95 protein-coding genes, 3 rRNA genes and 1 pseudogene (2 of these 99 only partly in view) are annotated in these 115343 nt (G+C 70.7%); 35 read left to right on the top strand and 64 right to left on the bottom strand.

All coding sequences use genetic code 11. The annotated features are described in order from the left end of the window. The 4 genes from ACRAKF_RS24050 to ACRAKF_RS24035 form a co-directional block, all read right to left on the bottom strand. On the bottom strand, positions 1–437 hold the 5' portion of the coding sequence (locus tag ACRAKF_RS24050; protein ID WP_447039460.1) for a BMP family lipoprotein. It extends 652 nt beyond the left edge of the window; 437 of the gene's 1089 nt are visible here — the first part of the coding sequence; the start codon lies at positions 435–437; its stop codon lies beyond the left edge, outside the window. A 229-nt stretch (positions 438–666) separates the two neighbouring features. Then, positions 667–1929, bottom strand: coding sequence for an amidohydrolase (locus ACRAKF_RS24045; protein ID WP_447042141.1), 1263 nt, complete (start codon positions 1927–1929; stop codon positions 667–669). A gap of 214 nt (positions 1930–2143) precedes the next feature. Then, entirely contained in the window at positions 2144–2788 is a 645-nt protein-coding gene (locus ACRAKF_RS24040) for a response regulator transcription factor (RefSeq protein ID WP_447039459.1), read from the bottom strand. Continuing rightward, the gene (locus tag ACRAKF_RS24035; RefSeq protein ID WP_447039458.1) at positions 2776–3954 is read right to left on the bottom strand and encodes a sensor histidine kinase; all 1179 of its coding nucleotides are present in this window, start codon (positions 3952–3954) and stop codon (positions 2776–2778) included. The genes ACRAKF_RS24040 and ACRAKF_RS24035 overlap by 13 nt, the downstream gene beginning before the upstream one ends. A 367-nt stretch (positions 3955–4321) precedes the next feature. On the opposite strand from ACRAKF_RS24035, the gene ACRAKF_RS24030 reads away from it, so the two are divergent. Beyond that, a complete protein-coding gene (locus ACRAKF_RS24030) occupies positions 4322–4489 on the top strand; it encodes a hypothetical protein (RefSeq protein ID WP_447039456.1) in 168 nt (55 codons plus the stop codon). 27 nt (positions 4490–4516) lie between these two features. Here the strand turns inward: ACRAKF_RS24030 and ACRAKF_RS24025 are convergent, their stop codons facing one another. After that, positions 4517–5137 carry a TetR/AcrR family transcriptional regulator gene (locus ACRAKF_RS24025; RefSeq protein ID WP_447039455.1) on the bottom strand — a complete coding sequence of 207 codons (621 nt, stop codon included), beginning with the start codon at positions 5135–5137 and terminating at the stop codon, positions 4517–4519. Positions 5138–5289: 152 nt separating this feature from the next. Here ACRAKF_RS24025 and ACRAKF_RS24020 point away from each other — a divergent pair, with 152 nt between their 5' ends. From ACRAKF_RS24020 to ACRAKF_RS24005, 4 genes are all read left to right on the top strand, one after another. After that, positions 5290–6207, top strand: coding sequence for an ABC transporter permease (locus ACRAKF_RS24020; protein WP_447039454.1), 918 nt, complete (start codon positions 5290–5292; stop codon positions 6205–6207). Next, entirely contained in the window at positions 6200–6994 is a 795-nt protein-coding gene (locus ACRAKF_RS24015; RefSeq protein ID WP_447039452.1) for an ABC transporter ATP-binding protein, read from the top strand. The genes ACRAKF_RS24020 and ACRAKF_RS24015 overlap by 8 nt, the downstream gene beginning before the upstream one ends. 88 nt (positions 6995–7082) lie before the next feature. Continuing rightward, on the top strand, positions 7083–9284 hold the full coding sequence (locus ACRAKF_RS24010; protein ID WP_447039451.1) for a CDP-glycerol glycerophosphotransferase family protein: 2202 nt from the start codon (positions 7083–7085) through the stop codon (positions 9282–9284). Next, a complete protein-coding gene (locus tag ACRAKF_RS24005) occupies positions 9281–10957 on the top strand; it encodes a glycosyltransferase family 2 protein (RefSeq protein WP_447039450.1) in 1677 nt (558 codons plus the stop codon). The genes ACRAKF_RS24010 and ACRAKF_RS24005 overlap by 4 nt, the downstream gene beginning before the upstream one ends. A gap of 57 nt (positions 10958–11014) precedes the next feature. Here ACRAKF_RS24005 and ACRAKF_RS24000 read toward each other — a convergent pair whose 3' ends face one another. Beyond that, complete coding sequence (locus tag ACRAKF_RS24000) at positions 11015–11419, bottom strand: ATP-binding protein (protein WP_447039449.1); 405 nt, start codon at positions 11417–11419, stop codon at positions 11015–11017. 157 nt (positions 11420–11576) lie between these two features. On the opposite strand from ACRAKF_RS24000, the gene ACRAKF_RS23995 reads away from it, so the two are divergent. Then, on the top strand, positions 11577–12119 hold the full coding sequence (locus ACRAKF_RS23995) for a GntR family transcriptional regulator (RefSeq protein WP_447039448.1): 543 nt from the start codon (positions 11577–11579) through the stop codon (positions 12117–12119). Continuing rightward, entirely contained in the window at positions 12116–12898 is a 783-nt protein-coding gene (locus ACRAKF_RS23990; RefSeq protein WP_447039447.1) for a GntR family transcriptional regulator, read from the top strand. Before ACRAKF_RS23995 ends, ACRAKF_RS23990 begins: the two co-directional genes overlap by 4 nt. Here ACRAKF_RS23990 and ACRAKF_RS23985 read toward each other — a convergent pair. From ACRAKF_RS23985 to ACRAKF_RS23975, 3 genes and pseudogenes are all read right to left on the bottom strand, one after another. Beyond that, positions 12888–13445, bottom strand: coding sequence for a GtrA family protein (locus tag ACRAKF_RS23985; RefSeq protein ID WP_447039445.1), 558 nt, complete (start codon positions 13443–13445; stop codon positions 12888–12890). The two genes, ACRAKF_RS23990 and ACRAKF_RS23985, sit on opposite strands and share 11 nt — an antisense overlap. Before the next feature lie 296 nt (positions 13446–13741). Then, positions 13742–14518: pseudogene (locus ACRAKF_RS23980) on the bottom strand (polyprenol monophosphomannose synthase); the annotation flags it as partial. Between the two features lie 316 nt (positions 14519–14834). Then, the gene (locus tag ACRAKF_RS23975) at positions 14835–19811 is read right to left on the bottom strand and encodes an NAD-glutamate dehydrogenase (protein ID WP_447039443.1); all 4977 of its coding nucleotides are present in this window, start codon (positions 19809–19811) and stop codon (positions 14835–14837) included. A 480-nt stretch (positions 19812–20291) separates the two neighbouring features. Here ACRAKF_RS23975 and ACRAKF_RS23970 point away from each other — a divergent pair, with 480 nt between their 5' ends. After that, complete coding sequence (locus ACRAKF_RS23970; RefSeq protein WP_447039442.1) at positions 20292–20858, top strand: DJ-1/PfpI family protein; 567 nt, start codon at positions 20292–20294, stop codon at positions 20856–20858. Positions 20859–20932: 74 nt separating this feature from the next. Here the strand turns inward: ACRAKF_RS23970 and ACRAKF_RS23965 are convergent, their stop codons facing one another. Further along, positions 20933–21607 carry an HAD family hydrolase gene (locus ACRAKF_RS23965; RefSeq protein WP_447039441.1) on the bottom strand — a complete coding sequence of 225 codons (675 nt, stop codon included), beginning with the start codon at positions 21605–21607 and terminating at the stop codon, positions 20933–20935. Between the two features lie 91 nt (positions 21608–21698). Next, entirely contained in the window at positions 21699–22202 is a 504-nt protein-coding gene (locus ACRAKF_RS23960) for a DUF6912 family protein (protein ID WP_447042139.1), read from the bottom strand. 322 nt (positions 22203–22524) lie between these two features. On the opposite strand from ACRAKF_RS23960, the gene ACRAKF_RS23955 reads away from it, so the two are divergent. After that, positions 22525–22995 carry an Rv3235 family protein gene (locus tag ACRAKF_RS23955; RefSeq protein WP_447039440.1) on the top strand — a complete coding sequence of 157 codons (471 nt, stop codon included), beginning with the start codon at positions 22525–22527 and terminating at the stop codon, positions 22993–22995. Positions 22996–23167: 172 nt separating this feature from the next. On the opposite strand, the gene secA is transcribed toward ACRAKF_RS23955, so the two are convergent. Further along, positions 23168–26002, bottom strand: coding sequence for a preprotein translocase subunit SecA (gene secA / locus ACRAKF_RS23950; RefSeq protein WP_447039439.1), 2835 nt, complete (start codon positions 26000–26002; stop codon positions 23168–23170). Positions 26003–26322: 320 nt separating this feature from the next. Here secA and ACRAKF_RS23945 point away from each other — a divergent pair, with 320 nt between their 5' ends. Both ACRAKF_RS23945 and ACRAKF_RS23940 read left to right on the top strand, forming a co-directional pair. Further along, complete coding sequence (locus ACRAKF_RS23945) at positions 26323–26895, top strand: GNAT family N-acetyltransferase (RefSeq protein ID WP_447039437.1); 573 nt, start codon at positions 26323–26325, stop codon at positions 26893–26895. Positions 26896–26961: 66 nt separating this feature from the next. Beyond that, positions 26962–28140, top strand: a complete 1179-nt coding sequence (locus ACRAKF_RS23940) for a winged helix-turn-helix domain-containing protein (protein ID WP_447039436.1) — start codon at positions 26962–26964, stop codon at positions 28138–28140. 22 nt (positions 28141–28162) lie between these two features. On the opposite strand, the gene ACRAKF_RS23935 is transcribed toward ACRAKF_RS23940, so the two are convergent. The 7 genes from ACRAKF_RS23935 to mtnA all read right to left on the bottom strand — a co-directional run bounded on the left by ACRAKF_RS23935 (position 28163) and on the right by mtnA (position 37273). Then, complete coding sequence (locus ACRAKF_RS23935; protein ID WP_447039434.1) at positions 28163–28906, bottom strand: response regulator; 744 nt, start codon at positions 28904–28906, stop codon at positions 28163–28165. A 197-nt stretch (positions 28907–29103) separates the two neighbouring features. Further along, positions 29104–29796, bottom strand: coding sequence for a ribosome hibernation-promoting factor, HPF/YfiA family (gene hpf / locus ACRAKF_RS23930; RefSeq protein ID WP_447039433.1), 693 nt, complete (start codon positions 29794–29796; stop codon positions 29104–29106). Positions 29797–30111: 315 nt separating this feature from the next. Continuing rightward, entirely contained in the window at positions 30112–30957 is an 846-nt protein-coding gene (locus ACRAKF_RS23925) for a ComF family protein (protein WP_447039432.1), read from the bottom strand. Positions 30958–31049: 92 nt separating this feature from the next. Beyond that, positions 31050–32801 carry an LpqB family beta-propeller domain-containing protein gene (locus ACRAKF_RS23920; RefSeq protein ID WP_447042137.1) on the bottom strand — a complete coding sequence of 584 codons (1752 nt, stop codon included), beginning with the start codon at positions 32799–32801 and terminating at the stop codon, positions 31050–31052. Positions 32802–32901: 100 nt separating this feature from the next. After that, a complete protein-coding gene (gene mtrB, locus ACRAKF_RS23915) occupies positions 32902–35037 on the bottom strand; it encodes an MtrAB system histidine kinase MtrB (RefSeq protein WP_447039431.1) in 2136 nt (711 codons plus the stop codon). A 1-nt stretch (position 35038) separates the two neighbouring features. Next, positions 35039–35728 carry a two-component system response regulator MtrA gene (mtrA, locus tag ACRAKF_RS23910; protein ID WP_189176211.1) on the bottom strand — a complete coding sequence of 230 codons (690 nt, stop codon included), beginning with the start codon at positions 35726–35728 and terminating at the stop codon, positions 35039–35041. 387 nt (positions 35729–36115) lie between these two features. Further along, entirely contained in the window at positions 36116–37273 is a 1158-nt protein-coding gene (gene mtnA, locus ACRAKF_RS23905) for an S-methyl-5-thioribose-1-phosphate isomerase (RefSeq protein WP_447039430.1), read from the bottom strand. A gap of 140 nt (positions 37274–37413) precedes the next feature. Between mtnA and ACRAKF_RS23900 the strand changes: the two genes are divergently transcribed. The 5 genes from ACRAKF_RS23900 to ACRAKF_RS23880 are packed head-to-tail and all read left to right on the top strand — an operon-like array spanning position 37414 to position 43048. After that, positions 37414–38745, top strand: coding sequence for a DUF7544 domain-containing protein (locus ACRAKF_RS23900; RefSeq protein WP_447039429.1), 1332 nt, complete (start codon positions 37414–37416; stop codon positions 38743–38745). A 4-nt stretch (positions 38746–38749) separates the two neighbouring features. Then, complete coding sequence (locus ACRAKF_RS23895; RefSeq protein ID WP_447039427.1) at positions 38750–39475, top strand: DUF4129 domain-containing protein; 726 nt, start codon at positions 38750–38752, stop codon at positions 39473–39475. Next, the gene (locus tag ACRAKF_RS23890; RefSeq protein WP_447039426.1) at positions 39472–40752 is read left to right on the top strand and encodes a DUF4350 domain-containing protein; all 1281 of its coding nucleotides are present in this window, start codon (positions 39472–39474) and stop codon (positions 40750–40752) included. The genes ACRAKF_RS23895 and ACRAKF_RS23890 overlap by 4 nt, the downstream gene beginning before the upstream one ends. After that, positions 40752–41738 carry an AAA family ATPase gene (locus tag ACRAKF_RS23885; protein ID WP_447039425.1) on the top strand — a complete coding sequence of 329 codons (987 nt, stop codon included), beginning with the start codon at positions 40752–40754 and terminating at the stop codon, positions 41736–41738. The genes ACRAKF_RS23890 and ACRAKF_RS23885 overlap by 1 nt, the downstream gene beginning before the upstream one ends. After that, positions 41738–43048 (top strand): DUF58 domain-containing protein, encoded by a 1311-nt coding sequence (locus tag ACRAKF_RS23880; protein WP_447039424.1) that lies wholly within the window; start codon positions 41738–41740, stop codon positions 43046–43048. The genes ACRAKF_RS23885 and ACRAKF_RS23880 overlap by 1 nt, the downstream gene beginning before the upstream one ends. A gap of 104 nt (positions 43049–43152) precedes the next feature. On the opposite strand, the gene rrf is transcribed toward ACRAKF_RS23880, so the two are convergent. The 4 genes from rrf to ACRAKF_RS23860 form a co-directional block, all read right to left on the bottom strand. Further along, a 5S ribosomal RNA gene (rrf, locus tag ACRAKF_RS23875) occupies positions 43153–43269 on the bottom strand. An 86-nt stretch (positions 43270–43355) separates the two neighbouring features. Beyond that, positions 43356–46479: ribosomal RNA gene (locus ACRAKF_RS23870) — 23S ribosomal RNA — on the bottom strand. A gap of 317 nt (positions 46480–46796) precedes the next feature. After that, positions 46797–48322, bottom strand: a 16S ribosomal RNA gene (locus tag ACRAKF_RS23865). Together the 16S, 23S and 5S rRNA genes form the textbook arrangement of a ribosomal RNA operon. A gap of 603 nt (positions 48323–48925) precedes the next feature. Next, positions 48926–49933, bottom strand: coding sequence for a stage II sporulation protein M (locus tag ACRAKF_RS23860; RefSeq protein WP_447039423.1), 1008 nt, complete (start codon positions 49931–49933; stop codon positions 48926–48928). An 87-nt stretch (positions 49934–50020) separates the two neighbouring features. On the opposite strand from ACRAKF_RS23860, the gene ACRAKF_RS23855 reads away from it, so the two are divergent. Further along, positions 50021–50956, top strand: coding sequence for an RDD family protein (locus ACRAKF_RS23855; protein ID WP_447039422.1), 936 nt, complete (start codon positions 50021–50023; stop codon positions 50954–50956). A 27-nt stretch (positions 50957–50983) separates the two neighbouring features. On the opposite strand, the gene ACRAKF_RS23850 is transcribed toward ACRAKF_RS23855, so the two are convergent. From ACRAKF_RS23850 to ACRAKF_RS23810, 9 genes are all read right to left on the bottom strand, one after another. Further along, positions 50984–51598 carry a hypothetical protein gene (locus ACRAKF_RS23850; protein WP_447039421.1) on the bottom strand — a complete coding sequence of 205 codons (615 nt, stop codon included), beginning with the start codon at positions 51596–51598 and terminating at the stop codon, positions 50984–50986. Positions 51599–52009: 411 nt separating this feature from the next. Next, positions 52010–53467: an adenosylhomocysteinase gene (gene ahcY, locus ACRAKF_RS23845; RefSeq protein WP_447039419.1), complete on the bottom strand. Its 1458-nt coding sequence runs from the start codon at positions 53465–53467 to the stop codon at positions 52010–52012. A 245-nt stretch (positions 53468–53712) separates the two neighbouring features. Beyond that, on the bottom strand, positions 53713–54672 hold the full coding sequence (locus tag ACRAKF_RS23840; protein WP_447039418.1) for a cation diffusion facilitator family transporter: 960 nt from the start codon (positions 54670–54672) through the stop codon (positions 53713–53715). Between the two features lie 111 nt (positions 54673–54783). Beyond that, on the bottom strand, positions 54784–55935 hold the full coding sequence (manA, locus tag ACRAKF_RS23835) for a mannose-6-phosphate isomerase, class I (protein WP_447039416.1): 1152 nt from the start codon (positions 55933–55935) through the stop codon (positions 54784–54786). Positions 55936–56011: 76 nt separating this feature from the next. Beyond that, positions 56012–57211, bottom strand: coding sequence for an SIS domain-containing protein (locus ACRAKF_RS23830; RefSeq protein WP_447039414.1), 1200 nt, complete (start codon positions 57209–57211; stop codon positions 56012–56014). A gap of 272 nt (positions 57212–57483) precedes the next feature. Continuing rightward, positions 57484–57660, bottom strand: coding sequence for a Trm112 family protein (locus ACRAKF_RS23825; RefSeq protein ID WP_447039413.1), 177 nt, complete (start codon positions 57658–57660; stop codon positions 57484–57486). Positions 57661–57848: 188 nt separating this feature from the next. Next, on the bottom strand, positions 57849–59213 hold the full coding sequence (locus ACRAKF_RS23820; protein WP_447039412.1) for a phosphomannomutase/phosphoglucomutase: 1365 nt from the start codon (positions 59211–59213) through the stop codon (positions 57849–57851). 157 nt (positions 59214–59370) lie between these two features. After that, the gene (locus ACRAKF_RS23815; protein ID WP_447039411.1) at positions 59371–60987 is read right to left on the bottom strand and encodes an L-lactate permease; all 1617 of its coding nucleotides are present in this window, start codon (positions 60985–60987) and stop codon (positions 59371–59373) included. 184 nt (positions 60988–61171) lie between these two features. Continuing rightward, positions 61172–61543, bottom strand: coding sequence for a DUF3499 domain-containing protein (locus ACRAKF_RS23810; RefSeq protein WP_447039410.1), 372 nt, complete (start codon positions 61541–61543; stop codon positions 61172–61174). Between the two features lie 310 nt (positions 61544–61853). On the opposite strand from ACRAKF_RS23810, the gene ACRAKF_RS23805 reads away from it, so the two are divergent. Further along, positions 61854–62360, top strand: coding sequence for a metallopeptidase family protein (locus ACRAKF_RS23805; protein WP_447039409.1), 507 nt, complete (start codon positions 61854–61856; stop codon positions 62358–62360). 49 nt (positions 62361–62409) lie between these two features. Here ACRAKF_RS23805 and ACRAKF_RS23800 read toward each other — a convergent pair whose 3' ends face one another. The 3 genes from ACRAKF_RS23800 to ACRAKF_RS23790 form a co-directional block, all read right to left on the bottom strand. Next, complete coding sequence (locus tag ACRAKF_RS23800) at positions 62410–63909, bottom strand: DUF5719 family protein (protein ID WP_447039408.1); 1500 nt, start codon at positions 63907–63909, stop codon at positions 62410–62412. Continuing rightward, positions 63906–67679, bottom strand: a complete 3774-nt coding sequence (locus tag ACRAKF_RS23795) for a glycosyltransferase (RefSeq protein WP_447039407.1) — start codon at positions 67677–67679, stop codon at positions 63906–63908. The genes ACRAKF_RS23800 and ACRAKF_RS23795 overlap by 4 nt, the downstream gene beginning before the upstream one ends. 216 nt (positions 67680–67895) lie before the next feature. After that, the gene (locus tag ACRAKF_RS23790) at positions 67896–68159 is read right to left on the bottom strand and encodes a WhiB family transcriptional regulator (RefSeq protein ID WP_016642094.1); all 264 of its coding nucleotides are present in this window, start codon (positions 68157–68159) and stop codon (positions 67896–67898) included. Between the two features lie 643 nt (positions 68160–68802). Between ACRAKF_RS23790 and ACRAKF_RS23785 the strand changes: the two genes are divergently transcribed. From ACRAKF_RS23785 to ACRAKF_RS23775, 3 genes are read left to right on the top strand one after another with little or no spacing between them, the layout of a single operon-like run. Beyond that, positions 68803–69339, top strand: a complete 537-nt coding sequence (locus ACRAKF_RS23785) for a cysteine dioxygenase (RefSeq protein WP_447039405.1) — start codon at positions 68803–68805, stop codon at positions 69337–69339. 33 nt (positions 69340–69372) lie between these two features. Then, complete coding sequence (cofD, locus tag ACRAKF_RS23780; RefSeq protein WP_447039403.1) at positions 69373–70329, top strand: 2-phospho-L-lactate transferase; 957 nt, start codon at positions 69373–69375, stop codon at positions 70327–70329. Beyond that, positions 70326–71648, top strand: coding sequence for a coenzyme F420-0:L-glutamate ligase (locus tag ACRAKF_RS23775; protein ID WP_447039402.1), 1323 nt, complete (start codon positions 70326–70328; stop codon positions 71646–71648). Before cofD ends, ACRAKF_RS23775 begins: the two co-directional genes overlap by 4 nt. 158 nt (positions 71649–71806) lie before the next feature. Here the strand turns inward: ACRAKF_RS23775 and ACRAKF_RS23770 are convergent, their stop codons facing one another. The 3 genes from ACRAKF_RS23770 to ACRAKF_RS23760 form a co-directional block, all read right to left on the bottom strand. After that, on the bottom strand, positions 71807–72802 hold the full coding sequence (locus ACRAKF_RS23770) for a DNA-3-methyladenine glycosylase family protein (protein ID WP_447039401.1): 996 nt from the start codon (positions 72800–72802) through the stop codon (positions 71807–71809). Positions 72803–72893: 91 nt separating this feature from the next. Further along, complete coding sequence (locus tag ACRAKF_RS23765; protein ID WP_447039400.1) at positions 72894–73976, bottom strand: sugar phosphate nucleotidyltransferase; 1083 nt, start codon at positions 73974–73976, stop codon at positions 72894–72896. Positions 73977–74112: 136 nt separating this feature from the next. After that, positions 74113–75609 (bottom strand): peptidoglycan recognition protein family protein, encoded by a 1497-nt coding sequence (locus ACRAKF_RS23760; RefSeq protein WP_447039399.1) that lies wholly within the window; start codon positions 75607–75609, stop codon positions 74113–74115. A 137-nt stretch (positions 75610–75746) separates the two neighbouring features. On the opposite strand from ACRAKF_RS23760, the gene ACRAKF_RS23755 reads away from it, so the two are divergent. The 4 genes from ACRAKF_RS23755 to ACRAKF_RS23740 all read left to right on the top strand — a co-directional run bounded on the left by ACRAKF_RS23755 (position 75747) and on the right by ACRAKF_RS23740 (position 81590). Then, positions 75747–76499, top strand: coding sequence for a TIGR03089 family protein (locus ACRAKF_RS23755; RefSeq protein ID WP_447039398.1), 753 nt, complete (start codon positions 75747–75749; stop codon positions 76497–76499). Between the two features lie 129 nt (positions 76500–76628). Then, positions 76629–77849, top strand: a complete 1221-nt coding sequence (locus ACRAKF_RS23750) for an LCP family protein (protein WP_447039397.1) — start codon at positions 76629–76631, stop codon at positions 77847–77849. Positions 77850–78074: 225 nt separating this feature from the next. After that, on the top strand, positions 78075–79811 hold the full coding sequence (locus ACRAKF_RS23745; protein WP_447039395.1) for an LCP family protein: 1737 nt from the start codon (positions 78075–78077) through the stop codon (positions 79809–79811). Between the two features lie 87 nt (positions 79812–79898). Beyond that, entirely contained in the window at positions 79899–81590 is a 1692-nt protein-coding gene (locus ACRAKF_RS23740) for an LCP family protein (protein ID WP_447039394.1), read from the top strand. Positions 81591–81673: 83 nt separating this feature from the next. Here ACRAKF_RS23740 and ACRAKF_RS23735 read toward each other — a convergent pair whose 3' ends face one another. Beyond that, on the bottom strand, positions 81674–82738 hold the full coding sequence (locus tag ACRAKF_RS23735) for a glycosyltransferase family 2 protein (protein WP_447039393.1): 1065 nt from the start codon (positions 82736–82738) through the stop codon (positions 81674–81676). Positions 82739–82889: 151 nt separating this feature from the next. On the opposite strand from ACRAKF_RS23735, the gene ACRAKF_RS23730 reads away from it, so the two are divergent. Beyond that, entirely contained in the window at positions 82890–84374 is a 1485-nt protein-coding gene (locus ACRAKF_RS23730) for an LCP family protein (RefSeq protein ID WP_447039391.1), read from the top strand. Between the two features lie 273 nt (positions 84375–84647). On the opposite strand, the gene ACRAKF_RS23725 is transcribed toward ACRAKF_RS23730, so the two are convergent. Next, positions 84648–85229: an acyl-CoA thioesterase gene (locus tag ACRAKF_RS23725; RefSeq protein ID WP_447039389.1), complete on the bottom strand. Its 582-nt coding sequence runs from the start codon at positions 85227–85229 to the stop codon at positions 84648–84650. Between the two features lie 129 nt (positions 85230–85358). Between ACRAKF_RS23725 and ACRAKF_RS23720 the strand changes: the two genes are divergently transcribed. After that, on the top strand, positions 85359–86690 hold the full coding sequence (locus ACRAKF_RS23720; protein WP_447039388.1) for an LCP family protein: 1332 nt from the start codon (positions 85359–85361) through the stop codon (positions 86688–86690). A gap of 151 nt (positions 86691–86841) precedes the next feature. Then, positions 86842–88023: a dipeptidase gene (locus ACRAKF_RS23715; protein ID WP_447039387.1), complete on the top strand. Its 1182-nt coding sequence runs from the start codon at positions 86842–86844 to the stop codon at positions 88021–88023. Positions 88024–88032: 9 nt separating this feature from the next. Here the strand turns inward: ACRAKF_RS23715 and ACRAKF_RS23710 are convergent, their stop codons facing one another. Then, positions 88033–88395, bottom strand: coding sequence for a VOC family protein (locus ACRAKF_RS23710; RefSeq protein WP_447039385.1), 363 nt, complete (start codon positions 88393–88395; stop codon positions 88033–88035). Between the two features lie 89 nt (positions 88396–88484). Between ACRAKF_RS23710 and ACRAKF_RS23705 the strand changes: the two genes are divergently transcribed. After that, positions 88485–89030 carry a CGNR zinc finger domain-containing protein gene (locus ACRAKF_RS23705; RefSeq protein WP_447039383.1) on the top strand — a complete coding sequence of 182 codons (546 nt, stop codon included), beginning with the start codon at positions 88485–88487 and terminating at the stop codon, positions 89028–89030. Positions 89031–89067: 37 nt separating this feature from the next. On the opposite strand, the gene ACRAKF_RS23700 is transcribed toward ACRAKF_RS23705, so the two are convergent. Next, a complete protein-coding gene (locus ACRAKF_RS23700) occupies positions 89068–90411 on the bottom strand; it encodes a UDP-glucose dehydrogenase family protein (protein ID WP_447039382.1) in 1344 nt (447 codons plus the stop codon). A gap of 199 nt (positions 90412–90610) precedes the next feature. Between ACRAKF_RS23700 and ACRAKF_RS23695 the strand changes: the two genes are divergently transcribed. Beyond that, complete coding sequence (locus tag ACRAKF_RS23695) at positions 90611–91768, top strand: acyl-CoA dehydrogenase (RefSeq protein ID WP_447039380.1); 1158 nt, start codon at positions 90611–90613, stop codon at positions 91766–91768. Positions 91769–91951: 183 nt separating this feature from the next. Here the strand turns inward: ACRAKF_RS23695 and ACRAKF_RS23690 are convergent, their stop codons facing one another. The 10 genes from ACRAKF_RS23690 to ACRAKF_RS23645 all read right to left on the bottom strand — a co-directional run bounded on the left by ACRAKF_RS23690 (position 91952) and on the right by ACRAKF_RS23645 (position 98071). Beyond that, complete coding sequence (locus ACRAKF_RS23690; RefSeq protein ID WP_447039378.1) at positions 91952–92173, bottom strand: DUF7848 domain-containing protein; 222 nt, start codon at positions 92171–92173, stop codon at positions 91952–91954. Between the two features lie 18 nt (positions 92174–92191). Continuing rightward, the gene (locus ACRAKF_RS23685) at positions 92192–92665 is read right to left on the bottom strand and encodes a hypothetical protein (protein ID WP_447039376.1); all 474 of its coding nucleotides are present in this window, start codon (positions 92663–92665) and stop codon (positions 92192–92194) included. Between the two features lie 90 nt (positions 92666–92755). Beyond that, positions 92756–92986 carry a DUF397 domain-containing protein gene (locus tag ACRAKF_RS23680; protein WP_447039375.1) on the bottom strand — a complete coding sequence of 77 codons (231 nt, stop codon included), beginning with the start codon at positions 92984–92986 and terminating at the stop codon, positions 92756–92758. Positions 92987–93026: 40 nt separating this feature from the next. Then, the gene (locus ACRAKF_RS23675; protein WP_447039373.1) at positions 93027–93338 is read right to left on the bottom strand and encodes a hypothetical protein; all 312 of its coding nucleotides are present in this window, start codon (positions 93336–93338) and stop codon (positions 93027–93029) included. 38 nt (positions 93339–93376) lie between these two features. Beyond that, complete coding sequence (locus tag ACRAKF_RS23670; protein WP_447039372.1) at positions 93377–94219, bottom strand: helix-turn-helix domain-containing protein; 843 nt, start codon at positions 94217–94219, stop codon at positions 93377–93379. Continuing rightward, complete coding sequence (locus ACRAKF_RS23665; RefSeq protein ID WP_447039370.1) at positions 94209–94733, bottom strand: DUF6879 family protein; 525 nt, start codon at positions 94731–94733, stop codon at positions 94209–94211. Before ACRAKF_RS23665 ends, ACRAKF_RS23670 begins: the two co-directional genes overlap by 11 nt. After that, complete coding sequence (locus ACRAKF_RS23660; RefSeq protein WP_447039369.1) at positions 94717–94926, bottom strand: hypothetical protein; 210 nt, start codon at positions 94924–94926, stop codon at positions 94717–94719. The genes ACRAKF_RS23665 and ACRAKF_RS23660 overlap by 17 nt, the downstream gene beginning before the upstream one ends. A 229-nt stretch (positions 94927–95155) precedes the next feature. Next, the gene (locus ACRAKF_RS23655; protein ID WP_447039367.1) at positions 95156–96340 is read right to left on the bottom strand and encodes a dipeptidase; all 1185 of its coding nucleotides are present in this window, start codon (positions 96338–96340) and stop codon (positions 95156–95158) included. 4 nt (positions 96341–96344) lie between these two features. Further along, entirely contained in the window at positions 96345–96941 is a 597-nt protein-coding gene (purE, locus tag ACRAKF_RS23650) for a 5-(carboxyamino)imidazole ribonucleotide mutase (RefSeq protein ID WP_447039366.1), read from the bottom strand. After that, the gene (locus ACRAKF_RS23645; protein ID WP_447042136.1) at positions 96938–98071 is read right to left on the bottom strand and encodes a 5-(carboxyamino)imidazole ribonucleotide synthase; all 1134 of its coding nucleotides are present in this window, start codon (positions 98069–98071) and stop codon (positions 96938–96940) included. Before ACRAKF_RS23645 ends, purE begins: the two co-directional genes overlap by 4 nt. 178 nt (positions 98072–98249) lie before the next feature. Between ACRAKF_RS23645 and ACRAKF_RS23640 the strand changes: the two genes are divergently transcribed. Further along, positions 98250–98780, top strand: a complete 531-nt coding sequence (locus ACRAKF_RS23640; protein WP_447039365.1) for a GtrA family protein — start codon at positions 98250–98252, stop codon at positions 98778–98780. Positions 98781–98828: 48 nt separating this feature from the next. Here the strand turns inward: ACRAKF_RS23640 and ACRAKF_RS23635 are convergent, their stop codons facing one another. Both ACRAKF_RS23635 and ACRAKF_RS23630 read right to left on the bottom strand, forming a co-directional pair. Next, entirely contained in the window at positions 98829–100097 is a 1269-nt protein-coding gene (locus ACRAKF_RS23635) for an ATP-binding protein (protein ID WP_447039364.1), read from the bottom strand. A 127-nt stretch (positions 100098–100224) separates the two neighbouring features. Further along, a complete protein-coding gene (locus ACRAKF_RS23630) occupies positions 100225–100902 on the bottom strand; it encodes a response regulator transcription factor (RefSeq protein WP_447039362.1) in 678 nt (225 codons plus the stop codon). A 470-nt stretch (positions 100903–101372) separates the two neighbouring features. Between ACRAKF_RS23630 and ACRAKF_RS23625 the strand changes: the two genes are divergently transcribed. Both ACRAKF_RS23625 and ACRAKF_RS23620 read left to right on the top strand, forming a co-directional pair. Further along, positions 101373–102869: a peptide MFS transporter gene (locus ACRAKF_RS23625; protein ID WP_447039361.1), complete on the top strand. Its 1497-nt coding sequence runs from the start codon at positions 101373–101375 to the stop codon at positions 102867–102869. Between the two features lie 201 nt (positions 102870–103070). Beyond that, on the top strand, positions 103071–103919 hold the full coding sequence (locus ACRAKF_RS23620) for an alpha/beta hydrolase (protein ID WP_447039360.1): 849 nt from the start codon (positions 103071–103073) through the stop codon (positions 103917–103919). 53 nt (positions 103920–103972) lie between these two features. On the opposite strand, the gene ACRAKF_RS23615 is transcribed toward ACRAKF_RS23620, so the two are convergent. The 5 genes from ACRAKF_RS23615 to ACRAKF_RS23595 form a co-directional block, all read right to left on the bottom strand. Further along, on the bottom strand, positions 103973–105028 hold the full coding sequence (locus tag ACRAKF_RS23615; RefSeq protein ID WP_447039358.1) for a hypothetical protein: 1056 nt from the start codon (positions 105026–105028) through the stop codon (positions 103973–103975). 86 nt (positions 105029–105114) lie between these two features. After that, positions 105115–106077 (bottom strand): COG1470 family protein, encoded by a 963-nt coding sequence (locus ACRAKF_RS23610; RefSeq protein ID WP_447039356.1) that lies wholly within the window; start codon positions 106075–106077, stop codon positions 105115–105117. A gap of 56 nt (positions 106078–106133) precedes the next feature. Then, entirely contained in the window at positions 106134–106901 is a 768-nt protein-coding gene (locus tag ACRAKF_RS23605; protein WP_447039355.1) for an LPXTG cell wall anchor domain-containing protein, read from the bottom strand. 197 nt (positions 106902–107098) lie between these two features. Beyond that, complete coding sequence (locus ACRAKF_RS23600) at positions 107099–107608, bottom strand: ATP-binding protein (RefSeq protein WP_447039354.1); 510 nt, start codon at positions 107606–107608, stop codon at positions 107099–107101. A 231-nt stretch (positions 107609–107839) separates the two neighbouring features. Continuing rightward, positions 107840–108208 (bottom strand): STAS domain-containing protein, encoded by a 369-nt coding sequence (locus ACRAKF_RS23595; protein WP_447039352.1) that lies wholly within the window; start codon positions 108206–108208, stop codon positions 107840–107842. Between the two features lie 251 nt (positions 108209–108459). On the opposite strand from ACRAKF_RS23595, the gene ACRAKF_RS23590 reads away from it, so the two are divergent. After that, a complete protein-coding gene (locus ACRAKF_RS23590; protein ID WP_447042134.1) occupies positions 108460–109413 on the top strand; it encodes an RNA polymerase sigma factor SigF in 954 nt (317 codons plus the stop codon). Positions 109414–109547: 134 nt separating this feature from the next. On the opposite strand, the gene ACRAKF_RS23585 is transcribed toward ACRAKF_RS23590, so the two are convergent. Continuing rightward, positions 109548–110387 (bottom strand): helix-turn-helix transcriptional regulator, encoded by an 840-nt coding sequence (locus ACRAKF_RS23585; RefSeq protein WP_447039351.1) that lies wholly within the window; start codon positions 110385–110387, stop codon positions 109548–109550. Between the two features lie 107 nt (positions 110388–110494). Between ACRAKF_RS23585 and ACRAKF_RS23580 the strand changes: the two genes are divergently transcribed. Then, positions 110495–111295 (top strand): SDR family NAD(P)-dependent oxidoreductase, encoded by an 801-nt coding sequence (locus ACRAKF_RS23580; RefSeq protein WP_447039350.1) that lies wholly within the window; start codon positions 110495–110497, stop codon positions 111293–111295. Positions 111296–111331: 36 nt separating this feature from the next. On the opposite strand, the gene hutI is transcribed toward ACRAKF_RS23580, so the two are convergent. From hutI to hutU, 4 genes are all read right to left on the bottom strand, one after another. After that, positions 111332–112534, bottom strand: a complete 1203-nt coding sequence (hutI, locus tag ACRAKF_RS23575; RefSeq protein WP_447039348.1) for an imidazolonepropionase — start codon at positions 112532–112534, stop codon at positions 111332–111334. 87 nt (positions 112535–112621) lie between these two features. Then, the gene (locus ACRAKF_RS23570) at positions 112622–113974 is read right to left on the bottom strand and encodes a formimidoylglutamate deiminase (protein WP_447042133.1); all 1353 of its coding nucleotides are present in this window, start codon (positions 113972–113974) and stop codon (positions 112622–112624) included. After that, positions 113971–115185 carry an allantoate amidohydrolase gene (locus ACRAKF_RS23565; RefSeq protein WP_447039347.1) on the bottom strand — a complete coding sequence of 405 codons (1215 nt, stop codon included), beginning with the start codon at positions 115183–115185 and terminating at the stop codon, positions 113971–113973. The genes ACRAKF_RS23570 and ACRAKF_RS23565 overlap by 4 nt, the downstream gene beginning before the upstream one ends. After that, a protein-coding gene (hutU, locus tag ACRAKF_RS23560) for a urocanate hydratase (RefSeq protein WP_447039345.1) crosses the window boundary here: on the bottom strand, positions 115182–115343 show its 3' end. It continues 1503 nt past the right edge of the window; 162 of the gene's 1665 nt are visible here — the last part of the coding sequence; the start codon falls outside the window, past its right edge; its stop codon occupies positions 115182–115184. Before hutU ends, ACRAKF_RS23565 begins: the two co-directional genes overlap by 4 nt.

The following is a 115343-nucleotide window of genomic DNA, read 5'->3' as shown; positions in this document are numbered from 1 at the left end:
GTGTTGTCGTCGATGATCCCGAAAGTGGTCTTCGGGTACTTCTTCGCGGCCGCCTCGACGGCGGGCGCGTAGACGAAGCCGACGCCGATCACCGGGTCGTAGCCCTGCCTGGCGAGCTGTTCGAGGCGCTGCACCTTGTCGGCGCTGGACTCGCCGTCACCCGGCTCCATGTCCACGCCGCCGATCTTGAACTCCTTGCGGGCCTTGTCGTAGCCGCTGAAGGCCGCGTCGTTGAAGGACTGGTCGCCCTGCCCGCCGATGTCGTACGCGAGACCGATGCCCTTGCCCTTGTACGAGGACGAACCCGTGGACCCCTTGCCGTCCTTGCCGTCGTCGTCCTTGGACGCCTCGCTGCTCGTCTTGCCGCACGCGGAAGCCGCGAGGGCGAGGGACGCCACCGCCACGGCCACTTGGGAAAGTTTCGATACACGACGCATAGGACGTACTCCTTACGTTCCCCAACGCACCGATGACGGCGTTGATTTCGGCGCACATTAACGCGCGTAGAAAGGGAGGGGAACGGGTTTTCGCACGGCCGTTACCCATTCGTGCCGAGCGTCGGTTACGTCCGGGTGAGGCCGGGGAGAAAGGAGCGCCGCGTGGGGCGCCCCTCTGTCCCCTTCGCCTCTCTCCCCTTCGCCTCTCTCCCCTCGGCCCTGCCCTGGATCACATGCGCGCGGTGTCCAGGAGGGCCGCCGCGGTGAAGAGCTCGACGCCGACCGTGATCGCCGACTCGTCCGCGTCGAAGTCGCCCTGGTGCAGGTCCCGGACCCCGCGCTCCCCCGGCTTGCGCACGCCGAGCCGGGCCATGGCGCCGGGCACGTGCTCCAGGTACCAGGAGAAGTCCTCGCCGCCGAGGCTCTGCTCGGTGCTCTCCACGGAGAGCGGGCCGCGCCGCGCGACCATGGCGTCCCGCAGCAGGTCGGCGGCGCCGGGGGCGTTGTCGACGGGCGGCACGCCCCGTACGTAGTTGACCTCCAGCTTGGCGCGGTACTGGTCGGCGACCTCCTGGATGGCGCCGTGCACCAGGTCGGGCGCCTCCCGCCAGGTCTTGAGGTCCAGGCAGCGCACGGTCCCCGCGAGCTCGGCGTGCTGCGGCACGACGTTGGGGGCGTGGCCCGACTCGATGCGGCCCCACGTCAGCGAGAGGCCCGAGCGGGCGTCGACGCGGCGGGCCACGAGGAAGGGGACCTCGGTGGCGACCTTGGCCACGGCGGTCACGATGTCGGTGGTGAGGTGCGGGCGCGCGGTGTGCCCGCCGGGCCCGTCGAGCATGATCTCCAGGCGGTCGCAGGCGGAGGTGATCGGGCCGTGCCGCAGCCCGATGCGGCCCGCGTCGACGCGGGGGTCGCAGTGCACGGCGAGGATCTTGCCGACGCCTTCGAGGACGCCCGCCTTGATGGCGTCGGCGGCGCCGCCCGGCAGCACCTCCTCGGCGGGCTGGAAGACCAGCCGCACCGGAAAGGGCAGCTGGCCCTTCGCCGCCAGGTCGGCGAGGACGATGCCGGTGCCGAGGACCACGGTGGTGTGCACGTCGTGGCCACAGGCGTGGGCGCGGTCGGGCACGGTGGAGCGGTACGGCACGCCGCGCTTGGTGTCGGGGATGGGCAGCGCGTCGATGTCGGCGCGCAGGGCGAGCATCGGGCGTACGCCGTCCCACTCCCCGATGTCGCAGACGAGCCCCGTCCCCGCGGGGAGCACCCGGGGCGCGAGGCCCGCCTCCTCCAGGCGGGCCTTGATGGCCGCGGTGGTACGGAACTCCTGGTTGCCGAGCTCCGGGTGCATGTGGAGGTCACGACGGAAGGCGGTGAGCTCGACGCGCAGCGGTTCGGGCAGCGCGCCGGGAAGCGATTCCGCGGGAAGCGACTCCCCGGGAGCGGGCTCCGTTCCTGACACGTCGTCGGACTCCTCTTCGGACGCACGGGACATCAGTTGGTTCACCCTCTGAAGGGTAGGGCTGAGCGGCGGTCAACTGACCCACGATCAACAAAAGTTCAGCCCGTTAGGGGAAGAATTTCTGGCCTCATGGCGCATGGCCACTGGTCGAGATGGGTAAACTTTTACGCCCTCACGGGGGATGTGCGGGCCGTGACCAGCGGAAAGCAACGGGCAAGGGCGTGGCCGGGCGCTACACCGCCAGGCGCTACCCCTTGTTCAGATACGCCAGGACCGCCAGCACCCGCCGGTGTCCGCTGTCGCTCGGCGGCAGCCCCAGCTTCGCGAAGACGTTGCCGATGTGTTTGCTGACCGCGCGGTCCGAGACGACGAGGAGCGACGCGATCGTGGCGTTGTCCCTGCCCTCGGCCATGAGCTGGAGCACCTCGCGCTCGCGGGGCGTGAGGGAGTCGATGGGGTCGTCGCGGCGCCGCGTGAGCAGTTCCGTCACGACCTCCGGGTCGAGCGCGGTGCCCCCGTCGGCCACCCGCTCCAGGGCGTCGAGGAACTCCTCGACCCGGCCCACGCGGTCCTTCAGCAGATAGCCGACACCGCTCGCGCCCCCGCCGAGCAGCTCGGCCGCGTACGTCTCCTCGACGTACTGGGAGAGGACGAGCACCGGGAGGCCCGGCAGCCGGGCGCGGGCCGCGATGGCCGCCCGCAGGCCCTCGTCCCGGAAGCCCGGCGGCATCCGTACGTCCAGGACGGCGACGTCCGGCCGGTGTTCGAGGAGGGCGGGCAGCACCTCGGGCCCGCTGGAGGCGACCGCCGCCACCTCGTGCCCCGCGGAGGTGAGCAGGAGCACCATGCCCTCCCGCAGCAGGGCGTTGTCCTCGGCGATCACCACGCGCACGGCAGCTCCACTTCGATCACGGTCGGCCCCCCGGCGGGGCTCGTCACGGTCAGGGTCCCGTCGAGGGCGGCGACCCGGCGCCGCATGCCGAGCAGCCCGCTGCCGCCCCGGTCGTCGGCCCCGCCCCGGCCCTCGTCACGTACCGCAATGCCCAACACTTTGCCGGTCCGGGAAAGTTCCACGGTGGCCCGCTCGGAGCCGCTGTGCTTGGCGGCGTTGGTCAGCGCCTCGGCGACGACGAAGTACGCGGCGGCCTCGACCGCCGCCGGGGCCCGTACCGCCTGGCCCGCGGGGTCCTCGACGCCCTCCGCGGTGACCGTCACGTCGAGTCCGCTGCCCGCGGCCAGCGCCCGGACGGCGCCGAGGAGACCGCGGTCGGTGAGGATCGGCGGGTGGATGCCGCGCACGACGTGCCGCAGCTCGGTCAGCGCCTCCTCGGCCTGTTCCTGTGCGTCGTCGAGGAGTTTCCGCGCGGCCGCGGGGTCCTTGTCGTAGGCACGGCGGGCGAGCCCGACCCGCATCGACAGGGCGACGAGCCGCGCCTGCGTCCCGTCGTGCAGGTCCCGTTCGATGCGCCGCAGCTCGGCGCCGTGCGCGGCGACGGCGCCGGCCCGCGTGACGGTCAGCTCCTCGACGCGCTGGGCGAGGCCCGCGTTGCGCCGGGCCTCCGGGGAGGGCAGCAGCAGGGCACGCGACCAGGCGGCGTCCAGGTCGGCGAGGCGGCCGAGCAGCGGCAGGGCCACGGGCCGCTGCCGCAGGAGCCCGCACCAGAAGCCGTCGATGAACAGGCCGAGGAGGAACAGGGGGACGGCCACGTACAACAGGGCCAGGCCGTACACGAAGTGGGCGACGAGCCACCGCAGGTCACGCCAGGTGCCGGGGTCCTTGAGGGCGATGTTCACGCGCTCGCGCACGCCGCCGGTGAGCGGAGGGTAGGCCTCGGGGACGGGTTCGCCGGTCCAGTCGGCGACCAGGCGCCGCTTCAGGCCGCTGGTCCTGCGCAGCAGCAGCACGGTCTCGGGCAGCACGGCGGCGCCGACCACGAGCAGCATGACGGCGGCGGTGAAGAGGATCAGCGCCATGAAGAGGTACGAGAGAAGGGCGAGCCCGGCCGCCTTGCCGAGCTGCGCCATGGCCTGCCCGGCCGCCCCCACTGTCGCTTTCATGCGGTCAGGCTAGGGCCTGTCGTTTGGATCAGGTCGGCTGGAGGGGTGGTGCCTTTCGGCTGGCCTGAGCGGGGTCTGGTGCGTGCAGCTGCAAGGCGGAGGAGGGCGACAACGCGGAGCGTTGGCAACTGACGACAACGCCGCAGATGTGCGTGCCAGGGCCCGCGACGCCGAGATGATCCAAACGACAGGCCCTGGGTCACCGCTCGGGCGCGGTCGGGTGGGTGGGATCTCCCGCCATGGTGGAGCGCGCTACACCATGGCTTCGGGAGGGCGCGCCCTCGTGACGGGGGCGCGGATACGGGAGAGTTGCCCCAGGTCACCGCATGAGGCGGCGGCCGACGCTCCCCCGGAAGGATCGACTCCCATGAGGCCCCTGCTCTGGCTGGTCTTCTCGCTCGCGCTCGCCACCAACGTGTTGCTGAGCTTCACGCCCTGGGACGGCGTGACCCGCGTGCTCATGAGCGTCGGCACGGGCGTCGTGGTGCTGTCGGCGGGCGCGGGCCTGTACGCCATGCGGCGGCGCGACGCCTGACGTCTGCCGCGGCCGGGCACAGAGTGCTCAGAGTGCGCGCAGCGCGGCGGCCGTAGCCGTCGCGAGGCGCCCCAGGTATCCCTCGGGCAGCTCCGCGCGGACCACCACGGAGCGCCAGTAGAGCGGCCCCGACACCAGGTCGAGGGCCAGTTCCTGGTCGACGCCCGCGCGCAGCTCGCCCCGCTCGACGGCGGCCCCCACGATGCCGCTCGCCACCCCGTACTGCCCCTCGCGCAGCGCCTTCTGGAGGGCTTCGGCGATCTCGGGGTTGCGGGCGGCCTCGGCCTGGAGGTCGGGGATGACCTGCGAGGCCACGGGGTGCCGCAGCGCGCGCGAGGTCACCTCGTACAGGAGCCGCAGGTCGCCCTCCAGGGAGCCGGTGTCCGGCGCGGGCAGGCCCTGCACCGCGACGGCCGACACGAGGTCGAGCACGAGGTGCAGTTTGGAGCGCCAGCGGCGGTAGACGGCGGTCTTGCCGACGCCCGCGCGGCGGGCGATGCCCTCGATGGACATGCGGGCGTACCCCACGGAGGCCAGCTCCCCGAAGACGGCGGCCCGGATCGCCTCGGTCTTGTCCTCGCGGAGCACGGCGGCTCCGGCGGGGGCCCTGCGGCGCGGCTGTTCACCCTGTGGCCTGCTCGTCGTCATACGGACAGCATAGAACGGGACGACGATACGGTTGCGTTCCGACGTGCCGAGGTCCTACTGTCGGCGTTGCGACGATACGGGCCCGTCCCGTCGTAGCCCGTCCCGTCGTGCGCACCGCCGTCCACTCCCCGCCCCCCGAGAAAGCAGCGGATGTGAGCCAGGTCCTCGACACACCGCCCCACCAAGCGCCGCCGGCCGCGGAACTCTCGCCCGCCGAGCTCGCCGCCCTGCACGGCCTGACCGTCAGCGGCGCCCGCCCCTCCCTGCCCGCCTACGTGCGGCAGCTCTGGCAGCGCCGCCACTTCATCACCGCCTTCGCGACCGCCAAGCTGACCGCCCAGTACAGCCAGGCGAAGCTGGGCCAGGTGTGGCAGGTGATGACGCCGCTGCTCAACGCGGCGGTCTACTACTTCATCTTCGGCGTCCTGATGGACACCAAGCACGACGTCGAGGACTACGTCCCGTTCCTGGTCACCGGCGTCTTCGTCTTCACGTTCACGCAGGCGTCGGTGATGGCGGGCACGCGCGCCATCTCCGGCAGCCTCGGCCTGGTCCGCGCCCTGCACTTCCCACGGGCGTCGCTGCCCATCTCGTACTGCCTCCAGCAGCTCCAGCAGCTCCTGTTCTCCATGTGCGCGCTGATCGTGATCCTGCTCTGCTTCGGCGTCCCGCCGACGGTGTACTGGCTGCTCGCGCCGCCCGTGCTCGCGCTCCAGTTCACGTTCAACACCGGACTGGCGCTCGCCATGGCCAGGATCGGCAGCAAGACGCCGGACATCGCGCAGCTCATGCCGTTCGTGCTGCGCACCTGGATGTACGCGTCCGGGGTGATGTGGAGCCTCGACGCGGTCCTCGCCGACCGGAACCTGCCGCAGGTCCTGCGGGTCCTGCTGGAGTGCAATCCGGCCGCCGTCTACATCGACCTGATGCGGTTCGCGCTGATCGACAGCTTCTCCTACCACCAGCTCCCGCACCTCGCATGGGCGTGGGCGACCGGCTGGGCCGTGCTCGCGGGGGTCGGCGGGTTCCTCTACTTCTGGAAGGCAGAGGAGACGTACGGCCGTGGCTGAGACCGGAACGCGGGAACCCGCACCCACCGTCATCGTCGACGAGGTCGACATCGTCTACCGCGTGCACGGCGCGGGCGCCACCGCGGGCCGCGGTGCCGCGACCGCCGCGCTCGGCCGCATCCTGAAGCGCGGCGGGGACCGCGGCGTCCGTACGGTGCACGCCGTCAGGAACGTGTCCTTCACCGCCCGCAAGGGCGAGGCCATCGGGCTGATCGGCACCAACGGCTCCGGCAAGTCGACGCTGCTCAAGGCGGTCGCGGGGCTGCTGCCCGTCGAGCACGGCCGGATCTTCACCGACGGCCAGCCCTCCCTGCTCGGCGTGAACGCGGCCCTGATGAACGACCTGACCGGCGAGCGCAACGTCCACCTGGGCGGCCTCGCCATGGGCATGTCCCGCGAGCAGATCAAGCAGCGCTACGAGGACATCGTCGACTTCTCCGGCATCAACGAGAAGGGCGACTTCATCACCCTGCCGATGCGCACGTACTCCTCCGGCATGGCGGCCCGCCTGCGCTTCTCCATCGGCTCCGCCAAGGACCACGACGTCCTGCTCATCGACGAGGCGCTGGCCACGGGTGACCGCTCCTTCCAGAAGCGCTCCGAGGCCCGCATCCGCGAGCTGCGGGAGCGCGCGGGCACGGTCTTTTTGGTCAGCCACAACAACAAGTCGATCCGCGACACCTGCGACCGCGTGCTGTGGCTGGAGCGCGGCGAGCTGCGCATGGACGGCCCCACGCGGGACGTCCTGAAGGAGTACGAGGCGTTCACGGGCGGCGGCAAGGGCTGACCCACCCCAGGGCGGCGGCCGTCCCTTTTGTCGCATCCATGCGTGCGTCCCTACACTAGGGGAGCGTCTCGCAACAGAAGGAGTGCGCGTGCAGCCACGGCTGAGTGTCATCGTCCACGGGCGGAACGTCCAGGGCCGGCTGGGGGCCTGTCTGGACGCCCTGACGGCGCAGGCGTCGGAGTCCTTCGAGGTGGTCGTGGCCGCGGTGGGCGCCTCAGCGCAGGACGCGGCGGCCGACAGGACCGGCGTGAGTGTCGTCCCGCTGCCCGAGGGCACGGACGACGGAGCGGCGCGCACCGCGGGCGCCGAGCGTGCGGCCGGCCGGTGGCTGCACTTCGTGCACAGCAAGGACACCGTGCCGACGGGCGCGCCCCGCACCGTCGCCGACCGCGTGGCCGAGCTGCCGGACGGCGTGGACGTCCTCGTCGTCGACCACGTCCGCTCGACGTGGCGGCACCAGGGGATGCCGAGCCCCGACGGCAGGATCCTCGCCCGGCAGGGCCGCCGCGACCTGCCGCTCGCGGACTGCCCCGACCTGCTGAAGGCCGCCCCGCTGCTCGGCAACCGGATACTGCGGGCCGACTTCTGGCGGGCCCACCGCACGGAACTGGCGGTGTCCGACGAGAGGTTCGCCGCGTACGCCTCGCTGCTCGTCGCGGAGCGCGTCGCGGCGCTCGACCACATCGCCCTGAACGTCCTTGAGCTACGCGCGCAGAGCATCCCCTCGGGGCCGCCGGAGCGGCGGTACGAGGTCATCGACCGTTACGAGGCGCTCCTCGCCCTGGCCATGGACGTCGGCACGGGCCCGGCGCCGCTCGCCGCGCTCTACGACCGCATGCTCGGCGACTGCCTGCGCGTCATCGCCCGGGAGCCCCTGCCCGACCCGGTGCGCAGGGAGTTCTTCCACCGCGCGGCGCGCGCCGCCGTGGCGTGGCGCCCCGAGGGCCATCAGCACCCCGGCGGCCTCGACGGCGTGCGGCGCCGCATCCTCGAAGAGGACGCGTACACGAAGTACCGCACGTTCCAGACCGCCAACCGGCAGCGGCGCAGGCTCGGGGCGGCGCTCCTCTCGCGCAAGCACAAGGTGGGCCTGAAGGTCCGCGACCTGCGCTACCGCAGGGATCTTGAGCGTCCCGTCGACCCGCACCTCGCGGTCTTCACGGCGTACTGGGACCGCGGCGTCGCCTGCAACCCGGCGGCCGTGGCGGCCGAGCTCGCCGTACTCGCCCCGCACATCCACCGGGTCTGGGTGGTCTCGGCGGCGAACGTACCGCTGCTGCCGCCCGGCACCGACCACGTCGTGCCCGGCACACGCCGCTACTGGGAGGTCCTGGCCCGCGCCAAGTACCTGGTGAACAACGTCAACTTCCCCAACGCGGTCGTGAAGCGCCCCGACGCCGTCCACGTCCAGACCCACCACGGCACGCCGCTCAAGCGCATGGGCCTGGACCAGCTCGACTACCCGGCGGCCGCCAAGGGCCTGAACTTCCACAGCCTGCTCGAACGCGTCGACAAGTGGGACTACAGCGTCTCCGCCAACAGCCACTCCACGCAGATGTGGGAGCGCGCCTACCCCTCGCACTACACGTCCCTGGACTACGGCTATCCGCGCAACGACGTCTTCTACGGCGCGACGGCCGCCGACATCCGCGCGATCCGCGAGAGGCTCGGCATCGCGCCGGGCAGGCGGGCCATCCTCTACGCGCCCACCCACCGGGACTACGAGGCCGCCTGGACCCCGCGCCTCGACCTGGCCACGCTCGCGGACCGCCTCGGCGAGGACACCGTCCTCCTGGTCCGCGGCCACTACTTCTACGGCGGGGCGACCTCGCCGCTCGCGGGCCTGCGCAGGAGGGGCCGCGTCATCGACGTCTCGTCGTACGACCCGGTGGAGGACCTGTGCCTGGCCGCCGACGCACTGATCACGGACTACTCCTCGATCATGTTCGACTACGCCAACCTGGACCGCCCGATCGTGGTCTACGCCGACGACTGGGAGACGTACGCCACGACGCGTGGCGTCTACTTCGACCTGCTGGCCGAGGCTCCCGGCCACGTGGCGCGCACGCAGGACGAGCTGACGGAACTGTTCACCTCGGACGCCTGGCGCGACGACGAGGCGGCCAAGGCACGGGAGGTGTTCCGCAGGCGCTTCTGCGAGTACGACGACGGGCGCGCGGCCGAGCGGGTCGTGCGCCGCGTCTTCCTCGGCGAGAGCGAGGCGTCCCTGCCGCCCGTGACCCCCGTCGACGAGCGCACCCCGGCACCGACGCCCGAGGAGGCGGTATGAACACGCTGCCCGACGTGACGGTCACGGTGATCGTCTACAACGACGCGGAGCGGCTGCCGCGCGCGGTGGCGTCGCTGCGCCGCCAGACGCACGGGAACATCGAGATCATCATCAGCGACGACCACTCGACGGACGCGACGCCGGCCGTGGCACGGCGGCTGGCCTCGGAGGACGACCGCGTCACGTACCTGCGCCTGCCGGAGAACAGCGGCGGGTGCAGCGCGCCGCGCAACCGCGCCCTGGACATCGCGCGCGCCCCGTACCTGATGTTCCTGGACAGCGACGACGAACTCCCCGAGCGGGCGGTGGAGCTGCTGCTCGCCGCGCACGCCGAGGCGGACGTGGACTTCACGATGGGCGCGGTGGAGCGCGTACGGGTGGACACGGGCCGCACCTCCACCTGGATGCCGCACCTGGTGGCGGAGCGCCGCACGGTGCGGGGCATCGAGGCGGAACCGTCCCTGTTCTTCGAGCACCTGTCGACGAGCAAGATGTACCGCAGGGACTTCCTGGACAGGAACGATCTCCGCTTCCCGGAGGGCATCCACTACGAGGACCAGCTCTTCTCCGCCCAGGCGTACTGCCTGGCGCGGGCCTTCACGGTGATCCCGGACCCCGTCTACCGCTGGTACATAGCCCCCTTCGAGGCGGCGGAGTCGGCGTCGATCTCCAACCAGCGCCACAAGCTGACGAACGTCCGGGACCGCGTGCACGTGCAGCGCCTGATCGACGGCTTCCTGTTCTCCAGCGGCCACGCGGACGTGAAGGAGGCCAAGGACTACAAGTTCCTCAAGCACGACTTCCGGATGTACGCGGGTGACCTGCCCTTCCGTGACGATGAGTGGCTGCGGGGCTTCGCGGAGACCGTGAACCCGTACCTGGCGGAGCTGTCCCCCGGCGCGTACGCCCGTCTGCCGCGCGCCGAGCGGGTCGTCATCCAGCTCGTACGGGACGGCCGGCCGGCGGAGGCGCGGCTGGCGGCGCGGGGCCTGGGCCACGGGGTCGCGCCCCGCGAGACGTCGCTGGACGCGGAGGGCCGCGTGTACTGGGGCCCAAAGGTCCCTTCATCCCCTCCTTCCCGCACGGAGCTGGAGGTGACGGACCTGGGCCTGGACTCCCGCCCCTTCGCGAGCGCGCAGTTCCGCCACGAGATCACGCGGGTGGAGCGCGGCCCGGGAGCCTCGATCGACCTCACGATCCGCACGTACGACCCGGGCCTGCGGCTGCCGGTGGGCCCGCAGGTGGCGACCCTGCTCCTGGCTCCCGGCCGCCGCCGGATGCAGGCCGCCTTCCGCCTGGACCCGGTCCGCCCGGGTGTCTTCGAGGGCTCGGCCCGCCTGGACCTGGCGCGGGCCCCGCTCCCGGCCAACGGCTTCGAGGGCACGCGCCACCCGGTCCTGCTCCTCACCTCGGGCCGCCTGCGCAACACGTCGCTGCTCCTGGCCCCGCTGTCGTTCCCGCCCTTCAAGGCCCGGATCGGCTACCGGGGCGGCACGACCCCCCACGAGGTCACGGTGGAACCGGAAGGCCGAGGCGCGGGCCGCCTGCAACTCCGCTGGGCCCCGGTGGGCGTAACGGCCCACATCATCCGCCCTTTGGCCCGCCGGGCGGGGACGAGGACGGTCTCCCGCATCCGAGAAGCGGCCCGCCTGGCAGCCGGCGCGCTCCGCTGACACGCTCCCGGCCGGCCCGGCTCCCCTCTCCGCCCATCCGGCAGAGGAAACCGTCCGCTACCCCGCCCCGTCGACGGCCAAGCCCGCCTTGAAGACGAGCCACACCGTTTTGCCGGGATCGTGCAACGTAACGCCGAAGTCATCGCCGAGCGCTTGCGCCAGAAAGAGCCCCCGCCCGCCTACCTCTTCAACGTCTTGGCGCGGCACATCCACACGCCCGCCCCCGCTGTCGCGGACTTCGACACGGATGAGCGGCCCATCGGCCACGAGCCGCACGCTGAACTCCCGCCCCGGCGGTACCCCGTGCAGCACGGCGTTCGACGCGAGTTCGGAGACACAGAGCCGGATGTCGTCCCGCCGATCAGCAACGCCCCAATCGGTGAGCACCTCGACACTGAAGGCACGCGCGGCCCGTACAGAGCTGCGGGCGCGAGGAAATCGATGTTGCCGTGACAAAGCCACGGTGAACCACCGCCTTGTTCTTGAGCCTGCACGATCTCGCGCGAACGTATCGCTTTTCGCGAAAAGCGGCAAGGATAGGCCAACGTGGCCACCCTCTGTGATTCGCTTAGCGTGTAGAGCGGCAAGGCTCACCGCATCGGCCACACAGGAGGACACCGTGAGCGACAGCACTTGGGTCAGCACCTCAATGCCCTACCTGGCGCCACGCGAGAAGGGGCAGTCCGACGCCTGGGCCGCCGAGGCCGCAGCCCGGGGCGGAAAGGGCAGCCAGCGCATCGTGCACGCCGGCGAAGCGCCCGCGTCGGACGAGGTCGCCGCTCTGCTCGGCACGGCCGCCGGCGACACCGTCGTCGTACGCCGCCGAATCATCGAACTTGACGAGCTTCCCTGCGAGTTGACGGACACCTACTACCCCGCCGACATCGCCCGCGGCACCCGCCTCGCCGAGACCGGCAAGATCCGCGGCGGAGCCGTGACCCTCCTCGCCGAGCTGGGCCACATCGGCGTACGCGTCCGCGAGGACGTGACGGCCCGCATGCCCGACGCCGCCGAGCGGGAAGCCCTACGGCTGGCGCCGGACGAACCCGTCCTCGGGCTGACCCGGGTCACCCTGGACCGCGACGACCGCCCGATCCAGGTCGACATGATGGTCATGCCCGCCCACCGCCAAAGGCTGCGCTACGAGATCGGGATCGGATGACAGTGCCCCATACCGACAACGGCACGACGGACACCGACTACCGCTCCCTGCACGAGCGGATCGCCGCCGATCTCCGGGACGAGATCATGAGCGGCGATCTCGCCCCGGGAGCCAAGCTGGCTTCCACGAACCAGCTCAAAGAGCGGTTCAACGCGTCCAACGCCACGATCCAGAAGGCGCTGCGCCTGCTCAAGGACGAGCGCCTCGTCATCGGGCGCGCGGGGGCATCGGTCACCGTCCGCGAGCACCGGCAGCGGACCGTCCGGCCCGCCTCCTACATGGCCCCTGCGCCCCCTGGAGAGCCCTACCGATGGCTCACCGAGGCCCCCGAGCAGGGTGCCCGGGCGCACAGCACCTTGCTGGAGGTGGCAGAGGTGCTGCCCCCAGCCGACGTCTCGGCGGCCTTGGGCCTCACCGACGGCGAGTCGGCCGTGCTCCGGCGCCAGGTCCTGCACCTCGACGACGAGCCGGCTGAACTGGTCGAGTCGTACTACCCCGTGAGCCTCGCCCACGGCACACCCATCACGGAGAAGCGCAAGATCAAGGGCGGCACCCCGGCTCTCCTCGCCGGCCTGGGCTTTCCGCCTCGCCTGAGCGTCGACCGCGTCTCCGCCAGGATCCCCACCCAGGCGCAGTACCGTGCCCTGCGCCTCCCGACCGATCTGCCCGTGCTGCGGACTCTGCGCGTCGTCCACAGCGACGATCACCGGCCCATCGAGGCCACCGTCATGGTCAAGGCGGGCCACCTGTACGAGCTGCGGTACGAGTTCACCCCCTGACCGCCGGACGAACCGCGGGGTGCTGGAACACCCATGTCCGGTAGACCAGGAAGCGGAACGCCGAGGCCAGGACGATTGACAAGGCCTTGGCGATGTTCGAGCCGAGTGGGCCGCTCATGCCCGCGCCTTCGTACGCCGCGTAGAACAGGACGCTTTCCATCGCCACGCCGATCCCGCTGAAGGCGAAGAAGAGGGCGATCTGGCGTTTGGTGCGTGAGGCGCGGCTCCGGTAGGCGAAGAAGCGGAACCCGAGGTAGTTGGTGCCCATGGCCACGCAGCTCGCCAGGACCGTCGCCGCCATGGCGCCCGAGCCGAGGCCGTGGAGGGCGAGGTTGAAGACGGCCAGGTTCACGGCGACGCCGCTGCCGCCCACCAGGCCGAACTTCAACAACTCCAGGACCAGGAGGCGCAGGCGTACGACGAGCGGGCGACGCGGGGTCGGAGTCGGTGTCGGGGTCGGGGCCGGGGTCAGTGCGGCGGGAGCCGGCGGAGTGACGGGGCGGGCGTCGGTCGGGGCAGCCTGCCGGAGCGTGGCGGGCGGCGTCACCCGCGCGCCCCCGAGGCCCCGCCACCGGACCCGCTCCCCCGCTCACCCAAGCCGCCCCGCTCACCCAAGCCACCGCCCCGGCCATCCGAACCGCCCCGCCCGCCGGAAGCCCCCAGGTCCGAGCCGTCACGCCCGCCCAGGGCCCCCCGGTCACCCGAGCCGTCACACCCGCCCGGAGCCCCCCGCTCACCCGAGCCGTCACACCCGCCCGGAGCCCCCCGACCATCCGAGCCGCCACCCCCGCCCGGAGCCCCCAGGTCCAAGCCGTCACGTCCGCTCAAGGCCCCCAGGCCAGACATCCGCAGCTTCCACGGCATGACGATCGACTCCAGTTGCACCATGAGGTTCATCTTCGATTCGCCGACCGTGCGGTCCTCGAAGTGGATCGGCACCTCCATGACGCCGAAGCCGCGCCGCACCGCCCGGTACTTCATCTCGACCTGGAAGCTGTAGCCCGCGCTGTCCACGGAGTCCAGGTCGATGGCGCGCAGGGCGTCCGCTCGCCAGAGGTTGAAGCCGCCGGTGATGTCGCGGACGCGGGTGCCGAGGATGGTGCCGGCGTAGGCGTTGGCCCAGCGGGAGAGCAGCCTGCGGTGGGCGCCCCAGGCCTCGGAGAGGGAGCCGCCCTGGACGTACCGGCTGCCGATGACGACGCCCGCGTCGGTGGCGAGGGCGACACCGAGGAGCTCGGCGGCCTTGGCGGTGGGGTGGCTGCCGTCGGCGTCCATCTGGAGGACGTAGTGGGCGCCCTCGGCGACGGCCCGCGTCATCCCGGCGGCGTAGGCACGGCCGAGGCCGTCCTTCTCGGTGCGGTGCAGCACGCTCATACGGGCGCTGCCGTACCGCTCGGCGAAGCGTTCGGCGATGGCACCCGTGCCGTCGGGGCTGGAGTCGTCGACGACGAGGAGCCGCAGGCCCGGCAGCGGGAGCGCCATCAGGGCCTCGGCCATGCCGGGCAGGTTCCCCGCCTCGTTGTACGTGGGCATGACCACGGTCAGCGGGGTGGCGGCCCAGGACTCCGGCAGCCGCGCGGCGAGGTCTTCGGAGAGGTTCTCCGGGGGGTTCACGGTCATGGCTCAAGCCCTTCGGTGGTCCGCGGTCGATGGGTCCGGGGACCCCGCACTGCGCATCTCGTGATCTCGCACCTCCGTCAGACAATCTCACCCACCTTAGCCCAAATGCCCACATGCTCGGATTAATGCGTTATCGGCGTTTCTCCTCACCCGTTCCGCGGCTCTACCGAAGACGTCTTCCGCCCCGCTCACGTTGCCCGCGCACCTCACGCCGAATGCGCGGGGCAAGGAGAAAAGCGGAATGCACGTACGCAAAAGGGGGGCGCCCCGAGCCGGATGGCCCGGGGCGCCCCCCTTCACGTACCGCCGAAGGCGGCTACGAGTGCGTGCGCAGCAGCGTGCGCATCGTCCGCATCGCGACCGACAGGTTGGCCAGGTCGAAGGAGTCCGAGCTCTGGATCTCCTCCAGGGTCGTCCGCGCCCGGCTCAGGATCGGGGCGTTCTTCTCCTCCCAGGCCTTGAAGCGCTGCTCCGGCGTGGACTCGCCGTTGCCCGCGGCGAGCACGTCGGCGGTGAGCGCCGCGTGCGCCGCGTACAGGTCCTCGCGGATGGAGGCGCGCGCCATGGACTGCCAGCGGTCGGCCCGCGGCAGCTCGATGATGCGGTCCATGAGCTGGGTGATCCGCAGCCGGTCGCCGAGGTCGTAGTAGACCTCGGCGACGGCCATCGGCTCCTTGCCCATCCGGTCGGCGACGGCCACGATGTCCAGCGCGGGGAAGGCCGAGGAGAACCCGGCGACGCGCTGCGCGAGCTCGCCGGGGACGCCCACGTCGGTCAGCTCGTCCCGGATGCCCTGGTACCACTCCGAGTCCGAGCCGCGAAGGAGCCGCGGCAGCTCGTCCCAGACCTCGGCGACGCCCTCACTGAAGAAGTCGATGGTCTCGGCGAGCTGGAGCGGCTGCGGCCGGTTGTTGAGCAGCCAGCGCGCGCCGCGCTCGACCAGGCGGCGCGAGTGCAGCCGTACGCGGGTCTGGACGTCGGCGGCGACGACATTGTCGAGCGCCTCCACCTCGTCCCACACCTTGCTCAGGCCGAAGATCTCGCGGGCGGCGAGCTGCGCCCGCACGATCTCCTCCAGGGAGGCTCCCGTCTCCTCGCGCAGCCGGTGCAGGAAGGTCGAACCACCGGTGTTCACCGTGTCGTTGACCAGGACCGTCGTGACGATCTCGCGGCGCAGCGCGTGCCCGTCGACCTGCTCGGGGAACCGCTCGTACAGCGCCTTCGGGAAGTACGCGTGCAGCAGCCGCTGGAGGTAGGCGTCGTCCGGCAGCGTCGTCTGGATCAGCTCGTCGGCGGCCGTGATCTTCGTGTAGGCCATGAGTACGGCGAGCTCGGGCTGGGAGAGCCCGCGGCCGGAGTTGAGCAGTTCGCGGATCTGCCGGTCGTTGGGCAGGAACTCCAGGCCCCGGTCCAGGTGGCCCTGCTTGCCGAGCCTGCGCATGAAGCGCTGGTGGGCGTGGAGCAGGGACGGCGACTGGGCGACGGCGTTGGCGAGTGCGGTGTTCTGCGCGTAGTTGTTGCGCAGGACCAGGTGTCCGACCTCGTCGGTCATCTCGGCGAGCAGCTTGTTGCGCTGCTTGACGGTCATGTCGCCGTTGGCGACCACGGAGTTGAGCAGGATCTTGATGTTCACCTCGTGGTCGGAGGTGTCCACGCCCGCGCTGTTGTCGATGGCGTCGGTGTTGATGCGGCCGCCGCCGCGCCCGAACTCGATGCGGCCGAGCTGGGTGAGGCCGAGGTTGCCGCCCTCGCCGACGACCTTCGCCCGCAGGTCGGCGCCGTTGACGCGGATGGCGTCGTTGGCCTTGTCGCCGACGTCGGCGTTGGTCTCCGCCGTCGCCTTCACGTACGTACCGATGCCGCCGTTCCACAGCAGGTCCACGGGGGCCTGGAGGATGGCCTTCATCAGGTCGGCCGGGGTCATCTTGGCGATGTTGCCCTCGATGCCGAGCGCCGCCCGGATGTGGCCGTTGAGCTGGATCGCCTTGGCGGAGCGGGGGAAGATCCCGCCGCCGGCGGAGAGCAGCGCCTTGTCGTAGTCGGCCCACGAGGAGCGCGGCAGCTCGAAGAGGCGGCGGCGCTCGGCGTAGGACGTCGCGGAGTCCGGCTTGGGGTCGATGAAGATGTGCCGGTGGTCGAAGGCGGCGACCAGGCGGATGTGCTCGGAGAGCAGCATGCCGTTGCCGAACACGTCACCGGACATGTCACCGACGCCGACGACGGTGAAGTCCTCGGACTGCGTGTCGGTGCCGAGCTCCCGGAAGTGCCGCTTGACGGACTCCCAGGCGCCGCGGGCGGTGATGCCCATGCCCTTGTGGTCGTAGCCGGCGGAGCCGCCGGACGCGAAGGCGTCACCGAGCCAGAAGTCGTACGACTCGGCGACCTCGTTGGCGGTGTCCGAGAACTTCGCCGTGCCCTTGTCGGCCGCGACGACGAGGTACGTGTCGTCCTCGTCGTGCCGCACGACGTCCGCCGGGGGCACGACCTCGCCCGCGACCAGGTTGTCGGTGATGTCGAGCAGCGCCGAGATGAACGTCTTGTAGCAGGCGACGCCTTCCGCCAGCCACGCGTCACGGTCCACCGCCGGATCGGGGAGCTGCTTGGCGACGAAGCCGCCCTTCGCGCCGACGGGCACGATGACGGTGTTCTTGACCATCTGTGCCTTGACCAGGCCGAGGATCTCCGTACGGAAGTCCTCGCGCCGGTCGGACCAGCGCAGACCGCCGCGCGCGACCTTGCCGAAGCGCAGGTGCACGCCCTCGACGCGGGGCGAGTACACCCAGATCTCGTACGCGGGGCGGGGCGCGGGCAGGTCGGGGATGGCCTGCGGGTCGAACTTCATGGAGATGTACGAGTGCGGCTTGCCGCTCCCGGCACCCTGGCCCCGCTTGTCGCTTCCGCCACCCGCGCTCTGGAAGTAGTTGGTGCGCAGGGTCGCCTTGATGACGGTGAGGAAGGACCGCAGGATGCGGTCCTCGTCCAGGGAGGCGACCTGGTCGAGCGCCCCCTCCAGCTCCTCCAGGAGCCCGTCGGTCAGCTCGGTCCCGGCACGCTGGCGGCCGGGCGACATCCGCGCCTCGAAGAGCGAGACGAGCAGCCGCGTGGTGTGGACGTTGTTGCGGAGGGTGTCCTCCATGTAGTCCTGGCTGAACGTCGAGCCCGCCTGGCGCAGGTACTTCGCGTAGGCGCGCAGCACCATCGCCTGGCGCCAGTCGAGGCCCGCGCGGAGCACCAGGGAGTTGAAGCCGTCGACCTCGGCCTCGCCGGTCCAGGCGGCGGCGAAGGCGTCCTGGAAGCGCTCGCGGCCGTCGTCACCGAGGTAGTCGCCGTTGTTGCCCGGCGCCTTGGGCATGCGCAGGCCGAAGTCGTAGATCCACGCGTGCGTGCGGTCCGCGCAGCGCAGCTCGTACGGGCGCTCGTCGGTGACCTCGACGCCGAGCTGCTGGAGCACCGGCATCACGGCGGAGAGGGAGACCTGACCGCCGGAGCGGTAGATCTTGAAGCGGCGCTCGCCGGGGGCCGTGCCCACCGGCTCGTACAGGGAGAGCGCGAAGTCCTGGTGCGCCTCGGAGAGCTGCTCCAGGTGCTGGAGGTCGGCGACGGCCGCGCGCGGGGTGTGGTCGGCCTTGTAGCCCTCGGGGAAGGCGTGCCCGTAGCGGCGGATCAGCTCGGCGGCGCGCTCCTCGCCGCACTCGGCGGTCAGCGCCTCGGCGAAGCCGTCGGCCCAGGAGCGGGCGGCGTCGACGAGCCGTCCCTCGATGCGCTCGACGTCGGCGTCGGAGAGGGCGGGGACCTCGGCGCCCTTGGGCACCCTGACCACGAAGTGGATACGGGAGAGGATCGACTCCGTGTTCCAGGCGGTGAAGTCGACGCTGGCGCCGTTCAGCTCCTCCTTGAGGATGTCGATGACCCGCAGCCGGACGCCGGTGGTGTAGCGGTCGCGCGGGAGGTAGACCAGGGCGGAGTAGTAGCGCCCGTACTCGTCCTTGCGCAGGTACAGCCGGAGCCTGCGGCGCTCCTGGAGGTAGAGGACGCTCGTCACGATGGAGCGCAGCTCGTCGGCCGGGGTCTGGAACAGCTCGTCGCGCGGGTAGGTCTCCAGGATCTGGAGCAGGTCGCGCCCGTCGTGGCTGTTGGCCGAGAAGCCGGCGCCCTTCAGGACTTCCTGGACCTTGCGGCGGATGACGGGCACACGCCGTACGGACTCGGTGTACGCGGCGGACGAGAAGAGCCCGAGGAAGCGCCGCTCACCGATCACATTGCCCTCGGCGTCGAACTTCTTCACGCCGACGTAGTCGAGGTAGCTGGGGCGGTGCACGGTCGCCCGGCTGTTGGCCTTGGTCAGGACGAGGAGCTTGTGCTCACGGGCCTTGGCGCGCGCGTCGGCGGGCAGCCGGTTGAAGGACGGGCTCACCGGGTGGTGGTCGTCGCCGTGCTGGGGGTCGGCGCGCAGGACGCCGAGGCCGGTGCCGGGGACGGCCGCGAGGGAGTCGTCGTCCGTGAGGTTGTACTCGCGGAAGCCCAGGAAGGTGAAGTGGTTGTCGGCGAGCCAGCGGAGCAGCTCGCGGGCCTCCTCGACCTCCTGGTCGGGCAGGTCGCCTGCGGTCGGCTCGGAGGGCAGCTCGTCGGCGATGCGCAGCGCCGCGTCGCGCATCTTCTCCCAGTCCTCGACCGTCTCGCGTACGTCGGAGAGGATCCGCAGCAGATCGGCGGTGATCTGCTTCAGGTCGGCGCGGTCGGTCTCGCGGTCCATCTCGACGTGGATCCACGACTCGACGAGCGCGTCGTGCGGCCGCTCGCCGCTCGCGCCGCCGGGCAGGACCTCCAGGAGCTTACCGGTGACATCACGGCGCACGACGACCTGCGGGTGGATCACGACATGGATGCCGCGGCCCTGGCGGGAGAGCTCGTTGGTGACGGAGTCGACGAGGAAGGGCATGTCGTCGGTGACCACCTCGACGACGGAGTGGCTGCACGTCCAGCCGTTCTCCTCGACCGTCGGGGTGTGGACCCGCACGTTGGCCGTCCCCTGGGGGCGGTTCTCCGCCAGGCGGTAGTGCGAGAAGGCGGCCCCGAAGACGTCGACCGGGTCGCGGTCCGCCAGGTCCTCCGGGGCGGTGTGCAGGTAGTAGCGCTGGAGGAACGCGAGAGCCATGTCCTGGTCCGGCGTGGCCCCGCTCGTCGTCCCGGTCGGTGCACCGTTCGGTAGGCGCCCCCCGACCGGGCTGTTCTCAGCTACCCGGGCGGCCCGCGCGAGCAGCTCGGTCTTGGCTTCGTCCAGCTTGGTCTGCATTGTCCTCTGACTCCTGTCGCGCGCCGTTGCGTGACGTAGAAGGAAGTGATGTGACGTAACGCCGCGACGCGGGTTCTCCGGCCGGGATCGACGTTATGCCGCGGTGAAAGAAGAGCGGACGGCTTTCCGCCATTTTCAGCGGTTCCGCTGACGGATGGCTGGGTTGGCTCTGTCGGCCGTACCGCGAAGAAGCGTCAGCGAGGCCCCGGGCACGGATGTCCTCCGTGTTCCCCGGGCGCAGGGCGGGGGCGTCTATGCCCCCGCGGGATATCGCGCTGATCACGGGTCAAGGCTATCGCTCCGCACCCGGCAACCGTCATGAGCCGTATGTGTACAAAACCAGGACCCGAACATGGACAGTCTGCACAGTACGGCCGGCGCCCGCCCCGTGGTCGGCCCTCTTGGCAAACCGGACGCGGGCGTGCACGTTGAGCAGGACGGGAAACGGACGTGCGCGACGGACTCGGGGAGCGAGCGCCGATGGCAGCCAAGATCCTGATAGTGACCGGTGACGCGGCGGAGTCACTGGAGGTCCTGTACCCCTACCAGCGGCTGCGCGAGGAGGGCTACGGCGTCCACATCGCCGCCCCCGCCCGCAAGACGCTGCGGTTCGTGGTCCACGACTTCGAGCCGGGCTTCGATACGTACACGGAGAAACCGGGCTACACCTGGCCCGCCGACCTCGCCTTCTCCGAGGTGGATCCCGGCCAGTACGTCGCCCTGGTGATCCCGGGCGGCCGGGCCCCGGAGTACCTGCGCAACGACCCGGAGCTCCGCAAGATCCTGAAGTCCTTCTTCGACGCGGACAAGCCGGTCGCCCAGATCTGCCACGGCCCGCTCCTGACGGCGGCCATCGGCAGCCTGAGCGGCCGCCGCGTCACGGCGTACCCGGCCCTGGAGATGGACATGCAGACGGCCGGGGCGACCTTCCAGGACGCGGAGGTCGTGGTCGACGGCACCCTGGTCTCCTCCCGCGCCTGGCCGGACCACTCGGGCTGGATGCGTGAGTTCCTCACGGTCCTACGAGCGAAGGCACCGGCGACGTAGGGCCGCGGGCCGGTCCGCTCGGCGGCCCGGCGGTCAGGCGGTCGGGCGGTCAGGCGGTCGGGCGGCGCTGTCGTTCAGGCGGCGAGTCGCTCCGCCTCCGCCACCGCTTCCGTCAGGCTGTCGACGACGGGCACCCCGGCGGTCTCCAGACTGACCCGGCTGTGCGAGCCGCCGGTGTAGAGCACGGCCCGCGCCCCGACGTGCGCCGCGGCGACCGCGTCGTCCACGGCGTCCCCGATCACGACGACCCGCTCGGCCGCCGCGACGACGCCTTCGAGCGCGGCGAGGTGCCGCGCCATGCGCTCGGCCTTGCCCGCATGGGAGGTGTCGGTGCGCCCGTCGATCCGTACGAAGTACTCCTGGATCCCGTGCCTGCGCACGATCGGCACCAGGTGCTCGTGCGGGGCCAGCGACAACAACGACTGCGTACGCCCACCGGCCCGCCGCTCGGCCAGCAGCTGAGCGGCCCCTTCGGCGAGCCCGCAGGTCTGCGCCCGCGCCCAGTAGTGCTTGTGGAAGACGGCATCCATGATCTGCCACTCGCTGTCACTCGGCAGCCGTCCCATGAGCCGCTCGTAGAACCGCGGGATGGGCACGCAGTACAGCTCGCGGTACCGCTCCAGCGTGATCGGCTCAAGACCGAGCTCCGCGAAGGACGCGTTCGTGGCCTCGATCACCGCATGGATGTCATGCAGCAGAGTCCCGTTCCAGTCCCAGACGATGTGCGCCCCGCGCCCGACTTTCCCCATCCCACCAACTTACCCATCCGGCCGGCCACCGAGTCCCCTCCCCCGGGCCGGAGGCCGAGCCAGAACCGTGGAGGGCCGGGCGCCAGGCACCTCAGAGCAGCCCAGGGATCTCCTGGGTGGCGAACCAGAGCAGTTCGTGCCCCTCCGCCCCGTCCACGAGGAACCCCGCGTCCGCGTCCCCGAGATCCGCCGCCCCCAACGCGGCAGCCGCGGCCGCGACGTCCTCCTCCGCCTCGTCGGAGTCCACATGCACGGCGGCGGCCTTGGCCAGCGGCAGCGCGGCAGCGAGCCGCACCTCTCCCAGCGCCCCCTCGTCCAGCCCCCGGTCGGGGTCCGCGACGGCCGCCCCGTCCGGCACGTCCGCCGCGAGGACGACCCGCCGCCGCGCCGCCCCGGGATCCCCCGCGACCAGCCGCAGCGAGGCGAGCGCCGCCCGGTTCAGAGCCGCGTACTCCAGTTCCTCGATGTCGTCGGAGACGTACCACTCCCGCAGCGCCGGCGTCACCGCGTAGGCGACCAGCGGCCCCGGCCCCAGCTCGCCCGCCTTGTGCGCCTCGGCGAGCCGGGGAAGGGTCAGGGGAACGTAGACACGCATGGAGAGACCGCTTTCGCTCACGTCCGCACGGGGCGGACTCGGGGCCCGCGCGGAGCCGGCCCGTAGCCGTGGAAAGGACCCTCAGGATACGTCCGGGAGTCCCCCATCGAGCTCCCCCCGCCCCTCGCGGCACCGTCACCCCCGCGCCACCGATTCACCCGGTACCACCCAACGGCCACCGCGCTCCCGGAGCCTCCGCTCACCCGGATAGGTGACTTTCCGCCCAGCGCTCCGCCCCCGCGCCGGACCTTGCGCCGCGCCCCGCCGCCCCCGTACAAGAACGGCTACACGAAGTTACTCCCTGGTACGAAGGAGGCGCTCGATGCGCAAGGTGATGACCAGGCGCCCGTCGGTGACCCGCCCGTCCGCAGGACGCCCCCCGAACCGCAGGGACACCCGTACGAGCCGCTCCGCGGGCCGCCCGCCCGGCATGGTCCCGGCCCAGCCGCCCCCGCACCCCACGGAGCTCTTCGCGGAGCGCCTGGTCCTGGTCCTCAGCGGCCAGCGGCCCCTCCACTGGGTGGCCAGGCACGTCGCCAACACGGCATACGACGACCTGGCCCGCCTCGCCGAGCTGAACCCCCTCCGCGCGGACGGCCGCCGCCCCACCGTCCACCGGATCGGCCACTACCAGCCGCACCCGGACGCCTACGAGGTCTTCGCCCGCGTCGCGGCGGGCCCGAGGCTGCGGGCCCTGGCGTTCCGCCTGGCCCTGGGCGCGGACCGGAAGTGGCGGTGCACGGCGGTGGAGATGGCACTGGACGGCAACGGAAGCGGCGACTGCGGCGACTGAGAGCCGGCCCTCGCCGGGCCCCGCCGGGCCCCTCCAGGCAAGCCCGCTGGGCACCCTCCGGGCAAGCGAAAGGGGCCGGAAGCAGAACTTCCGGCCCCTTCTGAAGCCACCGTCAGCGGCTCAAAGCGAGGTCACCGAAGACGACGCCGCCCGGTACAGCGACAGCGACACGTCACTTCTTGCGCCGCCGCCCGCCCTTCTGGGCCTTCCGCCGCTCCGCACGGGTCATCCCGTCCGACTCCGACCGCACACCGGCGCCATCCGTGGCGAAGTCGCCCTCGTCGACGCCGCCCTCGGCGTTCGGCGCCTGGAAGTGCAGACGGTCGGGCCGCTGCGGGGCCTCCAGGCCCTTGGCGCGGATCTCGGGCCGCGCCCCGGCGGGAACCGCGTCCTGCACACCGTCCTTGGAGAGCGACGTGGCGGACGCCGAGTCCTCGACCGGGATCTCCTCGACCTGCTGCTCGACCTGGACCTCCAGGTTGAACAGGTAGCCGACGGACTCCTCCTTGATGCCGTCCATCATGGCGTTGAACATGTCGAAGCCCTCCCGCTGGTACTCCACCAGCGGGTCCTTCTGCGCCATGGCGCGCAGGCCGATGCCCTCCTGGAGGTAGTCCATCTCGTAGAGGTGCTCGCGCCACTTGCGGTCGAGCACCGAGAGGACGACCCGCCGCTCCAGCTCACGCATGATGTCGGAGCCGAGCTGCTCCTCACGCGCCGCGTACTGCTGGTGGATGTCGTCCTTGATGGACTCGGAGATGAACTCGGCGGTCAGACCCGCGCGGTCGCCCGCCGCGTCCTCCAGCTCCTCGACGGTGACCGCGACGGGGTAGAGCTGCTTGAACGCGCCCCACAGCCGGTCCAGGTCCCACTCCTCGGCGAAGCCCTCGGCGGTCTCCGCCGCGATGTACGCCTCGATGGTGTCGTCCATGAAGTGCGCCATCTGCTCCTGGAGGTCCTCGCCCTTCAGGACGCGGCGGCGCTCTCCGTAGATGACCTCGCGCTGCCGGTTGAGGACCTCGTCGTACTTCAGGACGTTCTTGCGCGTCTCGAAGTTCTGCTGCTCGACCTGCGACTGGGCGGAGGCGATGGCGCGCGTGACCATCTTGTTCTCGATCGGCACGTCGTCCGGCACGTTCGCCATGGACATCACGCGCTCGACCATCTGCGCCTTGAAGAGCCGCATCAGGTCGTCGCCGAGCGAGAGGTAGAACCGGGACTCGCCGGGGTCGCCCTGACGGCCGGAACGGCCGCGGAGCTGGTTGTCGATGCGGCGCGACTCGTGCCGCTCGGTGCCGAGGACGTAGAGCCCGCCGAGGTCCTTGACCTCTTCGAACTCGGCCTTGACGGCCCGCTCGGCCTTCTCCAGGGCGGCCGGGAGCGCCGCGGCCCACTCCTCGACGTGCTCGACCGGGTCCAGGCCGCGCTGGCGCAGCTCCGCCTCGGCGAGGTCGTCGGGGTTGCCGCCGAGCTTGATGTCCGTGCCTCGTCCCGCCATGTTCGTGGCGACGGTGACGGCACCCTTGCGGCCGGCCTGGGCGACGATGGTCGCCTCCCGGTCGTGCTGCTTGGCGTTGAGCACCTCGTGCTGGACGCCGCGCTTGGAGAGCTGCTGGGAGAGGTACTCCGACTTCTCCACGGACGTCGTGCCGACCAGGATCGGCTGGCCCTTCTCGTGCTTCTCGGCGATGTCGTCGACGACGGCCGCGAACTTGGCGACCTCGGTGCGGTAGATCAGGTCGGACTGGTCCGCGCGGACCATCGGCCGGTTCGTCGGGATCGGCACGACGCCCAGCTTGTAGATCTGGTGGAACTCGGCGGCCTCGGTCATGGCCGTACCGGTCATGCCGGACAGGCCGCTGTCGTAGCCCTCGCGCTTGTAGAGGCGGAAGAAGTTCTGGAGGGTGATGGTGGCGAGAGTCTGGTTCTCGTCCTTGATGTCCACCCCTTCCTTCGCCTCGATCGCCTGGTGCATGCCCTCGTTGTAGCGGCGGCCGGCGAGGATACGGCCGGTGTGCTCGTCGACGATCATGACTTCGCCGTCGATGACGACGTAGTCCTTGTCCTTCTTGAAGAGTTCCTTGGCCTTGATGGCGTTGTTGAGGTAGCCCACCAGGGGCGTGTTCACCGACTCGTAGAGATTGTCGATGCCGAGCCAGTCCTCGACCTTGGCCACGCCGGGCTCGTGGATGGCGACGGTGCGCTTCTTCTCGTCGACCTCGTAGTCGCCGGTCTCCTCGATGCCCTTGAGCTGGTTGCCGGGCTCACCCTTGGTGAGGCGCGTGACCAGCTTGGCGAAGTCGCCGTACCACTTGGTGGCCTGGTCGGCGGGGCCGGAGATGATCAGCGGCGTACGGGCCTCGTCCACGAGGATCGAGTCGACCTCGTCGACGATCGCGAAGTTGTGGCCGCGCTGCACCAGCTCGTCCTGCGACCACGCCATGTTGTCGCGGAGGTAGTCGAAGCCGAATTCGTTGTTCGTGCCGTACGTGATGTCGCAGGCGTACTGCTCACGGCGCTGGGCCGGCGTCATATTGGCGAGGATGCAGCCGACGTTCAGGCCCAGGAACTTGTGGACGCGACCCATCATGTCGGAGTCGCGCTCGGCCAGGTAGTCATTGACCGTGATGATGTGGACGCCCTTGCCGGACAGGGCGTTCAGGTACGCGGGGAGCGTGCCGACGAGGGTCTTGCCCTCACCGGTCTTCATCTCCGCGACGTAGCCCATGTGCAGCGCGGCGCCGCCCATCATCTGGACGTCGTAGTGGCGCTGGCCCAGGACGCGCTTGGCGGCCTCGCGGACCGTCGCGAAGGCCTCGGGCAGGAGGTCGTCGAGCGTCTCGCCGTCGGCGTAACGCTCCTTGTACTCCTCGGTCAGCGCGCGCAGCTCGGCGTCGGAGAGGCTGACGAAGTCCTCTTCGATGGAGTTGACCTGGTCCGCGATGCGGTGCAGCTTGCGCAGGATCTTGCCTTCGCCTGCACGCATGATCTTCGAGAGGACGGACACGGGGGTTGGTCTCCTTGCCGGTCGGGCCTGGCATGGTCGGTTTTACTCGTCGGGCAACGGCCATCGTATGCGAGGACCCGGCTGCGCCGGGAGGTCTGCCCTCAGGTCAACGGACAAGGGCCGCCGAAGGTGCCGGGTGGGGCCCGCGAGTGGCCCGCGAGTGCCCCGCGCGAGCCGATCGCGACGAGCGGATAAGACGATGGATGAGGCGAGCGGACGAGACGAGCGGACGAGACGAGCGGACGAGACGAGACGAGCCGGATGAGGCGAGTGGACAAAAAGGGCTGGCCCTCGAAACAGCGCCCCCGCATCATCGCTTGATGGAGCCCGTCACACTCACCACCGAACGCCTGTGCCTGCGCGTCTTCACGTCCGCCGACGTCGACGAGATCTTCGCGGCGTGCCAGGACCCGGACATCCAGCGCTGGACCACGATTCCCTCGCCGTACGCGCGCGTGGACGCCGAGAACTTCGTGGCCACCATGGTCCCCGCGGGATGGCGCAACGACTCCGAGTACACCTTCTCCGTGCGGCCCCGCGAGGGCGGCCCCCTGCTCGCCGCCGCCAGCCTGCACCACCCGCGCTCGGGAACCTGGGAGGTCGGCTACTGGTCGGCCAAGGAGCACCGCGGCCGCGGCCACATCACCGAGACGGTCCTCGCCCTCGCCCGCTGGGCATTCACGGACCTGCTCTGCCCCCGCCTGGAGTGGCGCGCGGAGGTGGGCAACACCGGCTCGCGCGCGGTCGCGGAGAAGGCCGGCTTCACGGTCGAGGGCGTGCTCCGCGCGGGCCTGCTCAACAAGGGCACGCTCCGTGATGCCTGGGTCGGCGCCCTGCTTCCCTCGGACCTCGGCATGCCGACGCCGTTCCCGTACCTGCCCGCGAGGCCCTGAGGACCGGAGCGGAGGGGTCCGGAATTCCGGCCCCGGTTGTCAGTGCCGACGCCTATCGTTTCGACCATGACGAGCCTGCCGCGCCCTGCCATAGAACTCTCCGCCGACGAGGCCCGCCGCATCGCCCTGCGCGCCCAGGGCTTCCTCGGCGCCCAGGACCGCAAGGCCGGTGTGCGAGGCGTACTGCGGCATCTCGGCGCGGTCCAGCTCGACACGATCTCGGTCCTGGCCCGCTCGCACGAGCTCATTCCGTACGCACGGCTGGGCGCCGTCGGCCGCGACACCGTGGAGGCGGCGTACTGGGGGGCGACGGACCGGGCCCAGCCGCACGCCTTCGAGTACTGGTCGCACGCCGCGTGCATCCTGCCCGTCGAGGAGTGGCCGCACTTCGCGTTCCGCCGCCGCGCCTACCGCTCCCGCCCGCACTGGCACCACGACCTGCCCGACGGGGCGTATGACCAGGTCATCAAGCAGCTGCGCGTGGAGGGCCCGCTGACGGCCACGGAGTTGGGCGGCGCGAAGAACAAGGGCGAGTGGTGGGACTGGTCCGAGTCGAAGATCGCCGTGGAGCGCGCGCTGATGTACGGCGAGGTGGTGTGCACCGAACGCCGCTCCTGGAAGCGGGTGTACGACCTGGCGGAGCGCGCGATCCCGGAGGCGCTGCTGCACGACGACCTGAGCGACGTGGAGTGCCTGCGCCGCCTGGTGCGCCTGGCCGGTGAGTCGCTCGGCGTCGGCACGCGCGCGGACATCGCCGACTACCACCGCCTCAAGGGCGAGCAGTTCGATCTGGTGGTGGCGGACTCGGGTCTGGTGCCGGTGACGGTCGAGGGCTGGTCCAAGCCCGCCTGGGCCGACCCGGAGGCCCTGCGGACGACGCCTCGCGGCCGGCACCGCACGACGCTGCTCTCCCCCTTCGACTCCCTGATCTGGGAGCGGGCGCGCACGGAGCGGATCTTCGGCTTCACGCACCGCCTGGAGGCGTATGTCCCCAAGCCCAAGCGTATCCACGGCTATTTCGCGATGCCGCTGCTCGCGGGCGGCAGGCTCCTGGGCCGCGTCGACCCGGCGCGTGAGGGGAGCACGCTGGTGGCCAAGCAGGTCTCGCTCGACACCCCGAAGGCGGTCGCGCCGATGGCCCAGGCCCTCCTGGAGGCGGCGTCGTGGGTCGGCTGCGATTCCGTGCGGGTGGAGCGGGTGAACCGCCCCGAGCTGACGGCCGACCTGGTGCGGGCCCTCGCCTGACCCGCACCCGGTGTCGTGACCCTCATCTGATCTCGAGGATCTTCTCCCGCATCGCGTAGACGACGGCCTCCATCCTGGAGTGCAGCTGAAGCTTCTCCAGGATGTTGCGCACGTGGTTCTTCACGGTGTTCTCGGAGATGAACAGCTGTTTGGCGATGTCGCGGTTGTTCATCCCGGTGGCGACGAGCTTCAGCACTTCCAGCTCGCGCTCGGTCAGCCGAGGCGCGGGCACGAGGCGGCGCTCGTCGGTGCGCTGGATCATGGACTTGAACTCGGTGAGCAGCTTCGATGCCATCGAGGGGCTGATCTGGGACTGCCCGTCGGCCACCGCGCGGATCGCGGTGGCCACCTCGTCCGTGGAGATCTCCTTCAGGAGATATCCGGTGGCGCCCGCCTTGATCGCGTCGTAGAGATCGGCTTCCTCGTCGCTGATCGTCAGCATGATGATCTTGGCGCTCGGCGCGACCTCCTTGATGGAGGTGCACGCCTCGATGCCGCCGCGTTTCGGCATGCGTACGTCCATGAGCACGATGTCGGGCAGCAGATCGGCGGCCTTGTCCACCGCCTCCGCGCCGTCGCCCGCTTCCCCGACGACCTGGATGTCCTCCTCGGCGGCGAGGACGATCTCCAGGCCACGGCGGAAGAGGGCGTGGTCGTCCACCACGAGGACCCTGATCGGCTCCTTGCGCGGCGCGCCCGTGTCCGTGCCGATGCCGATGCCGTCCCCGGCATGTCCGCGATGCATCGGTCCGAAGCTGTCCGCCATCGTTCCTCCCCCATGAAGGCCGTGGCCTGTTGTGACTCTGCTGCGCCAACCCGAGGCGGCAGCACACCGGTTGGCCGGCGGGGTCATGATTTCATGCCTGGCGCCGGTGCGGTGCGCGCACTGGTCGCACGAGGATGCCCCTGGGGGGCGCACACGCGCTCCAGGGGCACCACGTCAGCGGTTCACGGGGGCGGCGGTCAGCCGCCGAGTGCTCCGCCGCCACCGGCCGATTCGGCCCTGGCGACCATGGGGTCGGTGTTGAGACGGATGACGCCGTAGTCATAGGCGTGCCGTCGGTAGACGACGCTGGGTTCCTTGGATTCGGAGTCGACGAACAAGTAGAAGTCGTGCCCGACCAGTTCCATCTCGTAGAGCGCCTGGTCCAGGGTCATGGGTGCCGCGACGTGCGTCTTCTCGCGGACCACGAGGGGTCCTTCGCCCTGGATCTCCAGGGAACCGATCCTCTTGACCGGAACGCCGTCCGGCTCTTCGTCGCGTACGACGGTGCCGTTTCCGTCGAGAGTCGCCGCGTCCGGAACCCGCTCGGTGACCTCGGCGGCGGAGAGCCTGCCGGTGCCCCTGCGGTTGTGGCGCTTCTCGTGCTGCTTGCGCAGTCGCGCGTCGAGCTTGGCCGTGGCCAGGTCGAGTGCCGCGTACGCATCGGCTGCCGATGCCTCCGCGCGAATCACGGGCCCGCGCCCGCGGAGAGTGATCTCCACACGGTCGGAACGGTCGGCCTGACGCGGATTGGTTTCCTTGGACACCTCGACGTCGAGGTGGATCACCTTGCCGTCGAGCCTCTGGATCTTGTCCAGCTTCAGCTTCTCGGCCACGTGCTTGCGGAACCGCTCAGGTACCTCGGTCTTGCGGCCCTTGACGACGATGTCCACGCAGAACTCCGTTCCCGGATCGCTCCGCTTCGGCGGCGGAGCATCTCCCTTTTGCACCAGACCCCGGTGATCTCCCGGGGCCTCGGACTCGGTGACTTCCACCTCCTCCTCCCCCATGGGCAAGATCTCCACCCACCGGCCCGGGTGATTGCGGAAAATCCCGCGGACCGGCAATCCGATATGCGAGGTCGGGCGTTCGCCATTCCTCACAACCGAACATATCTCGCCCGGAGCTATGTCGTCACCCTCTACTGCCGCATACCTCCATTCGGGTGGGACGACCCTCTCACCACCTGCAACGAAGCAACTTCTCCTTCAGTTCCGGTTTATTCGGAAAGAATCCGGTGAGGCGGCGACGACCGCAGCGCTGATCACGTTTCCAGGGCCCAATTCCGGCCCTCTCGCGCTCCCGCTTCCCAGTCCCCGCAAGGCCTCCGTTCGCGCCTTCCATTCCGTGTGCAGGTCACGTATTGCGCGTGCGGCTTCCGTCAGTGACGCGCCGGTGGTCATCAGGTCGTCCACGACCACCACCCGCCCGCCGCCGACGAGCAGCCGGCCTCCCGCCGCGGTCACCTCCAGCGCACCCGTCAGATTGGCCTGCCGCTGCCGGGAATCGAGCCCCGACTGATCGGCCACCGCGCGCCGCTGGCGCAGCACCGCGAGCACCCGCGCCGGAATTCCCGCCCGTCGCAGCTCCCCGGCCGCCGCGAACGCCGTCCGCCGCACCGGGTCGTGCCCACGCGCCCGGACCGCGGCGCGCGCCGACGGCACGGGGACGAGCGTCAATGGCACCGTGCGCCCCCGTGAGCCGCCGTGTGTGCCGTCTACCCACGATGGCGCACCCATATCACCCGGATCCCGTGTTTCGCCCCGCAGGCCGGCCCGCACGGCCCCCGCGAGAGCCGCCCCCAGCGGCCCCACCAGCCCCAGGGCGCCACGCTCCTTGTGCGCGAGCAGCACGGCACGCACCGCGTCCTCGTACGGCGCCGCCGCGTGCACGACCGGCAGCCCCCATGGCTCCGGATCCGGGCGCACCCGCCGCGGCGTCCTGCCGCACAGTCCCGCCCGGCACCGCTCGCACAGAGCCGTCCGAGGCCTCCCGCAGCCCTCGCACTCGGCCGGCAGCACCAGGTCGGTGAGGTCCTGCCACCACCCCCGCATGGCCACCACTGTGCCAATGCGCGGGCGCCGCCACCACCCCTGTGGATAACTCCGGCTCGGCCCGCTCGGCCCCGGCAATCAGCCGGCCACGCTCATCCCGGATAGACCGGTGCCGCGCCTTCCTTCACCACGGTCTGCCACTGCGAGCCCGCCGGGAGCCGGACGATCCCGTCGTCGGAGTGCGCCACCAGCGGCTGCTGGTCGCTCTCGGACGCGGCGATCTCCTTCACGCCCGTAAGACCCGGCAGCGTGGTGCCCGAGAGGACCGAGCCGTCGCACTGCACGTACCGCATCTGCTGGACCCCGCCGGATTCCCGGCCGACCACCACGAGGCGGCTGCCGCCCGCCCACGACATGGCGGTGACCTCCTCCATCTGCGGTGCCGCCTGGGTGGGGTCGAGCACCGATATCCGCGGCTTCGCGCCCTCTCCCCGGTCGACGCGGCCGATCCAGAGGGACGACTTGCCGTCCTTCTTCACCAGCAGCGCGATCCGTACACCGTCCGCCGACACCCGTACCGCCTCGACGCGCCCGTCCAGCGCCGGAACCTCGACCTGCACCGGCTCGCCCTCGCCCTGGCCGAGCCAGAGCAGCCGGGGTCGCTTCGGGTCGCGGTCGGCCACCCACAGGTCGCCGTGGCCGTCCCAGCTCGGCGTGGAGAGACGGTCCTCCTCGGCCTTGGCCCTGCTGCGCACCTGCGCCTTGCCGAGCGTGTCGCCCGAGCCGAGCGACCCCGTGTACAGCGACTTCCCGTCCAGCGACACCCCGGCCGCACGCTTCTCGTCCCGCGAGACGGCCGCCGAACGCAGCGGCTGGTCGCCGGTGCCGAGGACACCGCTCACCGGCGCCGGATCGGCGGTGCTCCCCGAGTTGGCCGGCATCCGCACCAGGCGGTGCTCCTCGTCGACGAAGTACTGGTAGGCGGGCCGGTCCGCGCTGCGGTTCGCCGCGACGCTCTCCGCGTGGCCCTGGCTCAGCACACAGAGCATCGAGCCGTTGGACCGCTGGAGCGTCACCTGCTCCACCCCCGAGGGCGACAAGTCCTCCAGCGTGTAAAGGAGTTGGGCCGCCATCTCGCGGCACCTCGTCTGACTCGCCCCGTCGGACCGGCTGTTCAGCTGTACGGTCAGCCGGTTCTGGTCGTCCGGCGTCAGCGACTTGCCGGGCTCCTTGAGCTGCGTACCGCTGCGGAACCGCGAATCCGCCACCTCTCCCAGCCAGTTGGTCGGCCCCGCCAGGAGCAGCTTGACCGTCTGGGTCAGCGGGTCGATCCGCTGCCGTATGTAGACGGGGTCGGCGACGAGCCCCGTCCGTGCGCCGGGGCCCGAACCCGGAGACCCGGCGTAGTAGTACTTGTTGACCGAACGGTAGATGCGCTGGAAGTCCGACTCACCGAGCACCACCCCGGGCGGCGGCTCGTCGATGCGCCACTCCTTGCGGCCGTGCGCCCCACCCACCAGGCTGAGGTGCACGGACTGGTTGTAGGCGGCCGCCGCCGGGCGGTACGCGTGCTGCCTGTCCACCTTCGCGACCTGCCGCCCGGTCAGGGAGAACCGGCGGCTGCCGTCGCTGTCATTGCCCGCGTTGCCCGCAGTCGTGTTCGGACCGTCGGCGAGCACCGTCGTGGTCCTCTCCGGGTCCCACCTGCGCGCCGCGCTCTTGGTCAGATACTTCCGCGCCATCGCGAACTGCGGATCATCGCTGGTCAGCGCCTCAAGGAAGCCTTCGACGATCTCCACTGGCAGGGCGCCCTCGCGTGGCGGCAGCGCGTAGACCCGGACCTGCGACTGCGAGTCCGGGCGCTGCGAGGCGTCGACGGGCTTCAGGTTGCCGCTGTCGGGCATCGAGGCGCAGCCCGCCAGGAGCGCCCCACAACTCCCGAGCAGCAGCCCCGTACGCAGTGGACGCCGCGCGCGGCCTCCGGCCGGGCCACGCCCCGTACGCTCAGCGCCCACGACTGCTTTCCTCTCCCCGAACCGCCCTTGAACCTGCACCGGCCTCGCGCCCTGCTTCAGCCTCGGAACCCGAAGGCTCCGATGGCCCCGAAGGCCCCGAAGATCCGGAAGGCTCCGCAGGTCCCGAAGGCTCCGAAGGCTCCGAAGGCTCCGAAGGCGGACGCTCCGCTTCCGGGGTCCGGCGCGGCACGACGCGCGCGCCGCTGCCGGGCAACGCCGTCGGGTCCACGGCCGCCGCTCGCGCCAGGCGCGGCGGTATTGGCCCCTTCGCCGGGACCGGCGGCGGCACCCTCTCGGGCGACGCGGACGTCTGCGCCGGAACGGTCGCCTGCTTGCCGGCGCCCTCCTGCGGCAGCCCCGCGTCGTTCAGCCCGCGGTGACGGCGCGAGTCGTCGGGCTCCAGCGGTATCGGCGAGCCCCGCAGCGGCTCGTCCGCCGTCCTCGGCAGGGTGAGCCTGAACTGCGAGCCGCCTCCCGGCTCCCCCCACGCCTGGAGCCACCCGCCGTGCAGCCGGGCGTCCTCCAGGGCGATGGACAGGCCCAGCCCCGTACCACCGGTGGTACGCGCGCGTGCCGGGTCCGCCCGCCAGAAGCGGCTGAAGACCCGGGTCGCCTCGCCGGGCTTGAGCCCCACGCCGTAGTCCCGCACGGCGACGGCGACCGCGCCTCCCGCGGCGGCGAGCCGCACCACGACATCCTTGCCCTCGCCGTGCTCCACGGCGTTGACCACGAGATTGCGCAGCACCCGCTCCACCCGCCGGGCGTCGGCCTCGGCGACCACCGGCTGCTGGTCCCCGACGACCCGTATGTGTGTGCCCTTGCGCTCGGCGAGCATCTCCGCGCCGCCGACGACCCTGCGCACGACCTCACGCAGGTCTATGGCGTCCGCCTCCAGCGCGGCGGCTCCCGCGTCGAACCTGCTGATCTCCAGGAGGTCGGCGAGCAGCAGCTCGAACCGGTCGAGCTGGTCGGCCAGCAGCTCCGCCGACCGCGCGGTCACCGGATCGAAGTCCACCCGCGCCTCGTGGATGACGTCCGCGGCCATCCGCACGGTCGTCAACGGCGTACGCAGCTCGTGCGAGACGTCCGAGACGAACCGCCGCTGCATCCGCGACAGCTCCTCCAACTGCTGGATCTTCAGTTGCAGGTTCTGCGCCATCTTGTTGAAGGCCTCGCCGAGCCGCGCGATGTCGTCCTCGCCGGTGACCTTCATACGTTCCTGAAGGCGCCCGGCGGACAGCCGCTCCGCGATCCCCGCCGCCATCCGTACGGGCGTGACCACCTGGCGCACCACCAGCCAGGCGATGGCGCCCAGAAGCACCACGACGAAGAGCCCCGCGGTGGCGAGGGTCGTCCTGACGAGGTTGAGCGACTCCTCCTCCTGCGTCAGCGGGAAGAGGTAGTAGAGCTGGTACGGATCGCCCTGGAGGTCGTTGAGCCGCTTGCCGATCACCAGGCCCGGCTGAGCCTCGCGGCCGTCGTCGAACACGATGCGGGTGTTGGCCTGATAGACGCCGGCGCCCTTGTCGACCCGGCTGCGCAGCTCCTCCGGCACACTCAGGATCGGCTCCACACCGCCCGAGGCCCGCGAGCCGCGTACGCCCACGTCGCTCGCGGAGGTGAGCGTCACCACGGCGAACGCGTTCTGCCCGCCGCTGGAGAGCTGTTCGACGAGGTCGGACATCCACACGGCGGCGTTCCGCCCGTCGACGGCGCTGCCGTCCTGCCCGGTACTCTGCCGCGCGGCGTTGACACTGTCCTGCGCGGCCCGGAACCCACCGTCGGCCTGGCTCTGCGAAGCCTTCACCTTGGCCTTGAGCAGGCCGTTGTTGACCGAACTCATGACGGCGAAGCCCAGCATGAGGACCACGCCGAGCGACATCAGCAGGGTCGTGACGACGACCTTGAGCTGGATGTTCCGCCGCCAGAGACGCACCGCCGGCAGCAGCGGGCGGCGCACCCAGCGCACGAAGAGCCGCAGCACCGGGCTGCCCTGCACCCCGTCCTGCAACAGCAGCCCGCCGTCGACGAGCCGCCCGAACCGGGACGCGCGCCGCCCCGGCCCAGTCCGCCCCGGGCGAACCCCCGGACCCCCGGGCGCCGAGGTGGAACTGTCCCGGGACATGTCAGCTCGGTCCGGCCTTGTAACCGACGCCACGGACGGTCACCACGATCTCCGGCCGCTCCGGGTCGCGCTCGACCTTGGAGCGCAGCCGCTGGACGTGCACGTTCACCAGGCGGGTGTCCGCCGCGTGCCGGTAGCCCCAGACCTGCTCGAGCAGCACCTCACGCGTGAACACCTGCCACGGCTTGCGCGCCAGCGCGACCAGCAGGTCGAATTCCAACGGTGTCAGCGCGATCGACTGCCCGTCCCGCTTCACGGAGTGCCCGGCCACATCGATGACCAGGTCACCTATGGCCAATTGTTCGGGCGCCGGCTCCTCCGACCTCCGCAGCCGCGCCCTGATCCGGGCCACGAGCTCCTTCGGCTTGAACGGCTTGACGATGTAGTCGTCCGCCCCGGACTCCAGACCGACCACCACATCCACGGTGTCGCTCTTCGCCGTGAGCATGACGATCGGTACGCCTGACTCCGCCCTGATCAGGCGGCACACCTCGATGCCGTCCCGTCCGGGCAGCATCAAGTCGAGCAACACAAGATCGGGTTTGGCCTCCCTGAAAGCGGCCAGCGCCTTGTCGCCATCAGCTACGAACGACGGCTCAAAACCTTCACCACGCAGCACAATCCCGAGCATCTCGGCCAGTGCGGTGTCGTCGTCGACGACAAGGACTCGTCCCTTCATGCCTGACATCATCCCATTCTCGTAACAGTGACTGGGCTGCTGGTGAGAGAGGTCACTGACCTGTGACGATAGTCGTATAAAGCCATCACTGTGTGCGTTGATCCACAGCGGCCGCTCCCACGACCGGGCTCCGGCCCGCCCGACAGCCGCCGCGACGGCCTTCGCGGACCGGCAAAATCCCGCCAGTCCCAACCCTCGGTCGGCGCCACGACCCGCCACCACGACCGGCACCATGACCGCCAGGCCAGGTGCCCTCCCCCTCCACAGGTGGCTGCTCGAACAGCCACCACCCTCATTCCTCCACCGGCCCGTGATGACGCCGTCCCGGGCAGGCAAAGTGACCCCCCGCGCCACCTCACCGGCATCCGCACCGGTGAGGTACCGCGATACGCCACCCTCTCAGCTGATGGGCACCTGGCCCGACCTCGCGCACACCTCGGCGAGGCCTTCGGCCGTCACCGGCGACAGCACACCCTCCTCCGTCACGATCGCCGTCACCAGCTCCGGCGGCGTCACGTCGAACGCGGGGTTGTACGCCTGCGTCCCCAGCGGTGCCACCGGCACACCGCTCCCCGTCTCCCTCCCGAACGCCGGCACATGCGGCACCATGGCCTCCGTCACCTCATGGCCCGCCCGCTGCTCCACCTCGATGGACGCCCCGTCCGGGGTGCCCGGGTCCACGGTCGTCACCGGAGCCACCACGATGAACGGGACGTGGTGGTACCGCGCGAGCACGGCGAGCGGATAGCTCCCCACCTTGTTCGCCACCGAACCGTCGGCCGCGATGCGGTCGGCACCGATCAGCACCGCGTCCACCTCACCGGCGGCGAACAGTGACCCCGCCGCGTTGTCCGTGAGCAGCGTGTACGCCATACCGCTCCGCGCCGCCTCGTACGCCGTGAGCCTCGCTCCCTGGAGCAGCGGCCGCGTCTCGTCCACCCACAGCCTGCGCAGCCTCCCCGCCCGATGCGCCTTGAGAGCAACCGCGAACGCCGTGCCCTCCCCGCCGGACACCAACGCCCCCGTGTTGCAGTGCGTCAGGATCCGATGACCGCCGCCCGGCATCAGCTCGTCGAGCAGCGCCAGGCCGTGCGCCGCCATCCTCGCGCTGGCCCTCGCGTCCTCGGCGTGCAGCGCCCTCGCCGCCTCCAGCGCGGCACCCGCCGCCGCCTCGTGGTCGGCACCGCCCATCAGCGCCGTGCGGTGGGCCGCCTGGGCCCGGCGCGCGCCGTAGGCGAGGTTGACCGCGGTGGGCCGCGCCCCCGCCAGCGAGTCCGCCGCCTCCTCCACGTCGAACCCACGGGCGGCGGCGAGCGCGACGCCGTACGCCCCCGCGATGCCCAGCAGCGGTGCCCCGCGCACCGCGAGCGTGCGGATCGCCTCCACCAGAGCCGGTGCGTCGGTGCACACCCGCTCGACCTCCTCGCCCGGCAGCCTGGTCTGGTCGAGGACGACCAGAACGGGTCCTTCGGGCGGTTCGTCCCAGCGGATCGCGGGAATCGCGGGGGTGCCGGTCGGCCGTATGTCCTCGCCGGATTGCGCGTACTGATCAGCCATCCGACCAGTCTGCCCCGTACCCCGCGGACAATTGAAGGTGTCCAGCCTCTCCGGCCCCCGGTCACCCGGCCGGTGCCCCGTGGCACGATGGCTGGCAACCAGCCGCCGCACCCGCGGTCGGGCACCGTGAAGGAGCGACGATGAACGACACTCCGGGCTGGGCCTCGCCCGGATCCGCCCCCTCCGACGGGCAGGACTCCGGCAAGCCGGACGCCGGCGAGCCCACGGACCCCAGCGGGCCGAGCGGCCCGTCGAAGTGGTCCAAGCAGCAGCCGCCGCCTGCCCAATGGTCCCCGCCCAGCAATCCGAACGCGGGCCAGACACCGCCTCCCCCGCCTCCTCCGCCCGGCCAGGGCGGCGGCTGGGGCTGGGGCGGCCCGCCTCCGGGCGGACCCGGTGGACCCGGCGGACCCGGTGGACCCAACGCTCCCGGCGGGCCCGGCGGCGGCTACCCGGGCTGGGGCGCCTGGCAGGGTCCTCCGCCCGCGGCCAAGCCGGGCGTCATCCCGCTCCGTCCGCTCGGCGTCGGCGAGATCCTCGACGGCGCGGTGTCCACCATGCGCGCCCACTGGCGCACGGTCCTCGGCATCTCGCTGACCGTCGCCGTCCTCACGGAAATCGTCGTCGTCCTCCTTCAGGGACTCGTCCTCAACGACGCCGCCGACACCGAAGCCCTCAACGACCCGAGCGCCACCCTCGGCGAGCTCACCCGCGCCATGGGCGACACCTTGCTGAGCTCGGGCGTCGTCCTCGTGATCACCTTGCTCGGCACCATCGTCGCGACGGCCCTGCTCACGATGGTCACCAGCCGTGCGGTGCTCGGTAAGTCGGTGACCACGGCCGAGGCCTGGCAGGACTCGCGCCCCCAACTGGCCAAGCTGTTCGGCCTCACCCTGCTCATCCCGCTCATCGGCACGGCCATCGTCGCCGTCGGCGTACTGCCCGGTGTCCTCGTCGCCCTGGCCGGCTCCTCCGAAGCCGGCGCGGCACTCGCCGTCCTCGGCGGACTCGCCGCGACCGTCGTCGCCATCTGGGTCGTGCTCCGCTTCTCGCTCGCCTCTCCCGCGCTCATGCTGGAGAAGCAGGGCGTCAAGAAATCCTTGGCGCGCTCGGTCAAGCTGGTCCGCGGCTCCTGGTGGCGGGTCTTCGGCATCCAGCTGCTCGCCGCCCTCATCGCGAACATCGTGGCGTCGATCATCGTCATACCGTTCACCTTCATCGCCGGTGCCCTCAGCGGCGACGGCGTCACGGGCTTCCTCAACAACACCGGTGACCTGGGCTGGACCTTCCTCATCGTGAGTGGCGTCGGCTCGGTGATCGGCTCCATGCTGACGTTCCCGATCACGGCCGGGGTCACCGTGCTCCTCTACATCGACCAGCGGATCCGCCGCGAGGCACTCGACCTCGAACTCGCCCGCGCGGCCGGCCTCTCCGGCCAGGCGACCAACCCGCCCGGCACCCCGGGGAGCTGATGCGGTGACCGCGGCGGGGGCAGTGCTCATACGGTTCGGAGCCACACCGCTCCTGCCGCGCTCCGGCGACGACCCGCCGGTGACGATTCCGCGCGACCCCGCGCGGGAAGCGGCCGAGCGCGAACTGTCCGACCCGGCGTACCACGAGAACGACGCCGGCCTCCTCCAGCGCGCCCTGAACCGCTTCTGGGACTGGATCGACGACCTGTTCTCCGCCGCCGCGGGGGCCACCCCGGGCGGCGGAATCGGCCTCCTCGTCATCGTCCTGGCCGCGGCACTCCTGGCCGCGGCCCTCTGGTGGCGCCTCGGCACACCCCGACGCACCCCCACCTCCGCGCCGGCCCTCTTCGACGACCGCCCCCGCAGCGCCGCCGAACACCGTGCCGCCTCCGAGGCACACGCCGCCCAGGCCCACTGGAACCAAGCCGTCCAGGAGCGCATGCGCGCCATCGTCCGCGCCCTCGAGGAGCGCGCGCTCCTCGACCCACGCCCCGGCCGCACCGCCGACGAGGCCGCCGCGGAGGCGGGCCACACCCTGCCCGCCCACGCCGGAGAACTCCGGTCGGCAGCGCACGAGTTCGACGACGTGACGTACGGCGGCCGCACCGCCGACGAGTCGGCGTACCGCCGTCTGGCCGGACTCGACCGTGACCTGGAACGCACCAGGCCGACCCTGACGAGCACCGCCCACACCACACCGAGCAGCAGCTCCCAAGGGGCCGCCGAATGACCGGCTCCCCACACCCCACCGAGCCGCCTCACTCCCCCGAACCGTCGCCCTCCACGCCCTCGACCACGACCACGGCCACGGCCACGGCGCGGCAACCGGCGGACTCGACGTCGATCTCGCCCACGCCACGCCAGCTCTGGACCCGCTCCCGAGGCATCGCCCTCGCCCTGGTCGTCCTCCTGGCCGCGGCCGTGGCCATCGCCGTGGTCCGCTCCGGCGGCCAGCACGGCCGCCTCGACCCCCGCTCCGCCGAGCCCAACGGCAGCCGGGCCGTCGCCGAACTCCTCGCCGACCGAGGTGTCTCCACCCGCGTGGTCACCACCACCGCGGAGGCCCGGTCCGCGGCCGGCTCCGATACGACACTCCTGGTGGCCAACCCCGACCTGCTCACGGAACGACAGAGGTCCCGGCTCCATGCGGCCACCAAGGACTCCGCCGGGCGTACCGTCCTGATCGCGCCGGGCCCCCGCTCGGTCGGCGCCCTGGCCCCCGGCGTCACCGCCGACACGACCCCCAGCACCGATTCGACGCTGGCCCCCGCCTGTTCCCTCCCGGCGGCCCGCCGCGCGGGCACCGCCGACATGGGCGGCATCCGCTACGACACGCTCGCCCCCGACGCCGAGAGCTGCTACCTCAGCGACGGCCTCCCCAGCCTCCTGCATCTCCCCGCCCCCCGCGGTATGGGCGACACCGTGGTCCTCGGCGCGCCCGACATCCTCTACAACAGCCGCCTCGACAAGCAGGGCAACGCCTCGCTCGCCCTGCAACTCCTGGGCTCCCGGCCCAAGGTGGTCTGGTACCTCCCCTCGCTCTCCGACGACCAGGCGGCCACGGAAGACGAGCGCCGCGGCTTCTTCGACCTGATCCCCTCCGGTTGGCGATGGGCCACTGTGCAGCTCGCCATCGCCGCCGTACTCGCCGCCCTGTGGCGAGCCCGCCGCCTCGGCCCCCTCGTCTCCGAACGCCTCCCCGTGGTCATCCGCGCCTCAGAGACAGTCGAAGGCCGTGCCCGCCTCTATCGCAGGGCGAACGCCCGTGACCGCGCGGCCTCCGCCCTGCGCACCGCCACCCGCAGCCGCCTCGCGCCTCTCGTCGGCGTATCGCCCACGCAGGCGCACGCGCCCGAAACCCTGGTCCCCGCCCTGTCCACGCACCTTCGCTCCCCCGTCCAAGACCTGCACCTCGTCCTCTTCGGGCCGGCCCCGAGCAACGACGCAGCACTCATCGCCCTCGCCGACCAACTCGACGCCCTCGAAAGTGAGGTACGCCACTCATGATGGACCCGACCACTGACAACGGGCCCACCGGAGACTCCGACAGCGCACGCGCTTCCCTCGAAGCCCTGCGCGCCGAGATCTCCAAAGCCGTGGTCGGCCAGGACCCAGCCGTCACCGGTCTCGTCGTCGCACTGCTCTGCCGCGGCCACGTCCTGCTCGAAGGAGTCCCCGGGGTGGCCAAGACGTTGCTCGTCCGCGCCCTCGCGTCGAGCCTCGAACTCGAGACGAAGCGCGTTCAGTTCACCCCCGACCTGATGCCGAGCGACATCACCGGCTCCCTCGTCTACGACGCCCGCACCACCGAGTTCTCCTTCCAGCCGGGCCCCGTCTTCACCAACCTCCTCCTGGCCGACGAAATCAACCGGACGCCGCCCAAGACCCAGTCCTCGCTCCTCGAAGCGATGGAAGAACGCCAGGTCACCGTCGACGGCACCCCACGCCCGCTCCCCGAGCCGTTCCTCGTGGCAGCCACCCAGAACCCGATCGAGTACGAGGGCACGTACCCCCTCCCCGAGGCCCAACTGGACCGTTTCCTCCTCAAGCTGACGGTCCCTCTGCCCTCCCGCCAGGACGAGATCGACGTTCTCACCCGCCACGCCGGAGGCTTCAACCCGCGAGACCTGCGCGCCGCCGGCGTGCGCCCTGTCGCGGGACCCGCCGACCTGGAAGCCGCCCGCACCGCGGTCGCCAAGACCTCCGTCTCACCCGAGATCACCGCCTATGTGGTGGACGTCTGCCGCGCCACCCGCGACTCGCCTTCCCTCACCCTCGGCGTATCCCCCCGCGGCGCCACGGCACTGCTCTCCACGGCCCGCGCCTGGGCCTGGCTCACCGGCCGCGACTACGTCATCCCCGACGACGTCAAAGCCCTGGCACTCCCCACGCTCCGCCACCGCGTACAGCTCCGTCCGGAAGCCGAGATGGAGGGCGTCACCGCCGACTCCGTCATCAACGCGATCCTCGCCCAGGTCCCGGTCCCCCGCTGATGGCCCTCACCGGACGCGCCGTCCTCCTCGCGGCTCTGGGCAGCCTTCCCGTGGGCATCTGGGAACCCGGCTGGACGGGCATCCTCGCCGTCAACACCCCACTGGCGCTGGCCTGCGCGTGCGACTTCGCCCTGGCCGCCCCCGTACGCCGTATCGGACTGACACGCTCCGGGGAGACGTCCGTACGCCTCGGGGAAACCGCCGATGTGGACCTCACCGTCACGAACCCCTCCGGTCGCGTCCTGCGCGCCGTCATTCGCGACGCCTGGCCCCCGAGCAGCCGCCAGCCCACGGCTGACGCCCCCGCATCCCGCCACCGCCTGACGATCCCGGCCGGCGAACGCCGCCGCCTCACGACGCGGCTGCGCCCCACCCGCCGCGGCGACCACCAGGCCGACCGCGTGACCATCCGCTCGTACGGTCCGCTCGGCCTCTTCGCCCGCCAGGGCAGCCACAAAGCCCGGTGGACCGTACGCGTCCTGCCCCCGTTCACCAGTCGGAAGCACCTGCCCGCCAAGCTGGCACGTCTGCGTGAGCTCGACGGCCGGACCAGCGTGCTGACACGCGGGCAGGGCACCGAATTCGACAGCCTGCGCGACTACGTTCCCGGCGACGACACTCGCTCCATCGACTGGCGCGCCACAGCCCGCCGGTCCTCGGTCGCGGTCCGCACCTGGCGCCCGGAGCGTGACCGGCACATCCTCCTGGTACTCGACACCGGCCGCACCTCGGCCGGCCGGGTGGGTGACGCCCCGCGCCTCGACGCCTCCATGGACGCGGCGCTGCTCCTGGCCGCCCTCGCCTCGCGAGCCGGCGACCGGGTCGACCTGCTGGCCTACGACCGCCGGGTTCGTGCCCTCGTCCAGGGCCGTTCGGCGGGTGACATCCTGCCCTCTCTGGTCGACGCACTGGCCGCGCTGGAGCCCGAGCTCGTCGAAACCGACGCTCAAGGCCTGACGTCAACGGCGCTACGGACCGCTCCGCGCAGCTCGCTGATCGTGCTACTCACCAGCCTCGACCGAGCGCCCGTCGAGGAAGGCCTGCTTCCCGTACTTTCTCGTCTCACCCAACGCCACAAGGTCGTCGTCGCCTCGGTGGCCGACCCTCACGTACAGCGGATGACGTCCGCTCGCGGAACAGCGGAAGCGGTCTACGACGCGGCAGCAGCCGCCCAGGCGCAGTCCGAACGGCACCGCACCGCGGAACAACTCACGCGTCACGGCGTCACGGTCGTGGACGCGACCCCAGAGGCACTGGCTCCGGCCCTGGCAGACGCATACCTCTCGCTCAAGGCCGGCGGCCGCCTGTAAAGCGAGGGCAGAAGAGCAATTGAGCGGAGCAATTGCCGGTTTGGGGCCGACCCATAACGCAGAAAACCCCCGCACCACAGGTGCGGGGGTTTCCCTTAAAAGGAGTTCGGCGGCGTCCTACTCTCCCACAGGGTCCCCCCTGCAGTACCATCGGCGCTATGAGGCTTAGCTTCCGGGTTCGGAATGTAACCGGGCGTTTCCCTCATGCTATGACCACCGAAACACTATGAAACTGACAACCGCACCGCCATGTGGCATGACGGGGTTGTTCGTGGTTTCAGAACCAACACAGTGGACGCGAGCAACTGAGGACAAGCCCTCGGCCTATTAGTACCAGTCACCTCCACCCGTTACCGGGCTTCCAGATCTGGCCTATCAACCCAGTCGTCTACTGGGAGCCTTAACCCCTCAAAGGGGGTGGGAATACTCATCTCGAAGCAGGCTTCCCGCTTAGATGCTTTCAGCGGTTATCCTTTCCGAACGTAGCCAACCAGCCATGCCCTTGGCAGGACAACTGGCACACCAGAGGTTCGTCCGTCCCGGTCCTCTCGTACTAGGGACAGCCCTTCTCAATATTCCTACGCGCACAGAGGATAGGGACCGAACTGTCTCACGACGTTCTAAACCCAGCTCGCGTACCGCTTTAATGGGCGAACAGCCCAACCCTTGGGACCGACTCCAGCCCCAGGATGCGACGAGCCGACATCGAGGTGCCAAACCATCCCGTCGATATGGACTCTTGGGGAAGATCAGCCTGTTATCCCCGGGGTACCTTTTATCCGTTGAGCGACGGCGCTTCCACAAGCCACCGCCGGATCACTAGTCCCGACTTTCGTCCCTGCTCGACCCGTCGGTCTCACAGTCAAGCTCCCTTGTGCACTTACACTCAACACCTGATTACCAACCAGGCTGAGGGAACCTTTGGGCGCCTCCGTTACTCTTTAGGAGGCAACCGCCCCAGTTAAACTACCCATCAGACACTGTCCCTGATCCGGATCACGGACCGAGGTTAGACATCCAGCACGACCAGAGTGGTATTTCAACGGCGACTCCACGAACACTGGCGTGCCCGCTTCAAAGTCTCCCACCTATCCTACACAAGCCGAACCGAACACCAATATCAAACTATAGTAAAGGTCCCGGGGTCTTTCCGTCCTTCTGCGCGAAACGAGCATCTTTACTCGTAGTGCAATTTCACCGGGCCTATGGTTGAGACAGTCGAGAAGTCGTTACGCCATTCGTGCAGGTCGGAACTTACCCGACAAGGAATTTCGCTACCTTAGGATGGTTATAGTTACCACCGCCGTTTACTGGCGCTTAAGTTCTCAGCTTCGCACGCCCGAAAGCGCACTAACCGGTCCCCTTAACGTTCCAGCACCGGGCAGGCGTCAGTCCGTATACATCGCCTTACGGCTTCGCACGGACCTGTGTTTTTAGTAAACAGTCGCTTCTCGCTGGTCTCTGCGGCCACCCCCAGCTCAGAGTGCAAGACTCATCACCGGTGATGGCCCCCCTTCTCCCGAAGTTACGGGGGCATTTTGCCGAGTTCCTTAACCATAGTTCACCCGAACGCCTCGGTATTCTCTACCTGACCACCTGAGTCGGTTTAGGGTACGGGCCGCCATGAAACTCGCTAGAGGCTTTTCTCGACAGCATAGGATCATCCACTTCACCACAATCGGCTCGGCATCAGGTCTCAGCCTTAATGTGCGACGGATTTACCTATCACACGGCCTACACCCTTACCCCGGGACTACCATCGCCCGGGCTGGACTACCTTCCTGCGTCACCCCATCACTCACCTACTACCACCTTGGGTCGGCGGCTCCACCACTTCCCTTTGCCCGAAGGCTCCAGGACGGCTTCACGGCCTTAGCATTAATGGGCTCGATGTTTGACGCTTCACAGCGGGTACCGGAATATCAACCGGTTATCCATCGACTACGCCTGTCGGCCTCGCCTTAGGTCCCGACTTACCCTGGGCAGATCAGCTTGACCCAGGAACCCTTAGTCAATCGGCGCACACGTTTCTCACGTATGTATCGCTACTCATGCCTGCATTCTCACTCGTGAACCGTCCACCACTAGCTTCCGCTGCAGCTTCACCCGGCACACGACGCTCCCCTACCCATCACAGCGGGCGTTGGCCCTATAGCTGCAATGACACGACTTCGGCGGTACGCTTGAGCCCCGCTACATTGTCGGCGCGGAATCACTAGACCAGTGAGCTATTACGCACTCTTTCAAGGGTGGCTGCTTCTAAGCCAACCTCCTGGTTGTCTGTGCGACTCCACATCCTTTCCCACTTAGCGTACGCTTAGGGGCCTTAGTCGATGCTCTGGGCTGTTTCCCTCTCGACCATGGAGCTTATCCCCCACAGTCTCACTGCCGTGCTCTCACTTACCGGCATTCGGAGTTTGGCTAAGGTCAGTAACCCGGTAGGGCCCATCGCCTATCCAGTGCTCTACCTCCGGCAAGAAACACACGACGCTGCACCTAAATGCATTTCGGGGAGAACCAGCTATCACGGAGTTTGATTGGCCTTTCACCCCTAACCACAGGTCATCCCCCAGGTTTTCAACCCTGGTGGGTTCGGTCCTCCACGACCTCTTACAGCCGCTTCAACCTGCCCATGGCTAGATCACTCCGCTTCGGGTCTTGAGCGCGCTACTAAATCGCCCTATTCGGACTCGCTTTCGCTACGGCTTCCCCACACGGGTTAACCTCGCAACACACCGCAAACTCGCAGGCTCATTCTTCAAAAGGCACGCAGTCACGACGCACCAAGCAAGCTTGATGCGCGACGCTCCCACGGCTTGTAGGCACACGGTTTCAGGTACTATTTCACTCCGCTCCCGCGGTACTTTTCACCATTCCCTCACGGTACTATCCGCTATCGGTCACCAGGGAATATTTAGGCTTAACGGGTGGTCCCGCCAGATTCACACGGGATTTCTCGGGCCCCGTGCTACTTGGGTGTCTCTCAAACGAGCCGTTGATGTTTCGACTACGGGGGTCTTACCCTCTACGCCGGACCTTTCGCATGTCCTTCGTCTACACCAACGGTTTCTGACTCGCCTCACAGCCGGCAGACTGTGAAAGAGAGATCCCACAACCCCGCACACGCAACCCCTGCCGGGTATCACACGTATACGGTTTGGCCTCATCCGGTTTCGCTCGCCACTACTCCCGGAATCACGGTTGTTTTCTCTTCCTGCGGGTACTGAGATGTTTCACTTCCCCGCGTTCCCTCCACACTGCCTATGTGTTCAGCAGTGGGTGACAGCCCATGACGACTGCCGGGTTTCCCCATTCGGAAACCCCCGGATCAAAGCCTGGTTGACGACTCCCCGGGGACTATCGTGGCCTCCCACGTCCTTCATCGGTTCCTGGTGCCAAGGCATCCACCGTGCGCCCTTAAAAACTTGGCCACAGATGCTCGCGTCCACTGTGCAGTTCTCAAACAACGACCAACCACCCATCACAGCCCGCCGAAGCAGACTTTCACTGGGGTCGGCATCCCGAAGGACAGGCTCAAACAAGCCCGTACCCTCAGATACCCAACAGCGTGCCCGACCCGGTCCCGTCCGAAGATCATGCTTTCCACGCCCCGAAGAGCAGTACTTGCAGCCTCCGACCCGTGAACACCGGTCGAATAGTCAACGTTCCACCCATGAGCAACCAGCATCAGACGTTCGCTGATGGACTGGCCTCTGACCGAGCGGACTCGGTAAGAAGTGCTCCTTAGAAAGGAGGTGATCCAGCCGCACCTTCCGGTACGGCTACCTTGTTACGACTTCGTCCCAATCGCCAGTCCCACCTTCGACAGCTCCCTCCCACAAGGGGTTGGGCCACCGGCTTCGGGTGTTACCGACTTTCGTGACGTGACGGGCGGTGTGTACAAGGCCCGGGAACGTATTCACCGCAGCAATGCTGATCTGCGATTACTAGCAACTCCGACTTCATGGGGTCGAGTTGCAGACCCCAATCCGAACTGAGACAGGCTTTTTGAGATTCGCTCCGCCTTGCGGCTTCGCAGCTCATTGTACCTGCCATTGTAGCACGTGTGCAGCCCAAGACATAAGGGGCATGATGACTTGACGTCGTCCCCACCTTCCTCCGAGTTGACCCCGGCAGTCTCCTGTGAGTCCCCATCACCCCGAAGGGCATGCTGGCAACACAGAACAAGGGTTGCGCTCGTTGCGGGACTTAACCCAACATCTCACGACACGAGCTGACGACAGCCATGCACCACCTGTATACCGACCACAAGGGGGGCACCATCTCTGATGCTTTCCGGTATATGTCAAGCCTTGGTAAGGTTCTTCGCGTTGCGTCGAATTAAGCCACATGCTCCGCTGCTTGTGCGGGCCCCCGTCAATTCCTTTGAGTTTTAGCCTTGCGGCCGTACTCCCCAGGCGGGGAACTTAATGCGTTAGCTGCGGCACCGACGACGTGGAATGTCGCCAACACCTAGTTCCCACCGTTTACGGCGTGGACTACCAGGGTATCTAATCCTGTTCGCTCCCCACGCTTTCGCTCCTCAGCGTCAGTAATGGCCCAGAGATCCGCCTTCGCCACCGGTGTTCCTCCTGATATCTGCGCATTTCACCGCTACACCAGGAATTCCGATCTCCCCTACCACACTCTAGCCTGCCCGTATCGACTGCAGACCCGGGGTTAAGCCCCGGGCTTTCACAACCGACGTGACAAGCCGCCTACGAGCTCTTTACGCCCAATAATTCCGGACAACGCTTGCGCCCTACGTATTACCGCGGCTGCTGGCACGTAGTTAGCCGGCGCTTCTTCTGCAGGTACCGTCACTCTCGCTTCTTCCCTGCTGAAAGAGGTTTACAACCCGAAGGCCGTCATCCCTCACGCGGCGTCGCTGCATCAGGCTTTCGCCCATTGTGCAATATTCCCCACTGCTGCCTCCCGTAGGAGTCTGGGCCGTGTCTCAGTCCCAGTGTGGCCGGTCGCCCTCTCAGGCCGGCTACCCGTCGTCGCCTTGGTGAGCTTCTACCTCACCAACTAGCTGATAGGCCGCGGGCTCATCCTTCACCGCCGGAGCTTTCAACCCTCTCCCATGCGAGAGACGGTATTATCCGGTATTAGACCCCGTTTCCAGGGCTTGTCCCAGAGTGAAGGGCAGATTGCCCACGTGTTACTCACCCGTTCGCCACTAATCCACCCCGAAGGGCTTCATCGTTCGACTTGCATGTGTTAAGCACGCCGCCAGCGTTCGTCCTGAGCCAGGATCAAACTCTCCGTGAATGTTTTCCCGTAATCGGGATGAACACCACGAGAGCGGAACCAAGGAGAGGAATAATCTCCCGGTTCACAGCGTCCTCGCTGTGTCGCCTGCACGAACAAATGCCGTACAGGACTTTTTCAAAGGAACCTCAACTCACCGAAGTGAGCCGGGGTATCAACATATCTGGCGTTGACTTTTGGCACGCTGTTGAGTTCTCAAGGAACGGACACTTCCTTTGTACTCACCGCAGACATTGTCTGGGGCTTTCCTCCGGGCGCTTCCCTTCGGTGTTTCTTTTGTTCTTGCGTTTCCAACTCTACCAGATCCGTTTTCCGTTCCGTTTCCGGTTCGGATTTCATTTCCGGTGGCCGTTGGAGGGCCTTTGCCTTTCGGCTGATCCGACTTTATCAGAAGTTTTCGGCCGGTCTTACCGGCTGAGATTTCCGAATGATCGGGGCGGCTTCTCGATCAATGAAATTCAAGAAGCAGGCAGATACTAACTGCCGCCGCTGGATCTTGTCCAGCTCTAGGCAACTGTTCGAATCTACCTCCCTGGATCCTCCGTGTCAACGGTTTTTCCGGGGCGAAGAGGACACTAGCAGCTCCGTGGGGCGTGACGCACATCAGGCCGCGGTGGGGGCCGACGCGCTGCGGTCCGTCCGGTCCAGATCTCCGGTTTCGCCCGCGCGTGCCGCTCGCCCGCCCAGCACGTAGACGTACGCCAGGAAGGCCAGCTCGGCGGCGATTCCGATGGCGATGCGAGCCCAGGTGGGCAGGCCCGAGGGCGTGACGAAGCCTTCGATGGCGCCGGACACGAAGAGGACCAGCGCCAGACCGATGGCCATGCCCAGGGCCGCGCGCCCCTCCTCCGCGAGGGCGGTACGACGGCTGCGCATGCCGGGGTCGATGAGCGTCCACCCCAGGCGGAGACCCGTGCCGGCGGCCACGAAGACCGCTGTCAGTTCCAGGAGACCGTGTGGCAGGACGAGGCCGAGGAACGTGTCGAGCCGGCCTGCCGACGACATCAGACCGGCGCCCACCCCGAGGTTGAGCATGTTCTGGAAGAGGATCCACAGGACCGGGAAGCACAGGAAGCCGCCCAGCACGAGGCACATGGCGGCGGCTTGGGCGTTGTTCGTCCAGACCTGCGCGGCGAAGGAGGCCGCCGGGTGGCTCGAGTAGTACGTCTCGTACTGACCCCCCGGTCTGGTGAGTTCCCGCAGCTCGGCGGGGGCCGCGATCGACGACTGCACCTCGGGGTGGGTACCGATCCACCAGCCGATGACCGCCGCGAGGGCCGTCGAGAGCAGTGCGGTGGGGACCCACCAGTGGCGAGCACGGTAGACCGCTGCGGGGAAGCCCTGGGTCAGGAAACGGGTCACGTCCCGCCACGAGGCGCGGCGCGTGCCCGTCACCGTGGCACGCGCGCGTGCCACCAGATTCGTCAGGCGCCCGGTGAGTTGCGGATCAGGTGCGCTGGACTGGATCAGGGAGAGGTGGGTGGCAGTGCGCTGGTAGAGGGCGACGAGTTCGTCGACCTCGGTCCCCGAGAGCTTGCGTTGGCGGCGCAGCAGGGCGTCCAGGCGGTCCCACTCGGCTCGGTGGGCGGTCACGAAGACGTCGAGGTCCATGGATGCCTGCTCCTCGTACTGCGGCGCGTGGTCGCTCAGCTTGGCAGACTGGTCAGTCCTACGGCAGGGCGGGGAAGGGCGGCAGTCGTGAGTGAGCTTGTGACAGGTGAGGCGGTGGCGCTGGAGTTGCGTCCGGCGAAGCTGCCCAGCCGGGCGTTGGCCCTGGTGATCGATCTGGCCGTGGCGTGGGCCGTCTACCTGGCGGTGACCCTCACGATCGTCGCTTCTACGGCTTCCCTGGATGACGCGGCGGCTGCCGCGGTCGCGGTCGCCAGTTTCCTTCTCGTTCTCGTCGGCATTCCCATCGCTGTGGAGACGCTCAGTCATGGGCGGTCGCTCGGGAAGCTGGCGTGCGGGCTGCGGGTGGTGCGGGACGACGGTGGGCCGATCCGGTTCCGGCATGCGCTGGTGCGGGGAGCCGTGGGGGTCGTCGAAATCCTGATGACGTTCGGGGTCGTCGCGTGCATCGCGTCGCTGGTGTCGGCGCGTGGGCGACGGCTCGGGGATGTCTTCGCGGGCACTTTGGTCGTACGTGAGCGGGTTCCCGCGGGGCGGGCGGGTTCTGTTCCTCCTCCGCCGCCCTGGCTCGCTGGACGGTTCGCCGGCGTCGATCTGTCCGGTGTCCCGGAGGAACTGTGGCTGTCGATTCGCCAGTACCTGACCCGCATGGGGCAGCTCGACCCGCAGGTGGGCTGGGCGATGGCGGAGCGGCTGGCGGGCGGGCTGGCCGCGCGGACGGGTGCGCCGGTGCCGCCGGACGTGCCGCCGCCCGCGTATCTGGCCGCCGTCGTGCAGGAGCGGCAGGCGCGGGACACTCAGCGAGCCTTCGGCGTGACGGCTGGGTCTGTCGAAGCCGCCGGTGCCGCTGGGGGTGGCGGTGCCGGTGGTGGTGCTGTGCAGGCGTCATGGCCCGCGCCTGTTCACCCGTCCCAGCAGCACGCGCCCGCCGGGAGCCCTGTGGCCCCGCCTGGCGAGGGCGCGGGGGCGGGCGGTCCCGCCACGGGGTTCGTGCCGCCTGCCTGACGTTCGGGTCGGTGCGGGCGCGGAGCGTCAGGTGAAGGTGGACGGCGGGGTTTCGAGGTGTTCGAGCTCGATGCCGGGGGCCGCGAGAACCACGTCGCCGGCGATGTGGACCGCGTGCTGCTCACCGGTGTCCAGGGCTGTGACCTGGTACTCGTCCACGGTCAGAGGGCCGTTGTCAGTGGGGTGTGCTTCGCTCTTCAGCAGGGCCCAGGACTGGTCGAGAGTGCGGGGGGCGAGGACCGGGTCCGTGAAGGCGACCAGGCGGACGCGGGTCGCGGGGGAAGCGGGGGCGAGGCGCAGCAGCCTGGCCGTCGCGATGAGGAAGGCGGGGGATGTGCCGGTGAAGGCGTGGGCGGGGGCGCTGTCCTCGGTGGCGTGTGCGTGGGTGGGGTCGGTGCGGACCCAGGTGACGCCGTTGAGGGCGGCGGCGCGGACCTGCCAGTCGCCCGCGTGGAGTTCGAGGCGGATGGGGCGGCCGCGGTCGTCGATCGCGAGGTCGACGGAGCCTGCCTGGGGGTTTGTGGGGGTGGTGCGTTGCGAGACGTAGCGCCAGCCCGAGGGGCCGGGCGCGCAGTGGAAGTGTTCTTCACCGAGGGGGGTGTGATCGTGCACGTCATGGAGCGAATATCGGCCGCGGGGCATGGGCTTGGGTCCTCGGTCGGGTGGGGCGGATCTGTTCCGTGCGGGTCTGATCGGGAAAGGCTCGCGCGGCCCTGATCGGGGCGTGCCCGCTCGGGTCTGATCGGACGGGTCTGGTCGGGCGGGTCTGGTCGGGCGGGTCCGGGCCAGGGTACGGAGCAGGCCCCCGCCGGGGGCGAGGGCCTGCTGATGCGTACGGGCCGTTCTGATGCGTACTGGCCGTTCAGATGCGCACGGCCGTTGGCCCAGTCACTGATCACGGGTCACTGGTGACCGGTCACCGGCGACCGGCGACCCGTGACAGGCGACCGGCTGCGGCTGGTCCGCGGTGCGGTGGCCGCCTCCGGAGGCGGCTGTCCCGCGACCCGCGGCGGGCCGTCGGCGACGGTGGCCGACCGGCGGCCCGCAGGACCGTCAGTAGCGGTAGTGGTCGGACTTGTACGGGCCCTCGACCTGGACGCCGATGTACGAGGCCTGCTCGGGGCGGAGCGTCGTGAGCTTCACGCCGAGCGAGTCGAGGTGGAGTCGGGCGACCTTCTCGTCCAGGTGCTTGGGGAGCACGTAGACGTCGATCGGGTACTCCTCCTGCTTGGTGTACAGCTCGATCTGGGCCAGCGTCTGGTCCGCGAACGAGTTGGACATGACGAAGGAGGGGTGACCGGTCGCGTTGCCCAGGTTGAGCAGGCGGCCCTCGGACAGCACGATCAGGACCTTGCCGTCGGGGAAGGTCCAGGTGTGGACCTGCGGCTTGACCTCGTCCTTGACGATGCCCGGGATGGCCGCCAGGCCGGCCATGTCGATCTCGTTGTCGAAGTGACCGATGTTGCCGACGATCGCCTGGTGCTTCATCTTGGCCATGTCCGAGGCCATGATGATGTCCTTGTTGCCGGTCGTGGTGACGAAGATGTCGGCCTTGTCGACGACCTCGTCGAGCGTCGTGACCTGGTAGCCGTCCATCGCCGCCTGCAGTGCGCAGATCGGGTCGATCTCGGTGATGATCACGCGGGCGCCCTGGCCGCGCAGGGACTCCGCGCAGCCCTTGCCCACGTCGCCGTAGCCGCAGACGACGGCGGTCTTGCCGCCGATCAGGACGTCGGTGGCGCGGTTGATGCCGTCGATGAGGGAGTGGCGGCAGCCGTACTTGTTGTCGAACTTCGACTTCGTCACGGCGTCGTTCACGTTGATCGCCGGGAAGAGGAGGGTGCCGTCACGCTGCATCTCGTAGAGCCGGTGGACGCCGGTGGTGGTCTCCTCGGTCACGCCGCGGATCTCCGAGGCGAGCTGGGTCCACTTCTGCGAGCCCTCGCTGATGGTGCGGTTGAGGAGCTGCAGGACGACGCGGTGCTCGTCGTTCTCGGCGGTCTCGACGGCAGGGACCTTGCCGTCCTTCTCGTACCGGACGCCGTTGTGGACCAGGAGCGTGGCGTCGCCGCCGTCGTCCAGGATCATGTTCGGGCCGCCGGTGGGGGTGTTCGGCCAGGTCAGCGCCTGCTCCGTGCACCACCAGTACTCCTCCAGGGTCTCGCCCTTCCAGGCGAAGACCGGTACACCCTGGGGGTCGTCCGGCGTGCCGTTCGGGCCGACCGCGATGGCGGCCGCGGCGTGGTCCTGGGTGGAGAAGATGTTGCAGGAGGCCCAGCGGACCTCGGCGCCGAGGGCGACCAGGGTCTCGATGAGCACGGCGGTCTGCACGGTCATGTGCAGGGAGCCGGTGACGCGGGCGCCGGCGAGCGGCTGCGCGGCGGCGTACTCCTTGCGGATCGACATCAGGCCGGGCATCTCGTGCTCGGCGAGCGTGATCTCCTTGCGGCCGAACGCGGCGAGGGAGAGGTCGGCGACCTTGAAGTCCTGGCCGTTGATGGCAGTGGTCATGTGTGAGCTGCTCCTCGTGAAGGGGTCGAGGGATGGGCATGGCTGATCTGCGGCGTCGGGTACAAGGGTGCACCGGCGCGCAGCGCAGTCCGTCGGAGGCCCTCTCTCCCTCGGCCGGTCCGTGCGAGGACCGCCCGACCGCCATCAGCAGCGACGTCTGGCTCGGTCACAAAGCTACACCGGTCGACCCCGTGAGCCCCAGCCCGCCTCCGGGGTCGGTGGGCTGCCGGCGGCCGGGAGCCGGCTCAGTGTGTGCTGGGCGACTTCGCCGGGTTTTCGTCGGCGGCGGCTGCGCTCTCGCTGTAGATGTCGGGCTCCAGGTAGATCACGCGGGCGATCGGGACCGCGATGCGGATGCGCTCCTCCGCCGCGTTGATGGCGGCGGCGACCTCGGCGGCCGTGTCCTCGTGCTGGACGGCGATCTTGGCGGCGACGAGAAGTTCCTCGGGGCCGAGGTGGAGCGTGCGCATGTGGATGACCTTGGTGACGGTGTCGCCGTCGACCAGGGCCTTCTCGATCTTGGTGACCTCCTCGGTGCCGGCGGCCTCGCCGAGCAGCAGCGACTTGGTCTCCGCGGCCAGGATGATCGCGATCAGGATGAGCAGGACACCGATGCAGAGGGTGCCGATGCCGTCCCAGATGCCGTCGCCCGTGGCCAGGGCGAGGCAGACGCCGCCGAGGGCGAGGACCAGGCCGACCAGCGCGCCGAGGTCCTCAAGGAGAACGACGGGCAGCTCGGGGGCCTTGGCGCGGCGGACGAACTGCGTCCAGGAGAGCTTGCCGCGCGTCTGGTTGGACTCCTTGATGGCGGTCCGGAAGGAGAAGCTTTCCGCGATGATCGCGAACACCAGGACCCCGACGGGCCAGTACCAGTGCTCCAGCTCGTGCGGGTGCTTGATCTTCTCGTAGCCCTCGTAGATCGCGAACATGCCGCCGACCGAGAAGAGGACGATCGAGACGAGGAAGGCGTAGATGTACCGCTCACGGCCGTAGCCGAAGGGGTGCTGCGGGGTCGCCTCGCGCTGCGCCTTCTTGCCGCCGAGGAGCAGCAGTCCCTGGTTGCCGGAGTCGGCGAGGGAGTGGACGCTCTCGGCGAGCATCGACGAGGAGCCGCTGAAGATGAACGCGACGAACTTCGCCACCGCGATCGCGAGGTTCGCGACGAGTGCCGCGACGATCGCCTTTGTTCCGCCTGACGCGCTCATGTGTGCCCGGGTTCCCTTCGCCTTCGTACGTACTCGGCCGTTGGCTGCGGGCAGTGCTCCGCCCGGCCTTCGCGGTGGGTCATTGTTGCAGCACGAGGGAGTGCCGGTGCGTCAGGCCACCACAGAGGCACGGAAAAGCGTGCCGGTTCCGGACACTTCGGCCTTCTCGCCCGCGGGGACGAACGCGGACTGGCCGGGCGTCAGGGTCAGTTCGCCGACGCGGGCGGAGCCCGCCGCGCAGAGCAGGATCTGCGGGGTCGTGGCGGTGAGGTCGTGCCGGGCCGCGCCCTCGGGCAGGACGTACCGGGAGAGGCGGAACTCGTCGATCGGCGTCTCGTAGACCTCCTCGCCATCGGGGGCGGCCTCTGGGCGCAGGACGCCGGGGTCGGTGGGCTCGAAGCGGACGATGCGCAGGAGCTCGGGGACGTCGACGTGCTTGGGGGTCAGGCCGCAGCGCAGGACGTTGTCGGAGTTGGCCATGATCTCGACGCCGAGGCCGTCGAGGTAGGCGTGCGGGACGCCGGCGCCCAGGAACAGGGCCTCGCCCGGCTCCAGTCGTACGTGGTTGAGGAGCATCGCGGCGATGACGCCGGGGTCGCCGGGGTAGTGGTGGGCGATGCCGGCGTAGGGGGCGTAGGCGCCGCCGAGGCGTCGGGCGGCGGCCGTGACCTCGGTGACGGTCTCGGCCATCTCCCGGGGGTCGGCGGTCAGTACGGCCGTCAGGACCTCGCGCAGGGCGGCGTCCTCGGGGTGGGCGCGCAGCAGGTCGACGTACGGCTTGAGGGAGTCGACGCCCAGGCCTTCGAGGAGGTCCGCGGTGTCCGCGGGGGCCCGGAATCCGCACAGGCCGTCGAACGGCGTGAGGGCGCAGATCAGTTCGGGCTTGTGGTTGGCGTCCTTGTAGTTGCGGTGCGGGGCGTCGATCGGGACGCCGCGGCGCTCCTCGTCCGCGTACCCCTCCTTGGCCTGTGCGAGGTCGGGGTGGACCTGGAGGGAGAGCGGGGCGCCCGCGGCGAGGAGCTTGAGCAGGAAGGGCAGGCGGGGGCCGAACTTGTCGGCCGCGGCCTTGCCGAGCTCGCCCTCCGGGTCGGCGTCGATGACCTCGTTGAGCGGGCCGCGCGCGGTGCGCGAGGGCGCGCCCGGGTGGGCGCCCATCCACATCTCGGCCTGCGGTTCGCCGCTCGGCTCGGCGCCGATGAGCTGCGCGATGGCGGTGGTGGAACCCCAGGCGTAGGGGCGAATGGTGTTGGTGAGGCGGTCCACGGAGGGGCTCTCCCTTACGTACGTGAAGGCTGGGCTGCGGGGTCGACCGGTGGCGGCACGGCGCTGGACCGCAGGGTCATGATCGGGGGCTGTCGGCGAGCGACAGGTAAACGGCGGCGAAATCCGTGATGCCGATCAGGTCGGCGAGGGCGTCGAGCTCGTCGCCGTCCTCCGGTTCGAGCTCGCTGAGGGCGACGTCGTGGCCGTGGGCCAGTTCGCGGGCGGCGGGGGCCGCGGTGAGGCCGCCGGCGTCCACGGGGCGGTCGCGGAGCAGCACCACGCGCGCGCGAAGGGCCGCCGGGTCGTCGACGCGGTCACGGAAGAAGTCGTCGGTGTCGTCGCCGCCGGCGGGGTTGCCCGCGAGGAGGGCGCCGTGGGCGGGCAGCGCCTCGGGCAGCTCGGCGGCGAGCGCGGCGTGCCCGGCCAGCTCGGCGAGGGTGGCGGCGAAGCGGCGGCCCGCGATGTTCGCGGTCGCGCCCTCGGTCCAGATCAGCGGGAGGGCGTCGGCCAGCTCGGTGGCGAGTGTCTTGGCGGGGTTGCTGTACGTCGCGATGGCGGGGCCGCAGCGTTCGGCGACGCGGTCGAGGCGGTCGGCGAGCTTGTGCAGGGCGTCGGCCGGGGCGGCGGTGAGGCCCGTGCGGTCCATGAGCACGAGGAGCGGGACGAGGAGCGCCCACAGGGTGCCGGGGGCGCCGGGGGCGGCTTCGTCCTCGACCCGGCGTGACTCGTACGAGACGGCTGCCCGCGCGGCCTCGTCGTGCGCGCCCTCGTAGGCGCCGTAGGGCGAGGTCGCCATGGGGACGGTGAGGCCGTGGCTGCCCTCCACGCTCTCGGCGATCGGGGTGCGGGCGGGGGCGACCGCGACGACCGTGCAGCCGCGGCGGTACGCCTGCTCGGCGAGGAGCGAGAGGCCCGGCTCGGAACCGTCGGGGGTGGCGATGAGCAGCAGGTCCACCGGTCCCACCCAGCCGGGCAGCGTCCAGCGCAGGGCGCCCGCGGCGGGGGCGACGCCGGTCGGGGCGAGGCGGATGACGGGGCAGCCGGCGCTGACGAGGCCGTCGAGGACGTTGGCCACGCAGACGGCGGCGGTGCCGGGGCCCGCGATCAGGATGGCGCGGGGGCGGCCGTCGGGCTTGAGTTCCGTGAGCCCGGCCTCGGTGGCGTGGCGGATGGCGGTGCGGACGCGGGCGCCTGACTCCGCGGCGCCGCGCAGCAGCCCGCGGCGGTCGGCGCGGGCCAGCGCCTCCGGGTCATCCAGCAGCGACTCGTCGAGCATGGGTCAGGCCTCCGATCGCCGTGCACGGCTTCCTGCACGGAGCGTTGTCGTGCGGGGCGCGTACGCCGGTACGTGGAGTGGCCGGCGCTCCCCCGCGCGGTGCGGTGCGTCACGAGGCACGTGCGCCGTTCCGTTCGAGCGGCGGCGGGCGCTCAGCGCTTCCTGGGCGACGCGCGTTCCGGGCGGGGCGCTTGTGCCGTACGCGAGATGGTTCCGTACGCGGATTCCCGTGCTGTTACGCGGGTTCCGTGCTGCTACGCGGGTTCCGTGCGTTACGCGGGGCGGCGGGCCTCGTCGACCAGGAGGACGGGGATGCCGTCGCGGATCGGGTAGGCGAGGCCGCACTCCTTGGCGTCCGCCGTGCAGACCAGCTCGGTCTCCGTCTCGTTGAGAGGGGCGTGGCAGGCCGGGCAGGCGAGGATCTCCAGGAGGCCGGCTTCGAGCGCCATGGGGTGGGTCCCTTCGAGCTGATGTGGTGGGTTCTCGCGGTCCTGCGGTACGGGTTGCGCGGGCAGGGCGCGGCCTGGTCAGCCTACCTCCGTGCGGGGCGGGCCGCGGGGGCGGACCGGCGCGCCCCCGCGGCCGTCGCCGCCCCTCACGGGGACGCGGACCCGAAGCCGTCCAGCCGGGCAACCGTCTAGCCGCGGATGATCGCCAGCGCCTCGTCGCGGACCTTCGTCATCGTGGCCTCGTCCCGTGCCTCGACGTTGAGCCGCAGCAGGGGCTCGGTGTTGGAGGCGCGGACGTTGAACCACCAGTCGGCGGCGGTCACCGTCAGGCCGTCCAGCTCGTCCAGGGTCACGCCGTCCTGCCCGTCGTACGCCGTCTTGATCGCGGCGAGGCGGGCGGTCTGGTCGTCGACCGTGGAGTTGATCTCCCCGGAGCCCGCGTACCGGTCGTACTGCTGGACCAGCGCGGAGAGCGTGCCGTCCTGGCCGCCGAGGGCCGCGAGGACGTGGAGGGCGGCGAGCATGCCCGTGTCCGCGTTCCAGAAGTCCTTGAAGTAGTAGTGCGCGGAGTGCTCGCCGCCGAAGATGGCACCGGTCCTGGCCATCTCCCCCTTGATGAAGGAGTGGCCCACGCGCGTGCGCACGGGCGTGCCGCCGTTCTCCTTGACGACCTCCGGGACGGACCAGGAGGTGATCAGGTTGTGGATGACCGTGCCCTTGCCGCCGTGGCGGGCCAGCTCGCGGGAGGCGACCAGGGCGGTGATGGCCGAGGGGGAGACCGGGGCGCCGTTCTCGTCGACCACGAAGCAGCGGTCCGCGTCGCCGTCGAAGGCGATGCCGATGTCGGCGCCCTCCGCGCGCACACGCTCCTGGAGGTCCACGATGTTCGCCGGGTCCAGCGGGTTCGCCTCGTGGTTGGGGAACGTGCCGTCCAGTTCGAAGTACATCGGGACGACGTCGAGCGGCAGGCCCTCGAAGACGGTGGGGACGGTGTGCCCGCCCATGCCGTTGCCCGCGTCGACCACGACCTTCAGGGGGCGGATGGCGGTCAGGTCGACGAGGCCGCGCAGGTGCGCCGCGTAGTCCGTCAACGTGTCGCGCCGCGTGAGAGTGCCCGCGCTCGCCGCGTCCTCGGGGGCGCCGGAGTCGAGCCAGCCCTCCACCAGGGCGCGGATCTCACCGAGGCCGGTGTCCTGGCCCACGGGGGCGGCACCCGCGCGGCACATCTTGATGCCGTTGTACTGCGCGGGGTTGTGCGAGGCGGTGAACATCGCGCCCGGCAGGTTCAGCGCGCCCGAGGCGTAGTACAGCTGGTCGGTGGAGCAGAGGCCGATCTCCGTGACGTCCACGCCGCGGGCCGCCGCGCCGCGCGCGAAGGCCCGCGAGAGGCCCGGCGACGAGGGGCGCATGTCGTGGCCGACCACGATCGCGTCCGCCGACGTGACCTGTGCGAAAGCCGCCCCGAACAGCTCGGCCATCGTCTCGTCCCACTGATCCGGGACCACCCCGCGGACGTCGTACGCCTTCACGATCTGGGACAGATCAGCAGTCACGGCCAACCCTCTCTGGAGACTCTCTGGAGATCCTGCGAACTCAACGGTCCCGGGAGCCGCCTGGCACCCCGGGAGTCACGTCAATCCTTCCCCACGTCGGTGACCCCACGTCGGGCATCCCAAACTACCCGCAACGACCGACAACGAACTGCGCCACTCACGGCAGCATCCAGCCGAGGACCACCGTGCTCTGGCCGACCACGATCAGGCACATGACCAGGAGCAGTCCGAGGCTCCACGGCAGCACCTTGCGCAGCAGATCGCCCTCCTTGCCGGCGAGTCCGACGGCGGCGCACGCGATCGTCAGGTTCTGCGGGGAGATCATCTTGCCGAGGACGCCGCCGGAGCTGTTGGCGGACGCCAGGAGCTCCGGTGAGAGCCCGGACTGCTCGGCCGCCGTCACCTGGAGCGCGCCGAAGAGGGCGTTGGCCGAGGTGTCGGAGCCCGTCACCGCCACGCCGAACCAGCCGAGCACCGGCGAGAGGAAGGCGAGGCCCGCGCCGGCGGCGGCCACGTAGTGCCCGATCGTGGCCGCCTGCCCGGAGAGGTTCATGACGTAGGCGAGGGCCAGCACGGACGTCACGGTGAGGATCGCGAAGCGCAACTCGTGGACGGTTGCCGCCCACTCGCGCACCGCCACGCGCGCGTGCACGCCGATGACGGCCGCCGTGGCCACGCCCGCGAGCAGCACGAGCGTCCCGCCGGTCGCCATCAGGGGCAGCGAGAAGACGTTGCCGCCGACCGGGTCCCCGGAGGGGTCGGCGACGTCCAGGAAGGGCCAGTCGAAGGTCCGCGTCGCCTTGCCGAGGAGATCCTTCACGGCCGGGATCTGGGCGAGCGAGAAGACCATGACGATGAGGGCGTACGGGGCGTAGGCGCGCAGCACCTCGGGGCGCGGGTCGTCGTGGTCGAGGTCCTCGCTGCGGGCGCCGGTGAGGACCGCCGCGCGGACGGGCTCGGCGGCAGGCCTGCGCGCGTGCGGCACGGCCACCAGGGCGCCCGCGCCGAGCAGGGCGGCCCCGATGTCGGCGAGCTGGGCGGAGACGTAGTTGGAGGCCGCGAACTGGGCGGCGGCGAACGCGAAGCCGCAGGCCAGCGCGGGCACCCAGGTCTCGCGGAGCCCGCGGCGCCCGTCCACGAGCCACACCAGGAGCAGCGGTACGACCAGGGCGAGCAGCGGGGTCTGGCGGCCGACGACGGTGGCGACGGTGTCCAGCGGCAGGCCCGTCACCTGGGCCAGCGTCACCACGGGGGTGCCCATGGCGCCGAAGGCCACGGGCGCGGTGTTCGCGACGAGGGCGACGACGGCGGCGCGCACCGGGTCGAAGCCGAGGGCGACGAGCATGACGGAACAGATCGCCACGGGCGCCCCGAAGCCGGCGAGCGCCTCCAGGAGCGCCCCGAAGCAGAAGGCCACCACGAGCGCCTGGATGCGGGGGTCGTCGGAGAGGCGGCCGAAGGAGCGGCGCAGGATGTCGAAGTGCCGGGTGCGGACCGTCATGCGGTACACCCACAGGGCGTTGACGACGATCCACAGGATGGGGAAGAGGCCGAAGAGGGCGCCCTGTGCGGCGCTGGAGGCGGTCTGGCCGAGCGGCATCCCGTACGCGAGCCAGGCGACGACGACGGCGACCGCGAGCCCGATGAGACCCGCGCGGTGGGCCTTCATGCGGACGGCGCCGAGCAGGACGAGGACGGTCAGGAGGGGCAGGGTCGCGACGAGGGCGGACAGGCCGAGCGAGTCGGCGACGGGCTCCAGTTGCTGGACGAACAAGTGACGCCTCCCGGGCTGTGGGTGGCGAAATCGTCGTTGCGGCGGTGAACGGGCGTCAACGCGTGGGACGGAGAAGATCCAGTGAAGGCGCCGTTCCGCGGGGCGGGCTGCGAGGCCGGCCACGAGTGCGGTGACCCGTCACGAGTCCTGAGACCGTGCGCGTGTCAGGCAGCCCGCGGTTCCGTCAGGAGTCCGGGGAGCGCAGCACCCTCAGGTGGCCCCGGCGGGCGACCTCCATGGGGTCCGCGGCGCGTGGGCCGCCGCCCTCGGCGGCCCGGTCCTGCGGGCGCGCGGCCTCGCGTACGGCGTTGGCGAGCGCTTCGAGGTCGTCGCCCGAGGGGCGCGTCGGGCCGGAGGCGTGGGCGAGCCGGACGACCTCCCAGCCGCGGGGCGCGGTCAGGCGCTCGGAGTGCTCGGCACACAGGTCGTAGCAGTGGGGTTCGGCGTAGGTGGCGAGGGGGCCGAGGACCGCGGTCGAGTCGGCGTAGACGTACGTCAGCGTCGCGACGGCGGGACGGCCGCAAGCGGTGCGCGAACAGCGACGTACAGGGCTCACAGCGTTGGACGGTACCGCACTCTTGAGCGGGCCGCGACGACTCTCGACGACGTCACCCCACCGTGTCGTGTCGTACTCCTGGGCCGGGAGTGACGCGGGGGCACCTCGTTGACCTGCGGGGACGCCAGTGACAGCAGGGGCGGGTGGTGTTGAATCCGGTCACCACTTGGCCTGAAACGAGTCATTTGGCACGGGCTGGACGGTCGCGGAGAGATACGGAATCGAGTCCAAGTCCGGCATGATCGGTCAGGAAGCGACATGCCGCGCTCCGTACGGAAAGGGCGATCTCGAGGACTACGCTGCGTCAGTGATGGACGACCCTGTACAGACCCCCTCCGGAGAACCGAGGCCCCGCCGTCGCGACCGCCACGGCAGGGGCATGCGCGGCCCCGTGGCACCGCCGCAGGTACCGCTCTCGGCGAGCCGCGCCGAGACCTTCGCGGACCTCGTGCAGGACTCCGTGGAGCGTCTTGAGCGGCGCTGGCCGCAGCTCGCGGAGATCGACTTCCTCGTACTGGAGGTACCACCCCTCGGCGGCCCCGGCGGCCCCGGAGGCCCCGGCGGCCCCGGCGGACCCGGCGGACCCGGCGGCCCGGACGGAGAGTGGCTCGACGAGGTCGTACCGCTGGGCGGCACCATCACGGCGGCCGACGGGCAGCCCGCCCGCGTGGTGATCTACCGCCGCCCGGTGGAGATCCGCACCAAGGGACGCGACGAGCGCGCGGCCCTGGTCCACGAGGTGGTCGTCGAACAGGTGGCCGACCTGCTCGGCCTCTCCCCCGAGTCGGTCGACCCGCGCTACGGGGACGAGGACTGAGTCGACCCGCGCCAGAGGGACGAGGACCGACGGCCGCGCCCCTCCCGGCTCACTTCTGAAGCACCGACAGGTCCCGCTCCGCCTCGGGCACCAGGACGGTCCCCCGGTCGTCCGGCAGCGTCTGGACGGTGAACATGGGGATGCCGTTCTCGGGCAGGGCCAGCATCCGCGAGCCGTGGACCGGGCCACCGGAGACCGTCTCGACCGTGAGGGCGTACGTGCCCTTCAGGCCCTGCGGCTTCGGCGGGTCGACCTCCAGGGTCGTGCCGCCCTTGACCGTGTACGTCTTCGTGGCCGGTGAGCCGCCCTCGGTGCCGGCCGAAGCGGTCACCTTCACCTTCGCCGTCTCCTCGGGGGCCACCAGGGAGAGCGTCGATCCCTTGGCGCGGTTGTCGGCGACCGTCGACCGCGCGGCGATCGGCGCGGTCGCCGGGATGAACGCCGTCTCCTGACGGCTGCCCTTGCCGCGGGTGACGCGCAGGGCGGCCACCACGGGCACCGCCTTGTCGGTCGGCGAGAGCAGCAGCGAACCGGCCTCTCCCTTGGTGAGGTCATCAAGGTCGACGGCGGCCGTCATGCCGCCCTTGACGTGCAGGGTCTCGTGTCCGGCCGGGGTGATGGTGCCGGTCGGCGAGGCGAGCTGGATCTTCAGGTCCGCGTCCTCGGAGCCGGGCGCGAAGGCCACGAGGCGCACCGAGGTGGCGTCCTTCGGGATGCCGGGCAGGACCGCGCCGCTCGCCGGGTCGGCCGCCGCGGGCAGCCAGTCGCCGCCGAGCTTCTCGTCGGAGGACTGCACGGCCGCCGCGATCCGGCCGCTGCGCGCGGTCACGTGCATCGTGAGGTTCGGATACGCCTTGTCGGCGAGCGTGGAGAGCAGCACTGGGATGCTGGAGTGCGGCTGGACCTGGATGTTCTCGCCCACCTCGGAGGTGACCGCGCCGTCCGGGCCGAACAGCTCGACGTCGACGACGGCCGCGGAGTCGTCCGGGTTCGTCAGGTGGATGTAATCGCTGCGGTCCTTGGCCGAGCTGGCGCCGGGGAACCAGAAGTCGGTGTCGGGTGCGGTGCAGTTGGTGCCCTGGGCGCCGCGACCGCTGCCCGCCGCGTACGTGGTGGTCTGCTGGACGGTCCAGCCGGGGGCGAGCGGGCCGTCGGCGGTGCCGATGAGCGCGGGCGACTCGGCGCCGGACTGCTCGCCGCCGACCGCCTCGCCCTGCTTCTTCTGGGTCAGGAAGGGCTTGGTGTCCTTGCCCTCGCTGTCCTGCTCGGGGGCGTCCGTGAGCTGCTTGTGGACCGGTACGAGCTCCGCCTTGCCCGTGCCCTCGGTGCCGCTCGACTTCGGGGTGTACGCGGTGTACGTCGTCTCGGCCAGGTCGGAGCCGCTGGGCACCGGGCAGAGCAGGCTGGTCCGCTCGACGGGCAGCCGCGTGGCGGCCTTCGCCTTGTCGTCGTCCGCGCCGCCGGTGCCGGTGCCGGTCGACGCGGCGTACCCGGTGACGGCGCCGAGGGCGACGACCACGGCGATGAGGGACTGGGTGGTGCGGTTCACTGCTGGCTCCCGTCGGGGCGCTCACTGTCGGTGCCGTGGGGCGGCTGCGGGGGCGGGGGCGGCATCGGAGGGGTCATCGGAGGGGGCATCGAAGGCCGCTGCTGCCCGTACGGGTCCTCGTGGGCACCGTCGTACTGCTGTCCGCCGCCGTACTGCTGGGCGCCGCCGTAGAGACCGTTCGACCCGCCGCCGTACGAGGCGTAGGGGTCGTACTGGCCGTTCTGGTCGTACTGGCCGTGCTGGCCGTGCTGGCCGTTCTGGCCGTTCTGGCCGTTCCGGTAGCCCTCTTGCCCGCCTTGGTAGGTCTCCGGCTCCGGCTGATAGGGCTCGGGCTGATAGGGCTCCGGCTGATAGGTCTCCGGCTGGTACGCGTCCGCCTGGTGGGCCTGCTGTTCGTACGCCCCGGGTGCGTACTGGCCGCCCTGGTAATGCTGTTGGGGCACCACGGCGGAGGGCTCCTGCGCGGGCGGAGGCGGTACGTCCTGGCCGGGCTCCTGCGCCGCCTGCTCGCTCTGGGCCCGCAGCCTGCGCGCCCTGCGGCCCTCGCCCTCGACCGCCTGGGCGGGGATCACGGGCTCCTCGGGCAGGTCGTCGTCGACGTCACGGCGGCGTCCCGGCAGGGCGAGCACGACGAGGACGACGGCGAACACGCCCTGCGCCCACAGCCAGGCGGTGTGGCTGATCGGCACGTCATAGGTGACGTCGAGCCGGCCGCCGGCGGTGGGCAGTTCGAAGCCCTGGGCCCAGCCGTCCAGGGTGGTCCGGGTGAGCGGGCGGCCGTCGAGGGTCGCCGTCCAGCCGGGGGCGGCCGAGTCGGCGAGCCGCAGCACGCGGCCCGGATCGCCCGAGGGGATCTTCGTGTGCAGTTCCACGGGCCCCGCGGCGACGGGCTCGGGGTCGCCCTCCTTCGGGACGATGGCGGCGCGGGAGACCTGCCGGTCCACGCGCCACAGGGCGCTGCCGTCCTCCTGGCTGAGCCGGGTCAGGCCGGGCGTCGCGTCCAGGGTGCGGCTCATCTGCCGGGGCGCGCCTTCGCGTACGAGGACATAGCGCACGGCGAAACCGCCGAGCTGGTCGGCCTGGTCGGCGCCGGAGCCCGCGACGAGGCGGGCGACGGTCCTGTCCAGCTTGTCGTCGGCACCGGCCGCCGCGGCCAGTTCGGCGTCGCCGAGCCGGGCGCCCGAACCGCGGGCCAGCGTGTACGACACCTCGGCGGCCGACTCGCTGTCGAGCACGAGGGTGCGGGCCTGGTCCTGGGTGCCGCTCTCCTCGGCGACGAACGCCGGCACCTGCACCGGGTCGCGCCGCTCCAGCGGACCGTCGGCGCCGCGGATCATCCATCCGGCGGCGACGAGCAGGGGTCCGGCCGCCGCGGCGAACGCGATGAGCGCGGCCACCGGCTGGCGCCAGCCGAAGCTCTGCTCGGCGACACGCGCGCGTGCCCCGTCGGCGCCGAGCGCGGCGGCGGCGAGGAGCGCGATGCCGTAGGCCAGGGTGGCGGGTCCGGCCCAGGCCGAGCTGTTCGACAGGGCGGCGAAGACCAGCGAGACCAGGGCGGCGCACCAGGCGGTGCGGACCGCGAGCTGCCGTTCGGTGCGGAGCAGGGCGCCGAGCGCGGCGAGGAGGATGCCGATGAGCAGCAGTCCGTCCACGGTGCCGGGGCCGCCGGGGCTGGCGCCGAGCAGGTCCCGCGCGGTCGCGGAGCCGGTGCCGAACTCCAGGCCGGTCTCCGCGAAGAAGCCGAAGGGCAGCAGCGAGAGCGACCAGGGCGCGAGGACGAGCAGCGGGGTGCCGAGCGCGGCGATGAAACGCAGTCCGTAGGCCGTGATGTCGCCGCGGCGCACCACGAGGAGCCCGAGGCCGAGCACCAGGGCGATCGGCCAGACGACCGGCGTGAAGGCCGTGGTGAGGGTCAGCAGCAGTGTGTACGCCCAGGTGGCGCGCCAGGTGCCGCGGGCGTCACCCGACTTCGCGAGGCCGCTCGCGGCGATGCCCGCACGCGCCATGAGCGGCAGCAGGACGGCGAGGACCGCGGTGCCGATCCGCCCGCCCGCGAGCGCGCCCGTGGCGGCGGGCAGGAGGGCGTAGGCGACGGAGGCCCAGGCGCGCAGCAGCCGCGAGGTGACGAGCGGTCGGGAGGCGAAGTACGCGGCGAAGCCCGCCAGCGGCACCGAGGCGACGAGCAGCACGGTGACGGCGAGCCCGGTGGAGCCGAGGAGGAGCGAGGAGAGGGCCGCGACGAGCGCGAGGTAGGGAGGCGCGGACTGGGTGCCGCCCGTGCCGACGGCGTGCCAGCCGTCCAGATAGCGCGCCCACAGCTCCGAGGAGTCGGCGGGCGCGGGCAGCAGGGCGCCGCCCGCGAGGGCGCCGCTGCCGAGCAGGGCGCGGCAGGCGATGAGCGAGACGAACAGCAGGACGACGAAGAGCATCGGTCCCGGTTTGCGGGCGATGCGCTTGAGGCGGGCGAACTGCTCGATCTCCAGGAAGTCGGCGTCGTCCCCGCCGGGTCCGGACTCGACGACGCCGTGCCGTCCCGCGCCCGCGGGCGCTTCGGCGTCCGAGCTGCCGAAGAGGCTTCCCGCGGTCTGTTCGACCGTGGCCCGCACGGTCGCGCCCGGCGGCGGGAACAGGGCCCGCATCTCGCCGGCGTCCAGCGCGGACCTGCCGCGCTGCTTGCGGGCGTTCAGGATCCGCCCGGGCCGCAGGAGCGTGGTCAACAGGCCCGTGATCTCGTCGAGGGCCTGTCCGGGGGCCTTGCCGACGAGGTACACGAACGTGCGCAGGAGCGTGCCGAGCACGATTCTGACGAGCACCCAGGGCAGCACGGCGGGGCGGGCGTTGGCGAGCAGGGTGTAGGCGGCGCCCGCCTTGTCCACGCGGTGCGGCGACGTCGCGGTGCGGCCGACGCAGTCGACGGTGCGGCGCTCGCGCGAGGAGGCCTCGGCATGCCGCACGACGGCGTCGGGGGCGACCAGGACGCGGTGGCCCGCGGCGTGCGCGCGCCAGCACAGGTCGACGTCGTCGCGCATCAGCGGCAGGCGGCGGTCGAAGCCGCCGAGCTGTTCGTACACGTCCCGGCGGATCAGCATGCCCGCGGTGGAGACGGAGAGGACGGGCCGGACGTGGTCGTGCTGGCCCTGGTCCTGCTCGCGCCGGTCGAGGCCGGTCCAGCGGCGGCCGCTGTTGGCGATGGAGACGCCGACCTCCAGGAGCTGCCTGCGGTCGTACCAGCCGCGGAGCTTGGGGCCGACGACGGCGACGTCCTTGCCGAGCTCGCGTTCGTTCTCCACGGCGCGCAGCAGTTCGGCGAGGGCCTCGGGCTCGGGCGCGCAGTCGTCGTGCAGCAGCCAGAGCCACTGCACCGGCTCGCCGTGCGGCAGTTCGGGCAGGTCGTAGGCGTCGTCGCGCCAGGATCTGGTGACCGGGTCCCAGCCGCTGGGCCGCTTCAGGTACGGCAGCTCCTCGGGGGTCAGCACCCGGGCGGCGCGGACGGCTTCCTCGACGGCGGTGCCGAAGCCGGAGCGCCGGGCGAGGTGCAGCACGTGGTCGGGGCCGAGGGCCTCGGTGACGAGGCGGGCGGAGTCGTCCGCGCTGCCGGTGTCGGCGGCCACGGCATGCTGGACGGGCCGCTCCTGGCCGAGCAGCCCGGCCAGGGCGTCGGGCAGCCAGCGCGCGCCGTCGTGGGTGACCAGGACGGCGGTCACGACGTGCCGCGGGAACTCAGGGGCGGCAGCGTCGTGGTGGGCTGCCGGATGGCTGTGCACGGACATCGAGGTACGGGCCCCGGTTCGATGGACTGCGGTAAACGCCTGCGCCCTGCGGGGGCGCCGGGGCGTCTCGGACGGGGCCCCACACTAACGGCTGACAACAGGACGGCCCGCCGCCTGTGGATAACCCCAGGGTGGCGGGCCGTTGGTCATGGATTGTTTGATGACAGATGTGTGCCGAATTCGTCGGTGGCACGTGCGTATGTGCGCTGACGCGTCTCAGACCGCGGCCTTCTTCAGCCGGCGGCGCTCGCGCTCCGAGAGACCGCCCCAGATACCGAAACGTTCGTCATTGGCGAGCGCGTATTCGAGGCACTCGGAGCGGACCTCACAAGCGAGGCAGACTTTCTTAGCCTCGCGCGTGGAGCCGCCCTTCTCGGGGAAGAAGGACTCGGGGTCGGTCTGGGCGCACAGCGCGCGCTCCTGCCAGCCGAGTTCCTCGTCCGCGTCCTCGACCAGCAGTTCCTGAACCAGCTCGGTCATCTGCGCCCCTCGTCTGTCTGTGCGTCCCCGTGGTGCTGCCGCTACCGATTTCGGCTGAACGACACGAGTGAAATTACAAGTGTGCCGATCCGGGCCAGTCAAGCCGAGATCTGCTATTGGGCCCCTTATTCACTCTGCGGAACCAAGGCTATGCGGAAAGTGTTCAAATCGGGATAAATCACTACGCCCGCCAGCGGCCCTCCGACACTCGCCCCATCCATCGGCAAAGACGTGGATGTTTGAGTGCCGGTTGCTGCGCCATGTGTCCGGAGAGCCGGGTGCACAAACCTTTCACCTGCCAGATGAACCGGATGAGGTGAAACATGTCTCACATAACGGACAGCAAGTTGACACCAGAGGTGTGAGCCGCTGTTCTGGTGGGCATGCTCGCGAACCTGGCTCTTTCGATGACCCGCACCAGCGGCTCCATCGACGCTGCCCACGCGCGCTGTTGCTGTTCCTGCTCCAGCTGTTGATCTCTTCCAGCTGTAGAGCCTTCTGCCGGCAGGGCTTTCGGGTCCGCTGCCCGTAGAGCCGCTTTCCCCGAGCTCGATCCCTTTCGGTCCATCCCTTTCCGTGATCCCGCGCTCCACCCCATCCTTCGCGACACCCCAGCACTCTTACGTTGAGGAACCACCGCACGATGAACAGCGACAGCGACCTCCAGATCGCCGGCGACCTCCTTGAGGTCCCCCACCTCCTTCAGCCCGCCCGCGAGCACCCCGAGACCGTGGCCGAGTTCGTCGGCCTGGCCCGCGCCATCGCCGCCGACCGCTCCCAGTGGGAGCACCTCGTCCAGTACGACGCCGTCACCCGCTGGTACCACCGCCTGCGCACCGGGCCCGGCTACGAGGTGTGGCTGCTCTCCTGGGTGCCGGGACAGGGCAGCGGCGCGCACGGCCACGGGCGCTCGTCCGGCGTGCTCACCGTCCTCGACGGGGAGCTGACCGAGCGCACGGCGCGGGGCGCGAAGGCGCTCGCGCCCGGCGCGCAGCGCGTCTTCGCGCCGGGGTACGTCCACGAGGTCGTCAACGACTCCCTCGAACCGGCCGTCAGCCTGCACGTCTACTCCCCCGGCCTGACCGAGATGCCGATGCACGCCGCGCGGTGCGCCGCCACAGCGGGCGGGACCGCCGACGGCATCACCGACGACATCACCGGGAATGTCGTGACCGCCTGACGGACTGTCGTACCCGCCTGACATGCTGGACGCATGCGCATTGTGGTTCTGGCCGGCGGCATCGGCGGCGCCCGTTTCCTCCGCGGCCTCAAGAAGGCCGCGCCCGACGCGGACATCACGGTCATCGGCAATACCGGTGACGACATCCACCTGTTCGGGCTGAAGGTCTGCCCCGACCTGGACACCGTGATGTACACGCTCGGCGGCGGCATCAACGAAGAGCAGGGCTGGGGGCGTACGGACGAGACGTTCAAGGTCAAGGAAGAACTCGCGGCGTACGGCGTCGGACCCGACTGGTTCGGGCTCGGCGACCGCGACTTCGCCACGCACATCGTCCGTACGCAGATGCTGGGCGCCGGATATCCGCTCAGCGCCGTCACGCAGGCGCTCTGCGAGCGGTGGCGGCCAGGGGTGCGGCTCATCCCGATGTCCGACGACCGCGTCGAGACCCACGTGGCCGTCACGGTCGACGGCGAGCAGAAGGCCGTGCACTTCCAGGAGTACTGGGTGCGTCTGCGCGCCTCCGTGGACGCGCATGCCGTGGTGCCCGTCGGCGCCGAGCAGGCGAAGCCCGCGCCAGGCGTCCTCGAGGCCATCGCCGAGGCCGACGTCGTGCTCTTCCCGCCGTCGAACCCCGTGGTGAGCGTCGGGACGATCCTCTCCGTGCCCGGCATCCGCGAGGCCATCGCGGATGCGGGCGTGCCGGTCGTCGGGCTCTCCCCCATCGTGGGCGACTCGCCCGTGCGGGGCATGGCCGACAAGGTGCTCGCCGCCGTCGGCGTGGAGACCAGCGCCGCCGCCGTCGCCGAGCACTACGGCAGCGGCCTCCTGGACGGCTGGCTCGTCGACACCGTCGACGAGAGGGCGGTGGAGCGGGTGGAGAGCGCCGGCATCCGGTGCCGCGCCATCCCGCTGATGATGACCGACCTCGACGCCGCCGCGGAGATGGCCCGCCAGGCCCTCGCCCTCGCCTCGGAGGTACGGGCGTGACGTCGCCGTCCTACCGCGTCTGGGCCGTGCCCGGACTGCCCGAGGTGCGGCAGGGCGACGACCTCGCCAAGATGATCGTCGCGGCCGAGCCGGGCCTCGCCGACGGGGACGTGCTCATCGTCACCTCCAAGATCGTCAGCAAGGCCGAGGGGCGGATCGTCGAGGCGGGCGACCGCGAGGCGGCCATCGACGCCGAGACGGTACGGGTCGTGGCGCGCCGCGGGTCCCTGCGGATCGTGGAGAACCGGCAGGGGCTCGTGATGGCGGCCGCCGGGGTCGACGCCTCGAACACGCCGTCGGGGACGGTGCTCCTGCTGCCTGCGGACCCCGACGCCTCGGCCCGTGCCGTGCGGGAAGGGGTGCGGGACGCGCTGGGCGTGGACGTCGGAGTCGTCGTCACCGACACCTTCGGGCGGCCCTGGCGCGCCGGGCTCACCGACGTCGCCATCGGGGCGGCCGGGGTGCGGGTCCTCGACGACCTGCGGGGCGGGACCGACGCGTACGGCAGTCCGCTGAGCGCGACCGTCGTCGCCACCGCCGACGAGCTGGCCGCCGCGGGCGACCTCGTCAAGGGCAAGGCCGCGGGGCTGCCCGTCGCGGTCGTACGGGGGCTGCCGCATGTCGTCGGCTCCACTGAGGCCGGGGCCGGGGCCGGGGCCGACGTGGGGGCGCGGGCGCTGGTGCGTGACGCGCGGGACGACATGTTCCGGCTCGGGACGTCCGAAGCCGTGCGGGAGGCGGTGACGCTCCGCAGGACCGTGCGGGAGTTCACGGACCAGGAGGTCGATCCGGAGGCCGTGCGCAGGGCCGTCGCCGCGGCGGTCACGGCGCCCGCGCCGCATCACACGACGCCGTGGCGGTTCGTGCTGCTGGAGTCCGCCTCTTCGCGGGTCGAGCTGCTCGACGCGATGCGGGACGCGTGGGTCGCGGACCTGCGGCGGGACGGGAAGTCCGAGGAGGCGATCGCTCGGCGGGTGCGGCGGGGGGACGTGCTGCGGAAGGCTCCCTATCTCGTGGTGCCCTGCATGGTCATGGACGGGGCCCATGCGTACGGGGACGCTCGGCGGGACGCTGCCGAGCGGGAGATGTTCGTCGTCTCGGCGGGGGCCGGCGTGCAGAACCTTCTCGTCGCGCTGGCCGGGGAGCGGCTTGGCTCCGCGTGGGTCTCTTCGACGATGTTCTGCCGGGATGTCGTGCGGGATGTACTGGGGCTGCCGGCCTCTTGGGAGCCGATGGGGGCGGTGGCCGTGGGGCATCCGGCGGCGACGCCTCCGGCACGGGAGGCGCGGGGCCTGGACGGCTTCATGGCCGTGCGGTAGCTGGCCTCTGGCCTTGGGCGGCTTCTGGCCGCGGGCCGTCGTTCGTTTTTTGCGCAGTTCCCCGCGCCCCTGACGGCCCCGCGCCCCTGACGGTGCGCAGTTCTCCGCGCCCCTGCGGGGGCTGGGCCGCCGCCGGGGTCTCCGTGTGGCCTGGGGCGTCAGAGTAGGGCGATGTTTGTTCTTGGCATCTTTGGTTTTCTTCGGGGTGGGGTGTGGCCCGTGAGGAGGATCAGGCGGGCCGCCCTGTGGCGTTGGCCCTCGTAGGGGGTCAGGAGGCGCAGCATCTCTTCGTCGTCCGCCTCCCGGTCGTTCGCCAGGGCGTGGCCGATGATGCCCGGGAGGTGGAGGTCACCCACCGTTACCGCGTCGGGGGCTCCGTTGGTGCGCTGCACCGTTTCCGAGGACGTCCAGGGGCCGATGCCCGGGATCAGCTCCAGGCGGGCCCGGGCCTGCGGCGGTTCCATCTCCGCCGCCTCCTCAAGGCGCCGCGCCACCCGTACCGCACGCAGGATCGTCGACGCCCGCTTGTCGTCCACGCCCGCCCTGTGCCACTCCCAGGAAGGGATCAGCGCCCAGGTGCGGGGGGCCGGCATCACGTACAGGTCCGCATGGGGCCCAGGGGCCCGCTCTCCGTGGCCGCGGACCAGGAGGCGCCAGGCCCGGTAGGCCTCCTCCACGGTGATCTTCTGTTCCAGGACGGAGGGGATCAGGGATTCCAGGACCAGGCCCGAGCGCACCAGGCGCAGGCCGGGGCGGCGGCGTGCCGAGGCCGCGACCAGGCGGTGGCGGGGTTCGAAGGCCGCGGGGTCGTCCGCCTCGCCGAGGAGGGTGGGGAGGTGGGCCAGGAGCCAGTCCGCTCCCTCGCCCCAGGCCTCGGCCTCCACCGTGCCGGAGTGCATCGCCACCCGTAGCGTCCCCGGGCCCTCGGGCGTGCGGCTCGCGCGCCACACCGAGCCGTCGGGGGCCGTGCGGAAGGTCGGGTCTCCCGGGCCCCGCCGCAGGGGGCCCAGAGTCAGGCCGAGGTCCAGCGGGAACGGCGGCCGCCACGTGCGGCTCCGGGGCGCGGAGGCCTGGCGCGGCACTCCCCCGGCGGCAGCCGTCTCGCCACCGCGCACCGAGGTGCGAGTGGGGCGCGGGGCGAAACGGGACGACATTGGTACGAGGGTAACGGGGCGACGGCCGCAGCGCGGGCCGGTTCGCCGTGCCGCGCCGTGCAGCGCCTCGCCTCGCCTCGCCCAGAGGTTGTTACTGGTCCGAGGAGAAGCGGACCGCCCCCTGCGGCAGCCTGGCGTCGCACCAGATGCGTACGCCCTCGCGGAGTTCGTTGTCGGCGCCGACGCTCGCCGCGTCACCGATGACCGCTCCCGCGAGCACCGAACGGGCGCCGATCCGCGCGCCCGCGCCGATCAGGGAGTCGGTGATCACCGCTCCCGGTTCGACGACCGCGCCGGCCAGGACCGCGCTGCCCGCGATCCGCGCGCCCTCGCCGATCCGGGCGCCCGCGCCGATCACCGTGCCGCCGGTCAGCTTGGCGTCGGGGGCGACCGAGGCGCCGGGCAGGACCAGGTGCTCGCCGCAGCGGCCGGGGACCGCCGGGGACGGGGCACGGCCGAGGACGAGGTCGGCGGAGCCGCGTACGAACGCCTGGGGCGTGCCCAGGTCGAGCCAGTACGTCGAGTCGACCATGCCCTGGAGATGGGCGCCGGAGGAGAGCAGGTCGGGGAAGGTCTCGCGTTCGACCGAGACGGGGCGGCCCGCGGGGATCGTGTCGATGACCGAGCGGCGGAAGACGTACGCGCCGGCGTTGATCTGGTCGGTGACGATCTCCTCCGGGGTCTGCGGCTTCTCCAGGAAGGCCGTGACCCTGCCGGTCGGATCGGTGGGGACCAGGCCGTACGCCCTGGGGTCCTCGACCCGGGTCAGGTGGAGGGAGACGTCCGCGCCGGACGTCTCGTGGGTGTCGACGAGGGCGCGGATGTCCAGGCCCGTGAGGATGTCGCCGTTGAAGATCAGGACCGGTTCGTCGGGGGCCGAGCGCAGCCGCGACGCCACGTTGCGGATGGCGCCGCCCGTGCCGAGCGGTTCGGTCTCCGTGACGTACTCGATGTGGAGGCCGAGCTCCGAGCCGTCGCCGAAGTACGGCTCGAAGACCTCGGCGAGGTAGGAGGTGGCGAGGACGATGTGTTCCACGCCCGCCGCGCGGGCCCGCGCGAGCTGGTGGGTGAGGAACGGGACGCCCGCCGCCGGAACCATCGGCTTGGGGGTGTGGACCGTGAGGGGTCGCAGCCGGGTTCCCTTGCCGCCGACCAGGAGGATCGCTTCTGTCACCTGTCGTCTCTGCTTCCTGCTGGGGCCGGCCGAACTTGAGTTTCGGCCGGCCAGTGTATGCAGACGGCTGTGCAGATCGTGCAGATAGTGCGATTGGTGCCGTGCGGATGGTGCGATGGGTGCCGTGCGGCCGGCCTCAGCGGCCCTGGAGGCGGGCCGAGATGGACCGGGTCGTGCCGAGCTTCTTGTACAGGCGGGCGCCCGGACATGCCGTGGCAAACCCGTCCCGGTGCCCGGAGATCACCCGGAGCCGGACGTTCGCGCCCTTCTTGTACAGATTGCCACCGCCGGACTTCAGGGTGGTAGTGCCATTCGGATTGCGCCCGTGCAGTCCGAGCTTCCAGGCCGCCAGCCGGGAGACCGCGCTCACGGCCGCCTTCGGCGGATTGACGGTGCTGTACGAGCCGATGACGGCGAACCCGGTGGTGTTGGTGTTGAAACCGAGAGTGTGGGCCCCGAGGACCGGCTTGGCCACACCTCCGGCACGGCCTTCGTAGATGTTTCCGCACTTGTCGACCGCGAAGTTGTAGCCGAGGTCGCGCCAGCCGCTGCTCTTGACGTGGTAGCGGTAGATGCTGCGGAGCACGGACGGCGCCTGTGCGCAGGTGTAGTTGTTGCCCGAAGCGGTGTGGTGCAGGAAGGCGGCCTTCACCGTCTTGGTGTACCCGAAGTTCTTCTCGCGCAGCTTCTCGTCCGCGCCCCAGCCCTTGCGGGTGATGATGCGCGGGCGCGGGCCGATGTAGGGCTTGGCCTTGTCCACGTCGGGCTTGTCGGCCGGGGGCTTGTCCGCCGCGGGCTTGCCTGCCTCGGGCTTGCCCGCCTGCTTGCCCGCCGCGGCGAGCAGGGCCGCCACGGTCTGCTGCTTCGTCAGTTCCGGGATCACGGAGGCGCCGAGTTGGGCGAGCCCGGCGTTCACGGCCGACGTCGCGGCGGCCTCGGCGGTCAGGCCGGCGGTGAGCTTCGGCACGTCGGGCAGGACGCCCAGCGACAAGGCGCCTTGAACGGTGTTGCCCGGGGCCGTGGTGCTCGGGGTCGTGGTGCCCGCGGGCGGGGTCTCGTCCCCTGGGTCGACCAGTTCGAGACGCAGACCGCGGGGCAGGGCGGGAGTCGCGGCGCGGTGCGCGCCGGTGGCGGGCTCCGGGCGGACGCGGATCTCCACGCCGTCGGAGTCACCGACCCACAGGGGCGCCGTCGAACCACGCACCCGGCTCATGGCGCGCTCGGTGGTCTCCGGGTCGGCCGCGTGTTCGTGGTTGTGCGTCTCGACGTCCTGCCAGCCCGACCAGGCGGAGCCGCCGACCGGCCGGGTGCGGACCTGGACGGTCCCGTGCAGTTCGTCTTCCGGGTCGTCCCAGACGACACCGACCAGGGAGTACGGGTGTACGTCACGCCGGGACAGGCCTTGTTCGCCCACCTCCGTGGGGCCGAGGGAGCGCTCGGAGCGGAGCGGGCCGAGCGGAAGCGACTGGGTGCTGCCGGGAACCGCCCCGGCGGCGGTCCCGGCGGGCGGCGGAACGCCGGGCGTCGAGACGCCGGGCGTCGAGGCCCGGGCGCCGGACGTCGGCAGGGTGAGGGGCAGGACCAGGGCGGCCGCGCACGTGACGCCGATCGAGGAAGCAAGGAATCCACGCATACAAGTGATGTTCCTCAATAGGGGACATATATGTCCATTGGGGACTTGACGGACCATCGGCCAGAAGGGGAGTTCCGGTGTTCCCCGCTCCCCCGCCAGGCCGCTGGGCGCCGAGGTGTCCGCGTACTCTTGCGCCCGTGAACGCCAACGACCGCACCCCTGCCGACCTGCTGCGATCCGCGCTCGCCGCGGATCCGGGCCGCCCTCTGGTCACCTTCTACGACGACGCCACGGGCGAGCGCGTGGAATTGTCCGTGGCCACCTTCGCCAATTGGGTGGCCAAGACCGCCAATCTGCTCCAGGGAGACCTCGGCGCCGAGCCCGGCGACCGGGTCGCGCTGCTGCTGCCCGCGCACTGGCAGACGGCCGTCTGGCTGCTCGCCTGTTCGTCGGTGGGAGTGGTCGCGGACGTGGGCGGCGCCCCTGCCGCGGCGGACCTCGTCGTCAGCGGGCCCGAGACGCTGGACGTCGCGCGCGCCTGCTCGGGGGAGCGTGTCGCGCTCGCGCTGCGGCCGCTCGGCGGGCGGTTCCCGCAGCCGCCCGAGGGCTTCGCCGACTACGCGGTCGAGGTGCCGGGGCAGGGGGACCAGTTCGTGCCCTTCGCCCCCGTCGACCCGGCGGGGCCCGCCCTCGCGGTCGCCGGGGAGGAGCTGACCGGTGCCGAGATCGTGGAGCGGGCGCGCGCCGACGCGTCGGGGCAGGGGCTCGGCCCCGGCTCACGCGTACTGTCCGGCCTGCCGTACACCGATTGGCGGGGCCTGAGCGCCGGGCTCTACGCGGCGCTCGCGGCGGGCGGCTCCGTGGTGCTCTGCCGCAACCTCGACCAGCTCTCCGGGGACGGCCTCGCGAAGCGCGTCGAGACCGAACGCGTCACGTCCACCGCGGGCTGACCCCACCCCCTTTGTCCCCCGTCCGGCCCACGCCGCCCCCGGGCCCGCAGGCCCCCGGCGGCGCGTCGGGCCATGGTCGTAGATACGCACCAGGTCGTAGCCACGCAGCCATGAGGGGTGGACGCACACGTGACCGACACCGCAGGGTCGCCCGGCGGGCCGGACGGGACACCGGAGCAGCGGGGGACGCAGGGACCCGGCACGGGCGCGACCCCCACCGGGGTGGGCCTGGGGCGGCGCAGGCGCCGCTGGCTGCACTCGGCGGCGCTCGGCGTGTCCGTCCTGGTGGTCGCCGCGGCCGGCGTCGGGTGGGCGGCGTACAAGAAGCTCGACGGCAACATCACCAGGGACACCGACGCCGCCGCCGAGCTCGAACGGTACGAGAAGGAGCGCCCGACGGCCCTGGTCAACGGCGCGCAGAACATCCTGATGATCGGCTCCGACACGCGCGCGGGTGACAACCGCAAGTACGGCAGGGACCCCGGCACCCAGCGCTCGGACACCACGATCCTGCTGCACCTGGCCGCCGACCGGCAGAGCGCGACCGCCGTGTCGATCCCGCGGGACCTGATGGTGGACATCCCCGGCTGCCTCACGTCGGACGGCTCGCGGACGCGGCCCCGGTTCGCCCAGTTCAACTTCGCGTACGAGTTCGGCGGGACGGCCTGCACCATCCGTACCGTCGAGAAGCTGACCAGGATCCGCGTCGACCACCACATGGTCGTCGACTTCGCGGGGTTCAAGGACATGGTCGACGCCGTGGACGGCGTCGAGGTCTGTCTCACGGCGCCGATCACCGACCCCGATGCCCAGGTGAATCTCGCCCCCGGCCTGCGGACCCTCGACGGCGAACAGGCGCTCGGCTACGTACGGGCCCGCAAGAGCGTCGGCAACGGCAGCGACACCGACCGGATGGACCGTCAGCAGGAGTTCCTCGGGGCGCTCGTCAACAAGGTCCAGAGCAATGACGTCCTGCTGAATCCGGGGAAGCTCTATCCCGTTCTCGACGCGGCCACTTCTTCGCTGACGACCGATCCGGCGCTGGCCAACCTGCGAGGTTTGTACGAACTCGTGCGCGGCATGCGCAATATCCCCACTGAACGAGTGCAGTTTCTGACCGTTCCCAGGAAGTCGTACCTCTACGACGCGAACCGCGACGAGCTGGTCGAGCCCGCCGCGGAGAAACTCTTCACCCGGCTCCGCACCGACGGCCCCGTGGAGGTGGTCCCGAGCCAGGAACCGCCCCCGAACCAGGGCGTCACCGACAGGAAGCCCGACGACCCCCCTCATACGCCGTCACCCGCGCCGACATTCCGGGGCAATACGGCCGCCGAGTCCCCCTGCGAGTAAAACGATTCTCAAGGCAACGCCCCTCCGTACAAAGAAATAGGGCGGATTGCCCAGTTGTAGGGGAGTGGAATGTGTCACCGGCGTCGTCCGGCGCTGAACTGGGCGGATAGTGTGAGCGATCCGGTGCGCCGGGCCTGTGGGCCGCGCACCGCTGAAATGAATGACCGGGCGCCTTCTTGAGGGGGGAAAGGCGCCGCGTGGCCCCGACGGAGGACGCAGACAACCGTGGACGCGCAAGGCGGTGGGCGGGCGGAGAACATCGATCCCGCAGACCAGTGGGTGCTCAACCCGGAAACCGGTGATTACGAATTGCGACTGAGCCCTTCCGCTGGGCAGTCGTCGGTTCCCGCACCCCGTAGATCGACGCCCCGCCGGGGAGGCCGCGGCCGTTCCGTGCCGGACGGCGACAGCCCGCGTCGGCGCGAGCGCGAGGAGCGCCCCGAGGTGCCCGGGCAGCGCAGGCGCCGGATCAAGGAGCCGGAGACCGCGGGCGGCAGACGCAAGCAGAAGCCGAAGAAGTCCAAGGGCAAGAAGCTCCTGGTGTGGACCGGCGGCTCGTTGGCGTTTCTGCTGGTCACTGGGTGTGTGGGCGGGTACCTCTACTACCAGCACCTCAACGACAACATCAACGCGGTCGACGCCGACGGCGCGAGCACCGGCGGCTTCAGCAAGGACCGGGCCATCAACGTCCTGGTGATCGGCACCGACAAGCGCAGCGGTGACGGCAACAAGGGCTACGGCGACGAGGGCAGCCTCGGGCACGCCGACACGACGATTCTGCTGCACGTCTCCAAGGACCGTACGAACGGCACCGCGTTGAGCATCCCGCGCGACATGATCACCGACATTCCGGACTGCCCGACGACGCAGGAGGACGGCAGCACGAAGACCATCCCCGGCTCGAAGAACGTCCGGTTCAACCAGAGCCTCGGCCAGAACGAGCGCACGCCGAGCTGCACCATGCGTACGGTCACCAAGATCACGGGGATCAAACCCGACCACTTCATGGTGGCCGACTTCAACGCGGTCAAGACGCTCTCCAGCGCGGTCGGCGGCGTGGACGTCTGTCTCGCCAAGGACATCGACGACCCCGACTCGCACCTCAAGCTGCCCGCGGGCAAGCACACCCTGGACGGCGAGGAGGCGCTCGCGTTCGTCCGCACCCGCCACTCGGTGGGCACCGGCGGCGACTTGAGCCGGATCGAGCTCCAACAGCAGTTCCTCAGCTCGCTGATGCGCAAGCTGAAGTCGAACGACACGCTGACCAACCCGAAGAAGATGTTCTCCCTCGCCGAGGCCGGCACCAAGGCCCTCACCGTCGACTCCACGATCGGCGACATCATGAAGCTCCGTGACCTCGGCATGGAGCTCGGCAAGCTCGACGTGAAGAACCTGAGCTTCGCCACGACGCCGGTCGTCGACAACCCGGCCGAGAAGGTGCACACCACGGTCGTGCTCAACCCCGGCAAGGCGAACCCGCTGTTCGCGATGTTGCGCGCCGACCAGTCGCTGACCGCGGTGAAGAAGAAGGAGAAGAAGGAGAAGGCCGAGGTGGCCGCCCGCCTCAAGGGCCCCAAGGCCGACCCCTCCGAGGTCCGGGTGGACGTCTACAACGGCAGCGGCCAGACCGGCGCCGCTCAGACAACTCTCACGTGGCTACAGAACAATGAGGGCGTGCTGAAGTCCACGCAACTGGGGAACGCGCCCGAGGTGATCAAGAAGACGATGCTTGAGTACGGCCCTGACGAGGCGGACCAGGCCCGTCGGCTCGCCGACCTCATGGGTCTGCCCGGCTCCGCCATGAAGCCGGGCAAGGGCGAGAAGAACGCCCAGGGACTTCCTGCCGTGAAGCTGACGCTCGGCGGCGATTTCAAGGGCGCGGGGAAGCCCATCGTCCCGCCGACGAAGGCGCCGGCGGGCATTCAGAAGGTTGAAGCAGACAAGACTGTCTGTGCCAAGTGACCTGAAGCGGTCGTTCTGCGTCTAACAATGAGCCAAGGCGTCGCGGGCCGGGCGCAGTTCGGGAACTGGGGCGGGGAGGGGCTGGGGATGAGGCAGAGCAGCGTGCGTAAGGAGGGGGCAAGGAAACGTGCCCCGCACGCGAGTGATCATGGCTGGGGCAAGGGCCCACGTGAGGGCGACGCGCCTCCCGGCGGTTCTCAGGACGGGCCCGGCGCCACCGCGAGGAAGAGCGACGGCGCGCCACCGGCCGGTGCGGGCCGACGGCGCCACGGTGCGGGCGGCGGCGCCCGGCCGCCGAAGCCCAAGCGCCGCGTGCTGCGCTGGTCGGCGACGATCCTGTCGGTGCTGATACTGGGCACGGCAGGCGCCGGGTTCCTCTACTACCAGTACCTCAACGGCAACATAGATACGGACGACCTGAACCTCGGCGAGCACCGGGCCCCCGAGCCCACGCCCAACGCCGCCGGTCAGACGCCGCTGAACATCCTGCTCATCGGGTCGGACGCACGGGACTCCAAGGCGAACCAGAAGCTCGGCGGCGCCAAGGACACCTTCGGCTCGCCGCCGCTCGCGGACGTGCAGATGCTGCTGCACCTCTCGGCCGACCGCAGCAACATGTCCGTGGTCAGCATGCCGCGTGACACCCTGCTCCAGATCCCCAAGTGCACGGACCCCGACGACGGCAAGGTCTACCCGGAGACCGGGCCGCGGTACATGACGAACGAGTCCCTGGGCCGCGGCGGTCCCGGCTGCACGGTCGCCACCTGGGAGAAGCTCACCAACATCCACATCAACCACTTCATGATGGTCGACTTCGCGGGTGTGGTCTCCATGGCGGACGCCATCGGAGGCGTGCCGGTCTGCGTGGACAAGAACATCCACTCGCGCACCAGCGGCGGCAAGGGCTCGGGCCTGAAGCTGAAGAAGGGCACCACGGAGATCAAGGGCGAGCAGGCCCTGCAGTGGCTGCGCACCCGCTACGGCTTCGAGGGCGGCACCGACATCAGCCGGGCCAAGGCCCAGCACATGTACATGAACGCGCTGGTCCGCAAGCTCCGCGAGAACACCGGCCTGACCAGCCCCAACAAGCTCCGCAAGCTCGCCGACAAGGCGACGAGGGCGCTCAAGGTGGACGACGGTCTGGGCGACATCAAGGAGCTGTACGACCTCGGCAACGAGCTCAAGAAGGTCTCGCCGGGCCGTACGACGATGACCACCATGCCGTTCGAGTACGTCGGCGCGCGCGTCATCCCCAAGCCCGGCGACGCCGAGCAGCTGTTCCGTCTCGTACGCGACGACATCCCGCTGGACGGCAAGGGCAAGAAGAAGAAGGTTGAGGAAAAGCCGTCGGACGACCCGGCGGCCGCGGACGACAAGATCGCGGTGCAGGTGCAGAACGGCACGGGCACCACGGCCGAGCCCGCGGTCAGCGGCCGGGCGAGCACGGTGGCGCAGCTCCTCGCGGGCAAGGGCTTCACCAAGGCGACGCCGGACACCACGTCGGCCCTGACCGAGGCGAAGACCGTCGTCCGCTACCCCAGTGTCGACCTGGAGGGCGACGCCCAGCGGGTCGCCAAGTCCCTGGGGCTCCCCCTCAGTTCGGCGAAGAAGTCCACGGACGTCTCCGGGGTCACGCTGGTCGTCGGCGCCGACTGGCGCGAGGGTGACACGCCGCCCAAGGCGAAGAAGAAGGACGACTCCACGCCGGAGTCGGCGGACGCGCTCAGCGGCTCCGACAAGAAGGCGTGCATGAAGGTGGACCCGAACTACAGCTGGTGACACCGACGGCCGCGGCCCGGCTCCTCCCCTGCGGGTGGAACCGGGCCGCGGCCGCGTGCGGTGAGGGCGCCCACCAGAGGCGCTCAGGCCCCCTGCGTCTCCTGCGTCTCTTGGGTCTGCTGCGTCTCCCCCAGGACCGCGGGGCGGCGCGAGGCGATGACCTTCTTGGCCAGCGCGCGCGGGCTGGTGAGGAAGCCCCAGCCCCACGACATGTGCATTGTCGCGAGCGCCACCGGGATCTTCAGGCGCGCCTTCAGCGGCAACCCCTTGCCCGCGGGGACGGAGCCCGCCACGATCGCCGCGAGGTAGCCGCCGGGGATCACGAAGCCCCACGGCGTCAGGGCCGCGCCGACCACGATGCCCGCCGCTATCGCGCAGACCGCGGTCGGCGGCGCGAGGTAGCGGAGGTTGATGGAGCCCTCGTGGTAGCGCGCGACGACGTGGCGCCAGCGGCCGTAGTCCTTGTACTGCTTGGCGAGGGCCCTCACGCTCGGCCGCGGGCGGTAGGAGACCTTCAGCTCGGGCGAGAACCAGATGAGGCCGCCGGCCTCGCGGATGCGGAAGTTCAGCTCCCAGTCCTGGGCGCGGATGAACTCCACGTTGTAGCCGCCCTGCTGCTCCAGGGCCTCGCGGCGGAAGACGCCGAGGTAGACCGTGTCGGCCTGCTGTGCCTCGCCGCCGGTGTGGAAGGCGGCGTTGCCCACACCGATCTTCGACGTCATGGCCGCGGCGACCGCGTGCTCCCAGTCGTTCTGTCCCTCGGCGTGCATGATGCCGCCGACGTTCATCGCGCCGGTCTCCTCAAGGAGGCGGACCGCGGTCGTGATGTACCCCGGCGAGAGCGCGGCGTGGCCGTCCACGCGCACCACGACCGGGTACCGGGACGCCTTGATGGCGGCGTTCAGCGCCGCGGGGGTGCGCCCCGTCGGGTTCGGCACCGTGTGCACCCGGGGGTCCTCGCTGACCAGCTCGGCGGCGATCTCGTCCGTGCGGTCGGTGGAGGGGCCGAGCGCGACGACGACCTCCATCTCGCCCGCGTACTCCTGACGCAGGATCGCGTGGACTGCCTCACGCAGGTGCCGCTCCTCGTTGAGGACGGGCATGATCACGGATACGGCTGGAGGCTGCGCCTCGGACTTCGCGTTCATCACGCGTCACGTTACCGCGAATGGGGGACACGGGCGCGCGCCGTCCGGGTCGCTACCGCGGGCCGCATTTCGTATGGCATTACGTTTCTCGGGTCCCCCGGCCGTCGACCACTCCCGGCCCAGGTCCGTTATCCGCGGAGGTGTCCCCCACGTGCCCGCACCGCCCCGCCGCCCCGCCTTCCCACCGCGCCGCCCCCGGCCGCCGCAGCAGGAGCACGGGCCCGCCCCGCGGAAGCACGTGGGGCGGCGGAAGCGGCCGCGGTGGGGGATGCGGACGGCGGTCGCGAGCTCCGTCCTCGTGCTCGCCGCGGCCGGGATCGGGCACTCCGTGGTGACGACGCTGGACACCGGGATCAAGCGGATCGACGCCTTCAAGGACATGAAGAACCGGCCGCCGGCGGGCAACGGCATGAACGTCCTGCTGGTCGGCACCGACGGCCGCGACAAGCTCACGTCCCGGGAGAAGACGAAGTACCGCCTCGGGGGCGCGCCCTGCCACTGCACGGACACGGTCATGATCGTGCACATCTCGGAGAACAGGGACCGCGCGAGCGTCGTCAGCCTGCCCAGGGACTCGTACGCCGATCTGCCCGCGCACACCGACCGGAACACCGGCAAGCGGCACGACCCGCACCCCAACAAGCTCAACGCGGCGTTCGCGGAGGGCGGGCCGAATCTGACGGTGCGGACCGTGGAGAGCATGACGAAGGTGAAGATCGACCACTATCTGGAGGTCGACTTCCTCAGCTTCATGAAGACGGTGGACGTGCTCGGCGGGGTGGACATCTGCACGGCCAAGCCGCTCAACGACTCCCACACCGGCCTCGACCTGCCGGTCGGCACGCACGCGCTGAACGGCGGCCAGGCCTTGCAGTACGTGCGTTCGCGGTACGTCGACGGGGCCTCCGACCTCGGCCGGATGCAGCGCCAGCAGAAGTTCCTCGCGGCGCTCATCGCGAAGGCGACCAGCAGCGGCGTACTGCTGAATCCGGTCAAGTTCCGCGACGTCACGCGGACCCTGCTGGGCTCGGTCCGTGCGGACAAGGGCTTCGGTACGGGCGAGATGCTGGACCTCGGGCGGGCGATGCGGGGCTTCTCGCCGTCGTCGTCGGAGTTCACGACCGTGCCGCTCGCCACGGAGGAGGTGGAGCTGCCGGGCATCGGCTCGACCCTGAAGTGGCACCCGGCGAAGGCCGCGAAGCTGTTCGACGCGCTGCGCGAGGACCGGCCGCTGGCCGCGCACGACGGGCGCAGGGCGACGCTGGTCAGCGTCTCGCCGCAGCAGATCCAGGTGCAGGTGGAGAACGGGGCGGCGACGCCCGGACTGGGCAAGCGGGTCGACTCGGCGCTGCGGTCCACCGGGTTCCTCACCACGGGGACGCCGACCGACGTGCCGAACGCCGCTGAGGCCCCGGCCCCGCGGACCGTCGTCGCCTTCGACCCCCGCTGGGACCGCTCGGCCAAGACCCTCGCGACGGCCCTGCCGGGGTGCGAGCTGCGGAAGGTCGAGGGCCAGGGCCCGGTCCTGAAGGTGATCGCGGGGCGGGACTACAAGGGAGTGCGTCCGGTACGGGCGGAGGACACGCTTCAGGGCGAGTTCGGCGTGGTCACCGGGGACCAGGTCGCCTGCCCCTGATCAGACTCTCAGAGCCTGTGTCATAACCCCGGTCGGATCAGCGCGCGGCGTCATGGGGGTCCCCCCTGCTCAAGCGAAGTCGAGAGCTTGGGGGAGCGTGCGATCGCAAGGCGCCGGAGCGTCCTCGATGGGGGTCCCCCCAGGCCCTTCAGGCCTGGGGGAGGAGCTACTAGGGCGTTTCGGCAACGCCGATGGGGGTCCCCCCGCGCCGTTCAGGCGTGGGGGAGTGCGTGCCAGGCGTCGCGCGCCCGGCCGGGGTTATGACACAGGCTCTCAGTCGTCGAAGCCCTCGGCGGCCCGTGCCTCGCGGAGCTCCTTGATCGCCCGGCGGCGCGCGAGGCGGTGCGTCCGGCGGATCTGGGCCTCCTGGTAGCGGCGGCGGTCGCGGTCGGTCTCCGCGATGACCGGAGGGACCGTACGGGGCTTGCCGTCCGCGTCGACGGCGGCGAAGACGAGGTAGGCGGAGCCGACCTGCTGAGCGGGCGTCGACTCGTTCCAGCGCTCGGCGAGGACCCGGACGCCGACCTCCATGGAGCTGCGTCCGGTCCAGTTGACCTGGGCCTTCACATGGACCAGGTCACCGACGCGGACCGGTTCGAGGAAGGCCATCTCGTCCATGGACGCGGTGACCGCGGGGCCGCCCGAGTGCCGTCCCGCGACGGCTCCGGCCGCGTCGTCCACCAGCTTCATGATCACGCCGCCGTGCACCGTCCCGAGGAGGTTGGTGTCGCCGTGGGTCATGATGTGGCTGAGCGTGGTGCGGGACGCCGAGGTCGGCTTGCCGGGAACCGCCCCGGGGTCCTGGGGGTTTTCCCCCGAAATGGACGCTGCCGGACCGGTGGCCTGATCTGTCATGCCCTCCACCCTATGCCGGACCTGTCTCGGCCCTTGCCCGGGCCTCTGTGCATCAGCTCTGCAACAGCCCTGGCCCGAAATCCCGACCGGCCTGTAAGTGGCGCGGCCCGGCACTGCACACTGGGCCACATGAGCGATTGGCCAGACGATCAGGCGGGCGGCCGCGGGTACGGCCGCGGCAGCGGCAATCCCCGGCCCGACAGCGCCCGCGTGATGCGGCACGTCCAGCGCGGCGGGCCCTCGCAGCCCGCGGGCCCGCCGCCCGGCGGCGTCCCGCAGCAGCCCGGGCCCGGCGACGGCAGCGGCGGGTCGTACGGCGACGCCCGCGACGCCGTCTTCGAGCCGCGCACCCCGAACCAGCGGGAGCACGCCCAGGGCTACGACAGCGGCTACAACACCGGCCAGGTCTACGGCGGGCAGGGTGGCGGCAACGGCGGCGACGGCGGTACGGGACAGCCGCCCCGCGCCCCGCGCCCCGCGCCGAACTGGCGCCGCCGCATCAAGATCGGGTCGATCGCACTGGTCTCGGTGCTCGTCGTGACGACGGTCGCCACGTACTTCTGGGCGGACGGCAAGCTCAAGCGGGAGGTCGACCTCTCCAAGGTCATCGAGCGTCCCGACGGCGGCGCGGGCACGAACTACCTGATCGTGGGCTCCGACAGCCGCGAGGGCATGTCCGCCGAGGAGAAGAAGAAGCTCCACACGGGCTCGGCCGACGGCAAGCGCACGGACTCGATGATGATCCTGCACGTCGCGGACGACGGCGGGAACACGATGATCTCGCTGCCCCGCGACTCGAACGTCACGATCCCCTCCTTCAAGGGCGCGGAGTCCGGCAAGCTCTACCCGAACCAGGGCCGCCAGGTGAAGCTGAACGCCGCGTACGCGGAGGACGGCCCCGAGCTCCTCGTACGGACCGTCGAGTACAACACCGGCCTCAAGATCGACCACTACGCGGAGATCGGCTTCGGCGGCTTCGCCAAGATCGTGGACGCGGTCGGCGGCGTCGAGATGGACATCCCCAAGGGCTTCAAGGACAAGAAGTCGGGTGCCGACTTCGAGGCGGGCAAGCAGACCCTCGACGGCGAGCAGGCGCTGGCCTTCGTCCGTACGCGTTACGCGCTGCCCGGCAGCGACCTGGACCGCACGAAGAACCAGCAGAAGTTCCTCGCGGCCCTCGCCAACCAGGCGGCGACGCCCGGCACGGTCATGAACCCGTTCAAGCTCTACCCGACGATGGGCGCGGGCCTGGACACGCTGATCGTCGACAAGGACATGGGGCTCACCGACGTGGCCTCCATGTTCTGGGCGATGAAGGGCGTCACCGGCGGCGACGGCAAGTCCATGAACATGCCGCTCGCGGGCTCGGCCGGCGGCAACCTCCTCTGGGACAAGGCGAAGGTCAAGCAGCTCGTCGAGGAGCTCAACAACGACGAGAAGGTGACCGTCTCGGACAACTGAGGCCGGTCTCGGGCAACTGAGGCCGCGCCGGGCGCAACTGGGGCCCTCCCGGGGGCCGGTGTACCCCGAACGCCCCGCCCGCCGCGAACCCCCGGCTCCGGCGTGCCACGGTGGTGCTGACCTGCCACCGCGATCTCCGGAGCCCCTAGTCATGGCGGATCTACAGGACGAACTCAACACCACCGCCAAGGCCGGGGAGAAGGACCCGCTCCCCGACCCGGCCGAGCTCCTCCCCGAGATTCCCGAGCCGCTCCCCGCACCGGACCTCGGCTCCGCGCCGGACCTCGACTCCGCCCAGGACCTCGGCTCCGCGCCGGCCGCCGATCCCGGAACGGAGGCACGCGCGCGTGCCCTGCTTGACGCGCACCCTGTCGCCGACGGCTACAGCGGTCTGCCGTGGACGCTGCGCGAGCTGCCCTGGCACGACTTCGAGACGGGCGACCACGGCCTGCAGAGCGACATCCCCCGGCTGCGCACGGGCGGCGTCGGCGCGCAGCTCTGGTCGGTGCACGTGCCCGAGGGGCTGAGCGGTGACCGGGCCGTCGCGGAGACCCTCGAACAGATCGACTTCGTCCAGCGCGTCGTCCGCGCCCATCCCGAGGCGCTGCGGCTCGCCCGCGACGCCTCTGAGGCCGCCGACGCGCGCAACTGCGGGCGCATCGCGACGCTGATCGGTCCGGCCCGCGGTGCCGCGCTCGGCGGCTCGCTCGGCACGCTGCGCGCGCTGCGCAGCCTCGGCGTGTGCGCGGTCACGCTCTCCGGTACGCCGTGGGCGGGGCCGGGCGGTCTCACCGCCTTCGGCGAGGAGGTCGTACGGGAGATGAACCGGCTCGGGGTGCTCGCGGACCTCTCCGGCGCCTCCGAGGCGACGGCGCGGCGGGCCCTCGCGGTCTCCAAGGCTCCGGTGATCTTCACCCGCTCCGGCGCGCGGGCCGTGCGCGAGCACCCGGCGAACCTCTCGGACGAACTGCTCGCCGCGGTGGGCGCCGCCCAGGGGCTGTGCCTGGTGCCGCTGGCCGTCGAGCGGACGGGCGGCTCGGTGGGCGACGTCGCGGACCACCTCGACCATGTGCGCCGCCTCGCGGGCGCGCAGTGCGTGGGCCTCTCCGGTACGTACGACACTCCGTACCCGCACCCCGAGGGGCTCGCCGACACCGCCGGGTACCCGCGGCTCATCGCCGAGCTCCTCGACCGGGGCTGGCCCGAGGCCGACATCGCGCTGCTGACCTGGGGCAACATGCAACGCGCCCTGCGCGGCGCCGACTTCACGGCGCGTGCCACGCGGCTGCGCAGGGCGGCGTCCACGGCCCGCATGGAGCACCTGGACGGCTGACCTTTGCCCTCAGCAGGCGCAGAGGCAGAACGGGTGGCCCGCGGGGTCGGCGTAGACCCGCCAGGTGCGGGCGCGGTCGTCGGCTTCGAGGACCGTGGCGCCGAGCTTCAGGACCTCCTTCTCGGCGGCGTCCATGTCGTCCACGGTGAGGTCCAGGTGGAACTGCTGCGAGCCGTCGGGGCGCGGCCACACGGGCGGTACGTGTCCGGGGGCCTCCTGGAAGGCGAGGCCGGTGCCGCCGTGGCCTTTCAGGTCATACCACCCCTCGTCACCCTTGCTGGGGGTGCCGCCGATGACTGCGGCGTAGAACTCCGCCAGGGCCAGTGGGTCGGGACAGTCGAGGACGACGGCGCCGAGCTTGGCGAAAGCCATGATTCCTCCGGGGGAGAGAATTACCACTTGACCGGCGTCAGCCGGTAACCGTTACTTGATGATCCCCCACTGGCGGTAACGTCGCAACCATGAATGCCAGAACGCCCGCTCCGGGCGGACTCGCGCTGGTGCAGGACCTCGTCAACTCGCTGGACGTGGAGTCGGGCGCGGACGCGCTGGACACGGCGGCGGGTCGGAACGCCTTCGGTCTCGCTCCCGGGGACGTGGCGGCGGCGCGCGAGCTGCGGGAGTCCCTGCGGGCGGCCTGCCTCGCCCACGCGGGGCATCCGCCGCACGGGCCGGTGCGGGATCTGACGGGGCTCCTCGCGGCGGGACCGCTGGTGGTGCGGGTCGACGCCGGGACGGGCGCCGCGTCACTCGGACCCGCCGACGCGTCCACCCTCACGGCACGGGTGGCGTCGGCGATCGCCGAAGGCATCACGGAGGGGACCTGGCGGCGTCTCAAGGCCTGCGAGGCGGCGGACTGTCTCTGGGCCTACTACGACCGCAGCCCGGCGGGGCGCGGCCGCTGGTGTGACATGGCCGTCTGCGGAGCCCGCGCGAAGATGCGGGCGTACCGGGCGCGGAAGGGCGCGGGGGGCGCGGGGGGCGCCGCTGCCGTGGGCGGCGGCTGACGGCCGGGCGGCGCGCCGCGGCCGTGGCGGGGGTTCGTCAGGCGGTGGGCCTGCCCATCGCCCGGTAGGTCCAGCCCGCGGCGCGCCAGGTCTCGGGGTCGAGGGCGTTGCGGCCGTCGAGGATGACCGGGGTCGTCGCCACCGAGGCGAGTTCCGCCGGGTCCAGCTCGCGGAACTCGCGCCACTCCGTGAGGTGCAGGACGACGTCCGCGCCGCGTACCGCCTCCATCGCCGTGTCCGCGTAGCCGAGGGTGGGGAAGAGGCGGCGGGCGTTGACCATGCCCTTCGGGTCGTACACCGTGACCTGGCCGCCCTGGAGGTGGATCTGGCCGGCGACGTTGAGGGCGGGCGAGTCACGGACGTCGTCGGAGTCCGGCTTGAACGTGGCGCCGAGCACCGCGACCCGCTTGCCGAGGAAGGCACCGCCGCCGAGCGCCTCGCGCGCCATCTCGACCATCTGGCCGCGCCGCCGCATGTTGATGGAGTCGATCTCGCGGAGGAAGGTCAGCGCCTGGTCGGCGCCGAGCTCACCGGCGCGCGCCATGAACGCCCGGATGTCCTTCGGCAGACAGCCGCCGCCGAAGCCGATCCCGGCCCGCAGGAACTTCTTTCCGATGCGGTCGTCGTGCCCCAGCGCCTCGGCCAGCTTCATGACGTCGCCGCCCGCGGCCTCGCACACCTCCGCCATGGCGTTGATGAAGGAGATCTTCGTGGCGAGGAAGGAGTTCGCCGAGGTCTTCACCAGCTCCGAGGTCGGGAAGTCCGTGACGACGAAGGGCGAGCCCTCCGCGATCGGCGTCGCGTACACCTCGCGGAGCAGCTTCTCCGCGCGCTCGCTGCGGACGCCGACCACGATGCGGTCGGGGTGCAGCGTGTCCTTGACGGCGAAGCCCTCCCGCAGGAACTCCGGGTTCCAGGCCAGCTCGACCTGGTCGCCCGCCGGGGCCAGCTCCGTCAGGCGCGCCGCGAGCCGGTCCGCGCTGCCCACCGGCACGGTGGACTTGCCGACGACGAGCGAAGCCTTGGTGAGGTGCTTGGCGAGGGATTCCAGAGCGGTGTCCACGTAGGACATGTCGCAGGCGTACTCGCCGTGCTTCTGCGGGGTGTTCACGCAGATGAAGTGGACGTCGCCGAAGTCCGCGGCCTCCGCGGGGTCCATCGTGAAGCGCAGCCGCCCGCTGGCGCCCTCGATCCCGGCGACGTGCTTGCGCAGCAGCTCCTCCAGGCCGGGCTCGTACATCGGGACCTCGCCCCGCTGGAGCATCTCGATCTTGTCGGGTACGACGTCAAGGCCGAGCACCTCGAAGCCCAGTTCGGCCATGGCCGCGGCGTGCGTGGCGCCGAGATAGCCGGTGCCGATCACAGTGATCTTGAGGGCCATGCGGTGCTCCAGGGGTGTGCGGGCTGCGGTGCGCGACCGAGCATAGTCGGGCGTGCGCCGGGGCCTCACGGGGCATGTTTCCCGGGGCTTCACCGGGCGAGTGCCCGGTTGTCGCCAAGCTCACGTATCCGTTGCGCGGGCTCACCACTAAAATTCGGGTTACTTAACGGTAATTAGCATCCTTGGAGCGTGAGAGACCTTGGCCGGATCGGCTGATTTCGACCTGTACCGCCCGTCCGAGGAGCACGACATGCTCCGCGACGCGATCCGCTCGCTGGCCGATGCGAAGATCGCGCCGTTCGCCGCCGCCGTGGACGAGGAGGCCCGCTTCCCGCAGGAGGCCCTCGACGCGCTGGTCGCCAACGACCTGCACGCGGTGCACGTACCGGAGAGCTACGGCGGCGCGGGCGCCGACGCGCTGGCCACCGTCATCGTGATCGAGGAGGTCGCGCGCGCCTGCGCCAGCTCCTCGCTCATCCCCGCCGTGAACAAGCTCGGCTCGCTGCCGGTCATCCTCTCCGGCTCCGAGGAGCTGAAGAAGAAGTACATGACGCCGCTCGCCAAGGGCGAGGGCATGTTCTCGTACTGCCTCTCCGAGCCCGACGCCGGTTCGGACGCCGCCGGCATGAAGACCAAGGCGGTCCGCGACGGCGACTCGTACGTCCTGAACGGCGTGAAGCGCTGGATCACCAACGCGGGCGTCTCCGAGTACTACACGGTCATGGCCGTCACCGACCCGACCAAGCGCTCGAAGGGCATCTCCGCTTTCGTCGTGGAGAAGGGCGACGAGGGTGTCTCCTTCGGCGCGCCGGAGAGGAAGCTCGGCATCAAGGGCTCCCCCACGCGCGAGGTCTACCTCGACAACGTCCGCATCCCCGCCGACCGCATGATCGGCGACGAGGGCACGGGCTTCGCGACCGCCATGAAGACGCTGGACCACACCCGCATCACGATCGCGGCGCAGGCCCTCGGCATCGCCCAGGGCGCGCTCGACTACGCCAAGGGGTACGTCCAGGAGCGCAAGCAGTTCGGGAAGCCGATCGCGGACTTCCAGGGCATCCAGTTCATGCTGGCCGACATGGCGATGAAGATCGAGGCCGCGCGTCAGCTCACGTACGCCGCCGCGGCCAAGTCCGAGCGCGGCGACAAGGACCTCACCTTCCAGGGCGCGGCCGCCAAGTGCTTCGCCTCCGACGTCGCCATGGAGGTCACGACGGACGCCGTCCAGCTCCTCGGCGGCTACGGCTACACCCGTGACTACCCCGTCGAGCGGATGATGCGCGACGCGAAGATCACCCAGATTTACGAAGGCACGAATCAGGTCCAGCGCATCGTCATGGCAAGGAACCTGCCTTAGCAGGGTTTTTGCAGGTCAGAGGGTGTTCCGAAGGCTTGATGAGGCATCAGGACCCGGAGCCCGCGCCCGAACCGAAGCGCCCGGAACCGCTCGCCGACTCCAACCCCTTCCGAGCACTCCTCTAACCAACCAACGAAAGAGCCCCGGCCAGAAATGGGCCGGGGCTCTTTCGTTGCTTCGGTCCTATTCGGCGCGTTCGACCAAGGCGACCGATGTGCACAGGCGTCGGAACCGGTTGTGCTGGGTCCGGCCGGTGTGGCTCATGCACTCCACATCGACGGTCTCGCCGTCCGAAGCAGGCTTAGCCTCCCAGCCGCACCTCAGGCATTTCGCCTCGAACGTCACCTCCGTGTCCGGCTGCTGAGTGATCCGGTGCTTCGTATACCGCAGGATCGAACGGGGCATCGTGGTGCGCTCCCCTCATCAGGTGTGGACAGCAGTCGGGCAGGCAAGATCCGGTGCGGCACGGTTCGGGGAGCACGTCACCAGAGCTACGGACAGAAATGCAGGCCTCTCCAGGTAGAAGCCGTGGGACACGTCTCCACCCCAGCTCAGCCGATCAGCAGCGGAGTAGACCAGTAGTGCCAGCCGCGTGCTGTCGCGGTCGGACTCGGAGGCAAATCGGGGGGCGTACTCCGCCAGTTGTTGCCCGAGCCATTCCGCCGCCTCCTTCGGCTCCTCCCAGGTGCCGCGTATCAACTTCCTGGGCTTGGTCAGCCAGCGGGCCGTTTCCAGCGGTGGCAGGTCCACGGTCGGGAACTCCGCCTTCACTTCCCTGTACCGCTGGATCAGCTCCGGCCTATCGGCCGGTGGTGGACAGGGGGGTGGAGGCCGTCGCAGTGCCTCGTCGTCGAACCGCTGCTTGGAGCCGGTCCACAGGTAGCCGTGGTGGTGCAACTGTCGTCCCGTTCAGTGCAGGAAGAAGAGGGGCGCCCAACCGGCTCTGCCTCTCGGGGCGAGTCAGGGCCGGGGCGCCAGGGATGACCGTCAGGCAGAAAGGCCGAAGCGGGCCGGGTCGATACCGGCCGCGTTCAGTTCCTCGGTGGTGAAGCGCAACGGCTCCGCACCGGGCCGCTTGCTGTCGCCCAACGCCCACGCGTCGGGGCCGATCTTCGCCAGCGTGGCGCAGGACTCGCCATCGGGATGTGTGTTGCCCCCGCACGCCTTGAGGAACGTGGCGCCGTCGATGGGCAGGCTGTACAGGTCGGTTCCGGGCATGAGTGTGCCTTCCTGTGAGATCAGTGCTGGGGGGGCAGACTCAGAACCGGTACTGATCCGGCTTCGACACATACACGACGCCCGGACCAAGGGCCGTCGCGGTCTCCCGGAAGATCTCGTGCAGCATCGACCGGGAGTTGTCGCGCATCGCGGTGGCCAGATGGTCAGCCAGCAAAGCGGCCTCAGACGGGAGCAGCATCATTTCCGTGTCTGCCACATGCCGACCGTTCTTCGTCAGCCACACGGGGACGCGAATGTTCCCGTCATCATCCTGGTAGGCCTGATGGCTTGGAATTGGGTCCATCCGCCAACCCTGCGGGGCCTTCTGACTGTCGCTCGGTTCGTTCGGCATAGGTACATCCTCGGCCCGTGGGCGAGGGACCTCTAGAGTTATTTGCGTTGTCGGGTAAAGATCCCGGACCACTCGCTCAGGAGTTCTCGACACTCATCTCCGAACACCGCGTACGACTCGTACCTCTCGAAGTTCTCGCGGTACGCGTTCACGTCGCGATGGTCCCGCAGGATCAATGCGCCGGTGCCGGTTTCCACGGTGGCCAGTCGCCGGTCGTATACCGTGAAAGTATTCAGCGGCATCTCCGAAATGTGACCCGCCAAGGGGATGACCCCAAGGCGAACACTAGGAATTCGAGATACCGAAGCCAATCGGTCGAGCTGCATCGCCATGGCGAGAGGTGGCAGTAAGGGCCAGCGAACGGCCTGTTCCGTCAGCAGGAACGTGAACGACTTTGACGAGTCGTAGAGGATGCTCTGGCGTTCCAGCTTCTTCGCAATGGTCTTGGACTGGTCTCCGGGAGTGTCCGCGATGCTGGCACGCACATACTCCGGCGTGGCAAGTAGCCCTGTGACCGCCGAGAGCAGGAAGAACCGGAACTCCGTTGTGACCGTTTCGATCCTGGCTAGCTCACTCTGCTTCTTGTCAAGACCTCGACGCCGTGAAGACCAATGATCCTGCCACTCGGTATTCGCGGTGCGAACCAGATCGAGGATCTGTGAGTCTGCCGGATCATCGGCCCCAAGCGCTTCAAGAATCAGCTCTACGTCAACAATGGCGGGAGTGAGTTTCCCACTCTCCATGTTGCTGACCTTGGTTTGTGACATGTTGCAGCGGCGAGCGAGCCAGGTCTGAGTCTTCCCGGCTCGCTTCCGCAGGCTTCGCAGTGCTTCCGCCAGGTCCGACCTGGACTGACCTAGCCGTTCAGGCTCAAAGCTCAAGACCCTTCACGAACTCCTCGAAGGGCACGGACTCAGCCACCGCGATTCGCTGATACTCGATGAACGCGGACACGTCGCCCTCGAATACGGCGCGGTTGATCTGCTTCCCGTCAGGCTCATAGTTCATGAGCACGACTTCCGCCTGGTCGAACATCCAGAAGTCCTGAACTCCTTCAAGAGGGTTGTTTCTGTCGGTCACATCGAGAATACGGATCTGCTCCCCGGCCAAGAGGTGTGGCCGGTAGTACTGGGAGAACTCGAACCGCAGGTACTCAGACAGAGGTCGAGTGACGATGTGGACGCGTCCTTGAACGCGCCCTTCCCCGGCCTGTCTGCGGAGCCGGTCTGTGTACTCGTTGTGAACCGTTGCGGGGTCGATACGCGCGCCGTCGCGGAACGCCTGAAGCTCCTCGGCTTCCTGCTGCATGAGGTACTGCGGCAGGGTCTCAAGACGCCACGCTTCCCGCTGGAACCCCTCAAAACGTGCGGCCCACTCTTCACCAGCCAAGAGCACGGACAGCCTCCCTCAGAACGCCCTCGGGGATCTCGACAAGCCCTTCCCCCTCCGGGGGCTGGAATACCTTGGACACGTCGCCCTGGACGACGATGGAGCCGGACGCGGTGCGGTAGACGTTCGGGCAGTCGTCCTTGCCGCACGGCCCCCCGTTGCCGTTTCCGGTGAGTCGGGTCAGTTCCTCACGAGCCATGGTGAAGCCCCCTGTCCCCGCCCCTTTGTGGGGCAGCTCCACGACCGTACGGAGGGCGTGCCGTCGCCGTCCATGCGATCACACCAATATGTGCGTTGTCGCATAAAACTGTGGTGCTCGCCCGCCGCCGGAGGCGGCCTTGGGGCGCGGAACCTGCCGTAGCCGCGCCCGGCTGATACGGCGATGGGGTGTCGCCCGGCCGGGCGGCACCCCATCGGTGTGAGGGGCGTCAGGCGTCCAGCTGCTCCAGCGTGGCCACCGACGGGCCCCTGCGGGACTGTTCCGCGCGGGACACGTCCTCGGCCGCGGCCAGGACTCGTACCGTGTTCTGCCACGTCAGCTTCGCCAGGTCGGGCTTCGACCAGTTGCGGTCGAGGAGTTCCGCGATCAGGTTCGGGTAGCCCGCCACGTCGTCGAGGCCGTCCGGCGTGAAGGCCGTGCCGTCGTAGTCGCCGCCGATGCCGATGTGGTCGATGCCGGCGACCTCGCGCATGTGGTCCAGGTGGTCGGCGACCGTGGCCGCCGTGGCGACCGGGCGCGGGTGCGACTCCTCGAAGGCCGCGTGGACCTTCATGGCCTCGGGGGTGGTGTCGAGGTGGTGGAAGCCGTGGGCGCGCATGTTCTCGTCGGCGGCCAGGGTCCAGTCGACCGCCGCCTGGAGGACGAACTTCGGGACGAAGGTCGCCATCGCGACGCCGCCGTTGGCGGGCAGGCGCTCCAGGACGTCGTCCGGGATGTTGCGCGGGTGGTCGCAGACCGCGCGCGAGGACGAGTGCGAGAAGATCACCGGGGCCACCGACGTGTCCAGGGCCGCCCGCATCGTCGTGGCCGCCACATGGGAGAGGTCGACCAGCATGCCCGCGCGGTTCATCTCGCGTACGACCTCGTGGCCGAAGGGCGAGAGGCCGCCGACGCCCGGCTCGTCCGTCGCCGAGTCCGCCCACGCGATGTTGTCGTTGTGCGTGAGCGTCATGTAGCGCACGCCGAGCGTGTGCAGCGCCCTCAGGGTAGCCAGGGAGTTGTTGATGGAGTGGCCGCCCTCGGCGCCCATCAGGGAGGCGATGCGGCCCTCGGAGCGGGCCTTCTCCATGTCCGCGGCGGTCAGCGCGCGTGCCAGGTCGGCGGGGTACCGGGTGAGGAGCTGTTCGACGCAGTCGATCTGCTCCAGCGTGGCGCTCACCGCCGCGTCGCCCGTCAGGTCGGTGCGTACGTACACCGACCAGAACTGCGCGCCGACGCCGCCCGCGCGCAGCCGGGCGATGTCCGTGTGCAGGGCGCCCGTCTGGTCGGTGGCGATGTCGAGGCGGTCGATGTCGTAGCCCGCCTTCTCGCGCAGGGCCCACGGAAGGTCGTTGTGGCCGTCGACCACGGGGAAGTCGGCGAGGAGTGTCCGGGCTTCGTCGAGGGAAGTCATGCGCTCACCTTCCCGGACCGAAGCCGGTACCGGAACCGGAACCAGAACCGGAACCAGAACCGGAGCCGGAGGAACCGGAGCCGAAGCCGAAGCCCGAACCCGCGCCCTCGACCTTGGTCCGCAGCCGCTTGCCCTTCTCCGTGGCCTGGTCGTTCAGCTCCTGCTGGAACTCCCGCATACGGTCCAGGAGTTCGGCGTCGTGCGCGGCGAGCATGCGGGCCGCGAGCAGGCCCGCGTTGCGCGCGCCGCCGACCGAGACGGTCGCCACCGGGACGCCCGCCGGCATTTGCACGATGGACAGGAGGCTGTCCATGCCGTCGAGGTACTTCAGCGGTACGGGCACGCCGATCACGGGCAGCGGGGTCACCGACGCCAGCATGCCGGGCAGGTGGGCGGCGCCGCCCGCGCCCGCGATGATCGCCTTCAGGCCGCGGTCCGCCGCCTGCTCGCCGTACGCGATCATCTCGCGCGGCATGCGGTGCGCGGAGACGACGTCGACCTCGTAGGGGATCTCGAACTCGTCGAGGGCCTTCGCCGCGTTCTCCATGACGGGCCAGTCCGAGTCGGAGCCCATGACGATGCCAATGACAGGGGAGGTCATTCGGTGATCGTTCCTCTGAGGTAGCCGGCTGCGTGACGGGCGCGGTCGAGGACCTCGTCCAGATCGTCGCCGTAGGTGTTGACGTGTCCGACCTTGCGGCCGGGCTTCACGTCCTTGCCGTACATGTGGATCTTGAGCTGCGGGTCGCGGGCCATGCAGTGCAGGTACGCGGCGTACATGTCGGGATAGTCACCGCCGAGCACGTTGGCCATCACGGTCCACTTGGCGCGCGGGCGCGGGTCGCCGAGCGGCAGGTCGAGCACCGCGCGTACGTGGTTGGCGAACTGCGAGGTGATGGCGCCGTCCTGCGTCCAGTGGCCGGAGTTGTGCGGCCGCATCGCCAGTTCGTTGACGAGGATGCGCCCGTCGGGCGTCTCGAAGAGCTCGACCGCGAGGTGGCCGACCACGCCGAGCTCCTTGGCGATGCGCAGCGCCAACTCCTGGGCCTGGCCCGCGAGTTCCTCCGAGAGGCCGGGCGCAGGGGCGATCACCGTGTCGCACACGCCGTCGACCTGCTGGGACTCGACGACGGGGTAGGCGACGGCCTGGCCGTGCGGGGAGCGGACGACGTTCGCCGCCAGCTCGCGCACGAAGTCGACCTTCTCCTCGGCGAGCACCGGGACCCCGGCCCTGAAGGGCTCTTCGGCGTCCTCGGGGGCACGGACGAACCACACCCCCTTCCCGTCATATCCGCCGCGCACCGTCTTGAGGATCACGGGGAAGCCGTCGCCGCCGTCCGTCGCGCCCTCGGCCGCGAAGGCGGCCACGTCGGCCGGGTCCTCCACGATCCGGTGGCGTGGGCACGGCACGCCGATCGCCGTGAGCCGCTCGCGCATCACGCCCTTGTCCTGGGCGTGCACCAACGCGTCGGGCCCCGGGCGGACGGGGATGCCGTCCGCCTCCAGGGCCCTGAGGTGCTCGGTGGGTACATGTTCGTGATCGAAGGTGATCACGTCGCAGCCCCGCGCGAAGTCACGCAGCGTATCCAGGTCGCGGTAGTCGCCGATGACGACTTCACCCACCACCTGGGCCGCGGAATCCTGCGGGGTGTCACTGAGGAGCTTGAATTTCAGGCCGAGGGGGATGCCCGCCTCGTGGGTCATGCGGGCGAGCTGACCGCCGCCGACCATGCCGACTACCGGGAACGTCACACCCCCAGGGTATCGGCCGGTATCGGCCACCTCGCGCGCCGGGATCGGCCGCTGGTTAGCATGGCTTGGTCGACACGACCGAAACACCAATCCGTCGGCGCGTACGAGACCGGCACGAAAACGTGCGGTGCGACCGACGGGGGCTGGGGCGACGACCATGACGGACCGGGGCATACTGCGGGAGCGCGTGGACCGGCTCACGCGCGAGATCGCCAAGTTCGGGGCCGTGGGGGCGGTCGGGACTCTGGTCAATTTCGGCGTCTTCAACCTCGTGCGGCACGTCACCGACCTGCACGTGGTCCGCGCGAGCGTGATCGCCACGGTCGTCGCGATCGTCTTCAACTACGTGGGGTTCCGTTACTTCACGTACAAGGACCGTGACAAGACCGGACGCACCAAGGAACTCACGCTGTTCCTGCTGTTCAGCGGGGTCGGCCTGGTGATCGAGAACGGCGTGCTCTACGCGGCGACGTACTGGTTCGGCTGGGACGGCAGGCTCCAGGCCAACTTCTTCAAGTTCCTCGGGATGGGCATCGCGACCCTCTTCCGCTTCTGGTCGTACCGCACCTGGGTCTTCAAGGCGCTGCCCGCGCGCGAGACGGTCGCGCATGCGGAATCGTTCCTGGAGGAGCGGCAGGTCCTGGAGGAGCGGCAGGACGAGCGGCCCGTGGTGCGCCGCGCGAGCTGAGGCCGCCCGTGGCCGCGTAGCCGAGTGGCCGAGTGGCCGCCGCCGGCCTCACCTGACGGTGTCGGCCGACCCGTCGTTCTTCGACAGCGGCGTACGCGACAGGAAGAGGCCGAAGACCGGCGGTTTCGTCTGGAGCATCTCCAGGCGGCCGCCGTCCGCCTCGGCCAGGTCCCTGGCCACCGCGAGGCCGATGCCCGTCGAGTTGCGGCCGCTGATGGTCCGCTCGAAGATCCGCGCCCCGAGGTCGTGCGGGACGCCAGGACCCTCGTCCGTGACCTCGATGACCGCCTGGTTGCCGGTGACACGGGTGCGCAGGGCGACGGTGCCGCCGCCGTGCATCAGGGAGTTCTCGATCAGTGCCGCGAGGACCTGGGCGACCGCGCCCGGCGTGCCCACGGCCTCCAGGTGCCGCTTGCCGGAGCTGACGATGGCGCGGCCCGAGCTGCGGTAGGCGGGGCGCCACTCCTCCAGCTGCTGCTTGATCACCTCGTCCAGGTCGAAGGCGACGGCGGAGCCGGTACGGGGGTCGCGGCTGTTGGTGAGCAGCCGCTCCACGACGTCGGTGAGCCGCTCGACCTGGGCCAGCGCGATCGTGGCCTCCTCCTTGACCGTGTCCAGCTCGTCGGTGACGGTGATCTCCTCCAGGCGCATGGACAGCGCGGTGAGCGGCGTACGCAGCTGGTGCGAGGCGTCGGCGGCGAGACGCCGCTCGGCGGTCAGCATCCGGCCGATCCGGTCGGCGGAGGAGTCAAGGACATCCGCCACGCGGTCCAGCTCCGGCACGCCGTACCGCTTGTGGCGCGGCCGGGAGTCGCCGGAGCCGAGGCGCTCGGCGGTCTCGGCGAGGTCGGTGAGCGGGGAGGCGAGCCGGTTGGCCTGGCGCACGGCGAGCAGGACCGCCGCGACGATGGCGAGCAGCGCCACGGCGGCGATGATCAGCAGCGTGCGGCCGACCTCGCGGGTGACGGCGGCGCGGGGCTCCTGGACGGAGACCTTCTCGCCCTGCTCGCCGGGGGCGCTGGAGCTGATCACGTCGCCCTTGGGGCGGCTGCCGATCTCGATGGGCTCGCGGCCGGGGATGTCGATGCGGGCGTAGCGCTCGGTGGCGATCTGGTCGCGGAGGATCGCGGCGGTGATGCGCTCATCGCTGATGAGGCGGCTGTCCACGATGCCGACGAGCCGGAGCGCCTCGGAGTCGACGCGCTCCTGGGCGCTGCTGCTGATCGTGCGGGTCTCCACGATGACCAGGCTCACGCCGAAGACCGCGATGACCACGAGGACTACGGCGAGGGTGCTGTTGATCAGTCGACGGCGCATGGTCCCAGTGTCGCGGATCGAAGCCGTGCCAGGGGGGCGGGGAACCACCTGACAGTGCGGGTCGTCCGTGGTTGCTCGCGCAGCTCCCCGCGCCCCTTACGGGGCGCGCCCTGGGGACCCGGCGGTCTCAGCTCTTCTCGAAGCGGAAGCCGACGCCCCGGACCGTGGCGATGTACCGCGGGTTCGCCGCGTCGTCGCCCAGTTTCTTGCGGAGCCAGGAGATGTGCATGTCCAGGGTCTTCGTGGAGGACCACCACGTCGTGTCCCAGACCTCCCGCATCAGCTGGTCCCGCGTGACGACGCGTCCCGCGTCCCGTACGAGGACCCGGAGGAGGTCGAACTCCTTGGCCGTGAGCTGGAGTTCGTCGTCGCCCATCCAGGCGCGGTGCGACTCGACGTCGATGCGCACGCCGTGCGTGGCGGGCGCCTCCTTCGGCTCGCTGGAGCCGCGCCGGAGCAGCGCCCGGACGCGGGCCAGCAGCTCGGCGAGGCGGAAGGGCTTGGTCACGTAGTCGTCGGCGCCCGCGTCCAGACCGACGACGGTGTCCACCTCGTCGGCGCGCGCGGTCAGGATGAGGACCGGCACCGTGAGCCCGTCGGCGCGCAGGCGGCGGGCGACCTCAAGGCCGTCCATGCCGGGCAGCCCCAGGTCGAGTACGACCAGGTCGACACTCCCCTGGAGCCCGGCGTCGAGGGCGGTCGGGCCGTCCTCGCGCACTTCGACCTCGTAACCCTCCCGGCGCAGGGCACGGGCCAGCGGCTCCGAGATGGACGCGTCGTCCTCGGCGAGCAGTACACGGGTCATGGGGTGATGGTAGTCCGCGGCGGACAACGGTCGTGCGGTGATCGCACAGTGGAGAACGGACCCTGTGGCCATGGGGCGCGATTCCAGGAATTACCTTTGATTGTGCGCCGACGGTTGCGCTAAAACCTGTGATCCATCTCTCAAGTCCTTCCATATGCACCCCTGGCGTGTCGTATGGTGATCCAACGCCTGATGCACTACTCAAGGACCCTTTGGCCCACTGTGCGGCCTTGGGTCCTTTTGTGTGCGGGCCGGCTCCGCCGGCCTCCAAAGGAATGACCTGTGGTCGGGCCCTGCGCGTGACGAAGCGCCAGGGTGTGGATCCCGGAGTCTGCCCATCCCCTCCCCCGCCATACGGGGGTGAACCCTCCCCCGGGCGTGGGGACGGGGTGTGCGGAACCGGTGCCGACCGCCCCCCACCGGGCGCGCTCACGCTCCGTCGCGCGTCCCGAACCCACGAGGATCGACCCATGGCGTCCAGCCTGACGAAGGACTCCGCCAGCACCCCTGGCTCCGAGAAGACCTTCTTCGGCCACCCCCGCGGACTGGCCACACTCTTCATGACCGAGATGTGGGAGCGTTACAGCTTCTACGGCATGAAGGCACTGCTCCCGCTTTACCTGATCGCGCCCGGCGGCATGGACATGAGTGCCACCACCGCGACGGCGATCTACTCCGTCTACATGTCGATGGTCTACCTGCTCGCCATGCCCGGCGGCTGGATGGCGGACCGCTTCTGGGGTCCCCGCAAGACGGTCGTCATCGGTGCCTCCGTCGTCATCCTCGGCCACATCACGCTCGCGCTGCCGAGCTCGGTCTCCTTCTTCGCCGGCCTCGCGCTGGTCGCGCTCGGCTCCGGCCTGCTGAAGGCGAACATCTCCGTGATGGTCGGCCACCTCTACAAGGGCCCGCAGGACCCGCGCCGTGACGGTGGCTTCACGCTCTTCTACATCGGCATCAACCTCGGCGCCTTCCTCGCCCCGCTGACCATCGGCACCGTCGGCGAGAGCGTGAACTGGCACTTCGGCTTCGCGCTCGCCGCGATCGGCATGGCGCTCGGCCTCGCCCAGTTCCTGCTCGGCTCGCGCCACCTGAGCGAGCAGTCCAGCGTGGTCTCCCAGCCCGCCACGGCCGAGCAGCGCCGCTCCGCCCTGCGGACCGGCCTGATCTGGCTGATCGTCGCCGCCGCGCTCTACACGCTGATGGGCGCCACCGGGAACTTCGCCGACTGGGCGCTGATGCCGCTGATCATCGCCGGTCTGGTCATCCCCGTCGCCGTCCTCGCCCGCATGAAGCGCGACAAGGACCTCTCGACGCTGGAGCAGTCGAAGCTGTCGGGCTACATATGGTTCTTCGTGGTCGCCGCCGTCTTCTGGATGATCTACGACCAGAACGGCTCGACCCTGTCGATCTTCGGCAAGGGCTCGACGACGAACAACCTGCTCGGGTTCGACTTCCCGACCTCCTGGTACCAGTCGCTGAACCCGATCTTCATCATGGCGCTCGCCCCCGTGGTCGCCTCGGCGTGGCTGTGGCTGAACAAGCGGGGCAAGGAGCCGAGCACGGCCGTCAAGTTCGCCTCCAGCCTGACGCTGATCGGCATCTCCTTCGCCGTCTTCCTCATCCCGCTGATCGACACCGCCAGCAACGGCGGCAGGGTCAGCCCGATGTGGCTGGTCGCGATCTACTTCATACAGACCGTCGGTGAGCTCTGCCTCTCCCCGGTCGGCCTGTCGCTCACCACGAAGATGGCCCCGGAGAAGTACAGCGCCCAGATGATGGGTGTCTGGTTCCTCGCGGTCACGGCGGGCGACTCGGTGACGGGTCTGCTGACGTCCCCGCAGCTCAACGTGGACCTCAACAACAGCGGTGCGGTCGCGGTCGAGGCGATCATCGCGGTCATCGCGGGCTTCGGCATCTGGACGTCCCGCAAGAAGGTCAAGGAACTGATGGGCTCGGTCAACTGACCCAGCCTCCCGAGGCCCCAGGGGCCCGGACATGACGGAGAGGGCCGCCGCACCCCGGGGTGCGGCGGCCCTCTCCGTCATCATCGTCCGTGCCGCCGGAAGGTCCATTCGCACGAACGTCAGCCCGGTCGCTCACCCACGGCGGTGACGCGGGGGCGTTTCCGTGCCGGCGGCCGCCGTCCGCGGTGGAACATCTGGCCCATGCGCCGCACCCTGTCCGCCGTCGCCCTCTGCGGGGCCCTGCTGTCCCCCGGCATCACCGCCGAGGCGGCCTCCGGGCCCGCCCCCGCACCGCCGTCCGGGCGCGTCTTCTCGTACGGTCCGCACGCCCGCCAGCAGATCACCGTGTACGGGGGCAGGCCGGAGCGGCGGCCCGCCCTGGTGATCCTGCACGGCGGCTCGTGGGCGCGGGACACCGACTGGAGCGGCCGGGCGCGGTGGTTCGCCGCCCGCGGCTTCAACGTCTACGACACCGACTACCGGCTGACGTCCGACGCGGTCTGGCCGGCGCAGCGCCAGGACGTTCTCGCCGCCCTGCGGTGGGTGCGCGGCAGGGAGAGCGGCGAGCGGCCCCTCGTGCTCGGTTCGTCGGCGGGCGGTCACCTGGCCGTGCAGGCGGCCACGTACAAGGCGGGCGCCTCGCGGGTCCGCGCGGTCGCCGCGCTCTCCCCCGTGGCGTCCCCGTACCGCGCGTGGGTGGACGGCGGCGCCTCGGGGGCGCCCGCGGACCGCCGGGCGCTGCGCGGGGCCGCTCAGCGCCTCGCGGGCTGCCGCCCGGACCGCGCGGCCCGCCGCTGCTGGGCCCGCTGGACGGACCTCACGGCGGCGTCCCACGCCTCGGGCCGCGACGACGCCCCCATGCTCCTGCTCCACTCGGCCCGGGACTTCGTGCCACGGTCGCACTCCGCCGCCCTGGCAGCGGCCGAGCGCCGGGCGGGCCTGCGGGACACCCTGACGAAGACGGTCCCGGGCGGGGCCCACGGGGGCTATCTGCTGAAGTCCCCCGGGGTGGCCAAGAACGTCCTCCAGTGGCTACGGGGCCGGGCCTAGCGGCCCGCCTTGCCCAGCCTGCCTTGCTCAGCCGCTTTGCCTAGCCGCTTTGCCTAGCCGCCTGCCGGGTTCGTCGTCTCCTGCGGGTCGTGGGGGCTTGTCGCGCAGTTCCCCGCGCCCCTTACCGGGGGCTGTGGCTCGGCGTCGGGTGTGAACCAAGGGAGCACTCCCGCTGCCTTTCGGGCATCCGAGCCGCCCCCAACCGTTCCCCCCGGGGCGGGCCTGTGTCGTCCCGTACGGGAAGACCCGCGCCGCTTCGGGCGGAGTCGGTCGACGAGCACCATGCCGAGGCGGAAGACGGCCGCCGGCACGACCACGCACAGCAGCAGCCAGAAGACGGTGACGCCCCAGGGCCGCCCCACGCCCCACGGCTGCTCGGCGAGGACCTTCCCGCCGAACCGCAGCGAGACCAGGTAGTCGCCGTGCGCGCCCTCCGTGAGCTCCACCGGCAGTTTGATCTGCGCCTTATTGCCCGGCGCCAGGGTGCCGCGCCACTGCTGTTCCTCCCACTGCGGGGCGAACACGCCGTGCGAGGTGCCGATCCGGAAGACGGGGTTCTTGACGGGCGCCGAGCCGACGTTGCCGACCGTGAAGACCAGTTTGCGCTGCGGCGGGGCCCCGAACCAGGTCAGCAGCCCGCTGGAGCCTTCGAGGCGGGTGTCGGCGAGGACCGAGAGCCTGCCGCCGGTGGCCCCCTTCGGCAGCGGCTCCACGGGGTGGCCCGCGACCTTGAACGCGGCGTCGGCCTGCGCCGCCCCGCCCGTCACCGTGGCGACGTGGACCACGCAGGGGCAGGGCTCGGGCGGCTCGGCCACCGGGAGCCTCTTGCTGAACGCGCCGTCCCTGTCGGTGGTGACGGCGAGGCCTTCCGAGTTGGCGCAGGAGTTGGTGCCGCCGACGACGCCCCTGCCGGGCTCCGACCGCCCGCAGACGAGCATCATCAGCAGGGCCTCGGGCCGCCACCCCGCCCCCTTGACGGTGACCGAACCGCCCTTGCCCGCCTCCCGGTCGGAGAGCCGCACGGTCGGCTTCTCCGCCGCCGAGGCGTCGGAACCCGGCAGCAGCACGCAGCCGAGGCCGAGCAGCGCGAGGACCAAGAGGACCGTCAACGCTCTGCCGGACGTGACGGGCCTGCCACCTGGCCCGTTTCGATTGCCGTTCCGATTCCCGGTCCGCTTCCCGCCCCGCTTCCCGTTCACGGTCCCTCTCCCCTCCCCGCGCCCGCCGGCTCTCGCCGGCCCTCTGCCTCTGCCTCCGCCACCGGTTCCGCCGCCTCGATGCCGCGCCGGTGTCCCCGTACGAGATGGACCGCCCCGGCGGCCACGGCGAGCAGCCCGGCGGCCCCGCCCCCGAGCGCGCCCCACGGCACGAAGCGGGCCGACGCCGTGGCGGTGTCGCGGGCGCCGCCCGAAGCCGTGGCCGTCAGCCGTACGTCCGCCGCGTCGAAGGCGGGCGTGTCGGCCCAGGGCTCGGTCAGGGTGACGCGGCGGCCGGGCAGGAGCTCGACCGGCAGCGCGCGGGCGGGGCGGTCGACGAGCGTGCCGAAGACGCCCTCCGCGTGCACCGCGAGCTTCGGGGCGAGGACGGTGTTACCGCGGTTGACCAGGTCGTACGTGATGCGGCCCGCGTCCTTGTCGACCTCGACGCGCTCGACGGTGAGCGCCGGGAGCGTCGGGCCGCCGACCCGCAGATGCAGCCGTATGCCGACCGTCCGGCCGCCGCCGCTCACGACGATCGCCCCGGGGTGGTCGCCGGGCACCGCGCCCGCGGGGACCGTCACGGTGAACGGCACCTCGGCGCGGGTCCGCGGCGGTACCTTCACCCGCCGCTCGGCGAAGGTGAGCCAGGCGCCGGTGTCCTTGGGCGCGCCCCGCAGCGACACCGTGCGGGGCCGCGGCCCCGGATTGGTGACGGTCACGGTGTCCTGGAGGACGGTGCCGGGGGCACCCTCCGCGTAGACGTAGGGCCGCCCGTCCTCGGCCTGGCGGGTGCCGCCTCCGGCGGACGGCGCGGCGGACCAGGCAGCGGAACCGCCGCCGTCCGCGGACGCGGGGGCCGCACCCGCCGCGAGGAGTGCGACGGCGCACAGCGCGGCCCGCGCGAGGGACGGCGTGGACGGCTTCGGCGTCGTCGGCGGCTTCGGCGGCATCGGCGGCATCGGCGGCTCCTGGTCTGCTCGCGAGGTGCGAGGTCCCTTGCGGCGGTGCGCCGGGGCTACCGCGAGCGCGCCGCCTGGTTCCTGCGGGTCAGCCAGAGCACGCCGGCCGCGCCCGCGAGCAGCACGGTGCCGCCGAGGGTGCCGAGCGCGATGGCGGAGTCGGCGGGTCCGGTCTGCGGGAGCTCTCCGCCGCCGGAGGGGGCGCTCTCGGAGCCGCCCGAGGCATCGGTACCGGCGGAGGCTTCGGTGCCGCCGGTCGTCCCGTCCGAGCCGGTGTCGGCGCCCGGCTCCGAGCCGCCCGAGCCGGAGCCGCCCGCGCCCTTGACGGTGAGTTCGAGGGACGGCTTCGGGTTGTTGGACGGCGTACACGTCGTGGTCGTGCCGAGCGCCTTGATGGTGAGGACCCCGGCGGTGAAGGTGACCTTGCCGCTCTTCTTCGGCGTGTACGTACCCGACAGATCAGTGATCTTGATCGGGGTGTTGGCGGGGATCGCCTCGGGGTTCGTCGACCCGGACACCGCCACCGTGCCGCTCTCGGCGCCGCCCAGCTTGATCACGGCACTCGGCTTCATCGCGCCCTTGCCGAGCTCCACGGGGCTGGAGGAGACGCCCTTCTGGAAGGACATCGTGAGCTTGTGGCCGCTGCCGCTCTTGACGCTCTTGATGTCGATCGGCGACACGGCGCTCTTGTCGCCGATCGGCGTCTTGCACTGGTAGTCGACGTCCTGGACGGTCGCCTGCGCGGCGGGGGCGGCCATCAGCACCGCTGAGCCGCCGGCCAGGGCGGTGGCAAGCGCGAGCGCGGCCGATTTCTTGTACGACACCTCGAATACCCCTCATGCCGGTCGTCGTGGCGTGCCGCGGTGCGGAGTAACGCTGAATTACTGACGGCACATCAGATTGGGCGCTCAAGGTACGCCCGGGGCCTTGTCGAGGGAAGACAAAGGACGCGCCGGATCCATGGGATCCGACGCGCGTACGAACCGTGGGTAACAGCCCCCGCCCTTCCGCGGGCGGAGACTCAGGCGGGGGCGCCCATCTCCGCCCAGACCTTCTTGCCCGAGGCTCCGGGCGTACGGACGACGCCCCAGTCGAGACAGAGCCGCTGGACGATGAACATGCCGTGTCCGCCGGGCCGCCCGGCGCGGTGCGGGGTGCGCGGGGCGGGCTGCCCCGTGCCGCGGTCGGAGACCTCGATGCGCAGCACCTTGCCGTCGGTGGCGAGCCAGAGCTCGTCGGGGCCCTCGGCGTGCAGGCAGGCGTTGGTGACCAGCTCGGAGACGACGAGGAGGACATCCTCGGCGGCCGCCCGCCGCTCGGCGCTCGCCGCGGGCAGCCAGCCCCAGGCGTGCAGCGCCTCACGGGTGTAGTCACGGGCCAGCGGGACGATGCCGCTCGCCCCGTTCAGGCTCAATCTGCGGACCTGGCGAGCGCCTGGCTCCCCGGAGGCGCGGTCCGCGGGAGCGTCCGCGACGGTGGCCTCGGACTCCGGGCCACGGTCGCCCGGCGAGTAAGGCCGGGTGGTGCTCATCAGCGCTTCACCTCACCGACAAGAGGACTGAGGACTCTGGCCACGCAGAGGACTCTGGACGAGTAGGGACATCGGCTGCTTGCCGTTCTCACAGATGACGGATTCAGGTCTCTCCTGCCCGGCCGGACCGTGAGAACACCCACTTATTCCGGTCGGCACGTGTGACACCGATAACGCGTTGATCACACGAGGACAACTGACGCGTAACTTTCGCGTGGGACCGGCATGGGGTCAGTCCGCCAGGGCCGCGGCGAGCGACTCGTGGACCGTGAAGACGGCCTCCGCGCCAGTGATCTCGAAGACCCGCGCCACCACCGGCAGCATCCCCGCCAGGTGGATTCCGCCCCCCGCGGCCTCGGCCTTGAGCCGCGCCCCGAGCAGTACGTTGAGCCCGGTGGAGTCGCAGAACTCAAGCCGCGAGCAGTCCACCACGACCTTGCTGACCCCGTTGTCCAGGCAGCTTTCCAGCGGTTCACGGAGAACATCGGCGGTGTGGTGATCCAGCTCACCCGCCGGAGTCACGACGGCACTCGCACCCGTCTTCCGCACTTCGACCAGAAGCCGGCCCATGTGCGCACTGCCGACCGTGCCGCGGTCCATCCGAAACTCTCTTCCGACCCGTCGTGCCTGTTGAATGACGTCCCCGAACATTACGCCCTCACCGCGCTCCGGGGTACCCGAACATCCTCCAGAATTCGGACATTTGCCCTCAGACCGCACTTGCGACCGGAGTGTGGAAGCGGGTAGGGGTAGAAGAGACATCAATCGACACGGACGGCTTTGGAGGCGCCGCACACCGCAGTGCACGTATTGGCATCGGCAGCCATATGCCGAGAACGATGGAGGACACCATGTCACCCCGGCTCGACGAATCGCCTACTGACCAAGCGACGTCGACACCCCTGCCGCACCGCTCCACCACCGCGATCCCGGGCCCCGCCCCTGAGTCTGCCCCGATTCAGGCCCCTGAGTCCGCCCAGGCTCAGGACGCCCTCGAAGGTCTTCACGACCTTCCCGAGATCCCGCCGTACGACGAAGTGGCGCCGCTGGACGCAAGGGCCCTGTCCAAAACCCTCTTCGAGCGGCTCGAAACGCTTGAGGAAGGGACGCACGAATACGCGTACGTCCGCAACACCCTGGTCGAACTCAACCTCGCCCTGGTGAAGTTCGCCGCCTCCCGGTTCCGCTCCCGCAGCGAGCCGATGGAGGACATCATCCAGGTCGGCACGATCGGCCTCATCAAGGCCATCGACCGCTTCGAGCTCAGCCGCGGCGTGGAGTTCCCCACGTTCGCGATGCCGACGATCGTCGGTGAGATCAAGCGCTTCTTCCGCGACACGAGCTGGTCGGTACGTGTCCCGCGCCGGCTCCAGGAACTCCGGCTCGACCTCGCCAAGGCGGGCGACGAACTCTCCCAGCAGCTCGACCGCGCCCCCACGGTGGCAGAGCTGGCCACGCGCCTCGGCATCACCAACGACGAGGTCATCGAAGGCATGGCCGCGTCCAACGCCTACACGGCCAGCTCCCTGGACGCCCAGCCCGAGGAGGACGACTCCGAGGGCGCGCTCGCGGACCGCATCGGCTACGAGGACCACGGCCTGGAGGGCATCGAGTTCATCGAGTCGCTGAAGCCCCTGATCGCCGAACTGCCGCCGCGCGACCGGAAGATCCTCTCTCTCCGCTTCGTCGCGAACATGACGCAGTCGGAGATCGGTGAGGAGCTCGGCATCTCGCAGATGCACGTCTCGCGCCTGCTGTCGCGCACTCTCGTCAAGCTCCGCAAGGGGCTGACGGTCGAGGAGTGACCGCCACCGCCGCGCCCCGCGTGAACGGCCCTGTGGGGCCCGTCCCTTGAAGGAGGCGGGCCCCACTGCTGTGTTCCCCCACGAACGGCCACCCGGCCGCGTAGCTGCTCGCGGTGCAGGCCCCGAGCCGCCGCTCAGCCCGGTACGTCCATGCGTTGCGTGCCCAGGACCGACAGGAGCCGCATGGCCTCCTCGGAGGGGGAGCCCGGGGTGGCCGTGTAGAGGAAGACGCGCTGGTCGCGGTCCGTGATGTCCAGGACGTCGCAGTTCACCGCCACCGGGCCCACCTGCGGGTGGTCGAAGGTGCGGCAGAGGATGGGGCAGGCGGCCACCTCGTGGGCAGCCCAGAGGCGGGCGAACTCCTCGCTGCCGGTCAAGAGGTCGTCCACCAGCGTCGTCACCTCCGGGGCAGCCGGGTAGCGGGCCGCCACCGCGCGCAAATGCTGGACCGCGCTGCGGGCGAAAGCGGCGGCGTCCGACGCCCCGTACAACGGGGAGCCGCCCAGGAAGTGGCGGCGGACGAGGTTCCGGTCGCGGCGGGGCAGCGCGGAGAAGTCCTCCAGGAGCGCGGCGGCCAGCGGGTTCCAGGCGATGACCTCGTACGTCGCCGACACCACGACCGCCGCCGCGTCCGGCAGCCGGTTCAGCAAAACGGCAATGCTCGGGCGGACCTCGCGTGACGGGCCCGGCGGGGGGCCCGGCGGCGTACCGGCCAGATGGTGCAGGTGGTCGCGCTCGGCGTCCGACAGGCGCAGGGCGCGGGCCAGTTGGGCGAGGACCTCGCGGGAGGGGTGCGGGGCACGGGCCTGTTCGAGGCGCGTGTAGTACTCCGTCGAGATGAACGCCGACTGCGCCACCTCCTCGCGTCGCAGACCCGGCGTGCGGCGGCGCGGCCCCACGGGCAGCCCCACGTCCGTGGGCCGTATGCGCTCGCGTCTGCTGCGGAGGAAGTCGGCCAGTTGTCGTCGGTTCACCGCTCCAGTCTGCGCGGAGGCCGAGGGTCGTATCCAGGTACTGGCGGTGCCTGGATGCCCCGGCCGTCCGAGCGCAGGCTCACGGTATGAACCAAGAAGCCCACGGTATGAACAACGAGAACGAGACTGCCGCATCACACAGAACCGCTGCGGGGCTGCTCGGCGGCAAGGTCGCCTTCATCGCCGGGGCCAGCCGCGGGATCGGCGCGGCGGCGGCACGGCTGTTCGCCGCCGAGGGCGCGCGGGTGCTGCTCGCGGCCCGGACGGAGGAGCGGCTGGAGGCCGTGACCGAGGAGATCCGGGCGGCGGGCGGCACGGCGGAGTACGCCGTGTGCGATCTGGCCGACGGCGACAGTGTCCGGGCCGCCGTCGGCCGGGCCGTGGAGCACTACGGGCGGCTCGACGTGGCCTTCAACAACGGCGCGACGGGCCAGACACCCGGCCCCATGGACCAGCTCTCGGAGGCCGACTTCGACCACGTCTGCGCCGTCGACTTCAAGGGGCCGTGGCTGGCCATGACCGCCGAGGTCGCCGCCATCCGCGCCACGGCGGAGCGCGGCGCCATCGTCAACACCTCCAGCGTCGGCAGCATGCTCGCCAACCCCGCGCTGCCCGTGTACGGGGCGGCGAAGCGCGCGGTCAACAGCCTCACCGCGTCGGCCGCCGTCACGTACGGCCCGGAGAACATCCGCGTCAACGCCGTGGCGCCCGGCACCACGCTCACCGAGATGCTGAGGGAGTGGGACGACGAGTCGCCCGGGACCATCGACCAGCTCAACTCCCAGACGCCGCTGGGGCGCGCCGCCGACCCGCTGGAGATCGCGCAGGCCGCCGCCTGGCTCCTGAGCGACCGCGCCTCGTACGTCACCGGCACGGTGCTCCGGGTCGACGGCGGGCTGTGGGCCTGAACCCCGGAGCCGCCGAGACCCGGACCTCCCGTCAGTTCACACGTTCACGCGTGCGCCCCGGCGCCAGACCTCATCGATCAGCGGGACGCCCGGGCGGTACGCCAGGTGGACGTGGCTCGGCGCGTCCAGGAAGGCCAGGTCGGCGCGGGCGCCCTCGCGCAGGGTGCCGATGTCCGTGCGGCGCAGGGCCGCCGCGCCGCCCGCCGTGGCCGACCAGATCGCCTCGTCCGGGGTCATGCCCATGTCCCGTACGGCGAGCGCGACGCAGAACGGGACCGAGGACGTGAACGACGAGCCCGGGTTGCAGTCCGTGGACAGCGCCACCGTGGCGCCCGCGTCCAGGAGCCGGCGGGCGTCCGGCCACTGGGCCCGCGTGGAGAACTCCGCGCCGGGGAGCAGCGTCGCCACCGTGTCGCCCTGCGCCAGGGCGTCCACGTCCGCGTCCGTGAGGTGCGTGCAGTGGTCGGCGCTCGCCGCGTCCAGTTCCACGGCCAATTGGACGCCGGGGCCGTACGACAGTTGGTTGGCGTGGATGCGGGGGTGCAGGCCCTTGGCCTTGCCCGCCGTCAGGATCGCGCGGGCCTGGTCGCCGTCGAAGGCGCCCTTCTCGCAGAAGACGTCGATCCAGCGGGCGTGGGGGGCGCAGGCGTCCAGCATCTCGCCGGTGACCAGCTCCACGTACGCGGCCGGGTCGTCGGCGTAGTCGGGCGAGACGATGTGGGCGCCCAGGAACGTGACCTCGTCCGTGTGCCGCGCGGCGATGCGGAGGGCTCGGGCCTCGTCCTCCGTCGTGAGGCCGTAGCCGGACTTCGTCTCGAACGTCGTGGTGCCCTGGCGGAGCGCCTCGGCGAGGTAGTGCTCGACGTTCGCCTCAAGCTCGGCGTCCGTCGCCGCGCGGGTCGCCGCGACCGTGGTGCGGATGCCGCCGGCGGAGTAGGCGCGGCCCGACATCCGGGCGTTGAACTCCTGGGTGCGGTCGCCCGCGAAGACCAGGTGGCTGTGGCTGTCCACGAAGCCGGGGATGACCGCGCGGCCCCTGGCGTCGTGCCGTTCGTCGGCCGCCGGGGCCTCGGCGGCCGGGCCCACCCAGGCGATCCGCTCGCCGTCCAGGACGACGGCCGCGTCCGTCACCAGGCCCAGGGGGCTTCCGTCGCCCTGTGCGGGGTCGTTGGTGACGAGGCTGGAGATGTTCGTGATGAGGGTGGTGGGGGTGGTTGTGGGGGTGGTGGGGGTCGTCATGGCTGCTCCTGGCCCAGTCCTCAATCGCCGGACGGGCTGTCTCGGGTAGGGGCGGGATCGAGGTCGAGGGTCGAGGCGGGGAGAGTTTCAGTCTCTCAGCGCCGCGATCGCCTCCGTCAGGGCCGACGCGACGTCGGGGACCAGGACGTGGGAGCCGTCCCTGACCACCCGGCGGCCGCCGACCAGCACGTCGCGCACATCCGCCGCCGTCGCCGCGAAGACGGCCGTCTCGGCGCCGAGACGGGGAACGGGCCCCGCCGTGCGGACGGAGTCCAGGGCGATCGTGGTGAGGTCCGCGAGGGCACCCGGCTCGATGGCGCCCGCGTCCGGCCAGCCCAGCGCCGTGTGGCCGCCCGCCGAGGCCGCGCGCAGCAGCGCCGCCGCCGTCCAGTGGCCCCGCGTATGCGAACGGAGGCGTTCGTTCAGCTCCATGGCCCGCGCCTCCTCCAGGAGGTCGATGACCGCGTGGCTGTCGCTGCCCAGGGAGAGCGGGCTGCCCTCCCGCTGGAGGTCGACCGCCGGGCCGATGCCGTCCGCCAGGTCGCGTTCCGTCGTCGGGCACATGCACGTGCCCGTCGTGGAGCGGCCGAGCAGGCCGATGTCCTCGGGCGTGAGGTGGGTGTTGTGGACGCCCGTCGTGCGCGGGCCGAGGACGCCGTGGTCCGCGAGCAGCCGCGTCGGCGTGCGGCCGTGCACCGCCAGGCACGCCTCGTTCTCGGCCTTCTGCTCGGAGAGGTGCACGTGGAGCGGGGCCCCGCGGTCCGACGCCCACTGCGCCACCGTGCCCAACTGGCGCGCCGGGACCGCCCTCACCGAGTGGATCGCCGCGCCGATACGGGCGTGTCCCCGGTCCTTGAGGGACGAGGCCCGCTCCGCCCACGCCTCGGTCGTGCCGTCGGAGAAGCGCAGCTGGTGCCGGTCGGGGGCCTTGCCGCGCTCCGCGCCGAGCAGGCCCGACGCCACGTACGCCGTGTCCAGGAGCGTGATGCGGATGCCCGCGTCCGACGCGGCCTGGATCAGCGCCTCGCCCATCGCGTTGGGATCCTCGTACGGGGTGCCGCCGGGGGCGTGGTGCAGGTAGTGGAACTCGCCGACCGCCGTGATGCCGGCCAGCGCCATCTCCGCGTACACCGCGCGTGCCAGCGCGTGGTACGTCTGCGGGGTCAGGCGGTCCGCCACCCCGTACATGACCTCCCGCCAGGTCCAGAACGTGCCCGAGCCGACCTGGACGGTGCCGCGCAGCGCCCGGTGGAACGCGTGGCTGTGGGCGTTGGCGAGGCCGGGGAGGGTCAGGCCGCGCAGGACCGTCGCGCCGGGTGGCGGCGCCTCGACGTCCCTGCGGACCGCCGTGATCCTCCCGGCCGCCACGTCCACCGCCACGCTCGGCTCCACGTGGGTGCCGAGCCAGGCGTGTTCCAGCCAGTACGTGTCCGTCTTCACCTGCACGCGAGCCCTTCCAGTACGTCGGCGAGTGCGGTCACCCCGGCCACGCAGTCGTCCTCGGCGGCGAACTCCGCCGGGGAGTGCGAGACGCCCGTGGGGTTCCGTACGAACAGCATGGCGGTGGGGATGGAAGCGGACAAAATACCCGCGTCGTGTCCCGCGCCCGTGCCGAGCACGGGGAGCCGCCGGTCGTCGCCTCCCAGGATCGCGCCCAGCTCGTCGCGGAGCGCGTGGCCGAACTCGACGATCGGCGTGAAGGACTCCCGTACGACGTCCAGGTCGATGCCGTGGCGGTCCGCGTACTCGCGTGCCGCCTTCTCGATGCCGGTGACCACCGTGTCCAGCGTCTCCTGGTCGGCCGCGCGGGAGTCCAGCCAGCCGCGCACCAGGGACGGGATGGCGTTGACGCCGTTCGGCTCGACGGAGATCTTGCCGAAGGTGGCGACCGCGCCCGCGAGCTCCGCCTCGCGGCGGGCCGCGAGGACCGTCTCCGCGTACGTCAGCATCGGGTCCCTGCGGTCGGCCAGGCGGGTGGTGCCCGCGTGGTTGGCCTCGCCACGGAAGTCGTAGCGCCAGCGGCCGTGGGGCCAGATGGCGGACGCGATGCCGACCGGGTCGCCGGTCAGGTCCAGGGCCCGGCCCTGCTCCACGTGCAGCTCGACGAAGGCGCCGATGCGGGACAGGCGCTCCGGGTCCGGGCCGATGCCGTACGGGTCGTATCCCGCCGCTTCCATCGCCTGCAGGAGGGTGACGCCGTCGCCGTCCGTCAGCTTGTGCGCGGCCTCGGCCGTCAGGTGGCCCGCCGTCAGCCGGGAGCCCACGCAGGCCAGGCCGAAGCGGGCGCCCTCCTCGTCGGCGAAGTTGACGATTCCCAGGGGCCGGGTGAGCTCCGCGCCCCTGTTCCGGAGTTCGTCCAGGGCCGCGAAGGACGACACGACGCCGAGGGGGCCGTCGTACGCGCCGCCGTCGGGGACGGAGTCCAGGTGCGATCCGGTGACCACGGCGTCGCCCGCCGCCGGGTCGCCCTGCCAGGCCCACTGGTTGCCGTTGCGGTCCAGTTCGCAGGTCAGGCCCCGGGACTCGGCCTGCTGCGTGAACCATGCCCGGCACTCGGCGTCCGCGCCCGTCCAGGCGTACCTGCGGTACCCGCCGGAGCGGGCGTCCCGGCCCAGCGGGGCCAGGTCGCGCCACATCTCCTGGAACGTCACGCCTCGTCGCCCTCCCGCATGGGGACCCGTACGCCGCGGTCGTGCGCGACGGTCTCCGCGATGTCGTAGCCCGCGTCGACGTGCCGGATCACGCCCATCCCGGGGTCGTTCGTCAGGACCCGGCGGATCTTCTCGCCCGCCAGCTTCGTGCCGTCGGC

The sequence above is a fragment of the Streptomyces sp. DSM 118878 genome (genome assembly GCF_052936595.1).
The sequence above is the reverse complement of the archived record's forward strand: the minus strand, read 5'-3'. Positions and strand labels throughout refer to the sequence as shown.

What these genes read in the sequence shown, in the direction of transcription:
- ACRAKF_RS24045 (WP_447042141.1), bottom strand. Translation starts at nt 1,929, where the DNA reads ATGTCCCGTGCGTCCGAAGAGGAGTCCGACGACGTGTCAGGAACGGAG.
- ACRAKF_RS24035 (WP_447039458.1), bottom strand. Translation starts at nt 3,954, where the DNA reads ATGAAAGCGACAGTGGGGGCGGCCGGGCAGGCCATGGCGCAGCTCGGC.
- ACRAKF_RS24030 (WP_447039456.1), top strand. Translation starts at nt 4,322, where the DNA reads ATGAGGCCCCTGCTCTGGCTGGTCTTCTCGCTCGCGCTCGCCACCAAC.
- ACRAKF_RS24025 (WP_447039455.1), bottom strand. Translation starts at nt 5,137, where the DNA reads ATGACGACGAGCAGGCCACAGGGTGAACAGCCGCGCCGCAGGGCCCCC.
- ACRAKF_RS24005 (WP_447039450.1), top strand. Translation starts at nt 9,281, where the DNA reads ATGAACACGCTGCCCGACGTGACGGTCACGGTGATCGTCTACAACGAC.
- ACRAKF_RS23990 (WP_447039447.1), top strand. Translation starts at nt 12,116, where the DNA reads ATGACAGTGCCCCATACCGACAACGGCACGACGGACACCGACTACCGC.
- ACRAKF_RS23975 (WP_447039443.1), bottom strand. Translation starts at nt 19,811, where the DNA reads ATGCAGACCAAGCTGGACGAAGCCAAGACCGAGCTGCTCGCGCGGGCC.
- ACRAKF_RS23970 (WP_447039442.1), top strand. Translation starts at nt 20,292, where the DNA reads ATGGCAGCCAAGATCCTGATAGTGACCGGTGACGCGGCGGAGTCACTG.
- ACRAKF_RS23965 (WP_447039441.1), bottom strand. Translation starts at nt 21,607, where the DNA reads ATGGGGAAAGTCGGGCGCGGGGCGCACATCGTCTGGGACTGGAACGGG.
- ACRAKF_RS23960 (WP_447042139.1), bottom strand. Translation starts at nt 22,202, where the DNA reads ATGCGTGTCTACGTTCCCCTGACCCTTCCCCGGCTCGCCGAGGCGCAC.
- ACRAKF_RS23955 (WP_447039440.1), top strand. Translation starts at nt 22,525, where the DNA reads ATGCGCAAGGTGATGACCAGGCGCCCGTCGGTGACCCGCCCGTCCGCA.
- ACRAKF_RS23945 (WP_447039437.1), top strand. Translation starts at nt 26,323, where the DNA reads ATGGAGCCCGTCACACTCACCACCGAACGCCTGTGCCTGCGCGTCTTC.
- ACRAKF_RS23940 (WP_447039436.1), top strand. Translation starts at nt 26,962, where the DNA reads ATGACGAGCCTGCCGCGCCCTGCCATAGAACTCTCCGCCGACGAGGCC.
- ACRAKF_RS23935 (WP_447039434.1), bottom strand. Translation starts at nt 28,906, where the DNA reads ATGGCGGACAGCTTCGGACCGATGCATCGCGGACATGCCGGGGACGGC.
- ACRAKF_RS23925 (WP_447039432.1), bottom strand. Translation starts at nt 30,957, where the DNA reads ATGCGGGGGTGGTGGCAGGACCTCACCGACCTGGTGCTGCCGGCCGAG.
- ACRAKF_RS23920 (WP_447042137.1), bottom strand. Translation starts at nt 32,801, where the DNA reads ATGCCCGACAGCGGCAACCTGAAGCCCGTCGACGCCTCGCAGCGCCCG.
- mtrB (WP_447039431.1), bottom strand. Translation starts at nt 35,037, where the DNA reads ATGTCCCGGGACAGTTCCACCTCGGCGCCCGGGGGTCCGGGGGTTCGC.
- mtrA (WP_189176211.1), bottom strand. Translation starts at nt 35,728, where the DNA reads ATGATGTCAGGCATGAAGGGACGAGTCCTTGTCGTCGACGACGACACC.
- mtnA (WP_447039430.1), bottom strand. Translation starts at nt 37,273, where the DNA reads ATGGCTGATCAGTACGCGCAATCCGGCGAGGACATACGGCCGACCGGC.
- ACRAKF_RS23900 (WP_447039429.1), top strand. Translation starts at nt 37,414, where the DNA reads ATGAACGACACTCCGGGCTGGGCCTCGCCCGGATCCGCCCCCTCCGAC.
- ACRAKF_RS23890 (WP_447039426.1), top strand. Translation starts at nt 39,472, where the DNA reads ATGACCGGCTCCCCACACCCCACCGAGCCGCCTCACTCCCCCGAACCG.
- ACRAKF_RS23885 (WP_447039425.1), top strand. Translation starts at nt 40,752, where the DNA reads ATGGACCCGACCACTGACAACGGGCCCACCGGAGACTCCGACAGCGCA.
- ACRAKF_RS23880 (WP_447039424.1), top strand. Translation starts at nt 41,738, where the DNA reads ATGGCCCTCACCGGACGCGCCGTCCTCCTCGCGGCTCTGGGCAGCCTT.
- ACRAKF_RS23860 (WP_447039423.1), bottom strand. Translation starts at nt 49,933, where the DNA reads ATGGACCTCGACGTCTTCGTGACCGCCCACCGAGCCGAGTGGGACCGC.
- ACRAKF_RS23850 (WP_447039421.1), bottom strand. Translation starts at nt 51,598, where the DNA reads ATGCCCCGCGGCCGATATTCGCTCCATGACGTGCACGATCACACCCCC.
- ahcY (WP_447039419.1), bottom strand. Translation starts at nt 53,467, where the DNA reads ATGACCACTGCCATCAACGGCCAGGACTTCAAGGTCGCCGACCTCTCC.
- ACRAKF_RS23840 (WP_447039418.1), bottom strand. Translation starts at nt 54,672, where the DNA reads ATGAGCGCGTCAGGCGGAACAAAGGCGATCGTCGCGGCACTCGTCGCG.
- ACRAKF_RS23830 (WP_447039414.1), bottom strand. Translation starts at nt 57,211, where the DNA reads ATGCTCGACGAGTCGCTGCTGGATGACCCGGAGGCGCTGGCCCGCGCC.
- ACRAKF_RS23825 (WP_447039413.1), bottom strand. Translation starts at nt 57,660, where the DNA reads ATGGCGCTCGAAGCCGGCCTCCTGGAGATCCTCGCCTGCCCGGCCTGC.
- ACRAKF_RS23805 (WP_447039409.1), top strand. Translation starts at nt 61,854, where the DNA reads ATGGACGACCCTGTACAGACCCCCTCCGGAGAACCGAGGCCCCGCCGT.
- ACRAKF_RS23795 (WP_447039407.1), bottom strand. Translation starts at nt 67,679, where the DNA reads ATGTCCGTGCACAGCCATCCGGCAGCCCACCACGACGCTGCCGCCCCT.
- ACRAKF_RS23790 (WP_016642094.1), bottom strand. Translation starts at nt 68,159, where the DNA reads ATGACCGAGCTGGTTCAGGAACTGCTGGTCGAGGACGCGGACGAGGAA.
- ACRAKF_RS23785 (WP_447039405.1), top strand. Translation starts at nt 68,803, where the DNA reads ATGAACAGCGACAGCGACCTCCAGATCGCCGGCGACCTCCTTGAGGTC.
- cofD (WP_447039403.1), top strand. Translation starts at nt 69,373, where the DNA reads ATGCGCATTGTGGTTCTGGCCGGCGGCATCGGCGGCGCCCGTTTCCTC.
- ACRAKF_RS23770 (WP_447039401.1), bottom strand. Translation starts at nt 72,802, where the DNA reads ATGTCGTCCCGTTTCGCCCCGCGCCCCACTCGCACCTCGGTGCGCGGT.
- ACRAKF_RS23760 (WP_447039399.1), bottom strand. Translation starts at nt 75,609, where the DNA reads ATGCGTGGATTCCTTGCTTCCTCGATCGGCGTCACGTGCGCGGCCGCC.
- ACRAKF_RS23740 (WP_447039394.1), top strand. Translation starts at nt 79,899, where the DNA reads ATGAGGCAGAGCAGCGTGCGTAAGGAGGGGGCAAGGAAACGTGCCCCG.
- ACRAKF_RS23735 (WP_447039393.1), bottom strand. Translation starts at nt 82,738, where the DNA reads ATGAACGCGAAGTCCGAGGCGCAGCCTCCAGCCGTATCCGTGATCATG.
- ACRAKF_RS23725 (WP_447039389.1), bottom strand. Translation starts at nt 85,229, where the DNA reads ATGACAGATCAGGCCACCGGTCCGGCAGCGTCCATTTCGGGGGAAAAC.
- ACRAKF_RS23720 (WP_447039388.1), top strand. Translation starts at nt 85,359, where the DNA reads ATGAGCGATTGGCCAGACGATCAGGCGGGCGGCCGCGGGTACGGCCGC.
- ACRAKF_RS23715 (WP_447039387.1), top strand. Translation starts at nt 86,842, where the DNA reads ATGGCGGATCTACAGGACGAACTCAACACCACCGCCAAGGCCGGGGAG.
- ACRAKF_RS23710 (WP_447039385.1), bottom strand. Translation starts at nt 88,395, where the DNA reads ATGGCTTTCGCCAAGCTCGGCGCCGTCGTCCTCGACTGTCCCGACCCA.
- ACRAKF_RS23705 (WP_447039383.1), top strand. Translation starts at nt 88,485, where the DNA reads ATGAATGCCAGAACGCCCGCTCCGGGCGGACTCGCGCTGGTGCAGGAC.
- ACRAKF_RS23700 (WP_447039382.1), bottom strand. Translation starts at nt 90,411, where the DNA reads ATGGCCCTCAAGATCACTGTGATCGGCACCGGCTATCTCGGCGCCACG.
- ACRAKF_RS23690 (WP_447039378.1), bottom strand. Translation starts at nt 92,173, where the DNA reads ATGCCCCGTTCGATCCTGCGGTATACGAAGCACCGGATCACTCAGCAG.
- ACRAKF_RS23680 (WP_447039375.1), bottom strand. Translation starts at nt 92,986, where the DNA reads ATGCCCGGAACCGACCTGTACAGCCTGCCCATCGACGGCGCCACGTTC.
- ACRAKF_RS23675 (WP_447039373.1), bottom strand. Translation starts at nt 93,338, where the DNA reads ATGCCGAACGAACCGAGCGACAGTCAGAAGGCCCCGCAGGGTTGGCGG.
- ACRAKF_RS23660 (WP_447039369.1), bottom strand. Translation starts at nt 94,926, where the DNA reads ATGGCTCGTGAGGAACTGACCCGACTCACCGGAAACGGCAACGGGGGG.
- ACRAKF_RS23655 (WP_447039367.1), bottom strand. Translation starts at nt 96,340, where the DNA reads ATGACTTCCCTCGACGAAGCCCGGACACTCCTCGCCGACTTCCCCGTG.
- purE (WP_447039366.1), bottom strand. Translation starts at nt 96,941, where the DNA reads ATGACCTCCCCTGTCATTGGCATCGTCATGGGCTCCGACTCGGACTGG.
- ACRAKF_RS23645 (WP_447042136.1), bottom strand. Translation starts at nt 98,071, where the DNA reads ATGGTCGGCGGCGGTCAGCTCGCCCGCATGACCCACGAGGCGGGCATC.
- ACRAKF_RS23640 (WP_447039365.1), top strand. Translation starts at nt 98,250, where the DNA reads ATGACGGACCGGGGCATACTGCGGGAGCGCGTGGACCGGCTCACGCGC.
- ACRAKF_RS23635 (WP_447039364.1), bottom strand. Translation starts at nt 100,097, where the DNA reads ATGCGCCGTCGACTGATCAACAGCACCCTCGCCGTAGTCCTCGTGGTC.
- ACRAKF_RS23630 (WP_447039362.1), bottom strand. Translation starts at nt 100,902, where the DNA reads ATGACCCGTGTACTGCTCGCCGAGGACGACGCGTCCATCTCGGAGCCG.
- ACRAKF_RS23625 (WP_447039361.1), top strand. Translation starts at nt 101,373, where the DNA reads ATGGCGTCCAGCCTGACGAAGGACTCCGCCAGCACCCCTGGCTCCGAG.
- ACRAKF_RS23620 (WP_447039360.1), top strand. Translation starts at nt 103,071, where the DNA reads ATGCGCCGCACCCTGTCCGCCGTCGCCCTCTGCGGGGCCCTGCTGTCC.
- ACRAKF_RS23610 (WP_447039356.1), bottom strand. Translation starts at nt 106,077, where the DNA reads ATGCCGCCGATGCCGCCGAAGCCGCCGACGACGCCGAAGCCGTCCACG.
- ACRAKF_RS23600 (WP_447039354.1), bottom strand. Translation starts at nt 107,608, where the DNA reads ATGAGCACCACCCGGCCTTACTCGCCGGGCGACCGTGGCCCGGAGTCC.
- ACRAKF_RS23595 (WP_447039352.1), bottom strand. Translation starts at nt 108,208, where the DNA reads ATGGACCGCGGCACGGTCGGCAGTGCGCACATGGGCCGGCTTCTGGTC.
- ACRAKF_RS23590 (WP_447042134.1), top strand. Translation starts at nt 108,460, where the DNA reads ATGTCACCCCGGCTCGACGAATCGCCTACTGACCAAGCGACGTCGACA.
- ACRAKF_RS23580 (WP_447039350.1), top strand. Translation starts at nt 110,495, where the DNA reads ATGAACAACGAGAACGAGACTGCCGCATCACACAGAACCGCTGCGGGG.
- hutI (WP_447039348.1), bottom strand. Translation starts at nt 112,534, where the DNA reads ATGACGACCCCCACCACCCCCACAACCACCCCCACCACCCTCATCACG.